At 72.4% G+C, this 95,172-nt stretch carries 77 protein-coding genes, 1 tRNA gene, 1 pseudogene and 1 riboswitch; of the genes and pseudogenes, 32 read left to right on the top strand and 47 right to left on the bottom strand.

Going from position 1 to position 95,172, the window contains the following annotated elements; translation table 11 throughout:
- Nucleotides 1–430: 430 nt before the first annotated feature.
- Nucleotides 431–1,435 (bottom strand): stage II sporulation protein M, encoded by a 1,005-nt coding sequence (locus IEZ04_RS18465; RefSeq protein WP_189217983.1) that lies wholly within the window; start codon nucleotides 1,433–1,435, stop codon nucleotides 431–433.
- A 119-nt stretch (nucleotides 1,436–1,554) separates the two neighbouring features.
- Here IEZ04_RS18465 and IEZ04_RS18460 point away from each other — a divergent pair, with 119 nt between their 5' ends.
- Nucleotides 1,555–2,517 (top strand): RDD family protein, encoded by a 963-nt coding sequence (locus IEZ04_RS18460; RefSeq protein ID WP_189217982.1) that lies wholly within the window; start codon nucleotides 1,555–1,557, stop codon nucleotides 2,515–2,517.
- A gap of 10 nt (nucleotides 2,518–2,527) precedes the next feature.
- Here the strand turns inward: IEZ04_RS18460 and IEZ04_RS18455 are convergent, their stop codons facing one another.
- From IEZ04_RS18455 to IEZ04_RS18415, 9 genes are all read right to left on the bottom strand, one after another.
- Nucleotides 2,528–3,142 (bottom strand): hypothetical protein, encoded by a 615-nt coding sequence (locus tag IEZ04_RS18455; RefSeq protein WP_189217981.1) that lies wholly within the window; start codon nucleotides 3,140–3,142, stop codon nucleotides 2,528–2,530.
- Nucleotides 3,143–3,461: 319 nt separating this feature from the next.
- Nucleotides 3,462–4,919 (bottom strand): adenosylhomocysteinase, encoded by a 1,458-nt coding sequence (ahcY, locus tag IEZ04_RS18450; RefSeq protein WP_189217980.1) that lies wholly within the window; start codon nucleotides 4,917–4,919, stop codon nucleotides 3,462–3,464.
- A 351-nt stretch (nucleotides 4,920–5,270) separates the two neighbouring features.
- Nucleotides 5,271–6,248 carry a cation diffusion facilitator family transporter gene (locus IEZ04_RS18445; protein ID WP_189217979.1) on the bottom strand — a complete coding sequence of 326 codons (978 nt, stop codon included), beginning with the start codon at nucleotides 6,246–6,248 and terminating at the stop codon, nucleotides 5,271–5,273.
- A 142-nt stretch (nucleotides 6,249–6,390) separates the two neighbouring features.
- Nucleotides 6,391–7,542 (bottom strand): mannose-6-phosphate isomerase, class I, encoded by a 1,152-nt coding sequence (manA, locus tag IEZ04_RS18440; protein WP_189217978.1) that lies wholly within the window; start codon nucleotides 7,540–7,542, stop codon nucleotides 6,391–6,393.
- Between the two features lie 145 nt (nucleotides 7,543–7,687).
- Nucleotides 7,688–8,815 carry an SIS domain-containing protein gene (locus IEZ04_RS18435; protein WP_189217977.1) on the bottom strand — a complete coding sequence of 376 codons (1,128 nt, stop codon included), beginning with the start codon at nucleotides 8,813–8,815 and terminating at the stop codon, nucleotides 7,688–7,690.
- Nucleotides 8,816–8,932: 117 nt separating this feature from the next.
- Nucleotides 8,933–9,103 (bottom strand): Trm112 family protein, encoded by a 171-nt coding sequence (locus IEZ04_RS18430; protein ID WP_189217976.1) that lies wholly within the window; start codon nucleotides 9,101–9,103, stop codon nucleotides 8,933–8,935.
- A 426-nt stretch (nucleotides 9,104–9,529) separates the two neighbouring features.
- On the bottom strand, nucleotides 9,530–10,894 hold the full coding sequence (locus IEZ04_RS18425; protein ID WP_189217975.1) for a phosphomannomutase/phosphoglucomutase: 1,365 nt from the start codon (nucleotides 10,892–10,894) through the stop codon (nucleotides 9,530–9,532).
- A 114-nt stretch (nucleotides 10,895–11,008) separates the two neighbouring features.
- Complete coding sequence (locus IEZ04_RS18420; RefSeq protein WP_189217974.1) at nucleotides 11,009–12,625, bottom strand: L-lactate permease; 1,617 nt, start codon at nucleotides 12,623–12,625, stop codon at nucleotides 11,009–11,011.
- A gap of 213 nt (nucleotides 12,626–12,838) precedes the next feature.
- Entirely contained in the window at nucleotides 12,839–13,261 is a 423-nt protein-coding gene (locus tag IEZ04_RS18415) for a DUF3499 domain-containing protein (protein WP_189217973.1), read from the bottom strand.
- A gap of 369 nt (nucleotides 13,262–13,630) precedes the next feature.
- Between IEZ04_RS18415 and IEZ04_RS18410 the strand changes: the two genes are divergently transcribed.
- Nucleotides 13,631–14,077 carry a metallopeptidase family protein gene (locus tag IEZ04_RS18410; protein WP_189218001.1) on the top strand — a complete coding sequence of 149 codons (447 nt, stop codon included), beginning with the start codon at nucleotides 13,631–13,633 and terminating at the stop codon, nucleotides 14,075–14,077.
- A gap of 47 nt (nucleotides 14,078–14,124) precedes the next feature.
- Here IEZ04_RS18410 and IEZ04_RS18405 read toward each other — a convergent pair whose 3' ends face one another.
- From IEZ04_RS18405 to IEZ04_RS18395, 3 genes are all read right to left on the bottom strand, one after another.
- Nucleotides 14,125–15,654 (bottom strand): DUF5719 family protein, encoded by a 1,530-nt coding sequence (locus IEZ04_RS18405; protein WP_189217972.1) that lies wholly within the window; start codon nucleotides 15,652–15,654, stop codon nucleotides 14,125–14,127.
- On the bottom strand, nucleotides 15,651–19,376 hold the full coding sequence (locus tag IEZ04_RS18400; protein ID WP_189217971.1) for a glycosyltransferase family 2 protein: 3,726 nt from the start codon (nucleotides 19,374–19,376) through the stop codon (nucleotides 15,651–15,653). The genes IEZ04_RS18405 and IEZ04_RS18400 overlap by 4 nt, the downstream gene beginning before the upstream one ends.
- A 321-nt stretch (nucleotides 19,377–19,697) precedes the next feature.
- Entirely contained in the window at nucleotides 19,698–19,961 is a 264-nt protein-coding gene (locus tag IEZ04_RS18395) for a WhiB family transcriptional regulator (RefSeq protein WP_003975777.1), read from the bottom strand.
- Nucleotides 19,962–20,707: 746 nt separating this feature from the next.
- Between IEZ04_RS18395 and IEZ04_RS18390 the strand changes: the two genes are divergently transcribed.
- The 4 genes from IEZ04_RS18390 (at nucleotide 20,708) to IEZ04_RS18375 (ending at nucleotide 24,794) form a co-directional block, all read left to right on the top strand.
- The gene (locus IEZ04_RS18390) at nucleotides 20,708–21,259 is read left to right on the top strand and encodes a cysteine dioxygenase (protein ID WP_189217970.1); all 552 of its coding nucleotides are present in this window, start codon (nucleotides 20,708–20,710) and stop codon (nucleotides 21,257–21,259) included.
- 129 nt (nucleotides 21,260–21,388) lie between these two features.
- Entirely contained in the window at nucleotides 21,389–22,366 is a 978-nt protein-coding gene (gene cofD / locus IEZ04_RS18385) for a 2-phospho-L-lactate transferase (protein ID WP_189217969.1), read from the top strand.
- Nucleotides 22,363–23,685: a coenzyme F420-0:L-glutamate ligase gene (locus tag IEZ04_RS18380; protein ID WP_189217968.1), complete on the top strand. Its 1,323-nt coding sequence runs from the start codon at nucleotides 22,363–22,365 to the stop codon at nucleotides 23,683–23,685. The genes cofD and IEZ04_RS18380 overlap by 4 nt, the downstream gene beginning before the upstream one ends.
- 83 nt (nucleotides 23,686–23,768) lie before the next feature.
- Nucleotides 23,769–24,794, top strand: coding sequence for a DNA-3-methyladenine glycosylase family protein (locus IEZ04_RS18375; RefSeq protein ID WP_189217967.1), 1,026 nt, complete (start codon nucleotides 23,769–23,771; stop codon nucleotides 24,792–24,794).
- A gap of 140 nt (nucleotides 24,795–24,934) precedes the next feature.
- Here the strand turns inward: IEZ04_RS18375 and manB are convergent, their stop codons facing one another.
- Together manB and IEZ04_RS18365 are read right to left on the bottom strand one after the other, a co-directional pair.
- Nucleotides 24,935–26,017, bottom strand: coding sequence for a mannose-1-phosphate guanylyltransferase (gene manB, locus IEZ04_RS18370; RefSeq protein ID WP_189217966.1), 1,083 nt, complete (start codon nucleotides 26,015–26,017; stop codon nucleotides 24,935–24,937).
- Between the two features lie 203 nt (nucleotides 26,018–26,220).
- Nucleotides 26,221–27,714, bottom strand: a complete 1,494-nt coding sequence (locus IEZ04_RS18365; protein ID WP_229821101.1) for an N-acetylmuramoyl-L-alanine amidase — start codon at nucleotides 27,712–27,714, stop codon at nucleotides 26,221–26,223.
- A 120-nt stretch (nucleotides 27,715–27,834) separates the two neighbouring features.
- Between IEZ04_RS18365 and IEZ04_RS18360 the strand changes: the two genes are divergently transcribed.
- The 4 genes from IEZ04_RS18360 (at nucleotide 27,835) to IEZ04_RS18345 (ending at nucleotide 34,014) form a co-directional block, all read left to right on the top strand.
- Complete coding sequence (locus IEZ04_RS18360; protein WP_189217965.1) at nucleotides 27,835–28,587, top strand: TIGR03089 family protein; 753 nt, start codon at nucleotides 27,835–27,837, stop codon at nucleotides 28,585–28,587.
- Nucleotides 28,588–29,175: 588 nt separating this feature from the next.
- Entirely contained in the window at nucleotides 29,176–30,999 is a 1,824-nt protein-coding gene (locus IEZ04_RS18355; protein ID WP_189217964.1) for an LCP family protein, read from the top strand.
- 700 nt (nucleotides 31,000–31,699) lie between these two features.
- Nucleotides 31,700–33,511, top strand: coding sequence for an LCP family protein (locus IEZ04_RS18350; protein WP_189217999.1), 1,812 nt, complete (start codon nucleotides 31,700–31,702; stop codon nucleotides 33,509–33,511).
- A 143-nt stretch (nucleotides 33,512–33,654) separates the two neighbouring features.
- On the top strand, nucleotides 33,655–34,014 hold the full coding sequence (locus tag IEZ04_RS18345; protein WP_189217963.1) for a four-helix bundle copper-binding protein: 360 nt from the start codon (nucleotides 33,655–33,657) through the stop codon (nucleotides 34,012–34,014).
- Between the two features lie 72 nt (nucleotides 34,015–34,086).
- On the opposite strand, the gene IEZ04_RS18340 is transcribed toward IEZ04_RS18345, so the two are convergent.
- Nucleotides 34,087–35,376: an LCP family protein gene (locus IEZ04_RS18340; RefSeq protein WP_189217962.1), complete on the bottom strand. Its 1,290-nt coding sequence runs from the start codon at nucleotides 35,374–35,376 to the stop codon at nucleotides 34,087–34,089.
- Between the two features lie 121 nt (nucleotides 35,377–35,497).
- On the opposite strand from IEZ04_RS18340, the gene IEZ04_RS18335 reads away from it, so the two are divergent.
- Nucleotides 35,498–36,046 (top strand): acyl-CoA thioesterase, encoded by a 549-nt coding sequence (locus tag IEZ04_RS18335; protein ID WP_189217961.1) that lies wholly within the window; start codon nucleotides 35,498–35,500, stop codon nucleotides 36,044–36,046.
- Between the two features lie 30 nt (nucleotides 36,047–36,076).
- Here IEZ04_RS18335 and IEZ04_RS18330 read toward each other — a convergent pair whose 3' ends face one another.
- Nucleotides 36,077–37,600: an LCP family protein gene (locus tag IEZ04_RS18330; RefSeq protein ID WP_444545452.1), complete on the bottom strand. Its 1,524-nt coding sequence runs from the start codon at nucleotides 37,598–37,600 to the stop codon at nucleotides 36,077–36,079.
- A 129-nt stretch (nucleotides 37,601–37,729) separates the two neighbouring features.
- On the opposite strand from IEZ04_RS18330, the gene IEZ04_RS18325 reads away from it, so the two are divergent.
- Nucleotides 37,730–38,758, top strand: a complete 1,029-nt coding sequence (locus IEZ04_RS18325) for a glycosyltransferase family 2 protein (RefSeq protein WP_189217960.1) — start codon at nucleotides 37,730–37,732, stop codon at nucleotides 38,756–38,758.
- 578 nt (nucleotides 38,759–39,336) lie between these two features.
- Here the strand turns inward: IEZ04_RS18325 and IEZ04_RS18320 are convergent.
- Nucleotides 39,337–40,494 (bottom strand): acyl-CoA dehydrogenase, encoded by a 1,158-nt coding sequence (locus IEZ04_RS18320; RefSeq protein WP_268245673.1) that lies wholly within the window; start codon nucleotides 40,492–40,494, stop codon nucleotides 39,337–39,339.
- Nucleotides 40,495–40,700: 206 nt separating this feature from the next.
- On the opposite strand from IEZ04_RS18320, the gene IEZ04_RS18315 reads away from it, so the two are divergent.
- Nucleotides 40,701–42,044 carry a UDP-glucose dehydrogenase family protein gene (locus tag IEZ04_RS18315; protein WP_189217958.1) on the top strand — a complete coding sequence of 448 codons (1,344 nt, stop codon included), beginning with the start codon at nucleotides 40,701–40,703 and terminating at the stop codon, nucleotides 42,042–42,044.
- A gap of 109 nt (nucleotides 42,045–42,153) precedes the next feature.
- On the opposite strand, the gene IEZ04_RS18310 is transcribed toward IEZ04_RS18315, so the two are convergent.
- Nucleotides 42,154–42,654: a CGNR zinc finger domain-containing protein gene (locus tag IEZ04_RS18310; RefSeq protein ID WP_189217957.1), complete on the bottom strand. Its 501-nt coding sequence runs from the start codon at nucleotides 42,652–42,654 to the stop codon at nucleotides 42,154–42,156.
- 102 nt (nucleotides 42,655–42,756) lie between these two features.
- Here IEZ04_RS18310 and IEZ04_RS18305 point away from each other — a divergent pair, with 102 nt between their 5' ends.
- Nucleotides 42,757–43,125, top strand: coding sequence for a VOC family protein (locus IEZ04_RS18305; RefSeq protein ID WP_189217956.1), 369 nt, complete (start codon nucleotides 42,757–42,759; stop codon nucleotides 43,123–43,125).
- 13 nt (nucleotides 43,126–43,138) lie between these two features.
- Nucleotides 43,139–43,543, top strand: a complete 405-nt coding sequence (locus tag IEZ04_RS18300; protein ID WP_189217955.1) for a VOC family protein — start codon at nucleotides 43,139–43,141, stop codon at nucleotides 43,541–43,543.
- Here IEZ04_RS18300 and IEZ04_RS18295 read toward each other — a convergent pair whose 3' ends face one another.
- The 4 genes from IEZ04_RS18295 to IEZ04_RS18280 form a co-directional block, all read right to left on the bottom strand.
- Nucleotides 43,544–44,713: a dipeptidase gene (locus tag IEZ04_RS18295; RefSeq protein ID WP_189217954.1), complete on the bottom strand. Its 1,170-nt coding sequence runs from the start codon at nucleotides 44,711–44,713 to the stop codon at nucleotides 43,544–43,546. It lies immediately after the preceding gene.
- Between the two features lie 146 nt (nucleotides 44,714–44,859).
- Nucleotides 44,860–46,068 carry a dipeptidase gene (locus tag IEZ04_RS18290; protein WP_189217953.1) on the bottom strand — a complete coding sequence of 403 codons (1,209 nt, stop codon included), beginning with the start codon at nucleotides 46,066–46,068 and terminating at the stop codon, nucleotides 44,860–44,862.
- A gap of 4 nt (nucleotides 46,069–46,072) precedes the next feature.
- Complete coding sequence (purE, locus tag IEZ04_RS18285) at nucleotides 46,073–46,621, bottom strand: 5-(carboxyamino)imidazole ribonucleotide mutase (RefSeq protein WP_189217952.1); 549 nt, start codon at nucleotides 46,619–46,621, stop codon at nucleotides 46,073–46,075.
- Complete coding sequence (locus IEZ04_RS18280; RefSeq protein WP_189217951.1) at nucleotides 46,618–47,778, bottom strand: 5-(carboxyamino)imidazole ribonucleotide synthase; 1,161 nt, start codon at nucleotides 47,776–47,778, stop codon at nucleotides 46,618–46,620. The genes purE and IEZ04_RS18280 overlap by 4 nt, the downstream gene beginning before the upstream one ends.
- A 248-nt stretch (nucleotides 47,779–48,026) precedes the next feature.
- Here IEZ04_RS18280 and IEZ04_RS18275 point away from each other — a divergent pair, with 248 nt between their 5' ends.
- On the top strand, nucleotides 48,027–48,608 hold the full coding sequence (locus IEZ04_RS18275; protein ID WP_189217950.1) for a GtrA family protein: 582 nt from the start codon (nucleotides 48,027–48,029) through the stop codon (nucleotides 48,606–48,608).
- 75 nt (nucleotides 48,609–48,683) lie between these two features.
- Here the strand turns inward: IEZ04_RS18275 and IEZ04_RS18270 are convergent, their stop codons facing one another.
- Nucleotides 48,684–49,955 (bottom strand): sensor histidine kinase, encoded by a 1,272-nt coding sequence (locus tag IEZ04_RS18270; RefSeq protein ID WP_189217949.1) that lies wholly within the window; start codon nucleotides 49,953–49,955, stop codon nucleotides 48,684–48,686.
- 131 nt (nucleotides 49,956–50,086) lie between these two features.
- Nucleotides 50,087–50,764, bottom strand: coding sequence for a response regulator transcription factor (locus IEZ04_RS18265; RefSeq protein ID WP_018566970.1), 678 nt, complete (start codon nucleotides 50,762–50,764; stop codon nucleotides 50,087–50,089).
- 646 nt (nucleotides 50,765–51,410) lie between these two features.
- Between IEZ04_RS18265 and IEZ04_RS18260 the strand changes: the two genes are divergently transcribed.
- Complete coding sequence (locus IEZ04_RS18260) at nucleotides 51,411–52,919, top strand: oligopeptide:H+ symporter (RefSeq protein WP_189217948.1); 1,509 nt, start codon at nucleotides 51,411–51,413, stop codon at nucleotides 52,917–52,919.
- 354 nt (nucleotides 52,920–53,273) lie between these two features.
- Here IEZ04_RS18260 and IEZ04_RS34890 read toward each other — a convergent pair whose 3' ends face one another.
- Entirely contained in the window at nucleotides 53,274–53,825 is a 552-nt protein-coding gene (locus tag IEZ04_RS34890) for an ATP-binding protein (protein WP_428838061.1), read from the bottom strand.
- A gap of 488 nt (nucleotides 53,826–54,313) precedes the next feature.
- Complete coding sequence (locus IEZ04_RS18250; protein WP_189217946.1) at nucleotides 54,314–54,682, bottom strand: STAS domain-containing protein; 369 nt, start codon at nucleotides 54,680–54,682, stop codon at nucleotides 54,314–54,316.
- Nucleotides 54,683–54,940: 258 nt separating this feature from the next.
- On the opposite strand from IEZ04_RS18250, the gene IEZ04_RS18245 reads away from it, so the two are divergent.
- Nucleotides 54,941–55,858 carry an RNA polymerase sigma factor SigF gene (locus IEZ04_RS18245; RefSeq protein WP_189217945.1) on the top strand — a complete coding sequence of 306 codons (918 nt, stop codon included), beginning with the start codon at nucleotides 54,941–54,943 and terminating at the stop codon, nucleotides 55,856–55,858.
- 333 nt (nucleotides 55,859–56,191) lie between these two features.
- On the opposite strand, the gene lipP1 is transcribed toward IEZ04_RS18245, so the two are convergent.
- Nucleotides 56,192–57,130, bottom strand: coding sequence for a LipP1 family hormone-sensitive lipase (lipP1, locus tag IEZ04_RS18240; protein ID WP_189217944.1), 939 nt, complete (start codon nucleotides 57,128–57,130; stop codon nucleotides 56,192–56,194).
- Nucleotides 57,131–57,237: 107 nt separating this feature from the next.
- Between lipP1 and IEZ04_RS18235 the strand changes: the two genes are divergently transcribed.
- Nucleotides 57,238–57,873 (top strand): TetR/AcrR family transcriptional regulator, encoded by a 636-nt coding sequence (locus tag IEZ04_RS18235; RefSeq protein WP_189217943.1) that lies wholly within the window; start codon nucleotides 57,238–57,240, stop codon nucleotides 57,871–57,873.
- A 102-nt stretch (nucleotides 57,874–57,975) separates the two neighbouring features.
- Here IEZ04_RS18235 and hutI read toward each other — a convergent pair whose 3' ends face one another.
- From hutI to hutU, 4 genes are all read right to left on the bottom strand, one after another.
- Nucleotides 57,976–59,190 (bottom strand): imidazolonepropionase, encoded by a 1,215-nt coding sequence (gene hutI / locus IEZ04_RS18230; RefSeq protein ID WP_189217942.1) that lies wholly within the window; start codon nucleotides 59,188–59,190, stop codon nucleotides 57,976–57,978.
- 74 nt (nucleotides 59,191–59,264) lie between these two features.
- The gene (locus tag IEZ04_RS18225; RefSeq protein WP_189217941.1) at nucleotides 59,265–60,617 is read right to left on the bottom strand and encodes a formimidoylglutamate deiminase; all 1,353 of its coding nucleotides are present in this window, start codon (nucleotides 60,615–60,617) and stop codon (nucleotides 59,265–59,267) included.
- Entirely contained in the window at nucleotides 60,614–61,819 is a 1,206-nt protein-coding gene (locus IEZ04_RS18220) for an allantoate amidohydrolase (RefSeq protein ID WP_189217997.1), read from the bottom strand. The genes IEZ04_RS18225 and IEZ04_RS18220 overlap by 4 nt, the downstream gene beginning before the upstream one ends.
- Before the next feature lie 86 nt (nucleotides 61,820–61,905).
- Nucleotides 61,906–63,570: a urocanate hydratase gene (gene hutU / locus IEZ04_RS18215; protein WP_189217940.1), complete on the bottom strand. Its 1,665-nt coding sequence runs from the start codon at nucleotides 63,568–63,570 to the stop codon at nucleotides 61,906–61,908.
- Between the two features lie 247 nt (nucleotides 63,571–63,817).
- Between hutU and IEZ04_RS18210 the strand changes: the two genes are divergently transcribed.
- The 6 genes and pseudogenes from IEZ04_RS18210 to IEZ04_RS18185 all read left to right on the top strand — a co-directional run bounded on the left by IEZ04_RS18210 (nucleotide 63,818) and on the right by IEZ04_RS18185 (nucleotide 70,074).
- The gene (locus IEZ04_RS18210) at nucleotides 63,818–65,233 is read left to right on the top strand and encodes a type III PLP-dependent enzyme domain-containing protein (RefSeq protein WP_229821100.1); all 1,416 of its coding nucleotides are present in this window, start codon (nucleotides 63,818–63,820) and stop codon (nucleotides 65,231–65,233) included.
- A gap of 354 nt (nucleotides 65,234–65,587) precedes the next feature.
- Entirely contained in the window at nucleotides 65,588–65,986 is a 399-nt protein-coding gene (locus IEZ04_RS18205) for a hypothetical protein (RefSeq protein ID WP_189217939.1), read from the top strand.
- 251 nt (nucleotides 65,987–66,237) lie between these two features.
- Nucleotides 66,238–67,041 carry a transcriptional regulator gene (locus IEZ04_RS18200; protein WP_229821107.1) on the top strand — a complete coding sequence of 268 codons (804 nt, stop codon included), beginning with the start codon at nucleotides 66,238–66,240 and terminating at the stop codon, nucleotides 67,039–67,041.
- A gap of 38 nt (nucleotides 67,042–67,079) precedes the next feature.
- A pseudogene (locus IEZ04_RS18195) lies at nucleotides 67,080–67,452 on the top strand (roadblock/LC7 domain-containing protein); the annotation flags it as partial.
- Nucleotides 67,453–68,061: 609 nt separating this feature from the next.
- Nucleotides 68,062–68,436: a roadblock/LC7 domain-containing protein gene (locus IEZ04_RS18190; RefSeq protein WP_189217938.1), complete on the top strand. Its 375-nt coding sequence runs from the start codon at nucleotides 68,062–68,064 to the stop codon at nucleotides 68,434–68,436.
- Between the two features lie 264 nt (nucleotides 68,437–68,700).
- On the top strand, nucleotides 68,701–70,074 hold the full coding sequence (locus IEZ04_RS18185; RefSeq protein WP_189217937.1) for an APC family permease: 1,374 nt from the start codon (nucleotides 68,701–68,703) through the stop codon (nucleotides 70,072–70,074).
- Nucleotides 70,075–70,106: 32 nt separating this feature from the next.
- On the opposite strand, the gene IEZ04_RS18180 is transcribed toward IEZ04_RS18185, so the two are convergent.
- Both IEZ04_RS18180 and IEZ04_RS18175 read right to left on the bottom strand, forming a co-directional pair.
- Entirely contained in the window at nucleotides 70,107–70,688 is a 582-nt protein-coding gene (locus IEZ04_RS18180) for a hypothetical protein (RefSeq protein WP_189217936.1), read from the bottom strand.
- A gap of 161 nt (nucleotides 70,689–70,849) precedes the next feature.
- Complete coding sequence (locus IEZ04_RS18175) at nucleotides 70,850–71,692, bottom strand: MurR/RpiR family transcriptional regulator (RefSeq protein ID WP_189217935.1); 843 nt, start codon at nucleotides 71,690–71,692, stop codon at nucleotides 70,850–70,852.
- Between the two features lie 184 nt (nucleotides 71,693–71,876).
- On the opposite strand from IEZ04_RS18175, the gene IEZ04_RS18170 reads away from it, so the two are divergent.
- Complete coding sequence (locus IEZ04_RS18170; protein WP_189217934.1) at nucleotides 71,877–72,305, top strand: hypothetical protein; 429 nt, start codon at nucleotides 71,877–71,879, stop codon at nucleotides 72,303–72,305.
- A gap of 360 nt (nucleotides 72,306–72,665) precedes the next feature.
- Here the strand turns inward: IEZ04_RS18170 and IEZ04_RS18165 are convergent, their stop codons facing one another.
- On the bottom strand, nucleotides 72,666–74,057 hold the full coding sequence (locus IEZ04_RS18165; protein ID WP_189217933.1) for a cystathionine beta-synthase: 1,392 nt from the start codon (nucleotides 74,055–74,057) through the stop codon (nucleotides 72,666–72,668).
- 145 nt (nucleotides 74,058–74,202) lie between these two features.
- Between IEZ04_RS18165 and IEZ04_RS18160 the strand changes: the two genes are divergently transcribed.
- From IEZ04_RS18160 to IEZ04_RS18150, 3 genes are all read left to right on the top strand, one after another.
- Nucleotides 74,203–75,252, top strand: coding sequence for an SGNH/GDSL hydrolase family protein (locus tag IEZ04_RS18160; RefSeq protein ID WP_189217932.1), 1,050 nt, complete (start codon nucleotides 74,203–74,205; stop codon nucleotides 75,250–75,252).
- 161 nt (nucleotides 75,253–75,413) lie between these two features.
- Nucleotides 75,414–76,634 (top strand): acetyl-CoA C-acetyltransferase, encoded by a 1,221-nt coding sequence (locus IEZ04_RS18155; protein ID WP_189217931.1) that lies wholly within the window; start codon nucleotides 75,414–75,416, stop codon nucleotides 76,632–76,634.
- Between the two features lie 298 nt (nucleotides 76,635–76,932).
- Entirely contained in the window at nucleotides 76,933–77,721 is a 789-nt protein-coding gene (locus tag IEZ04_RS18150) for a hypothetical protein (RefSeq protein ID WP_189217930.1), read from the top strand.
- A 60-nt stretch (nucleotides 77,722–77,781) separates the two neighbouring features.
- On the opposite strand, the gene IEZ04_RS18145 is transcribed toward IEZ04_RS18150, so the two are convergent.
- Entirely contained in the window at nucleotides 77,782–78,093 is a 312-nt protein-coding gene (locus tag IEZ04_RS18145; protein ID WP_189217929.1) for a hypothetical protein, read from the bottom strand.
- A 101-nt stretch (nucleotides 78,094–78,194) separates the two neighbouring features.
- Between IEZ04_RS18145 and IEZ04_RS18140 the strand changes: the two genes are divergently transcribed.
- Nucleotides 78,195–78,425 carry a DUF4287 domain-containing protein gene (locus tag IEZ04_RS18140; RefSeq protein ID WP_189217928.1) on the top strand — a complete coding sequence of 77 codons (231 nt, stop codon included), beginning with the start codon at nucleotides 78,195–78,197 and terminating at the stop codon, nucleotides 78,423–78,425.
- 113 nt (nucleotides 78,426–78,538) lie between these two features.
- Here IEZ04_RS18140 and IEZ04_RS18135 read toward each other — a convergent pair whose 3' ends face one another.
- Entirely contained in the window at nucleotides 78,539–79,438 is a 900-nt protein-coding gene (locus IEZ04_RS18135) for a Bax inhibitor-1/YccA family protein (RefSeq protein ID WP_189217927.1), read from the bottom strand.
- A gap of 391 nt (nucleotides 79,439–79,829) precedes the next feature.
- A tRNA-Leu gene (locus tag IEZ04_RS18130) sits at nucleotides 79,830–79,912 on the bottom strand.
- Nucleotides 79,913–80,353: 441 nt separating this feature from the next.
- Here IEZ04_RS18130 and IEZ04_RS18125 point away from each other — a divergent pair.
- Nucleotides 80,354–81,124, top strand: a complete 771-nt coding sequence (locus tag IEZ04_RS18125) for an ABC transporter ATP-binding protein (protein WP_189217926.1) — start codon at nucleotides 80,354–80,356, stop codon at nucleotides 81,122–81,124.
- Nucleotides 81,125–81,194: 70 nt separating this feature from the next.
- Nucleotides 81,195–83,714: an ABC transporter permease gene (locus tag IEZ04_RS18120; RefSeq protein WP_189217925.1), complete on the top strand. Its 2,520-nt coding sequence runs from the start codon at nucleotides 81,195–81,197 to the stop codon at nucleotides 83,712–83,714.
- Nucleotides 83,715–83,809: 95 nt separating this feature from the next.
- On the opposite strand, the gene IEZ04_RS18115 is transcribed toward IEZ04_RS18120, so the two are convergent.
- The 9 genes from IEZ04_RS18115 to IEZ04_RS18075 form a co-directional block, all read right to left on the bottom strand.
- Nucleotides 83,810–85,102: a class I SAM-dependent methyltransferase gene (locus IEZ04_RS18115; RefSeq protein ID WP_189217924.1), complete on the bottom strand. Its 1,293-nt coding sequence runs from the start codon at nucleotides 85,100–85,102 to the stop codon at nucleotides 83,810–83,812.
- Between the two features lie 227 nt (nucleotides 85,103–85,329).
- Nucleotides 85,330–86,712 (bottom strand): NAD(P)/FAD-dependent oxidoreductase, encoded by a 1,383-nt coding sequence (locus IEZ04_RS18110; protein ID WP_189217923.1) that lies wholly within the window; start codon nucleotides 86,710–86,712, stop codon nucleotides 85,330–85,332.
- Between the two features lie 440 nt (nucleotides 86,713–87,152).
- The gene (locus IEZ04_RS18105) at nucleotides 87,153–88,094 is read right to left on the bottom strand and encodes a Ppx/GppA phosphatase family protein (protein ID WP_189217922.1); all 942 of its coding nucleotides are present in this window, start codon (nucleotides 88,092–88,094) and stop codon (nucleotides 87,153–87,155) included.
- Nucleotides 88,091–88,621, bottom strand: a complete 531-nt coding sequence (locus IEZ04_RS18100) for a DUF501 domain-containing protein (protein ID WP_189217921.1) — start codon at nucleotides 88,619–88,621, stop codon at nucleotides 88,091–88,093. Before IEZ04_RS18100 ends, IEZ04_RS18105 begins: the two co-directional genes overlap by 4 nt.
- 58 nt (nucleotides 88,622–88,679) lie before the next feature.
- The gene (locus IEZ04_RS18095) at nucleotides 88,680–89,153 is read right to left on the bottom strand and encodes an FtsB family cell division protein (RefSeq protein ID WP_189217920.1); all 474 of its coding nucleotides are present in this window, start codon (nucleotides 89,151–89,153) and stop codon (nucleotides 88,680–88,682) included.
- A gap of 115 nt (nucleotides 89,154–89,268) precedes the next feature.
- Nucleotides 89,269–90,549, bottom strand: a complete 1,281-nt coding sequence (eno, locus tag IEZ04_RS18090) for a phosphopyruvate hydratase (RefSeq protein ID WP_189217919.1) — start codon at nucleotides 90,547–90,549, stop codon at nucleotides 89,269–89,271.
- Nucleotides 90,550–91,037: 488 nt separating this feature from the next.
- On the bottom strand, nucleotides 91,038–91,805 hold the full coding sequence (locus IEZ04_RS18085; RefSeq protein WP_189217918.1) for a LysM peptidoglycan-binding domain-containing protein: 768 nt from the start codon (nucleotides 91,803–91,805) through the stop codon (nucleotides 91,038–91,040).
- A 5-nt stretch (nucleotides 91,806–91,810) separates the two neighbouring features.
- Nucleotides 91,811–91,990, bottom strand: a riboswitch (cyclic di-AMP (ydaO/yuaA leader).
- Between the two features lie 322 nt (nucleotides 91,991–92,312).
- Complete coding sequence (locus tag IEZ04_RS35810; protein ID WP_189217917.1) at nucleotides 92,313–93,281, bottom strand: transglycosylase family protein; 969 nt, start codon at nucleotides 93,279–93,281, stop codon at nucleotides 92,313–92,315.
- A 196-nt stretch (nucleotides 93,282–93,477) separates the two neighbouring features.
- A complete protein-coding gene (locus IEZ04_RS18075; protein WP_189217916.1) occupies nucleotides 93,478–94,758 on the bottom strand; it encodes a cytochrome P450 family protein in 1,281 nt (426 codons plus the stop codon).
- Nucleotides 94,759–95,172: the final 414 nt, after the last annotated feature.

The following is a 95,172-nucleotide window of genomic DNA, read 5'->3' as shown; positions in this document are numbered from 1 at the left end:
GATCCGATTTCCTCGGTGCTTTCCAGGTTCCCGCTTCCGCGTTTCCCTTTCCGGCGCTTCCGACTCTATCAGATCCTTTCGGGCCTGATTCCCAGTCGGCGGGATTTGCCTTTCGGCTGCTTTCCAGGATGCTGCTTACGCGTTTTCCTTTTCAGCGGCCTCGACTTTATCAGAAGAATTCGACCGGGCTGACCGGTCGTTCATTCCTGAAACATCGAGGGGCGCTTCATCGGTGTCGATTCGCTCGACGATCCACGAAGCGGACAGACACTCACGGTCACCATCCGGGTAGGTTACCTGTAGGCAACTGTTCGAATCTACCTCCCCGCGCGGCCTGCGTCAACAGGTCTCGTGGGGCGAAGAAGAGGTTAACAGTTCGGGTCGGGTGTTCGCACACCGGCAGCAGAGGGGGCCGACAGGCGGTGGCCGCTCAAGCCGCCATCGGGACAGCGGCGCTCCGCTCGCTCTCCTCGACGTCGCCCGTGTCACCCTGCCTGACCGCGCGCCCGCCCAGGATGTAGACGTACGCGAAGAAGGCCAGCTCGGCGGCGATGCCGATGCCGACACGCGCCCAGGTGGGCAGGCCGGAAGGGGTGACGAAGCCTTCGATCGCGCCGGAGATGAACAGGATCAGGGCCAGCCCGATCGCCATGCCCAGTGCGGCGCGGCCCTCTTCGGCGAGGGCCGCCCGACGCGTACGGGGGCCCGGGTCGATGAGAGTCCAGCCGAGCCGCAGCCCCGTACCGGCGGCCACGAAGACGGCGGTCAGTTCCAGCAGGCCGTGCGGGAGGACGAGGCCCAGGAAGATGTCCAGCCGGCCGGCCGAGGCCATCAGGCCGATGCCCACACCGAGGTTCAGCATGTTCAGGAAGAGGATCCACAGGACCGGGAGGCCCAGGAAGACGCCCAGGACCAGGCACATGGCGGCGGCCTGTGCGTTGTTCGTCCAGACCTGGGCGGCAAAGGAGGCGGCGGGGTGGCTGGAGTAGTAGGCCTCGTACTCACCGCCGGGGCGGGTGAGCTCGCGCAGCTCGTCGGGGGCGGCGATCGCGGATTGGATCTCCGGGTGCGTGCCGATCCACCACCCCAGGAGTGCGGCCACGACCGTGGACAGCAGGGCGGTGGGTATGCACCAGTGGCGTGAGCGGTAGACGGCGGCGGGGAAGCCGTGGGCGAGGAAGTGCGTGACATCGCGCCAGGAAGCGCGGCGGGTGCCTGTCACGGTGCTGCGCGCGCGTGCCACCAGCTGGCTGAGGCGCCCGGTGAGCTGCGGGTCCGGGGCACTGGACTGGATCACCGAGAGGTGGGTGGCGGTGCGCTGGTACAGGGTGACGAGTTCGTCGACCTCGGCGCCGTTCAGCCGACGGCGGCTGAGCAGGGTGTCGAGGCGGTCCCACTCCGCGCGGTGGGCGGACACGAAGACATCGAGGTCCATGGGGTGTGCTGCTCCTCGTCCTCTCGTACTGCGTGTCAGCTTGTCGTACTGCGGCGCGATGTGTCCTCAGCTTGGCAGACTGGTCTCCTTGGGGGCAGGCCAGGGGAAGGGACGGGCACGTGAGTGAGCTGGTGACGGGCGAGGCGGTCGCGCTGGAGGTGCGTCCCGCGAAGCTGCCGAGCCGCGCGCTCGCCGTGTTGCTCGATCTGGTCGTCGCGATGATCGCGTATGTCGCCGTGACCATGGTGCTCGTCGCGTCGACGGCCGGCCTGGACGAGGCGGCGCAGGTCGCGATGTCGATCGCGAGCTTCCTGTTGGTGCTGGTGGGTGGGCCGGTCGCGGTGGAGACGCTCAGTCATGGCCGGTCTCTGGGGAAGCTGGCGTTCGGGTTGCGGGTGGTGCGGGACGACGGGGGGCCCATCCGGTTCCGGCACGCGCTGGTGCGCGGTGCGGTCGGGATCGTCGAGATCCTCATGACGTTCGGCGTCATCGCGTGCATCGCCTCGCTGGTATCAGCTCGGGGACGACGGCTGGGTGACGTGTTCGCGGGGACGCTGGTCGTGAGGGAGCGGGTGCCGAGCGGCGAAGGGAACTCCGTGCCGCCGCCTCCCTACTGGCTCGCCGGGCGGTTCTCCGCGCTCGACCTCTCCTCGGTGCCCGACGGGCTGTGGCTGGCCGTCCGCCAGTACCTGCAGCGGATGCGGCAACTGGACGCACAGGTCGGGCAGGCCATGGCGGAGCGTCTCGCCTCCGAGCTCGTCGCGCGTACCGGCTCTCCGGCGCCGGATGGCACTCCTGCGGCCATGTACTTGGCCGCCGTGCTGCACGAGCGGCAGGCGCGGGAGGTCCGGCGGGCGTTCGGAGACGGGGCAGGTGGCGCGGGCGGCATGGGTGGCGCGGGCGCGCGGCCCGGTGCTCCTGTGGCTGCGCCCGTGTGGGACGGCGCCGCGGTGCAACCGCCGCGCACGACGGACTCCGCCCCCGCGCGGCCCACGCCGGCGAAGGAAGCCCCGCAGCAGGCCCCGGCCGCCGAACAGCCCCATCGTCACCGCCCGAGCACGGGCTTCGCACCGCCCTCCTGAGGCCGTGCCGTCAGCCGAACGCCGAAGGCGGCGACTCCAGCTCCTCGAGCTCGATGCCGGGTGCGGCGAGGACCACGTCGCCCGAGATGTGAACGGTGTGCCGCTCTCCCGTGTCCAAGGCCGTGACCTGGTATTCGTCCACGGTCAGGGGGCCGTTGTCAGTGGCGTGTGCTTCGCTTGCGACCAGCCTCCAGGACTGGTCGACGGTGCGCGGGGCGAGGACCGGGTCCGTGAGGGCGACGAGGCGTACGCGGGTCGTGGACGTGGAGGGGGCGAGGCGCAGAAGACGGGCGGTGGCGATCAGGAAGGCCGGCGATGTGCCGGTGAACGCGTGGGCACGGACATTGCCTTCGGTGGCGTATGTGCCGGTGGGGTCGGTGCGGACCCAGGTGACGCCGTCGAGGGCGGCGCCCCGGACCTGCCAGCCCCCGGCGTGGAGCTCCAGTCGGAGGGGACGGCCCAGGTCGTCGAGGGCGAGGTCGACGGATCCGCTGTGATCACCGGAGGGGCTGGTCAGCTGGGAGACGTAGCGCCAGCCGGAGGGACCGGGCGCGCAGTGAAAGTGCTCGTCGGCGAGAGGGGTGTGGTCATGGGGGTCGTGAAGCGAATATCGGCCGCGGGGCATGAGGTTCCTGGGTCCTGAGGGGTTGGTCCGGCGGGGGCCGGTGCTCGGCTTGATCCGGCACACGCAGGACGCTGGCGCGCGGCCCGGGCTGCCGCTGGGAGGCGGAGGCTGCTCGGCGGGCGGGTGGGGCGCCGTTCGGCGAGTGCTCGGTCCGGGGGACGAAGCAGGCCCCGGCACGGGGTGCGGGGCCTGTCGGTGATCAGTCGCGCTGCGGAGTGCGTCGTCCGCCGTGTGCGGCCACGGGCGGCGGGCGGGACCGCCCGCCTCGGCCGTGCGCGGTTGCCTGCGCTCGGCCGAGGTGGCGGGATCGGCTCCGGCCTCAGTAGCGGTAGTGGTCCGGCTTGTACGGGCCCTCGACCTCGACGCCGATGTACGCGGCCTGCTCCGGGCGCAGCGTCGTGAGCTTCACGCCGAGCGCGTCCAGGTGCAGCCGGGCGACCTTCTCGTCGAGGTGCTTGGGCAGCGTGTAGACGCCGGTCGGGTACGCGTCGGGCTTGGTGAACAGCTCGATCTGGGCCAGGGTCTGGTCCGCGAACGAGTTGGACATCACGAACGACGGGTGACCGGTGGCGTTGCCCAGGTTGAGCAGACGGCCCTCGGAGAGGACGATGATCACCTTGCCGTCGGGGAACGTCCAGGTGTGGACCTGCGGCTTGACCTCGTCCTTGACGATGCCCGGGATCTTCGCGAGGCCGGCCATGTCGATCTCGTTGTCGAAGTGACCGATGTTGCCGACGATCGCCTGGTGCTTCATCTTGGCCATGTCCGAGGCCATGATGATGTCCTTGTTGCCGGTCGTGGTGACGAAGATGTCGGCCTTGTCGATCACCTCGTCGAGCGTGGTGACCTGGTAGCCGTCCATCGCGGCCTGCAGGGCGCAGATCGGGTCGATCTCGGTGACGATCACGCGGGCGCCCTGGCCGCGCAGCGACTCCGCGCAGCCCTTGCCCACGTCGCCGTAGCCGCAGACGACCGCGGTCTTGCCGCCGATCAGGACGTCGGTGGCGCGGTTGATGCCGTCGATCAGGGAGTGGCGGCAGCCGTACTTGTTGTCGAACTTCGACTTGGTGACGGCGTCGTTCACGTTGATCGCCGGGAACAGGAGGGTGCCCTCGCGCTGCATCTCGTACAGGCGGTGGACGCCGGTCGTGGTCTCCTCGGTGACGCCGCGGATCTCGGAGGCCAGCTGGGTCCACTTCTGCGGGTTCTCGCCCAGGGTGCGGTGGAGCAGCTGGAGGATGACGCGGTGCTCGTCGGACTCGGCGGTCTCGAGGCCCGGGACCTTGCCGTCCTTCTCGTACTCGACGCCCTTGTGGACGAGGAGGGTGGCGTCGCCACCGTCGTCGAGGATCATGTTCGGGCCGCCGGTGGGGGTGTCCGGCCAGGTCAGTGCCTGCTCCGTGCACCACCAGTACTCCTCCAGGGTCTCGCCCTTCCAGGCGAAGACCGGGACGCCCTTCGGGTCGTCCGGGGTGCCGTCCGGGCCGACGGCGATGGCCGCGGCCGCGTGGTCCTGGGTGGAGAAGATGTTGCAGGACGCCCAGCGCACCTGAGCGCCGAGGGCGACCAGGGTCTCGATGAGCACGGCCGTCTGCACGGTCATGTGCAGGGAGCCGGTGATCCGGGCGCCGGCCAGCGGCTGTGCCTCGGCGTACTCCTTGCGGATCGCCATCAGGCCGGGCATCTCGTGCTCGGCGAGGGTGATCTCCTTGCGGCCGAACTCGGCCAGGGAGATGTCGGCGACCTTGAAGTCCTGTCGCTTGTCGACAGTCGTCATTACGAGCTGCTCCTCGGATGTCGGGGGCGAGGTGGGTACGACCGGTCTGCGCGGCGGCGGACACACGCGTGCCCGGAGGGGCACGGGCGTACGCCGGTGCGCGCAGCGCAGTCCGTCGGAGGCCCTCTCTCCCTCGGCCGGTCCCCGCGGGACCGCCCGACCGCCATCAGCAGCGACGTCTGGCTCCGTTCCAAGCTACACCGGCCGGCCGGGCGGTCGGCAGTCCGCCGTGGGAACTCTGGGACCTCCCCGGGAAACTCCTGGAAAGACGGGTGGGGACCCGCCGAGCGTTGCCGGCGGGTCCCCACCCGTGGTACGGCCCTGGTCAGGGCCTTGTAGCAGGTCGTCCGGTCAGTGCTCCGTCGCCGGGACGGGACCGCCCGGGGTGGCCTCACGGTCCGGGCCCGCGGCGGCCGCGGCCTGGCTGTAGACGTCCGGCTCGAGGTAGATGACGCGGGCGATCGGAACGGCCTCGCGGATGCGGGACTCGGCGGCGTCGATGGCGGAGGCGACCTCGGCGGCCGTGTCGTCGTGCTGTACGGCGATCTTCGCGGCGACCAGCAGTTCCTCCGGGCCGAGGTGCAGCGTGCGCATGTGGATGATGCCGGTGACCGTTTCGCCGTCGACGATGGCGGTCTCGATCTTCCTGACCGCCTCGATGCCCGCGGACTCGCCCAGCAAAAGCGACTTGGTCTCGACGGCCAGGACGATCGCGATCACGATGAGCAGGACGCCGATGCAGAGGGTGCCGACGCCGTCCCAGACGCCGTTGCCGGTGGCCAGGGCGAGGCCGACACCGCCGAGGGCGAGGATCAGGCCGACCAGGGCGCCGAGGTCCTCCAGGAGGACGACCGGCAGCTCGGGTGCCTTGGCGTGGCGGATGAAGTCCTTCCAGGACTTCCTGCCGCGGGACTGGTTGGACTCCTTGATGGCGGTGCGGAAGGAGAAGCCCTCGGCGACGATCGCGAAGACGAGGACGCCGACCGGCCAGTACCAGTGCTCCAGTTCATGCGGGTGGCTGATCTTCTCGTAGCCCTCGTAGATCGCGAACATGCCGCCGACCGAGAAGAGGACGATGGACACGAGGAAGGCGTAGATGTAGCGCTCCCGGCCGTACCCGAAGGGGTGCTGCGGGGTCGCCTCGCGCTGGGCCCTCTTGCCGCCGAGCAGCAGGAGGAACTGGTTGCCGGAGTCGGCGAGCGAGTGCACCGACTCGGCGAGCATCGAGGACGAGCCACTGAAGAGGAACGCCACGAATTTCGCTACCGCGATCGAGAGGTTGGCGGCGAGTGCCGCCACGATCGCCTTGGTGCCGCCTGACGCACTCATGTGTTCGGGGTGTCCCTTCGATGCGCTGTCGTCGGTTGCAGGCAGGGCTCAGCCCGCCGTGTGCGCAGGGCATCATCGCAGCCCGGGCCGGCCACGGCGGGCGAGAACTTCGATGGGTTCCCCAAGAAAAGGTAATGGCTTGTTAAATGATTACCGTGGCCCGGAAAAACGTTCCGGCATCGGAGACCTCGGCCTTCTCCCCCGCGGGGACGAAGACCGACTCGCCGGCCGTGAGTACGTGCCCGCCGACCCGTACGGAGCCCGCCGTGCACAGCAGGATCTGCGGGGTCACGCACGTCAGGTCGTGGGCGGGGGTGCCGTCGGCGCGGACGTACCGGGACAGGCGGAACTCGTCGATGGGCGTCTCGTAGACCTCCTCGCCGTCGGACGACGCCTCCGGGCGCAGGACGCCGGGGTCGCTCGCCTCGAAGCGGACGACGCGCAGGAGTTCGGGGACGTCGACGTGCTTGGGGGTCAGTCCGCAGCGCAGGACGTTGTCCGAGTTCGCCATGATCTCGACGCCCAGGCCGTTCAGGTAGGCGTGCGGGACGCCCGCGCCGAGGAACAGCGCCTCGCCGGGCTGCAGCCGGACGTGGTTGAGCAGCATGGCGGCGATCACACCGGGGTCGCCCGGGTAGTGGCGGGCGATGGCGGCGTACGGGGCGTGGTCGCCGCCGAGGCGCTCGCAGGCGTCCGCGGCCTCGGCGACCGTGCGCGCCATGTCCTCGGGATCGGCGGTCAGCACGGCGGTCAGCACCTCGCGCAGCGCGGCCTCCACGGGCGTGGCGCGCAGCAGGTCCACGTACGGCTTGAGGGAGTCGACGCCGAGGGCGGCGAGCAGGCCGGCGGCCTGCTCGGGGTTCCGGAAGCCGCACAGGCCGTCGAACTCGGTGAGGGCGCAGATGAGTTCGGGCTTGTGGTTGGCGTCCTTGTAGTTGCGGTGGCCCGCGTCGACCGGGACGCCGCGGCGCTCCTCGTCCGCGTACCCCTCCCTGGCCTGTCCGAGGTCGGGGTGGACCTGGAGGGAGAGCGGGGCGCCGGCGGCGAGGATCTTGAGGAGGAAGGGGAGGCGCGCGCCGAACTTCGCGACCGTCCGGGAACCGAGCTCCTGCTCCGGAGCCTTGTCGATCACCTCGGTGAGCGGGCCGCGCGGGGTGCGCGAGGGCGCGCCCGGGTGGGCGCCCATCCACATCTCCGCCTGCGGTTCGCCGGTCGGCTCCACGCCGCGCAGACGCGGGATGGCGGTGGTCGAGCCCCAGGCGTAGGGGCGGATCGTGTTCTCGAGCCGGTCCATGGTGAGTCTTTCTCGGTACGTGGTCGGGTGGGCCGCGCCGTCGTACCCGTACGCGCCCTCGGGTCCGTACAGCGGTCGTGCGTGCCGTCGTGGTACGCCGGGCGTGATCCGGCCGCGGGCCGGGAGCCCGGGGCCGGGATACAGATCAGGCCCTCGAAGCGAGCGCCAGGTAAACGGCGGAGAAATCCGTGGTGGCGATCAGTTCCGCCAGGGTCTCCAGCTCGTCGCCCTCCTCGGGTTCCAGTTCGCTGATCGCGGTGTCGTGCCCGAAGGCCAGGTCGCGGGCGGCAGGGGCGGCGCTGAGACCTCCGGTGGGCCGGTCGCGCAGCAGCACCACGCGCGCGTGGAGGGCGGCCGGTTCCTCGACGCGGTCGCGGAAGAAGTCGTCGGGGTCGGCGCCCGCGGCCAGCGCGCCGGACAGCAGCACGCTGTGCGAGGCGAGCGCCTCCGGCAGCTGGGCGGCGAGCGCCGGGCGGCCCGCGAGCTCGGCGAGCGCGGCGGCGAAGCGACGCCCTACGGGTCCCGCGCCGGGTCCCTCCGTCCAGATGAGCGGGAGGGACTCGGCGAGCTCGGCGGCGAGGGTCTTGGCCGGGTTGCTGTACGTGGCGATGGCCGGGCCGCAGCGCTCGGCGACGTGGTCGAGACGGTCGGCGACCTTCTGCAGGGCGTCCGGGGGCGCGGTGACCAGGCCGGTGCGGTCGAGGAGCGCGAGCAGCGGGGTGAGCAGCGCCCACAGGACGCCGGGGGCGGCGGCCGCCACCGGTTCGTCCTGGTCGTACGGGGCGGTCGCCATGGGGACGCAGAGGCCGTGGGCGGCGTCCACCGCCTCGGTGAGCGGGGTGCCGGCGGGGGCGACGGCGGCGACCGTGCAGCCGCGGCGGTAGGCCTGGTCGACGAGGAGGCCGAGGCCCGGTTCGGTGCCGTCGGGCGTGGCGACGAGGAGGAGGTCGAGCGAGCCAATCCAGCCGGGCAGTTCCCAGCGGAGGGCGCCCGCGGCGGGGGCGACGCCGGTGGGCTCCAGCCGGGTCACGGGGCAGCCGGAGCCGACGAGCGAGCCGAGCAGGTCGGCGACGCCCGCAGAGGCGATGCCGGGGCCCGCGACGAGCATGGCGCGGGGGCGGCCGTCGGGCTGCAGGTCCGGGATGCCCGCCTCGGTGGCGAGGCGGGCGGCCGTACGGACCCGGGCGCCGGCCTCGGCTGCACCGCGGAGGAGGCCGCGACGGTCCGCCTCCGACAGGGCATCGGGCGTGTCGAGCAACGATTCGTCGAGCATGGACGGCAGCCTCCGTTCGCCGGGTGGCCCTTGTCGCCGGTTCCCTCGCACAGCGTGCGCGTGCGTTACACGTACCCCATTACGCGCTCCACCCGCCCCCGTGCACGCGCCGGGCGCTCACTCGGGGCGGCGGGCCTCGTCGACGAGCAGGACGGGGATGCCGTCCCGGACGGGGTAGGCGAGGCCGCAGTCCTGGCCCGTGCAGACCAGCTCGTTCTCCTCCTCCTTGAGGGGGGCGTGGCACGCCGGGCAGGCGAGGATCTCCAGAAGGCCGGCTTCGAGCGGCATGGGTGTGTCCCTTCGGACGGACGGATGCGGCCTGGTCAGCGTACCGCCGCTCGGGGGCGGGGGGCCGGGGCGGACGGGGCTTCGCCGCGGGCCCTTCGGGCGCGGCGAGGCCGCCTCACCGGCGGCCCCGCGCCACGGGCTGGACTCCGCCGGCATCGGCGGCAGCGCCCCGGAGCCTGCGCCGGCGCAGGCTCCGGGGCAGCCTCCGGGGCAGCTCAACACTTGCGCCGCGCCGGAGACAGGGGCCCCAGCCCTACCGGCGGGCGGGAGCGGGACCCCGGTTTCTCCGGCGGAGGCGGGACCTCGGCCCCTGCCTCGGGGACGCGTGCTTCTCAGCCCCTGACCCTGAGGCTTGGAACCCTCGCTGTCCCGGAGCCGGAAGCGAACCCTCAGCCTCCCCGCCCCCAGACGCCGAAGGCAAACCCCTCAGCCCCGGATGATCGCCAGTGCCTCGTCACGGATCTTGGACATCGTGGCCTCGTCCCGGGCCTCCGCGTTCAGTCGGAGCAGGGGTTCGGTGTTGGACGGGCGGACGTTGAACCACCAGTCCGCCGCGGTCACCGTCAGGCCGTCCAGCTCGTCCAGTTCGACGTCCCCGCGGCCCGCGTACGCCGCCTTGAGCGCGGCGAGGCGGGCCGCCTGCTCGTCGACCGTGGAGTTGATCTCGCCGGAGCCCACGTAGCGGTCGTACTGGGCGACGAGGGCCGACAGGGTGCCCTCCTGGCCGCCGAGGGCCGCGAGGACGTGGAGGGCGGCCAGCATGCCCGTGTCGGCGTTCCAGAAGTCGCGGAAGTAGTAGTGCGCGGAGTGCTCACCGCCGAAGATCGCGCCGGTCCGCGCCATCTCGGCCTTGATGAAGGAGTGGCCCACGCGCGTGCGCACGGGGCTGCCGCCGTTCTCACGGACGACCTCCGGGACCGACCAGGACGTGATCAGGTTGTGGATGACCGTGCCGGAGCCGCCGTGCCTGGCGAGCTCGCGGGCGGCCACGAGCGCGGTGATCGCGGACGGCGGGACCGGGTCGCCGTTCTCGTCGACCACGAAGCAGCGGTCGGCGTCGCCGTCGAAGGCGATGCCCAGGTCGGCACCCTCCTCGCGGACCCGCTTCCGCAGGTCGACGATGTTCTCCGGGTCCAGCGGGTTGGCCTCGTGGTTGGGGAACGTGCCGTCCAGCTCGAAGTACATCGGGACCAGGTCGAGGGGCAGGCCCTCGAAGACCGTGGGCACGGTGTGCCCGCCCATGCCGTTGCCCGCGTCGACCACGACCTTCAGGGGCCGGACGGAGCTCAGGTCGACCAGGGAGCGCAGGTGTGCCGCGTAGTCCCGCAGCGTGTCCCGCCGCGTGATCGTCCCGGTCTCGGCGGCCGGCTCCGGCGCGCCGCTCCCGCTCCACCGCTCGACCAGCTCGCGGATCTCCGCCAGGCCCGTGTCCTGGCCGACGGGCGCGGCGCCCGCGCGGCACATCTTGATGCCGTTGTACCGGGCGGGATTGTGGGACGCCGTGAACATCGCGCCCGGCAGGTCCAGCGCGCCCGACGCGTAGTAGAGCTGGTCGGTCGAGCACAGGCCGATCTCGACGACGTCGACCCCGCGCGCCGCGGCACCGCGCGCGAAGGCGCGCGACAGGCCGGGCGAGGAGGGCCGCATGTCGTGTCCGACGACGATGGCGGTCGCCCCGGTCACCTGGGTGAAGGCCGCTCCGAACAGCTCGGCCAACGCTTCGTCCCACTGGTCCGGAACCACACCGCGTACGTCGTACGCCTTGACGATCGTCGACAGATCAGCAGACACGGCCAACCCTCCTGAAGTCCTCTTCGGTCACCCCAAACTACCCGTCCGGACCGACAGCGGGCCGTGCTTGCGCCGAGGGCGTCGGTGCAGGTTACGGCCGTTCTCCGCCCGCCGTCACGGAAGCATCCACTCCAGTACGAAGGTGCTCTGTCCCACCACGATCAGGCACATCACCAGCAACAGTCCGAGGCTCCACGGCAGCACCTTGCGGAGCAGGTCCCCCTCTTGCCCCGCTAGCCCCACGGCCGCGACCGCGATGGTGAGGTTCTGCGGCGAGATCATCTTCCCGAGGACGCCGCCGGAGCTGTTGGCGGCGGCGAGCAGCTCGGGCGACAGGCCCGACTGCCGGGCCGCGTTCACCTGGAGCGCGCCGAAGAGCGCGTTGGCCGAGGTGTCCGAGCCCGTGACGGCGACGCCGAACCAGCCGAGGACCGGCGACAGGAAGGCGAGCCCGGCCCCGGCCGCCGCGACGAAGTGGCCGATCGTGGCGGCCTGTCCGGACAGATTCATGACGTAGGCGAGGGCGAGCACGGACGTGACGGTGAGGATCGCGAACCGCAGTTCGCGCACGGTCGCCGCCCACTCCTTGACCGCCACGCGCGCGTGGACCCCGAGGACGGCCGCCGAGCAGACGCCGGCGATCAGCACGAGCGTGCCGCCCGTCGACACGACGGGCCAGGTGAAGACGTTGGCGCCCACCGGGTCGCCGCCGGGGCCGACGACGTCCAGGAACGGCCAGTCCAGTGTGCGCGTCGCCCCGGCCAGCCAGTCCTTCACGACGGGGATCTGCGCGACCGAGAAGACGGCCACGATCAGCACGTACGGCAGATACGCCCGTACGACCTCGCGGCGCGGATCGTCCTCGTCCAGGTCCTCGCTGCGCGCGCCGGTGAGCACGGCGGCGCGTACGGGCTGCGAGGCGGGCCTGCGCGCGTGGGGCACGGCGACCAGGGCGGCCGCGCCCAGCAGGGCGGCCCCGATGTCGGCGAGTTGGGCGGAGACGTAGTTGGAGGCGGCGAACTGGGCGACGGCGAAGGCGGTGCCGCACGCCAGGGCGGGCACCCAGGTCTCGCGCAGCCCGCGCCGGCCGTCGACCAGCCAGACCAGCACGAGCGGCACGACGAGGGCCAGCAGCGGCGTCTGGCGGCCGACCACGGACGCCACGCTGTCCAGGGGGAGTTCGGTGACCTGGGCGAGCGTGACGACGGGCGTGCCCATCGCGCCGAAGGCGACCGGCGCGGTGTTGGCGACGAGCGCGATCACGGCCGCGCGCACTGGTTCGAACCCGAGGGCGACGAGCATGACCGCGGAGATGGCGACCGGCGCGCCGAAGCCCGCGAGGGCCTCCAGGAGCGCGCCGAAGCAGAAGGCGACGACGAGCGCCTGGATGCGGGGGTCGTCGGAGAGGCGGCCGAAGGAGCGGCGCAGGATGTCGAAGTGGCGGGTGCGGACGGTCATCCGGTACACCCACAGGGCGTTGACGACGATCCACATGATCGGGAACAGCCCGAAGACGGCCCCGTGGGTAGCGCCGGACAGGGTCTGGCCGAGGGGCATGCCGTAGGCGAGCCACGCGACGAGCACGGCGGCCAGGAGGCCGGTCAGCCCGGCGAGATGGGCTTTCATGCGGACCGCGCCCAGCAGGACCAGGACGATGACGAGGGGCAGGGTCGCGACGAGTGCGGACAGGCCGAGCGAGCCGGCCACGGGTTCCAGTTCCTGGACGTACAACGGGTTGCCTCCCCGGTTCCGTCATGCGGAATTGATCTCTCGTGCGTACTCACACATACGGAATGGTCGTGTCCGCAACAACGGCACGTCAATGAGCGTGCAGGGCCTCAGTGTTGCGGTCGCACGGGGAAAGGCGACGGGAAACGAGCACCCGGGGCCGGGAGTCGCCGCAGGAGCGCCGGAAGGCGACCGCCCGGCGGGCGGGGACGCTCCTCAGTTGTCCGGCGAGCGCAGCACCCGCAGATGACCCCGCCGCGCGACCTCCATCGGGTCGACCGCGCGGTCGCCGCCGGCGGCCTCCGCGGTGCGCTGCTGCGGCCGGGCCGCCTCGCGCACGGCGTTGGCGAGCGCCTCCAGGTCGTCACCGCTGGGCCGGGCGGGGGCCGAGCCGTCGAGCAGCCGCACGACCTCCCAGCCGCGCGGGGCGGTGAGGCGCTCGGAGTGCTCGGCGCACAGGTCGTAGCAGTGGGGTTCGGCGTAGGTGGCGAGCGGGCCGAGGACCGCGGTCGAGTCGGCGTAGACGTACGTCAGCGTCGCTACGGCGGGACGGCCGCAAGCGGTGCGCGAACAGCGACGTACAGGGCTCACGACGTTGGACGGTACCGCACTCTTGAGCGGGCCGCGACGACTCCCCACCGCGTCACCCGACCGTGTCGCCTTGTGAGACACCCCACACACACCACTCGGCACACCTTTCTGACCAGCTCGGAACCAGTCGTCCGAAATGTCGAACACGGTCGATGTCGATCACTTTTCCTTGCAAACTCAGTCAATTGCCGCGAGATTGACGGTCTCGGAAAGATGCAAAAACGAGCCCAACCTTGGCTTGATTGGGCATGTGGCGACATGCCGTACGGCCTCCCCGAGGCGCCGCCCGCGCGGGATCCCGGGCCGGCTCCCGGACGGGTCCTGGACGGGGCCGCTGGTCCGCGCGGCGGAGCACCCGCCCGGGACCGCGTGGACGCCCGGCACCGCGCCCCCTGTGAGGACTACGCTTCACAGGTGATGGAGAACGCCGTACCGCCCCGTGCCGCCGCGCCCGGGCCCCGCCGCCGTGACCGGCACGGCAGGGGCATGCGCGGTCCTGTCGCGCCGCCCCAGGTGCCTCTCTCGGCGAGTCGTGCCGAGGTGTTCGCGGATCTGGTGCAGGACTCCGTGGAGCGTCTGGAGCGGCGCTGGCCGCAACTGGACGACATCGACTTCCTGGTCCTCGAGGTGCCGCGGCTGGACCCGGACAGCGCCTGGAACGACGAGGCGGTCCCCCTGGGGGGCACGATCCCGGCCCGTGACGGCCGCCGCGCGCGTGTCGTCGTCTACCGCCGTCCGGTCGAGATCCGCACCAAGGGCCGCGAGGAGCGCGCCGCGCTGGTCCACGAGGTCGTGGTGGAGCAGGTCGCCGAACTCCTGGGCCTCACCCCGGAGACGGTGGATCCCCGCTACGGCGAGGACTGAGACCGGTCCCGCCGCGGCGGAACCGGTCCCGGCCGGGTCCTGGCCGGCTACCGGAGCAGCACCGACAGGTCCTGCCGCGTCTCCGGGACCGCCACGGTGCCCCGGTCGTCCTGCAGCGTCTGCACCGTGAACCCGGTGCCGCCGTCGGTGCCCGCCCGCAGCATGCGGGACGCGTACACGGGTCCCCCGGAGACCGGCTCGACCGTCAGCGCGTACGTGCCCTTCAGCCCGCTCGGGACGGGCACCTCCACGTGCTGTGTGGTGCCCGCCTTGATCGAAAAGGTCTTCGACACCTCGGTGCCGCCCTCACTGCCCGCGGACGCGGTGACCTTGATCTCGGCGGCCTTGTCCGGGGCGGTCACGGCCAGCGTGGTGCCCTTCTCGCGGTTGTCCGCGACGGACGCGCGCGTGCCCACCGGCCGGCTCGCCGGGACGAACGCCGTCTCCTGGTCGTCGCCCTTGCCGCGCACCACCCGCACGGCGGCGACCACGGGGGCCGACGTGCTCGTGGGCGTCAGCACCAGCGACCCGGCCTCGCCCCGGGTGATGTCGCCCAGGTCGACGGCGGCCGTCATGCCGGCCTTCACATGGAGCGTCTCGTGGCCCACCGGGGTGATCTGCCCGTTGGGCGACGCCAGACGCACCTTCAGGTCGGCGTCCGTGTCCCCGGGCACGAAGGCCACCAGCCGCACGCCTGCGGCGTCCTCGGGGATGCCCGGCAGGACCAGGCTGCCCGCCGGATCGGCCGAAGGCGCCAGCCAGTCGCCGCCCAGCTTGTCGTCCAGTGCCTGGACGGCCGCCGCCACCCGTCCGCTGCGCACACTGACGTGCACGGTCAGATCCGTCTCGGCCGCGTCGGTGAGGGTGGACAGCAGCACCGGCTCGCCGGAGCGCGGCTGGACCGTGATGCCGTCCCCGACGGTCGTCTCCAGCTCCCCGTCCTTGCCGTACAGCTCGACGTCGACGACGGCCGCGGAGTCGTCCGGGTTGATCAGGTGGACGTAGTCGGTGCGGTCCACGGCCGTACTGGCTCCGGCGAACCAGAACTCGGTGTCCGGCGCGGTGCAGTCCGTACCGAGCAGGCCGCGCCCGGTGCCCGCGTCGATCTCGGTGGTCTGCTGGACGGTCCATCCCGGCGCGAGCGTTCCCCCGGCGGTACCGACGAGGGCGGGCGCGTCGGCGCCGTCGACGCTGCCGGTGACCGGCTTGCCGGCCTCCTTCGGCTCCAGGACGGGCTTCGCCGGCTCCTCCGTCCCCTTGCCTCCGTCTCCGTCCGTCCCCTTGTTCCCGTCCTCGCCGTTCCCGCCGTTCCCGCCGCTGCCGGTCGCGGCCACGAGCGTGGCCTTCCCGCTGTCCCCGGTGCCCTCGGTGACGGGCGTGAAGGACGTGTACGCGGTCTCCGCGACGTCCGAGGTGCTCGGCTTCGGGCAGAGCAGGCTCGTGCGCTCCACGGGCAGCTGGGCGGCCGCCCTGGCGGTGGTCCCGGTGGCGGCTTCGGGCGCGGTGAGCACGGCGAAACCGGTGACGGCGGCCAGCGCGGTCGCGCCGGCGATCAGGGACAGGGTGGTGCGCTTCACTGCCGGCCTCCGTCGGGACGCTCGCTGTCGGTGCCGTGCGCCGGGTCGTACGGCGCGTCGTAGCCCTGCCCGTACGCCTGGCCGCTCGTCTGGCCGTACGAGCCGTTCGTGTCCCCGTAGGCGTACGGGTCGTACTGGGCGCCCTGGTAGGGGTCGGCCTGGTAGGGCTGCTGGTAGCCGTCCGCCGCGTACTGCTGGTTCTGCTGGTACGGGTCACTTCCGTACCCGCCGTACCCGGCGCCCGCGTACCCCGGCGTGTCCCATCCGTCGTACGCCTGCTGCTGGGCGACGGCGACCGGCTCCGGGGCCGCTTCCGGGGACGGCGGGGCGGCGTCCGGGTCCTGTCCGTTCTCCGTCCGCGCGGCGTCGGCCTCTTCCGCGGCCCGTCCGGCCTCGGCCTGGGCGCGCAGCCGGCGGGCGCGGCGGCCGTCGCCGGTGATGTCCTGGGCGGGCACGACGGGCTCCTCGGGGAGGTCGTCGTCGACGTCCCGGCGGCGGCCCGGCAGGGCCAGCACCACCAGGACGACGGCGAGCGCGCCCTGGGCCCACAGCCAGCCGGTGTGGCTCAGCGGCTCGTCGAAGGTGACGTCCAGCCTCCCGCCGCCCGCGGGCAGCTTGAAGCCCTGGGCCCAGCCGTCGACCGTGACGCGGGTGAGCGGCTCGCCGTCGAGGGTGGCGGTCCAGCCCTCGTCGGCGCTGTCGGCGAGGCGCAGGACACGGTCCCCGCCGCCCTCGGGAAGGGTGGTGTGGACCTCGACGGGTCCGGCCGCGACGGGCACGGGCTCGCCGGAACCGGAGACGACGGTGACGCGGGCCACCTCCCGGTCCACGCGCCACAGCGCGGTGCCGTCCTGCTGGCTGAGCCGGGACAGGCCGGGCGTGGCGTCCAGGACGCGGCCGACCTCACGGGGCGCGCCCTTGCGGACGAGGACGTAGCGGACGGCGAAGCCGCCGAGTTCGTCGGCCTGGTCGGCGCCGGAGCCCGCCACGAGGTTGGCGACGACCTTGTCCAGCCGCGCGTTGTCCCCCGCCGCCGTGGCTAGTTCGGCGTCGCCGAGACGCGCGCCGGAGCCCCGTACGAGGCTGTAGCCGACCTCGGCGGGCGAGTCGCTGTCGAGGACCAGTGTGCGGGCCTGGTCGCGCGTGCCGCTGTCCTCGGCGACGAACGCGGGCACCTGCACGGGGTCGCGCCGCTGCAGCGGGCCGTCGGCGCCGCCGATCATCCAGCCGGCCGCCGCCAGCAGCGGGCCCGCGGCCGCGGCGAGCGCTATGAGGGCGGCCACCGGCTGACGCCAGCCGAAGCTCTGCTCGGCCACGCGCGCGCGTGCCCCGTCGGCACCTAGCACGGCGGCGGCCAGCAGGGCGAGGCCGTAGACGAGGGTGGCGGGTCCGGCCCAGGCGGAGCCGTTGGAGAGGACGGCGAGGACGAGCGCCACCAGGGCACCGGTCCAGGCGGTCCGGACGGCGAGCTGCCGCTCGGAGCGCAGCAGGGCGGCCAGCGCCGCCAGCACGATGCCGAGGAGCGTCAGCCCGCTGACGGTGCCGGGTCCGCCCGGGGAGGCACCGAGCAGGTCGGTCGCGGAGGCCGCGCTCGCGCCGTACTCCATGCCGGCCTCCTGGAAGAAGCCGAACGGCAGCAGCGTCAGCGACCAGGGGGCGAGGACCAGCAGCGGGGTGCCGAGCTGGGCCAGGAAGCGCAGCCCGTACGCGGCGACGTCCCGGCGGCGCAGGACGAGGACCCCGAGGCCGAGGACGAGGGCGATGGGCCACACGACCGGCGTGAAGGCGGTGGTGATCGTCAGCAGCAGGGCGTACGCCCAGGTGGCGCGCCAGCTGCCGCGCGCATCCGTCGCGCTGGTGAGCCCGGCGGCCGCGGCGCCCGCGCGGGCGATGAGCGGGAGCAGGACCGCGAGGACGGCGGTGCCGATGCGGCCGCCCGCGAGCGCGCCGGTGACGGCGGGCAGGAAGGCGTACGCGACGGCCGCCCACGCGCGCAGCAGCCGCGAGGTGACCAGGGGCCGGGAGGCGAAGTACGCGGTGAACCCGGCGAGCGGCACCGAGGCCACGAGCAGCACGGTCACCGCGAGTCCGGTGGAGCCCAGCAGCAGGGAGGCGAGCAGGGCGACGATCGCGAGATACGGCGGCGCGGACTGGGTGCCGCCCGTGCCGACCGCGTGCCAGGCGTCGAGGTAGCGCGACCACAGCTCGCCGGAGCCGACGGGCGCGGGCAGCAGCGCGCCGCCCGCCAGCGCCCCGCCGCCGAGCAGTCCGCGGCAGGCGACGAGCGCGGCCAGCAGCAGGACGACGAAGAGCACGGGGCCCGGCCTGCGGGCGACGCGCTTGAGCCGCGCGAACTGCTCGACCTCGAGGAAGTCGGCGTCGTCGCCGCCGGGGCCCGACTCGACCGCGCCGCCGTGCCGTCCGGCCGCGGAGGTCTCGGTGCCGGAGCGGCCGACCAGGTTGCCGGCGACCTGTTCGACGGTGGCCCGCACGGTGGCACCGGGCGGCGGGAACAGGGGGCGCATCTCGCCCTTGTCGAGCTGCGGGCGGCCGCGGCTGCGGCGTCCCGCGAGGATGCGCTCCGGGCGCAGCAGCGTGCCCAGGAGGCCGCGGATCTCGTCGACGGCCTGTCCGGGGACCTTGCCGACGAGGTGGGCGAGGGTCCGCAGCAGCGTGCCGAGCACGAGCCGGACCAGCACCCAGGGCAGCGCTGCCGTGCGCGTGTTGACGAGCAGGGTGTAGACGGCGCCCGCCTTGTCGACCATGTGCGGGGAGGCGGCGTTACGGCCGGCGCAGTCGACGGTGCGGCGCTCGCGGGAGGCCGCCTCGGCGTGCCGCAGCACCGCCTCGGGGGCGACGAGGACGCGGTGCCCGGCGGCCGTGGCGCGCCAGCACAGGTCGATGTCGTCGCGCATCAGGGGCAGCCGCCGGTCGAAGCCGCCGAGCTCCTCGTAGACGTCGCGGCGGATCAGCATGCCGGCGGTGGACACGGCGAGCGTGGGCCGTACGTGGTCGTGCTGGCCCTGGTCCTGCTCGCGGCGGTCCAGGCCGGTCCAGCGACGGCCGGAGTTGGCGATGGTGACGCCGACCTCCAGCAGCTGGCGGCGGTCGTACCAGCCGCGCAGCTTGGGACCGACGACGGCGACGTCCCGGCCGAGCTCGTGCTCGTTGTCGACGACCCGCAACAGCTCGGCGAGCGCGTCCGGTTCGGGGGCGCAGTCGTCGTGCAGCAGCCACAGCCACTGCACGGGCTCGCCGTGGGGGAGCTCCGGCAGGTCGTAGGCGTCGTCGCGCCAGGTGCGGGTGACGGGGTCCCAGCCGCTGGGGCGCTTGAGGTACGGCAGGTCGTCCGGGGTCAGCACACCGGCGGTGCGGTTGGCCTCGTCGACGGCCTGGCCGAAGCCGGTGCGCCGGGCGAGGTGCAGGACCCGGTCGGCGCCGAGGGCGTCGGTGAGCAGCTGGGCGGAGTCGTCCGCGCTGCCGGTGTCGGCCGCCATGGCGTTCTGCACGGGGCGCTCCTGGCCGAGCAGCCCGGCGAGCGCGTCGGGCAGCCAGCGGGCGCCGTCGTGGGCGACGAGGACCGCGGTGACCACATGGCGCGGGAACTCGGGTGAGCGGGTCGGGTCCGACAGCGGCCGGCGGTCGGACGCCGCCTGGCGGGTCGGGTCGAACACCGCTGTGGCAGCGTCGTGGTGGGCTGCCGTGTGACTGTGCACGGACATCGAGGTACGGGCCCCGGTTCGATGGACTGCGGTGGACGCCCGCGTCATCGGGGGACAGCGGGACGTCTCGGACGAGCGACCACACTAACGGCTGGGCAGCGAACGGCCCGCCGCCTGTGGACAACCAAGGCGACGGGCCGGTCGTTACGTAAGGGTGTGTGCGGTTTGGTCGGTGGCACGCGCGCGCGTGCTTGTCCGGTTACCGATGTCCGGCGGCCGCCGCGCGGCGGTCCCGTCGGTCTCCGGGCCCGTGGCGGCCTGCGGATCCGTGGCGGCCCCCGGATCCGTCACGGTGACGGTCTCCGGATCCGTGACGGTCTCTCAGACGGCGGCCTTCTTGAGGCGGCGGCGCTCGCGCTCCGACAGGCCGCCCCAGATGCCGAACCGCTCGTCGTTGGCGAGCGCGTACTCCAGGCACTCCGAGCGGACCTCGCAGGCGAGGCAGACCTTCTTGGCCTCCCTGGTGGAGCCGCCCTTCTCGGGGAAGAAGGACTCGGGATCGGTCTGGGCGCAGAGCGCGCGCTCCTGCCAGCCGAGTTCTTCGTCCGCGTCGTCGACCAGCAGTTGCTGCACGAGCTCGGTCATGTGCGCCCCTCGTCTGTCTTTCGCGTCCCCGTGGTGTTGCCGTACCGATTTCGGCTGAACGACACGAGTGAAATTACAAGTGTGCTGCTACGGGCGAGTCAAGCCGAGATCTGCTATTGAGCCCCTTATTCACTCTGCGGAACCAAGGCCAAGCGGAAAGTGTTCAAATCGCCATAAACCCTGACAGCAGGACGGGCCCTCAAGCGGACCTCGCTCCCGTACGAGCAAGGACGCTCAAAGGTTCGATCTCGTTGCGACGCGAACACCGAAGCGACCTTGATCACGTTTGGACCGCCGTTCGCCTGGGGTTTCACGCCCGGTGGACGCCATGTGTCCCGACATCCCCGTGAGCAAACCTTTCATCTGACCGGTGGCCCGGATGAGGTGAAACACGGCCCGTCCACAGGAGGCCGAGTTGACAGCCCAGGTGTGAACCGCTGTCCTGGGGGCATGCTCGCGAATTCGGCACTCACCCCGACCCGCTCCGCCGGGTCCTCCGGTGCTGCCCGCGCTCGCTGCAGCTGTTGCTGTCCCGGCTGTTGAGCTGACCGCTCCGGCCCTCCCCGAGCCCCTCGCACCCGGCCCCACCCAGGCCACCGCCGCGACCCCTCCCGGGTCCGCGCGACGCTCGGCCGCACCCTCCGCCGACGCCCCGCCCGGGCGCACCCGGCGCCCGTGACCCGGGCGACGGCCCGGCGGCGCCCCGCCATCTTCCCGACTCCTCCGCCCAGGGACCGCACCTCTCCATGAACAGCGACAGCGACCTCCAGATCGCCGGCGACATCCTCGAAGTACCCCATCTGCTGCAGGCCCCGCGCGAACACCCGGCCACCGTGGCCGAGTTCGCCGGACTCGCCCGCTCGATCGCCGCCGACCGCGGCCGGTGGGAGGACCTCGTCCGGTACGACGCGGCCTCGCGCTGGTACCACCGGCTCCGCGTGGGGCCGGGGTACGAGGTGTGGCTGCTGTCCTGGGTGCCCGGCCAGGGCAGCGGGCTCCACGACCACGGTCCCTCCTCCGGTGTGCTGACCGTCCTCGACGGCGTCCTGACCGAGCGCACCGGGCGGGGGACGCGCTCGCTGGGCGCCGGGGCGCAGCGGGTGTTCGCACCGGGGTACGCGCACGAGGTCGTCAACGACGCGCTCGAACCGGCGGTCAGCCTGCACATCTACTACCCGGGCCTGACGGAGATGCCGATGCGCCGACCGGGCCTCGGGACGACCGGGAAGCTCCCCTCGGCCGCCGTTTCCCCGGCCGGGGCGCCGCCGGCCGCCGCCTGCTGGGCGCGCGGGGCGTGAGGCGCACGGCAGTCACCGGGTGAGTGCCCCTCCGGCCGGCGCTTCGTCGTACCCGCCTGCGGAACCGGCCCACCCGTCGCCCGGCCACCGCCCTCAACGAGTCGGCCCGGCGGCTGACACACTGTTCCCATGCGCATTGTGGTTCTGGCCGGCGGCATCGGTGGTGCACGGTTCCTGCGCGGTCTGAAGCGGGCCGTGCCGGACGCCGACATCACGGTCATCGGCAACACCGGCGACGACATCCATCTCTTCGGGCTGAAGGTCTGCCCGGACCTCGACACGGTGATGTACACGCTCGGCGGCGGTATCAACGAGGAGCAGGGCTGGGGCCGTACCGACGAGTCCTTCCACGTCAAGGAGGAGCTCGCGGCCTACGGCGTGGGCCCCGAGTGGTTCGGGCTCGGCGACCGGGACTTCGCCACCCACATAGTGCGCACCCAGATGCTGGGCGCGGGCTTCCCGCTGAGCGCCGTCACCGAGGCGCTGTGCGACCGGTGGCAGCCCGGGGTGCGGCTCATCCCGATGTCGGACGACCGGGTCGAGACACATGTCGCGGTCACGCTGCCCGGCGCCGACGGCGGCCCCGGCGAGCGCAAGGCCGTCCACTTCCAGGAGTACTGGGTGCGGCTGCGCGCCTCCGTCCCGGCCGAGGCGGTCGTGCCGGTCGGCGCCGAGCACGCCAAGCCCGCGCCGGGGGTCCTGGAGGCCGTCGCCGAGGCGGACGTGATCCTGTTCCCGCCGTCCAATCCGGTGGTGTCCGTCGGCACCATCCTGGCCGTCCCCGGCATCCGCGAGGCGATCGCCGACGCCGGGGTGCCGGTCGTCGGCCTCTCCCCCATCGTCGGAGACGCGCCCGTGCGCGGCATGGCCGACAAGGTGCTCGCCGCCGTGGGCGTGGAGGCGACGGCGGCGGCCGTCGCCGAGCACTACGGCTCGGGGCTGCTCGACGGCTGGCTGGTCGACACGGTGGACGCGGGCTCGGTGGAGCGCGTCGAGGCCGCCGGGATCCGGTGCCGGGCCGTCCCGCTGATGATGACGGACGTGGACGCGGCGGCGCGGATGGCCCAGGAGGCGCTGGCGCTGGCGGAGGAGGTGCGGAGCGCTTGAGCGACGGACTCTTCCGGGACGGCGCCGGCGGCTACCGGGTCTGGGCGCCGGCCGGCATCCCCCAGGTGCAGCCGGGCGACGACCTCGCCAAGCTGATCGCCGCGGCCGAGCCGGGCCTGGCCGACGGGGACGTGCTCCTCGTCACCTCGAAGATCGTGTCGAAGGCGGAGGGCCGGATCGTCGAGGCCGCCGACCGGGAGGCCGCCATCGACGCCGAGACCGTACGGGTCGTGGCGCGCCGCGGGACGCTGCGGATCGTCGAGAACCGGCAGGGGCTGGTCATGGCCGCCGCCGGGGTCGACGCCTCCAACACCCCCGCGGGCACCGTGCTGCTGCTGCCCGAGGACCCGGACGCGTCCGCGCGGTCGATCCGGGAGGGGCTGCGGAACGCCCTCGGCGTCGACGTCGGCGTCGTGGTCACCGACACCTTCGGACGGCCGTGGCGGGCGGGCCTGACGGACGTCGCCATCGGCGCCGCGGGCGTGCGCGTGCTCGACGATCTGCGCGGCGGGACGGACGCGTACGGCAATCCGCTCGCCGCGACCGTCGTCGCGACCGCCGACGAGCTGGCCGCCGCCGGTGACCTGGTGAAGGGGAAGGCCTCGGGGCGGCCCGTCGCCGTGGTGCGCGGCCTCGGGCACGTGGTGGCCGAGGACGACGGCGAGGGCACGCGCGCGATGGTGCGCGGTGCGCGCGACGACATGTTCCGGCTCGGGACCTCGGAGGCCGTACGGCTGGCCGTGACCCAGCGGCGCACGGTGCGGGCGTTCACCGACGAGCCCGTCGACCCCGGTGCCGTACGGCGTGCCGTGGCGGCGGCGGTGACCGCGCCGGCGCCGCACCACACCACACCGTGGCGGTTCGTGCTGCTGGAGTCCGAGGCGTCGCGGACCGCGCTGCTGGACGCGATGCGGGAGGCGTGGATCGCGGACCTCCGGCGGGACGGCAGGAGCGAGGAGTCCATCGCCAGGCGGGTGCGCCGGGGCGACGTCCTGCGCAACGCGCCGTACCTGGTGGTGCCCTGTCTCGTCATGGACGGCTCGCACCACTACGGCGACGAACGGCGGGACGGCGCCGAGCGGGAGATGTTCGTGGTCGCCGCAGGCGCCGGGGTGCAGAACCTCCTCGTGGCGCTCGCCGGGGAGGGGCTGGGCTCCGCGTGGGTGTCGTCCACGATGTTCTGCCGGGACGTCGTACGGCGCGTGCTGGAGCTGCCGGAGGGCTGGGACCCGATGGGCGCCGTGGCGGTGGGCCGCCCGGCGGAGGAGCCCCGGCCGCGCCCGGAGCGGGACGCCGCGGCGTTCGTGGAGGTGCGGTGAGGCCGGGCCGCGCGATGAGGCATGCTGGACGACCGGCCCCCTGACGGCCTCCCCCGTCCCGTACGACCCTGAAGGCATCCCCCGTGGCAGGACGCTTCGCGCCCCGGCCCGCACGCGGCACCGCGGTGCACGGCGGGCTCCCCGGCGTACCCGCGCCCGGCGGGGCGGCCCGGCCCGCCGCCCGTGGCGCCGCCGCGGCCGGGCTGCGGCGGACCTGGCGTCCCGGGTGGCCGCTCGACCTCGGGCTGGTGCTCGGGCCGCTGCGGCGCGGACCCCACGATCCGACGGTCCGGCTGATGCCCGACGGGTCCGTGTGGCGGGCGAGCCGCACCCCGGCGGGGCCGGGGACGCTGCGTATCGCCGTGCGCGGCGAGGTGGCCGAGGCCGAGGCGTGGGGTCCGGGGGCCGGATGGCTGCTGGAGCAGTTGCCCGCGATGCTCGGGGCCCTCGACGACCCCTCGGCCTTCGAGCCGCGGCACCGGCTGCTCGCGCTGACCCGGCAGCGGCGTCCGGGACTGCGGCTCACCCGGACCGGCCTGGTCCTGGAGTCGCTGATCCCGTCGATCCTGGAGCAGAAGGTCACGTCGGTCGAGGCGTACAAGTCCTGGCGGCTGCTCGTCCGGCGGTTCGGGGAGCCGGCGCCGGGGCCCGTGCCGGAGCCGATGCACGTGATGCCGGACGCGCGGACGTGGGCGCTGGTCCCCTCGTGGGAGTGGCACCGGGCCGGCGTCGACGCCAAGCGGGCGTCGGCGGTCCTGCGCGCCGTACGGGTCGCCGCCCGGCTGGAGGAGACCACGGGGATGACACCGGCCGAGGCACGGGCGCGGCTGGAGGTCGTACCGGGCATCGGGCCGTGGACGTCGGCGGAGACCGTGCAGCGCAGTCATGGCGCGGCGGACGCGGTGACGGTCGGGGACCTGCACCTGCCCGGCATCGTCGGCTACGCGCTGGCCGGTGACCGGGACGCCGACGACGAGGCGATGCTGGCGCTGCTGGAGCCGTACGCGGGCCAGCGGCACCGGGCGGCCCGGCTGATCCTGCTCTCCGGACGGACGCCGCCGCGGCGCGGGCCGCGGATGTCGGTGGGCACCATCTGGCAGCACACGTAGGCCGGTGACCGGTGCCCGGTACCGGACGGCGGGCCGGGAGTGACCGGTCGGGACGGCGAGTCCGGAGTGACCGATCGAGACGGCGAGTCCGGAGTGACCGGCCGAAACGGCCGGTCACCCGCGCCCGGTGATCCCGGCGCTCACTGATCCGACGAGAACCGCACCGCCGCCGTCGGGATGCGCGCGTCGCACCACACCCGTACGCCGTCCCGGAGTTCGTTGTCCGCTCCGACGACCGCGCCGTCGCCGATCACCGCGCCGCTGAGGACCGACCGCCGGCCGATGCGGGCCCGCGCGCCGATCAGGGAGTCCGTGATGACCGCGCCGGGTTCGACGACCGCGCCCGCCAGGACCGTACTGCCCGACACCCGGGCTCCCTCGCCGACGAACGCGCCCTCGCCCACCACCGTGCCCCCGGTGAGCTTGGCGTCGCCCGCGACCGTGGCCGTGGGCAGGATCAGGCGGTCGCCGCAGCGGCCGGGGACCGCCGGGGACGGGGCGCGGCCGAGGACGAGGTCCGCGGAGCCCCGTACGAACGCCGCCGGGGTGCCGAGGTCCAGCCAGTACGTGGAGTCGACCATGCCCTGGAGGTGGGCGCCTGCCGCCAGCAGGTCCGGGAAGGTCTCCCGTTCGACCGAGACGGGGCGGCCCACCGGGATCGTGTCGATGACGGAGCGGCGGAAGACGTACGCGCCCGCGTTGATCTGGTCGGTGACGATCTCCTCGGGAGTCTGGGGCTTCTCCAGGAAGGCCGTGACCCTGCCGGTCGCGTCCGTCGGCACCAGGCCGTACGCGCGCGGGTCGGTGACCTTCGTCAGGTGCAGGGAGACGTCCGCGCCCGTCGACCGGTGGGTCGCCACCAGCGCCTCGATGTCCAGGCCCGTGAGGATGTCGCCGTTGAAGACCAGGACCGGGTCGTCGGGGCCCGAGTGCAGACGCGAGGCGACGTTGCGGATGGCGCCGCCGGTGCCGAGCGGTTCCTCCTCCGTGACGTACTCCAGGTGGAGGCCCAGTGACGAGCCGTCGCCGAAGTGCGGCTCGAAGACCTCGGCCAGGTACGACGTGGCGAGCACGATGTGCTCGACACCCGCCGCTTTCGCCCGCGCCAGCTGGTGCGTGAGGAAGGGGACCCCGGCCGCCGGGACCATGGGCTTCGGGGTGTGCACCGTGAGCGGGCGGAGCCGGGTGCCTTTGCCGCCGACCAGGAGGATCGCTTCTGTCACCTGTCGTCTCTGCTTCCTGCCGGGACCGGCCGAACTTTGTTTCGGCCGGCCAGTGTATGCAGACCTTTCCGATGGGCCTTCGAAGGCAGTACGGGGCGTCCGTCGATGGCTTGGTGCGATGTGGAATTGTCCGTGGCGACCGGGCCGTTCGCCGTGGGTGCGTACGTTCCGTCGTACGCCGGTGCGGGGCGGGGTGCGCCGGTCTACCGACCCTGGAGGTTCGCCGCGGTGGAGCGGGTCTTGCCGAGCTTTCCGTACAGGCGCCGGCCGGGGCACTCGGTGGCGAAGCCGTCCCTGTGACCGGAGATGACGTGCAGTCGTACCTTCTTACCTTTTCGGTAGAGATTGCCACCACCGGACGTCAGATATGTCTTGCCACGCGGGTTCGCCCCGTAAAGGCCGAGTTTCCAGGCCGTGAGCTTCGAGATCGCGCGGACGGCCGCGGCGGGGGGCTTCGCGCTGTTGTAGCTGCCGAGCACGGCGATGCCCATGCTGTTCGCGTTGAACCCGAGCGTGTGGGCGCCCATCACGGCCCTGGCGACGCCGCCCGCGCGGCCCTCGTAGATGTGCCCGCACCGGTCGACGAGGAAGTTGTAGCCGATGTCCCGCCAGCCGCTGCTCACCACGTGGTAGCGGTAGATACTGCGGATGAGCGAAGGGGCCTGCGAGCAGCGGTACTTGTTGCCCGACGCGGTGTGGTGCACGAAGGCCGCCTTGACACGCTTGGTGTAGCGGAAGCCGCTCTCGCGCAGCCGCTCGTCGGCGCCCCAGCCGCGGCGCGTGACGATACGGGGGCGCGGACCGATGTACGGCTTCGCGCCGGGCCGCACGCCGACGAGCTGTTTTCTGGTCTCCTCCTGGGACAGTGCCGGGATCTCGGCGGAACCCAGCGGCGCCAACTCGGTGTTGGGCACGGCCGCGGCGGTCTCGGACCCCAGCGTGCCGAGACGCGCGGAGCCGGCGGGGAGGGCGCCCCCGGGCGCCGGCTCGGCACCGGGGTCGACGAGCTCCAGGCGCATGCCTTCGGGGAGGGCGCTGCGGCTGGCGGGGGGTGCCAAGTCGCCGGCGTACGCCCGGTCGTCGGGGCGGTGCCGGTCGTTAGGGCGGGCCCCGTCGTCAGGGCGGGCCCCGTCGTCAGGGCGGGCCCCGTCGTCAGGGTGCGCCCCGTCGTCAGGGTGCGCCCCGTCGTCAGCGGTGCCCGTCGCGGGTCGTGACTCCGCGCGGACGCGTACCTCCACTCCGTCGGAACGGCCCACCCAGAGGGGGGCTGTCGAGCCGCGTACCCGGCCGGAGGTGCGTTCCGCGGTGTCCGGGTCGGCCGCGTGATCGTGGTTGTGCGTGTCGATGTCCTGCCAGCCGGACCACCGGGGTGTCCCGGCCTCGCGGGTACGGACCTGCACGCGGCCGTGCAGTTCGGTGTCCGGGTCGTGCCAGACGACGCCGACCATCGAGAACGGCCGCACGGTCCGGCGTCCGAGACCCTGCTCGGCCCCGGCGGGACCGGCCGCCCGGTCGCTGCCGGGCGGGGCGAGCGGGACGAGCGGGATCGACTGGGTGGCACCGGGGACGGACGCCTCGGCCGCGGGGGGCCGGGGCGCGGCCGAGGCACTGAGGGTCAGCGGCAGCGACAGGGCCACCGCGCAGGTCACGCCGATCGAGGATGACAGAAATCGTCGCATGCCCTCGATCTTTGACATATGCGGACATATATGTCTATCCGACCTTTGACGCTCCGTCGGGCGCGTTCGACCGAACCGGTGCCCCGCCACTCGGCCCGCACCGGCCGCCACCCGATCGCCCCGCGTACCCTTGCGCGCGTGAACGCCACCGATCGCACCCCTGCCGACCTGCTGCGATCCGCGCTCGCCGCGGACCCCGCACGCCCCCTGGTGACCTTCTACGACGACGCCACGGGCGAACGCGTCGAACTGTCCGTGGCCACCTTCGCCAATTGGGTGGCCAAGACCGCGAACCTCCTCCAGGACGGACTGTCCGTCGAGCCCGGCGACCGGGTCGCGCTGCTGCTGCCCGCGCACTGGCAGACGGCGGTGTGGCTGCTGGCGTGCTCCTCGGTGGGCGCCCTCGCGGACGTCGCGGGCGACCCGGCCGCGGCCGACGTCGTGGTCAGCGGCCCCGACACGCTGGACGCGGCCCGCGCCTGCTCCGGCGAGCGCGTCGCACTCGCGCTGCGCCCGCTCGGCGGCCGCTTCCCGCAGCCGCCCGAGGGGTTCGCCGACTATGCCGTCGAGGTACCGGGCCAGGGCGACCGCTTCGTGCCGTACGCCCCGGTCGACCCCGAGGAGCCCGCGCTGATCGTCGCCGGGCGGGAGTTCAGCGGCGCCGAGGTGGTGGAACGGGCCCGCGCCGAGGCACCGTCGCTCGGACTGACGGGGCCCGCGTCCCGACTGCTGTCCGGGCTGCCGTACGACACGTGGGAGGGCCTGAACGCCGGCCTCTACGCCCCGCTCGCCACCGGCGGCTCCGTGGTGCTGTGCCGCCACCTCGACCGGCTGGGCGAGGAGGCGCTGGCGCGGCGGATCGAGAGCGAGCGGGTGTCCGCGACGCGCTGAGCGCCCGGGCGACGAGGAAGACGGCGACGACGACGGTCCGGGCATGCGCAGAATCCTCACGGAACATGTGCAATTCCTCACCGTGCACGGCCGGCCGTGCGCCTCCGGGGTCAATCGTGACCGCGGGACGGAGTCCACGGCCGGAGAAAATCCCGGCGCGAAGATCCTCCACGCGGAGGGGAGACCCGGGTTACTCGCACAGGAAACCGACAGGGCATGCGTGCCACCACGGTGATTCCGCTGGACCGCGCCCCCTCCGGCGGAGACGGCGGACCGACCGGAAAGCGGCGTCCGGCGGACCCGTGTACGCCGAACGCGCCACTCCGGCTTTCCGCGTGAACATGGCTTCTGCGGGCGTCCGCAGGTAAACCGCACGTCAACAGACGGAAGAAAAGCACCAAGAAATGGGCGGATTGCCCAGTTGTAGGGACGTGCAAATAGTCACCGGCGTCGCTTGCGGCCTAATCGGGCGGATAGTGTGAGCGATCCGGTGTGCCAGGCCTTCGGTCGCGCACCACTTGCACGAGACCCGAGCGCCTTTTGGAGGGGGAAGGCGCCGCGTGGCCCCGACGGAGGAATCGGACAACCGTGGACGCGCAAGGCCGTGGGCGGGCGGACGACATCGATCCCGCAGACCAGTGGGTGCTCAACCCGAACACCGGCGAATACGAATTGCGACTGGCTCCTTCCGCTCCGCAGTCGGCGGTGCCGAGGCCGCGTAAAGCGGGAGGCGGCACCGCCGGGGCACGCGCCGGAGGAGCACAGGCCGGTAGAACGCAGACCGGCGGAACCGGCGCGACCGGGGGACCCGGGGGCCCCGGGGGAACGCAGACCGGCGGAGCCCGTACGCGCTCCGCCAAGGCCGCGCCGGACACCCGTGAGATCCCGGAGACGGTGCCGGGACCGCGGCGCCGCCGGGGAGCGCCCGCCGAGCCGCCGCCGGGCCGCCGCCGCACCAAGCAGAAGTCCAAGAGCAGGAAGGTCCTCGTCTGGACGGGCGGCTCGCTGGCGTTCCTGCTGGTCGGCGCGAGCTCCGCGGGCTACCTGTACTACCGGCACCTGAACGGCAACATCACGGCCGTCTCCGACGACGGCGCGGGCACCGGCGGCTTCAGCAAGGACCGGGCGATCAACGTCCTGGTGATCGGCACGGACAAGCGCACCGGCGAGGGCAACGACGGCTACGGCGACACCGACAGCGTCGGCCACGCGGACACCACGATCCTGCTGCACGTCTCCAAAGACCGTTCGAACGCGACCGCGATGAGCATCCCGCGGGACATGATCGTGGACATCCCGGACTGCCCGACCACCCAGGACGACGGCACCACGGTGACCATCCCGGGCACGTCGAGCACCCGCTTCAACAACAGCCTCGGCCAGGACAACCGCACCCCGAGCTGCACGATGCGTACGGTCACCGAGCTGACCGGGATCGAGATCGACCACTTCATGGTGGCGGACTTCAACGCGGTGAAGACGCTGTCGACGGCGGTCGGCGGAGTGACGGTCTGCCTCGAGAAGGACATCAACGACAAGAAGTCCAAGCTCAACCTGACCGCGGGCGAGCACAAGATCCAGGGTGAGGACGCGCTCGCGTTCGTGCGCACGCGGTACTCCGTGGGGTTCAGCAGCGATCTTGACCGCATCGGGCTCCAGCAGCAGTTCCTCGGCTCGCTGATGCGCCAGGTGAAGTCCGACGACACGCTCACCAACCCCAAGAAGCTGCTCGCGCTCGCGGAGGCGGGCACCAAGGCGCTGACCGTCGACTCGAAGATCGCGGACATCCAGAAGCTGGCCGGGCTCGCGCAGGAGATCGGCAAGGTCAACACCAAGAACCTGACGTTCACGAAGGTGCCGGTGGTCGACAACCCCGACGACGCGGCCACCGTCGTGATGCAGGAGGCCCAGGCCCAGCAGCTCTTCCGAACGGTCCGCGGTGACGTTTCGCTGACCGAGGTGAAGAAGAAGGAGGCCGAGGAGGCCAAGAAGAAGGAGGCCGCGAAGCTCGAGGGCGCGCGCGCCGATGCCTCCGAGGTCCGGGTCAACATCTACAACGGCGGCGCCGAGAGCGGCAGTGCGCAGGAGACCCTGAACTGGCTGCAGAACGAGGAGGGCGTCACCAAGTCCAGCCAGCTCGGCAACGCGTCGGCGGACGTGGACAAGACAACCCTCGCGTACGACCCCGACCAGGCCGACCAGGCGCGTAAGCTGGCCGACCTGATGGGCCTGTCGGCGTCGGTGCTGCAGCCCGGCGAGGGCAAGAGCGAGACCAGTTCCCAGGGTCTGCCCGCCATGGTGCTGACCCTGGGCAAGGACTTCCAGGGGGCCGGCGTTCCGCTGGACGGCTCCGCGGCGGCGGACCTGGACGTCGAGAAGAACACGGCGGACAAGCAGGTCTGCGCCGGCTGACGACCTCGGACCGGCAGGCGCAGGGAGGTGTCCGGGCCGGGCGCGGTGGTACCGCCGGGGGTGTACGCGCGTGCCCTGCCCGGGTTCGTGGGTGCACGGACGAGGCGGGCGGCGCGCGGGCCGGGTGGGCGGGCAGGAGCGCGCCGTCGGGGCGGGTGCTCCGTGCTCTCCGCATGCTCAGTTCAAGAGAAAACGAGTACTGACGAGTACATCCCCCGCGGGCCTTCGGCCGTCCTACAGGGAGCGGGGGCGCTCCCGTTCGGCAGGCGTGGTGGGGAAGGGCAGCGAGATGATGCGCAGCGGGGTGCGGGGGAACGCACGGGGGAGCCGGAGACGGCCGGGAACGGAGGACACCGACGCCGCCGGCCGGCCGGACGAGCTGGAGGCACCGGACGGCACGACCGCGGTCGTGGACACCTCCCCGCCGGCCGGTGCGCGCACGGAGGACGGCCCGGCCCCCGAGGCAAGGACCGCTCCGGCCTCCGACACGCAGACCGGCCCCTCCTCCGGCACCGACACCGGCGCCGACACCGGGGACGCCCCGGTCACTGAGCCGGAGACCGCCCCGAGCACGACTGACGAAACGGTTCCTCGCGCGAGGACCGCCCCCGACGCGGAGGACAGCCACGCCCCGAAGACGGAGTCCGACCCGGGCCCCAACGCCGCGCCCGCCCCGACCTCCGACGCCCCTGACGCCGCGGTGGGGAGCACCCCTGTCCCGGACGCCGACCCTGTCCCGGACGCCGACCCGGCCCCGGACGCGACGACGCCCCCCTTCCCCGCGCCCGAAGCACCGAACGGCGCCCCCTCCCCCACGGCACCCGACGACACCCCGCCCCCCGAGACCCCCACCACCGCAGGCCCCGGCGGAGGCGATGACGCGTCGGGCGGTGCCGCCGGGCGGCCGCGGCGGAGACGGCGGGTGCTGCGCTGGTGTGCGGTGGTTCTGGCGGTTCTGATACTCGGCACCTCGGGTGCCGGCTATCTCTACTACCAGCACCTGAACGGCAACATCAGGAAGGAAGTACTGAACCTCGGCGACACGGCGATCGCCCGGCCCGCGCCGAACGCGGCCGGGCAGACCCCGCTGAACATCCTGGTCATCGGCTCGGACGCGCGGGACACCGAGGGGAACCAGAAGCTCGGCGGGGCGCGCGAGACCTTCGGCGGCACGCCCCTCGCCGACGTCCAGATGCTGGTGCACCTGTCCGCGGACCGCACCAACATCTCGGTGATCAGCATGCCCCGCGACACCCTCGTACAGATCCCCAAGTGCACCGACCCGGACGACGGCACCGTCTACCCGGCGTCCGACGGCCGCGTGATGACCAACCAGTCGCTCGGCCGCGGCGGTCCCGGCTGCACGGTCGCCACCTGGCAGGAACTGACCGGCATCCACATCGACCACTTCGTCATGGTCGACTTCGAGGGCGTCGTGTCGATGGCCGACGCGATCGGCGGAGTGCCGGTGTGCGTGGACGCCAACATCTACTCCAAGGACAGCCAGGGCCACGGCTCGGGCCTGCGGCTGGAGAAGGGCACCACGTACATCCAGGGCGTCCAGGCCCTGCAGTGGCTGCGGACGCGGTACGGGTTCGAGGACGGCAGCGACATAGCCCGGGCCAAGGCTCAGCACCAGTACATGAACGCCATGGTGCGCGAGCTGCGCGACAACGCCACGATCACCAACCCGAACGCGCTGCGCAGGCTGGCCGAGCAGGCGACCCGGGCGCTCACCGTCGACCCAGGGCTCGGCACCGTGAAAGCGCTCTACGACCTCAGCACCGAGCTGCGGAAGGTCGAGCCCGAGCGGATCACGATGACCACGATGCCGTACACGTACCTGGGCGCGCGGGTCGTCCCCAAGGAGGGGGACGCCGATCAGCTGTTCCGGCTGGTCCGCGAGGACATCGCGCTGGACGGCAAGGACGGGGAGAAGGAGACGGCGGCGGAGAAGGAGACGGCGGCGGAGAAGGCGCCCCAGGACGGGGCCACACAGGAGCAGAGCACCCCGGAGCAGGCCACGCAGGAGCCGAACGCCACCACCTCCGCCACCCCCGTCACCTCTGCCACCCCCACCGCCCCCGCCGACCCCGCCGCCCCGGACGCGAAGATCGGCGTACTGGTGCAGAACGGCACCGGCACCTCCACGTCGGCCGCGGTGCCCGGGCGGGCCGAGGAGGTCGGTGAGGCGCTCGTCGGGATGGGCTTCGTCAAGGCCACGGCCGACCGGACGACGATGACGACCGTGAGCGAGACCGTGGTGCGCTATCCCAGTGCCGAACTGGAGGGCGACGCCCAGGCGGTCGCCCGGGCGCTCGGCATTCCGCTGAGCGCGGTCCAGCGGTCCACGGACGTCAGCGGAGTGACGCTGGTGGTGGGCGCCGACTGGCGTGAGGGGACGGAGTACGAGGTGGCGGAGAGGGACGACACCATGCCCCGGTCCGCGGAAGCGCTGAACGGGGCGGACGAGGGCGCCTGCATGAGGGTGGACCCCGACTTCACCTGGTGAGGCCGTGTCCGGACAAGCCGAGCCGTGCGGGTGCGCGCCCGCACGGCTCAGCTTGTCCGGCCGCCCGATGGCGGCGGGCGGCCGGGAGGCGTACGACGGAAGGGTGCGGACCCGCCCCGGGTCCCCGTCCCCGAGGAGAAACCATGCAGCCCACGCCCATGACCCCGATGACCAAGGAGATGCAGGACTGCGTCGAGGCGTGCATGACCTGCCACTCCGTCTGCGAGGAGACCATGAGCTCCTGCATGCAGATGGGCGGGCAGGAGCAGATGCAGATCATGCGCGCGCTGATGGACTGCTCCGAGATGACGCGCATGTGCGCGGACATGATGATGCGGCGTTCGCCGCTGTCGGCCCGGATGTGCGGGCTGTGCGCCCAGGCCTGTGACATGTGCGCCGAGGCGTGTATGTCCATGCCGGACGACCCGCAGCTCAAACGCTGTGCGGAGGCGTGTCGTCGCTGTGCGACGATGTGCCGCGCCATGGCGGGTGCCACGGCCTGAGCCCCGGCACCCAGCGCTCAGGGGCACCCGCCGGGTGCCCCTGAGCACGTACAGGTCGCAGGAGCGCGGGTCTCAGTTGCCCGAGACGGTCACCTTCTCGTCGTTCTTCAGCTCCTCCACCAGCTGCTTCACCTTCGCGGTGTCCCACTGGAGGTTGCCGTTGGCGGCGTTGCCCGCGATCGGCATGTTCATGGACGTGCCCTCGCCGCCGGTGACGCCCTTCATGGCCCAGAACATGCTCGCCAGGTCGAACAGGCCCATGTCCTTGTCCACGATCAGGGTGTCGAGGCCCGCGCTCATCGTCGGGTAGAGCTTGAAGGGGTTCAGGACCGTGCCGGGGGTGGCCGCCTGGTCGGCCAGGGCCGCGAGGAACTTCTGCTGGTTCTTCGTGCGGTCGAGGTCGCTGCCCGCGAGGGCGTACCGGGTGCGGACGAAGGCGAGGGCCTGCTCGCCGTCGAGCGTCTGCGTGCCCTCCTCGAAGTCGGCGCCGGACTTCTTGTCCTTCATGCCGCCCTTGGGGATGTCGAGCTCGACGCCGCCGACCGCGTCCACGATGTTGGCGAAGCCCGCGAAGCCGATCTCGACGTAGTGGTCGATGTGCAGGCCCGTGTTGGCCTCGACGGTGCGCACCAGCAGCTCGGGGCCGTCCTCCGCGTACGCCGCGTTCAGCTTGACCTGGCGGCCGGTGCTCTCGTAGCGCTTGCCGGACTCGGAGCCCACGAACGACGGGATGGTGACGTTGGAGTCGCGGGGCAGCGAGATGAGCGTGGGGCCGTTCGAACCGGTGTGCAGGATCATCATCGAGTCCGTGCGCTTGCCCTCGGCGGACCCGGTGTGCAGCTTCTTCTTCTCCTCGTCGGACATGCCCTCGCGGCTGTCCGAGCCGACGATCAGGTAGTTCGTGCCGTCGCCCGCCTCCGGCCGGTCGATCACCTTGGACAGGTCGACCTCGCCGTTGAGCTTGGAGTCGGCCCAGAAGTACGTGCCGACGACGGTGACGAGCAGCACGGTCACCACCGTGATCGCCGTCAGCTTGATGCGGCGGCGCCAGTCGGGCGCGGGGCCGCCGCCGGGCCCGTACCCGCCCGCCCCCCGCGGTCCGCCGGGGCCGCCCGGACCGCTCGGCGTCCCGTACACCTGTCCGGTGTTGTAACCACTGTCGTACGACTGCCGGGCGCCGTACCCTGCGTCGTACGACTGCTGCGGCGGCACTGCGCCCTGCGCGCCCTGCGGGGAAGCTCCCGCCGGTCCGCGTCGCACCTGCCGCATCACGCGCGCGCCCTCGGGCTCTTCGTTCGCGCTGCCGCGACCGTATCCGCTGCCGCGGTTGCTGCCGTTCCGTCCCTCGGGCCACTCGTTCATGCGGACCAGTGTGCAGGGCGTGACGGTGTCCCGTACAAGGGTCGCGGTGATTCCGGAGCGCGGCTGTTGCAGAGCTGATGCACGGCCTGGTCCCGTGAGCCCCGGGCATAAAGTGGACGGTATGACAGACCAGGCCCCAGCTCCGGAGTCCGACATTCCGGGCAAACCGACCTCAGTATCCCGTACCACCCTCAGCCACATCATGAGCCACAACGACACCAACCTGCTGGGTACGGTGCACGGCGGAGTGATCATGAAGCTCGTCGACGACGCGGCCGCCGCGGTGGCCGGCCGTCACTCCGGAGGGCCGGCCGTCACCGCCTCCATGGACGAGATGGCCTTTCTCGAGCCCGTGCGGGTGGGTGACCTGGTGCATGTGAAGGCGCAGGTGAACTGGACCGGGCGCACGTCGATGGAGGTGGGCGTGCGGGTCCTGGCCGAGCGTTGGAACGAGTCGACGCCGCCCCAGCAGGTCGGCTCGGCCTATCTCGTCTTCGCCGCGGTGGACGCCGACGGCAAGCCGCGCCGGGTGCCGCCGGTGACACCGGAGACCGGACAGGACAAGCGGCGCTACCAGGAGGCCCAGATCCGCCGCACCCACCGGCTGGCCCGCCGTCGGGCGATCATGGAACTGCGGGAGCAGCGGGCGGCCGAGGGACACGAGGACTGACGACCTCCGAGGTGCCGGGGCCCGGGCCGGCTACGAACATGCCACCTCGTCCCCCCGCACCACCCCTGCTCCGGCCTCCACGGGCGATCCCGCGGCCCGTACCTTCCGCACCCGCCGCACCCGCTCCAGGTCCGACCCCGCGATCACCTTCAGCGTCGGGCCCTGGTTCGGTACGGCCCGCAGTTCGCTGCCCGGCAGGGCCGCCGCGAGGGACCTGGCCGAGCGGTCCCAGCGCGGGTCGTACGCGACGACCGTGCGCGTCACCTTCCGCTCCACCGAGTTGACGGGCGTCCGCGTCGTACGGAACCCGGTGGCCGCGAGCGCGTCGTCGATCCGCCGGCCGAGCCCGGTGACGGTGGTGCCGTTCTCCACCTGGACCCGGATGTGCTGCGGGGCCACCGGGACGCGCACCGGCCCGTTCCCGCGGCGCACCTTGTGGGGAGCGAGCGGCCGGTCGGCGCGCAGGGCCGCGAAGAGGCCGGCCGCCTTCCGCTCGTCCCACTTCAGCGTCGAGCCGACGCCCTTCACGGCGTAGCCCATCCGCCCGATGGGGACGGTGGTGAACTCGGAGGAGGCGGGCGAGAAGGTGCGCATCGCCCGCCCCAGACCGAGCAGCTCGTCCGTGCCGAACTCCTCGTCCGCGCGCACCGAACCCAGCACGGCCTGGATCACGTCCTGGAACCGCATCGGGTTGAGCAGCACCCCGGAGGAGGTGGCCTGGGCGATCAGCGAGGCCATGAACCGCTGCTGGCGCTGCATCCGGCCGAGGTCGGAGGAGCCGTCGGCGTGCCGGGAGCGCACGTACTGCAGGGCCTGTCCGCCGTCCAGCCGGTTCGCGCCCGCGGGCAGGTCGAGGTCGGTGACCGGGTCCTTGAGCGGCTGCGCGGTGCAGATCTCGACACCGCCGAGCACGTCCACGGTGCGCATGAAGCTGATGAAGTCGATCTCCAGATAGTGGTCGATCTTCACCTTGGTCATGTGCTCGACGGTGCGCACGGTCAGCTCCGGGCCGCCCTCCGCGTACGCCGCGTTCAGCTTGACGGGGTGCGTGCGGTGCCGCCGGCCGGTGGTGGCGTCGGTGTGCGGGGGCACCTCGGCGTAGGAGTCGCGCGGCAGGCTCACGACGCTGGCGCGCTCCCGGTCCGCGGAGATGTGGACGATCATCATCGTGTCCGTGCAGTGGCAGGGCTCGCCGCCGAGCCGGTACTTCTCCCGCTCCTCGGCGCCGATCCTGTCGCGGCCGTCCGTGCCGACGACCAGGACGTTCATGCCGTGTCCCGCCTCGGGCCGGTTCTTCATGTCCCGGAAGGGATCGACCCGGGCGATGTCGTCGTCGAGTCCGGTGAGCACCGCGTGCCCGACGCCCGCGGAGGCGAGCACCACCACCGACAGCGCGGTCACCACCCGCATGGTCCAGCCGGTCCGGCGCCGTCCGGGCGACCGCCGCTCGCCGTCGGCGCCGTTGCGCACGCCGTGGGCGCCCTTGCGGCGGGGCGCGTCCCGGGAGGGCTGCGGGCGGGGCGGGCGGCTGGGGCGGCGGGACGGTGCGGGCACGGGGGACACCTCCGCGAGGACGGGGCCGTGGGGTCCGTTGAGCACCGTAGGCCCGTACGATCTGCGGATGATGTTCCCGGCCGGGCGGCGCGCGTCGGTGTCCCCCGTTCGCGGTAACGTGAGCGTCCTATGAACGCCATGCCCGACGTGCAGCTCCCCGCCGTGTCCGTCATCATGCCCGTCCTCAACGAGGAGCGGCATCTGCGCGGCGCCGTCCAAGCGATCCTCGCCCAGGAGTACGCGGGCGAGATGGAGGTCGTCATCGCCCTCGGTCCCTCCACGGACCGTACGGACGAGATCGCCGCCGAGCTGGTGGCGGAGGACCCGCGGGTGCACACCGTGCCCAACCCCACCGGCCGCACGCCCGCCGCGCTGAACGCTGCCATCAAGGCGTCCCGCCACCCCGTCGTCGTCCGCGTCGACGGCCACGGCATGCTCTCGCCGGACTACATCGCCACGGCCGTCCGGCTGCTGGCGGAGACCGGCGCGCAGAACGTGGGCGGCATCATGCACGCCGAGGGCGAGAACGACTGGGAGCACGCGGTCGCCGCCGCCATGACCTCGAAGATCGGCGTGGGCAACGCGGCGTTCCACACGGGCGGCCAGGCGGGCCCGGCCGAGACGGTGTACCTCGGGGTCTTCCGCCGCGAGGCCCTGGAGCAACAGGGCGGCTACAACGAGGAGTTCATCCGCGCCCAGGACTGGGAGCTGAACTTCCGCATCCGCGAGGCGGGCGGCCTGATCTGGTTCTCGCCCGAGCTCAGGGTGTCGTACCGGCCGCGGCCGAGCGTGAAGGCGCTGGCCAAGCAGTACAAGGACTACGGCCGCTGGCGCCACGTGGTCGCCCGCTACCACTCCGGCTCCATCAACCTGCGGTACCTCGCCCCGCCGACCGCGGTGTGCGCGATCGCGGCGGGCGTCGTGGTGGGCGCGGTCCTCACCCCCTGGGGCTTCGTCGTCCCCGGCGGCTACCTCGCGGCGATCGTGGCGGGCTCGCTCCCCGCGGGCAAGGGCCTCCCCCTGAAGGCCCGCCTGCAGATCCCCGTCGCCCTCGCCACCATGCACATGTCGTGGGGCTTCGGCTTCCTGACCAGCCCGAAGTCGCTGGCGAAGCGGGTCATCGCGTCGCGGCGGCCGGCTGTGCTCGGCCAGGGCTGAAGAACTGCCGGACCCGCCTGCCACCGAGCGCGGCAGCCGGGTTCGGTGACGACCGTGGTACTCGGCCCGGCGCCTCGTCGAACGCCCCGAGACCTCCGCGGCACGATCCGAACGAGCCGCGAGGACGGGAACGGCCGACGGTTGCGCGGCTGGGCCCGACGCGGTCGCTGCTGCGTGTCCGGCCGCTTGACGACGCGCGATCGCTCGGCATTCCAGCATCCCGCTGCCACTTTCACCGTGAGTAGCGGGATGGTCGTGTCAGGCGGTGGGCCATGGAAGTGATCGCGAACCGTGTGATCGCGCCTCGGTGAGGTCGAGCCGACCGCCGGACAGCTCGGTCTCGTACCCGAGTCGCTCACCGTCCAGTTCCAGCCCTCAGGGAAGTTCCCAGCTGAAGATGGTGCGATCACAGGTCGAAAGCAGCGTGGCGCACGACAACCGCCGTGTGCCGGGAAGTCCCCGGCCACATCGAAACAGCAGGGCCTGGCACACGAGTCTCTCCGAGTTCCGTGTGCCGATTGCCCGAAAGGAGTGAAGGGCGCTCGGCATGCGAGCGCCCTTCACCTCTTTCGCCAGGTCTACGGCAAGTTCCGCGCCATCACGACTCGCTGGATCTGATTGGTCCCCTCGTACAGTTGCGTGATCTTCGCATCGCGCATCATCCGCTCCACCGGATAGTCCCGCGTGTACCCGTACCCGCCCAGCAGCTGTACCGCGTCCGTCGTGACCTCCATCGCCACGTCCGAGGCGAAGCACTTGGCGGCGGCGCCCTGGTAGGTGAGGTCCGCGTCGCCGCGCTCGGAGGCGGCGGCCGCCTGGTAGGTCAGGGCGCGGGCCGCGGAGATCTTCATCGCCATGTCCGCGAGCATGAACTGGATGCCCTGGAAGTCGGCGATCGGCTTGCCGAACTGCTTGCGCTCCCTGACGTAGCCCTTGGCGTAGTCGAGGGCGCCCTGGGCGATGCCGAGGGCCTGCGCGGCGATGGTGATGCGGGTGTGGTCGAGGGTCTTCATGGCCGTCGCGAAGCCCGTGCCCTCCTCCCCGATCATGCGGTCGGCCGGGACGCGGACGTTGTCCAGGTAGACCTCGCGGGTCGGGGAGCCCTTGATGCCGAGCTTCTTCTCCGGGGCGCCGAAGGACACGCCGGGGTCCGACTTCTCGACGACGAACGCGCTGATGCCCTTGGAGCGCTTGGACGGGTCCGTCACGGCCATCACCGTGTAGAACTCGGACTCGCCCGCGTTGGTGATCCAGCGCTTCACGCCGTTGAGGACGTAGGAGTCCCCCTCGCGGACGGCGCGGGTCTTCATACCGGCCGCGTCGGAGCCCGCGTCCGGCTCGGAGAGGCAGTACGAGAACATCGCGTCGCCCTTGGCGAGCGGGCCCAGGTACCTCTTCTTCAGCTCCTCGGAGCCGGAGAGGATGACGGGGAGGGAGCCCAGCTTGTTCACGGCGGGGATGAGGGAGGACGAGGCGCAGACGCGCGCCACCTCCTCGATCACGATCACCGTGGCGAGCGCGTCGGCGCCGGCGCCGCCGTACTCCTCGGGCACGTGCACCGCGTGCAGGTCGTTCGCGACGAGCGCGTCCAGCGCCTCCCGCGGGAAGCGGGCCTCCTCGTCGACGGCCGCCGCGTGCGGCGCGATCTTCGCCTCGGAGAGGGAACGGATCGCGTCGCGGAGCATGTCGTGCTCCTCGGACGGGCGGTACAGGTCGAAATCAGCCGATCCGGCCAAGGTCTCTCACACTCCCAGGACGCTGTGACACTGATGCCATGACACTGACGCTAACTACCGTTAAGTAACCAGCATCTTAGGGGGCTGTTCGCACGACAGACACGTGAGCTTGGTGACAGGGCGGAATCTGCCCCCTGAGGGGTGTGCGCACGCCCCGGATATGCTCAGGCACCGCACGTGCAAGCCGTTTCCCCCAGGAGCACCGCATGGCCCTCAAGATCACCGTGATCGGCACCGGCTACCTCGGCGCCACGCACGCCGCCGCCATGGCCGAGCTCGGCTTCGAGGTGCTCGGGCTGGACATCGTGCCGGAGAAGATCGAGCTGCTCCGGCGGGGTGAGGTCCCCATGTACGAACCGGGGCTCGAGGAGCTGCTGCGCAAGCACGTGGCGGGGATCGAGGGGTCCACCGGGCGGCTGCGGTTCACCACCGACTACGCCGAGGTGGCCGCGTTCGGCGACATCCACTTCGTCTGCGTCAACACCCCGCAGCGACGCGGCGAGTACGCCTGCGACATGAGCTACGTCGACGCCGCGGTCAGCGCGCTCGCCCCGCACCTGACGGGTCCCGCCCTGGTCGTCGGCAAGTCCACGGTGCCCGTCGGCTCGGCCGACCGGCTGGCCGCGTACCTCGCCGAGCACGCGCCCGCCGGTGAGGACGCCGAGCTTGCGTGGAACCCGGAGTTCCTGCGCGAGGGCTTCGCCGTCCAGGACACGCTGCACCCGGACCGCATCGTGGTCGGCGTCCGCAGCGAGCGGGCGGAGAAGCTGCTGCGCGAGGTGTACGCGACGCCGGTCGCCGAGGGCTCGCCGTTCGTGGTGACCGACTTCCCCACCGCCGAACTGGTGAAGACGTCGGCGAACTCCTTCCTCGCCACGAAGATCTCCTTCATCAACGCGATGGCGGAGGTCTGCGAGGCCGCGGGCGGCGACGTCGCCAAGCTGGCCGAGGCGATCGGGTACGACGACCGGATCGGCGCCAAGTTCCTGCGGGCCGGCATCGGCTTCGGCGGCGGCTGTCTGCCGAAGGACATCCGGGCATTCATGGCGCGCGCCGGCGAGCTGGGTGCCGACCAGGCGCTGACCTTCCTGCGCGAGATCGACTCCATCAACATGCGCCAGCGCGGCCAGATGGTGGAGCTGGCCCGGCGCGCGCTCGGCGGCGGTCCCTTCCTCGGCAAGCGGGTCGCGGTGCTCGGCGCCACCTTCAAGCCCGACTCCGACGACGTACGGGACTCCCCCGCGCTGAACGTCGCCGGGCAGATCCACCTCCAGGGCGGTCAGGTCACGGTGTACGACCCGAAGGGGATGGACAACGCCCGGCGGGTCTTCCCGACGCTCGGTTACGCCGAGTCCGCGCTGGAGGCGGTGCGGGGCGCCGACATCGTGCTGCACCTGACCGAGTGGCGGGAGTTCCGCGAGCTGGACCCGGAGGAGCTGGGCGGGGTGGCGGCCCAGCGCCTGGTCCTCGACGGCCGCAACGCCCTCGACCCGGAGCTGTGGCGCCGCGCGGGGTGGACGTACCGGGCGATGGGGCGGCCGACCGCCTGACGCCGGGCAGGGCGCCGGTCCGGCCGAGGCTCAGTCGGCCGGACCGGCGCCGTCCTGCATTCTGCACCACTTCCCTGTTCTTCTCCGTGCTGTTCCTTCGCGCTTCCGGCTACTTGGCCCGATAGCGGCGCATCTTCGCGCGGGCCCCGCACACCTGCATCGAGCACCAGCGGCCGCGTCCGGCCGGGGAGCGGTCGTAGTACGCCCAGAGGCAGTCCGCGGCCTCGCACGCCTTGAGCCGCAGCCAGGTGCCGGCGACCAGCGCCTCGGCGACGGCCGCGGCGACCCGGTCGAGCAGGGGCTGCCCGTCGGCGGGGGCGAGGGCCGCCGAGCCGTCCTGCGCGTCGACCGTGACCAGCAGCGGCGCCCCGGACAGCAGCTCGCCCAGCGGGGTCACCTCGCGGTGCGGCGGGTGGCCGGCGTGGGCGAGCAGGGCCGCGCGGAGCGACTCGCGGAGTTCGCGGGCGCGCGGCAGTTCGCCCACCGTCAGCCCGTAGCGCGCCCGCCCCTCCGCCGTGCCGAGCGAGTCGGCACCCGTCTCCACGTCCAGCGTGTTCACCAGGGACTGGATCAGGGCCAGACCTCCCGGTGCGGGCGATCGCTCACTCATGCTTGCGACGTTACCCCTTGTACGGGAGCATGCAGTAACCGTTACCGGTTACCCGTGCTTGCAGGTAACCGTTCGCAGGCATCGAGCATCGAGGAGGACGTCATGGCTGTCGCCGAACTGGGCGTGGTGGTGCTGGACTGTCCCGACCCCGTCGCGCTGGGCCGGTTCTACCGGGCGGTTCTGGGCGGGACTCTCGAGAACGGCGACGAGGGCGCCGACTGGGTCGACCTGAGGCTGCCCGGCGGACGGGCGCTGGCGTTCCAGCTCGCGCCGGGGTACGTACCGCCGCGGTGGCCCGCGCCCGAGCACTCGCAGCAGTTCCACCTGGACCTGGACGTGCCGGACCTCGACGCGGCCGAGGAGGCCGTGCTGCGGCTCGGGGCCAAGCCGCTGGACGCGGAGGACCGCTCGCGGAGCTTCCGGGTTTACGCCGACCCCGCTGGGCACCCGTTCTGCCTCTGCGCCTGCTGAGCCGGGAGGTTCCATGACAGCCGTGGCACGTCTTCGCAACGTCGTCGTCGACTGCCCCGATCCGCACGCACTGGCCGACTTCTACGCCCGGGTCGGCGGCGGCACGCCGCGCGCCGAGGACGACGACTGGGTCGTCCTGCAGATCCCCGACGGCCCGCGGCTCGCCTTCCAGCGGGCGTCCGGTCACACCCCGCCGGAGTGGCCGCGCGCGGACCTCAACTCCCAGCAGTTCCACCTCGACTTCGACGCGGGGAGCACCTGGGAGGAGGTCGACGCGGCGCACGCGAAGGTGCTGGCGCTGGGTGCGCGGCCGCTGGACCTGGAGGACGACGTGAAGAAGGACTTCCGGGTGTACGCCGACCCGGCGGGCCACCCGTTCTGCCTCTGCCGGATCGAATCCCCTGACGGGTCGGCGTGACTACCCGTCCAGCCAGGCGATCCGCGCCGTCGACGGCTGTCTGCGCTGCTGGGCGGCCCGGGCCGCGAAGTCCGCGCCACGCAGCACACGCTGGACGTTCCCCCAGGTGAGCAGGGCGAGGTGGTCCTCGGACCAGCCGCGGACGAGGAGCTCCGCGATCAGGTGCGGGTAGCACGAGGCGTCGCCGAGGTCCTGCGGATGGGCGGCCCCGGAGTCGTACGTGCCGGACAGGCCGACGCACTCCGGGCCCGCGAGCACGCGGACGTGGTCGAGGTGGTCGGCGACGTCCCGCACGGACGGGCCGGTCTGCTCGGCGGTGAGCGGCACCAGGCACAGGCCCCGGGCGGCGCGCAGCCGCAGCAGCAGCTCGTCGGGGAGGTTCGCCGGGTGCGGGCGCAGCGCGCGGGCGGCCGACCGGGTGAACACCACCGGCGCGCGGGACACGGCGAGCGCCCGCGCGGCCGTGGCGTCGGACGCGCCGGAGAGGTCGACGAGCACACCGAGGCGGTTCAGTTCGTGGACCATCTCCTCGCCGAACCGGGTCAGCCCGGCCTCGCCCGCCCAGGACACGCCGGCCAGCGTGAGCGCCTTCAGGCCCAGCGCGTGCAGACAGCGCAGGAGCGCGGGCGAGTCGCCGACCGCGGTCGCCCCCGCTGGTCCGAGGAGGACGGCGGTCCGGCCGCAGTTGCGGGCGTCGGTGGTCTGCGCGGCGGTGCGGGCCTGCCGCAGCCCGTCGGGGTGGGCCTGCACCACCCTCTTGACCAGGTCGATCTGTTCCAGGGCGGCGGTGACGGCGCGGTCGCCGCCCGGCCCGTCCGGCAGGTGCAGCGCCCAGAACAGCGCGCCCACATGTCCCTGGCGCAGCCGCGGCACGTCGGTGTCCATGGAGCGCTCGCCGAGCTCCAGGTCGTACTGGTGCAGCCGGGCGAGCGCCTTGGGCAGCCCGCTGTAGCCGTCGGCGACGGGGTGCGCGGCGAGCAGGGCGTGGGCCCGTTGCACGACGTCGGCGGGGACGACGGGCGCCTCGACGGGTGTCTCGGTCGTCAGCGCGGGTGCACGGCGCGCGCGCTCGGAGCGTGGGCCCGTGCCGCGCTCCGGCCGGGCGGCGGCCGGCGGATCGGGCGCACCGACCTCCGTCGTCGTGCGCAGTTCGTCCTGGAGGTCTGCCATGCCGGGACTCCGTGGGTGGGCGGTGCGTCTCAGCACCGTCGGTACCGTCACCGTGACACGGAGGCCGGGAGGGTTCCCGGTGGGTGAGGCCGATCGGGGTACGGCCGCGCGGGGGCGTCCGCGACACGGAACGCCCCCGCCCGCCGTCAGCCGTCCAGCTGCTCCGGGGTGGCGTTCGACGGCGCCGTACGGGAGCGCAGGTCCCGTGCCACGTCCTCGGCCGCGCCCAGCACCCGTACCGCGTTCCGCCAGGTCAGCTTGGCGAGGTCGGTGTCCGACCAGCCGCGGTCCAGCAGTTCGGCGATCAGGTTCGGGTAGCCGGAGACGTCGTTCAGGCCGTCCGGGAGGAACGCCGTGCCGTCGTAGTCGCCGCCGATGCCGAGGTGGTCGATGCCGGCGACCTCGCGCATGTGGTCCAAATGGTCGGCGACGGTGGACACCGTGGCGACCGGGCGCGGATGGGTCTCCTCGAAGGCCTGGTGGACCTTCATCGCCTCGGCGGTGGTGTCGAGGTGGTGGAAGCCGTGGGCGCGCATGTTGTCGTCGGCGGCCTTCGCCCAGTCCACCGCCGCCTGGAGCACGAACTTCGGCACGAACGTCACCATCGCCACTCCCCCGTTGGCGGGCAGCCGCTCCAGCACGTCGTCCGGGATGTTGCGCGGGTGGTCGCACACGGCGCGCGCGGAGGAGTGCGAGAAGATGACCGGCGCGACGGACGCGTCGAGCGCGTCCCGCATGGTGGTCGCCGCCACGTGGGAGAGGTCGACCAGCATGCCGAGCCGGTTCATCTCCTTGACGACCTCGCGGCCGAAGGCCGACAGGCCGCCCACGCCCGGCTCGTCGGTCGCCGAGTCCGCCCATGCGACGTTGTCGTTGTGGGTGAGCGTCATGTAGCGCACGCCCAGCTCGTACAGCTGCCGCAGGGTGGCGAGGGAGTTGTCGATGGAGTGGCCGCCCTCGGCGCCCATCAGGGACGCGATACGGCCCTCCGCCCGCGCGGCCTCCATGTCGGCGGCGGTCAGCGCGGCCCGCAGGTCCTCCGGGTGACGGTCGATCAGCTGCCGTACGCAGTCGATCTGTTCGAGGGTCGCGGTGACCGCTCCGGGCTGGTCCGAGCGGACGTACACGGACCAGAACTGCGCCCCGACGCCGCCCGCGCGCAGCCGCGCCAGGTCGGTGTGCAGGTGGGCGCTCTGGTCGCCGGCGATGTCGCGGGCGGCCAGGTCGTAGCGGACCTGCTCGCGCAGCGCCCAGGGCAGGTCGTTGTGGCCGTCGACGACGGGGAAGGCGGCGAGCAGCTCCCGGGCGCGGTCGAGCGAAGGAGAGGCCGAGGAGGCCGGGGCGAAGGTGGTCATCCGCTCACTTTCCCTGACCGAAGCCGAAACCGCCGTCGGCGCCGTCCACCTTGGCGCGCAGCCGCCTGCCCTTCTCGGTGGCCTGGTCGTTCAGCTCCTGCTGGAACGCACGCATGCGGGCCAGGAGTTCCTCGTCGTGGGCGGCGAGCATCCGGGCGGCCAGCAGACCGGCGTTGCGCGCGCCGCCGACGGAGACCGTCGCGACGGGGACGCCCGCCGGCATCTGCACGATCGACAGCAGCGAGTCCATGCCGTCCAGGTACTTCAGCGGGACCGGCACGCCGATGACGGGCAGCGGCGTCACGGAGGCGAGCATGCCGGGCAGGTGGGCGGCACCGCCGGCGCCCGCGATGACCGCCTTCAGACCGCGTCCGGCGGCCTCCTCGCCGTAGGCGATCATCTCGCGCGGCATGCGGTGCGCGGAGACGACGCCGACCTCGTAGGCGATGCCGAACTCGTCGAGGGCCTGCGCGGCCGCCTCCATGACGGGCCAGTCGGAGTCCGACCCCATGACGATGCCGACAACCGGGCTCTTCCCGTCGACCGGGCTCATTCGGTGATCGTCCCTCTCAGGTAGTCGGCCGCGTGACGGGCGCGCTCCAGCGCGTCGTCGAGGTCGTCGCCGTAGGTGTTGACGTGGCCGACCTTGCGGCCGGGCTTCACGTCCTTGCCGTACATGTGGATCTTGAGCTGCGGGTCGCGGGCCATGCAGTGCAGGTACGCGGAGTACATGTCCGGGTAGTCGCCGCCCAGGACGTTGGACATGACCGTCCACTTCGCGCGCGGGCGCGGGTCGCCGAGCGGCAGGTCGAGCACGGCGCGGACGTGGTTGGCGAACTGGGACGTGATCGCGCCGTCCATGGTCCAGTGGCCGGAGTTGTGGGGGCGCATGGCCAGCTCGTTGACGAGGATGCGCCCGTCGCGGGTCTCGAAGAGCTCCACGGCGAGGTGGCCGATCACGCCCAGTTCCTTGGCGATGCCCAGGGCCATCTCCTCGGCCCTGAGCGCGAGCTCCGGGTCGAGACCGGGCGCCGGCGCGATCACGGTGTCGCACACGCCGTCGACCTGGCGGGACTCCACGACCGGGTACGCGACCGCCTGTCCGTGCGGCGAGCGCACCACGTTGGCGGCGAGCTCGCGGACGAAGTCGACCTTCTCCTCGGCGAGCACGGGGACGCCCGCGCGGAACGGCTCGGCGGCCTCCGCGACGGACCGTACGACCCACACGCCCTTGCCGTCGTAGCCGCCGCGCACGGTCTTGAGGACGACGGGGAACCCGTCACCCCCGCCCTGCGCGGCGGCGCCCTCGGCGGCGAAGACCGCCACGTCGTCCGGATCGGACACGATGCGGTGGCGTGGACACGGCACACCGATCGCATCCAGCCGGGCGCGCATCACGCCCTTGTCCTGGGCGTGCTGCAGCGCGTCCGGCCCTGGGCGGACGGGGACGCCGTCCGCCTCCAGGGCCCGGAGATGTTCGGTGGGCACGTGCTCGTGATCGAAGGTGATCACGTCACAGCCCTGTGCGAACGCGCGCAGCGTGTCGAGGTCGCGATAGTCGCCGACGACGACATCGCTCACCACCTGTGCCGCGGAATCCTGAGGGGTGTCACTGAGAAGCCTGAACCTGATGCCCAGCGGGATGCCCGCCTCGTGTGTCATACGAGCGAGCTGGCCACCGCCGACCATGCCGACTACCGGGAACGTCACACCCCCAGGGTATCGGCCACCGCGAGCGGCTCACGGACGGCCGGTTCACACGCCTCCCCGGCGCCTGAAAACCCGTACCCGGGATTCTCCGGGGGTCGCTGGTTAGCATGACGGGGTCGGCGGCACCCGAACGGTGGGCCGACGGCGGACCGAGGCCGACGGATCGAGGTCCGTGCGGCACCGAGCGACACGTTTCAACCAGGTTCGACCGACTTCGACCGACCACGACCGACGGGGGCCGGCACACGATGGGCAGTACCACCTCGGGTCCGCGGACGAGGGCGGCTCGCGGCGCCGTGCGCCTGCGGATCGAGCGGCTCGCGCGCGAGGTCGCCAAGTTCGGCGCGGTCGGCGGTGCGGGGCTGCTGGTCAACCTCGCCGTGTTCAACCTGGTGCGGCACGTCACCGATCTCCAGGTGGTGCGCGCCAGCGTGATAGCGACGGTCGTCGCCATCGCGTTCAACTACGTCGGCTTCCGCTACTTCACCTACCGCGACCGCGACAAGAGCGGCCGCACCAAGGAACTGACGCTCTTCCTGCTGTTCAGCGTGGCCGGCCTGGTCATCGAGAACGGCGTGCTGTACGCGGCGACCTACGGGTTCGGCTGGGACGGCCCGCTGCAGAGCAACGTCTTCAAGTTCCTCGGCATCGGCGTCGCGACCCTGTTCCGCTTCTGGTCGTACCGCACCTGGGTGTTCCGCACCCTGCCGGCACGGGAGGCGGTGGCGAGCGCGGAATCGTTCCTGGAGACGGGCGCTCCCGCGTCGCCCGCGCTGTCGACGGGCACGGCGGGGACGGCGGGCCGCCGGGGCCAGGGCCGCCGGGACTGAGGACCACAGGGGCCGAGGGCGCCCAGCCGGGACTGAGGACCACAGGGGCCGAGGGCGCCCAGCCGGGGCCGGGGCCTACCGGACCGTCCGCTCCTCGGCGGCCTGGGACGGCTTCGTCGGCGTACGGGACAGGAAGAGGCCGAACACCGGAGGCTGCAGCTGAAGCATCTCCAGGCGTCCCCCGTCGGCCTCGGCGAGGTCGCGGGCGACCGCCAGCCCGATGCCCGTGGAGTTGCGGCCGCTGATGGCTCGCTCGAAGATCCGCGCCCCCAGCTCCGGGGAGACACCGGGGCCTTCGTCGGTGACCTCCACGACCGCCTGGTTGCCGGTGACGCGGGTGCGGAGCGCCACGGTGCCGCCGCCGTGCATGAGGGAGTTCTCGATGAGCGCGGCCAGCACCTGGGCGACCGCGCCCGGGGTGCCGACGGCCTGGAGGTGCCGTTTCCCGGAGCTGACGACGGCGCGGCCCGCGCTGCGGTAGGCCGGGCGCCACTCCGCCAGCTGCTGCGTGATCACCTCGTCGAGGTCGAAGGAGACCGCCGAGCCGGTGCGCGGGTCGCGCGAGTTGGTCAGCAGCCGCTCCACCACGTCGGTCAGCCGCTCCACCTGGCTCAGCGCGATGGTGGCCTCCTCCTTCACCGTGTCCGGGTCATCGGTGAGGGTGATCTCCTCCAGCCGCATGGAGAGCGCGGTCAGCGGCGTACGGAGCTGGTGGGAGGCGTCGGCGGCGAGGCGCCGCTCGGCGGTGAGCATCCGGGCGATGCGCTCGGCCGAGGAGTCGAGGACGTCGGCGACCCGGTCCAGCTCGGGGACGCCGTACCGCCGGTGGCGCGGCCGCGGGTCGCCCGAGCCGAGCCGCTCCGCGGTCTCCGCGAGGTCGGTGAGCGGGGAGGCGAGGCGGTTGGCCTGCCGTACGGCGAGCAGGACGGCCGCGACGACCGCGAGCAGGGCGACCGCGGCGATGATCAGCAACGTGCGGCCGACCTCCCGGGTCACGGACGAACGCGGCTCCTCGACCGTGACCGTCTCGCCCTCCTCGCCCCGGGCCTCGAAGTGGATGACGTCACCGGTGGGGCGCGTGCCGATCTCGACCGGTTCCCGGCCGGGGATCTCGATGCGGGCGTACCGGTCGTCGTCGACCTGCTCCTCCAGTACGCCCGCGCTGATGCGTTCGTCCCCGAGGATGCGGCTGTCCACGATGCTGGCGAGGCGCACCGCCTCGGACTCGACGCGTTCCTGGGCGGTACTGCTGATCGTCCTGGTCTCGACGATGACGAGGGAGACGCCGAAGACGGCGATCACGACGAGGACCACGGCGAGCGTGGACTGGATGAGACGGCGACGCACGAGGCCCTCCGGGCGGGTGGCTTACGAGACCCAGTGTGCCCGCCGCACGGCGCCCGCACGTCCCGGGCCCGCGCCATGCCCGCGTCATGGCCGGGGGCGGCACTGTGCGGACACGCGTACCCGCCGGGCGCTCAGCTCTTCTCGAAGCGGAACCCGACGCCGCGCACCGTGGCGATGTACCGCGGGTTCGCCGCGTCGTCGCCGAGCTTCTTGCGCAGCCACGAGATGTGCATGTCGAGCGTCTTGGTGGAGGACCACCAGGTGGTGTCCCAGACCTCGCGCATCAGCTGGTCCCGCGTGACGACCCGGCCGGCGTCCCGGACGAGCACCCGCAGCAGGTCGAACTCCTTGGCCGTGAGCTGGAGCTCCTCGTCGCCCATCCAGGCCCGGTGCGACTCCACGTCGATCCGCACGCCGTGCGTGGCCGGCGGCTGCTGGGGTTCGGCGGCACCGCGCCGCAGCAGGGCCCGGACGCGGGCGAGCAGCTCGGCCAAACGGAACGGTTTGGTGACGTAGTCGTCGGCGCCCGCGTCGAGGCCGACGACGGTGTCCACCTCGTCGGCGCGCGCGGTGAGGATGAGGATCGGGACGGTGTGCCCCTCGGCACGGAGCCGGCGCGCCACCTCCAGGCCGTCCATCCCGGGCAGGCCCAGGTCCAGGACGACGAGGTCGACGCCGCCCTGCATGCCGGCGTCCAGCGCGGTCGGACCGTCCTCACGGACCTCTACCTCGTAGCCCTCCCGGCGCAGCGCGCGGGCCAGTGGTTCCGAGATGGACGCGTCGTCCTCGGCGAGCAGTACTCGGGTCATGAAGTGATGGTAGTCCGCCTGCGACAACACCAGGAGGGTGATCGGCGAGCGCGATGCGCACCCTCCCGCAGCACGTTCCACCCCCGCGCGCGGGGGGGTTGTGGGCGCGCTCCCACGCGCGTGTGCGGGACGTTCGACTCGACCCACCACTTTCAGCCAATTCGCTTCCATGACACGCCGTGACGATCAATGACACACGCCCTGTGCTTACGGAGTGACACAGTGGGTACAACCTTCGAAGAGCAGCTCGGACCCCGCTTCTGCCTGTGATCCATCTCTCAAGCCCTTCCACACTCGTCACTGTCGTGACGTATGGTGATTGAACGCCTGTAGCACCGCGGGGACCTTTGGCGCTTTTCTGACGCTGAAGGTCTCTTTTGCGTGCGGGTCAACGCGCGAGTTGGCCTTGAAAGGAATGACCTGTGGCCGGGCCTCCGACGCAACGACGCGCGTGGAGGCGTGGATCCCGGTGGTCGCCGCCCACCGCTCCGTGATCCGGAGCGGACACCCCGTGGGCGTGGGGTGGGCGCGCGGTCCCGCCGGTGCCGGCCGCCCCCCACCGGGCGCGCACCCGCCCCCGGGTCCTCTTCAGGGCCGGAAGCGGGCCGGACCCCCACCCGTGCGCCCTGACCAGCAAGGAACGACCATGGCGTCCATCCTGACGAAGGACTCGGTCACTCCGGGCACCCCGGGCACCCCCGGGTCCCAGTGGACCTTCTTCGGCCACCCCTTCGGCCTGGCCACTCTGTTCATGACCGAGATGTGGGAGCGCTTCTCCTACTACGGCATGAGGGCCCTGCTCCCGCTCTACCTGGTGGCACCGGGCGGCCTGCACATGAGCGCGGGCACCGCGACCGCGATCTACTCGGTGTACCTGTCGCTCGTGTACCTGCTCGCCCTGCCCGGCGGCTGGTTCGCCGACCGCGTGCTCGGCCCCCGCAAGACGGTGGCGGTCGCCGGCCTGGTCATCATGCTCGGCCACATCACCCTGGCCCTGCCCGGCGGCTCCGGCGTCTTCTTCGCCGGCCTCGGCCTGGTCGCGATCGGCTCGGGTCTGCTGAAGGCCAACATCTCCACGATGGTCGGCCACCTCTACGACGGTCCGAACGACCCGCGCCGCGACGGCGGCTTCACGATCTTCTACATCGGCATCAACCTCGGTGCCTTCGCCGCCCCGCTGATCATCGGCACCGTCGGTGAGAAGGTCAGCTGGCACCTGGGCTTCGGGATCGCCGCGCTCGGCATGGCGCTGGGTCTCATCCTGTTCCTGGTCGGCCGCCGCACCCTGAGCCCCGACTCGGACGTCGTACCGACGCCGCTGCCGGCCGCCGAGCGGAACTCGCTGCTGCGCAAGTCGGCCCTGTGGGCGGCCGTCGCCGCCGTGTTCTACGCGATCGTCGTGGGCACCGGCCACTACACGCTGAACTGGCTGATCGTCCCGATCACCGTGCTCGGCCTGATCATCCCGGTCCTGGTCATCGCACGGATCAAGCGCGACAAGGACCTGGACGCCGCTGAGCAGTCGAAGATGTCCGCGTACATCTGGTTCTTCGTGGCCGCGGCCGTCTTCTGGATGATCTACGACCAGGGCGGCTCGACGCTGTCGCTGTTCGCCGAGTCCTCGGCCGAGAACTCGGTCTTCGGCTGGGAGTTCCCGGTCTCCTGGTACCAGTCGGTCAACCCGGTCCTGATCATGGCGCTCGCCCCGGTGTTCGCCTGGTTCTGGCTGGCGCTGAACCGGCGCGGCAAGGAACCGAGCACCATCGTGAAGTTCGGTTCCGGCCTGGTCCTCGTCGGTGTCTCCTTCTTCCTCTTCCTGCTCCCCCTGTCGATCGCCGAGGGCGGTCACAAGGCGGCCGCGCTGTGGCTGGTGGCGATCTACTTCTGCCAGACGGTCGGTGAGCTGACGCTCTCCCCGGTCGGCCTGTCCGTCACCACGAAGATGGCCCCGGCGAAGTACGCCTCCCAGATGATGGGTGTCTGGTTCCTGGCCGTGACGGCGGGCGACGCGACGACGGGTCTGCTGTCCACCGCGGGTGTCGACCTCAACGGCAGGGGCGTCGTGGCCCTCCAGGCCGCGCTCGCGGTCGTCGCCGGCGTGGCGGTGTGGATGTACCGCAGCAAGGTCAAGAAGATGATGGGCGACGTGAACTGAGACGCCCGCTCGGACGCCTGCGCGAAGGGCCGCCGCACCACTCGGTGCGGCGGCCCTTCGCCGTACGGGACACATGTCCCGCGCGGAGCGGCTGCCCGGGAGCGCGTGCGGCACGTCGAGGCCAGGGGCTTACGGCGCGGCCGGAAGCTCGGGAGGAACTGAAGAACACCGGCGCGACCACGCCGAAGGCTGGGACACGGTCTCGTAGCGCAGCCGCGCGCCGGGGTCCGGAAGCGTGAGCCGGGGCTCGGGTCGCGCGCCGGATTCGGAGGCGCGCGCCGAGGGGTCGGCGGTCCGTGCGCTGAATCCGCTGGAACTCCGAGCGTGGCCCACGGCACCGGCCATGGGCGCGGCTCAGGCCGGGGCGCCCACTTCCGCCCAGACGGTCTTGCCCGTGAGTCCGGGCAGCCGTACGACCCCCCAGTCGAGGCAGAGTCGCTGCACGATGAACATCCCGTGGCCGCCCGGTCGGCCGGCGCGGTGCGGGGTGCGCGGGGCGGGCTGGCCCTCGCCCCGGTCGGTGACCTCGATGCGAAGCACCTTGTTGTCACAGGAGATCATGAGCTCGTCCGGCCCCTCGGCGTGCAGACAGGCGTTGGTGACGAGCTCGGAGACGACCAGCAGCACGTCCTCGGCGGCGGCCCGCTGGTCGGCGGTCGCCGCCGGCAGCCAGCCCCACGCGTACAGTGCCTGGCGGGTGAAGTCGCGGGCGAGCGGCACGACACCGCTCTCCTCCTCGAAGCTCAGCCGACGGACCTGACGCGGGGCACGCGGAGGCGAGCCCCCGGCACTCCCGCTCACCGTCTCCGTCCCCGTTCCCGCCTTCGGCCCCGACTCGGTCCTGTCCCCCGCCTGCGAGGCGACGGGCGCGTTGTCCGCGCGCGCGCCGCCCGCCGGCTCGTCCACTCCGTGCACGGCCGCATGCGCGCCCCGCACGGGCGTGCTCGCGGGCGCAGTCGCACCGTGCGCTCGTCCGGGGGCGGGCGCGGGTGCACCTCCCGCGATCAAGCCCTCTGCGGGGGCGCCCTCACCGGGCACCCCGGAAGCGCCGCCGGCGCCCGGTTCCGGGCCGCGGTCGCCCGGCGAGTAAGGCCGGGTGGTGCTCATCAGCGCTTCACCTCACCGATTCACCAGTTCACGATCAAAACTCAGTACCTGGATCCGAAGACCCTCGTGGAATCCTCCGGGATTCCCACGACGCGCCCGCCGCGCCGTCACCGACTTGTTCAGGATGTCTTCTGCCCGACCGGACCGTCGGGACACCCACTTGTTCCGTGGGGAAACCGTGACGGACGTAACGCAGCCCCCGCACACGGACGATCGGGACACCCTGTCGTACGCCATCGGGACACCCCGTCCGGCCGGGATTCCGCACACGGTCCGGCCGCCCGGCGCTAGTCGCCCAGCGCCGCTTCGAGCGTGTCGTGGACGGTGAAGACGGCGTCCGCCCCGGTGATCTCGAAGACCCTGGCCACCACCGGCTGCATGCCCACGAGATGGACCCCTCCCCCCGCGGCTTCCGCCTTCAGACGTGCGCTCAGCAGGACGTTCAGTCCCGTCGAGTCGCAGAACTCCAGACGCGAGCAGTCCACGACCAGACGTGCGAACCCCTTGTCGAGGCAGCCGTCGAGTGGTTCACGCAACAGATCGGCCGTGTGGTGGTCCAACTCACCCGCGGGAATCACGACGGCGCTGGCGCCCTCTTCCCGCACTTCCACCAGTAGCCGGCCCGACTGTGCGCTGCCGACCGTCCCGCGGTCCATGCCGTCTCTCTCCCGACCATCGTGGCTGATGACTGGCCACCATCGTGGCTGATGACTCGCCCTCGAACACTACGCCTTCCGCACGCACTCCGACAGCCGAACAATCGCAAGCAAACGGACATTCTGGTATGGAACGCACTTGCGGCGGTCTCAGGTAAGCGGGTAGGGCTAGTAGAGACACCCGACTACACGGCCGGCTTCGGAGGCGCCGCACACCGCAGTGCACGTATTGGCATCGGCGGCCATATGCCGAGAACGATGGAGGACATCATGTCACCCCGGCTCGACGAATCGCATACCCAGAGGGCGACGTCGACACCCCATCCGGCGGAAATTCCCGAGGAAGTCCGCGACGACTTCGATCTCGCGACCCTCGAGGGACTCCCGGAGATCCCCCCGTACGACGAGGTGGGGCCGCTGGACGCGCGGGCCCTGTCCCGGACACTCTTCGAGCGGCTGGAGTCCCTCGAGGAGGGCACGCACGAGTACGCCTACGTGCGCAACACGCTGGTCGAGCTCAACCTCGCACTCGTGAAGTTCGCCGCCTCCCGCTTCCGCTCCCGCAGCGAGCCGATGGAGGACATCATCCAGGTCGGCACCATCGGCCTGATCAAGTCGATCGACCGCTTCGAGCTGAGCCGCGGCGTCGAGTTCCCCACCTTCGCGATGCCGACGATCGTCGGCGAGATCAAGCGCTTCTTCCGCGACACGAGCTGGTCGGTGCGCGTTCCGCGCAGGCTGCAGGAGCTGCGCCTCGACCTGGCGAAGGCCGGCGACGAACTCGCCCAGCAGCTCGACCGGGCACCGACCGTGTCGGAGCTGGCGGAGCGCCTCGGCATCTCCAACGAGGAGGTCGTCGAGGGCATGGCGGCGTCGAACGCCTACACGGCGAGCTCCCTCGACGCCCAGCCCGAGGAGGACGACTCCGAGGGCGCGCTGGCGGACCGGATCGGCTACGAGGACCACGGGCTCGAAGGCATCGAGTACATCGAGTCGCTGAAGCCGCTGATCGCCCAGCTTCCGGCGCGCGACCGCAAGATCCTGTCGCTGCGGTTCGTCGCCAACATGACCCAGTCCGAGATCGGCGAGGAGCTGGGCATCTCCCAGATGCACGTCTCCCGCCTGCTGTCGCGCACGCTGGTGCGCCTGCGCAGGGGCCTGACGGTCGTGGAGTGAGGCACGGGCGCCGGCCGGGCACGGGACGGTTCCGTTCGTCCCCGTGCCCGGCCGGCGCTTCGTGCCTGTTCCTGAACCTCCTTCTGGGCTGGTCAGGGTCTGTTCCGGCACTTCGGGCGTGAGGGCCTGCCGTTCGGCGACCGGTCACTGTGACCGGTCGCCGAACGGCTCATCGGTCGGGACGGCCACGAGCTGCCGCAGCCGAAGCGGCCGGTCCTGGGCTGCCCGGACCGGCCGCTTCACAGCAAGGGTCGGCACAGTGGCGGTCGCTGTCCTGCTTGCGTGCGTGCGTGCGGCAGAAGATCGGCGGTTGGCGGTGCCGCAGGGGCGGGGTCAGTTGAAGGCTGTGGCCACGGCGTCCGCGAGCCGGTTCAGTACGTCCCGCGAGAGTTGCACCGAGCCGGTGAACGAGAGGAAGCCGTGAACGGCTCCCTCGACCGGGAGGTGCTGGACCGGCACGCCGGCGTCGGCCAGCTTGCGGGCGTAGTGGTCGCCCTGGTCGCGCAGGGGGTCGTTCTCGGCGGTGACGATGACGGCGGGAGCAAGTCCGGCCAGTTCCTCGGAGCGTGCCGGCGAGACCCGCGGGTCGGCGCCCTGGTCCGGGGTGCCGAGGTAGGCGCCCCAGAACCACTCGAGGTAGGAACGGGAGAGGACCGGGCCCGCCATGTTCTCGTACATCGAGGGGCTGTCGTCGAACCGGTCGACCGCCGGGTAGGCGAGTACCTGAAGCGTGATGCGAGGTCCCCCGCGGCGCAGGGATTCCTGTGCGAGAACCGCGGCGAGGTTGCCGCCGGCGCTCTCGCCGAACACGGCGATCCGCTCTCCGTCGCCACCGAAGCCGGGGGCGTTGTCCGCAACCCAGGTCAGCGCGGCGCAGGCGTCGTCGACCGCGGCCGGGAAGCGGTGCTCGGGTGCCAGCCGGTAGTCGACGGAGACCACGATCGTGCCTGAGCGGCCGGCCACGGTGCGGGCGATGTTGTCCTGGGTGTCCAGGTCACCGAAGACCCATCCGCCGCCGTGGAAGAAGAGCGTCACGGGCAGTGGCCCGGCGTCCGGCTCGGTGAAGGGCCGGTAGACGCGGACGGGTATGTCGCGGCCGTCGGCAGGCACCGTGGTGTCCCGGACGTCGGCGACCGGTACGGGATCGCCGGCCAGGGCGCCGAAGGCGCGCCCGAACGCGCGGTTCTCCGCCACCGTCAGGGTTTCGGGGGCCGGTCCGCCTCCTGCGGCCACTTTCTTGAGCAGGGTCTCGATCTGGGGGTCGAGGGGCATGGCACTCACCTGTCCGAAGAGACGGCCACCCGGGATGGAATGACCTTTCCAGGATCGTTGGTGGAACGTAGTTGGAATGTCAATTCCAACTTGGGTAGCGTGGGCATATGCGCACACCAGCGAAGGCCGGAGAGTCGAAGGGGCGGCGGCTCACCAAGGGCGGTCGCGCAACCCGCGAACGCATCATCGAGGCCGCCGCGGAACTGATGTTCCACCGCGGCGTGGGAGGCACGAGCATCCCGGACATCCAGGCGGCCGCCGGGGTCAGCGCGTCGCAGATCTACCACTACTTCGGCGACAAGCAGGGCCTGGTCCTGGCGGTCATCGACCACCAGACGGACACCCGGCTCGCCCAGCAGCGTCCGCTGCTGGACAACCTGGACAGCATCGAGGCCCTGCGCGAGTGGTGCGACAGGGCAGGGAACCGGCAGGACGCAAGAGGATGCGAAGGCGGCTGCGAGATCGGCTCGCTCGCCGGCGAACTCGCCGACAGCGATCAGTCGGCGCGGACCAGACTCGTCTCCGCCTTCGACCGGTGGGAAGGCCCCATCAGGTCCGGACTCGCACGCATGCAGGCACGGGGCGAGCTGAGCGAGCGCGCGGATACCGCCGTGCTCGCCACCGCTCTGCTGGCCGCCGTCCAGGGCGGCATGCTGCTGTCCCAGGTCCGCCGGTCGAGCACCGCCTACCGGCAGGCCGTGTCAGCGGTGATCGACCACATCGAGAGCTACCTCGTCCGGTAGCGGCTCGCGGGCACCAGCTCCCCACTGACACCCTTTGACCTGCTGATACAGCGTTCAGAAACAGGCACTTCTCGCGCGTCGCGCGCGTCCCGCGTTCCGCCGTCACACGACCCGCACGCCCCGCCGCCAGACGGCATCGACCAGCGGCACCCCCGGCCGGTAGGCCAGGTGGACGTGGCTCGGGGCGTCCAGAAGCACGAGATCGGCGTACGCGCCCGGCGCGAGGCGGCCGACGTCGGTGCGCCGCAGGGCCGCCGCGCCGCCCGCCGTGGCCGACCACACCGCCTCGTCCGGCGTCATCCCCATGTCCCGCACGGCCAGCGCGACGCAGAACGGCACCGAGGACGTGAACGACGAGCCCGGGTTGCAGTCCGTGGACAGGGCGACCGTCACCCCGGCGTCGAGCAGCCGACGGGCGTCGGGCCACTCCGCCCGGGTGGAGAACTCGGCGCCGGGCAGCAGCGTGGCGACGGTCCGCCCGCTCGCCAGCGCGTCCACGTCCGCGTCGGTGAGCCGGGTGCAGTGGTCCGCGCTCGCCGCGTCCAGCTCGACGGCGAGCCGCACGCCCGGGCCGTACGACAGCTGGTTGGCGTGGACACGCGGGACCAGGCCCTTCTCCCGGCCCGCGGTGAGCACGGCGCGCGCCTGGTCGCCGTCGAAGGCCCCTTCCTCGACGAACACGTCGACCCAGCGCGCGTACGGGGCGCAGGCGTCGAGCATCGGGCCGGTGACGAGATCGACGTACGCGGCCGGGTCGTCGGCGTGCTCGGCGGGCACGACGTGGGCGCCGAGGAACGTCACCTCGTCGGTGTGCCGGGCGGCCAGGCGCAGCGCCCGGGCCTCGTCCTCGACGGTGAGCCCGTAGCCGGACTTGGTCTCCATCGTGGTCGTGCCCTGGCGCAGGGCCTCGGCGAGGTGGCGGGTGAGGGTGCGTTCGAGGTCGGCGTCGCTCGCGGCGCGGGTGGCCGCCACGGTCGTGCGGATGCCGCCCGCCGAGTAGGCCCGGCCGGACATGCGGGCGTCGAACTCCTCGGTGCGGTCGCCCGCGAAGACGAGGTGCGCGTGGGAGTCGACGAAGCCCGGGAGGACCGCCCTGCCGCCCGCGTCGACCCGGTTGTCAGTGGCGGGTGCTTTGCTTCTTCCACCGGTCCAGACGACGCGGTCGCCCTCCATGACGACGGCCGCGTCCTGGATCACGCCCAGGGGGGACCTGTCACTGAGGGAGGGGTCGTTGGTGACCAGAGCGGCGATGTTGGTGATGACGGTGCTGGCGCTGCTGGCCGAGTCCGCGGGGCTGGCGGTGCTGGGGCTGCTCATGGCGTCCTTGGTGGCCTGGTCTGCGGTGGGGGCGGGAGAAGGTCGTCCGGGGTCCTCGTGGGTGCGGGCCGCGGTCAGCCGCGCACGGCTGCGACGGCGGTCGCCAGCGCCCGCGGCACGTCCGGTACGAGGGAGTGCGCCCCGTCCCGTACGACGTGCCGGCCGCCCACGACCGTATGACGCACATCCGCTGCCGACGCGGCGAATACGGCCGTCTCGGCGCCCAGACGTGGCACCGGCCCAGCCGTTCTGACCGAGTCGAGGCGGAGCGTCGTGAAGTCGGCGAGCGCGCCGGGCTCCAGGGCGCCCGCGTCGTGCCAGCCGAGGGCCTCGTGGCCGTCGGCCGTGGCCGCCCGCAGGAGGGCCGCCGCCGTCCAGTGACCGCGGGTGCGCGTGCGCAGGCGCTCGTTCAGCTCCATGGCCCGAGCCTCCTCCAGCAGGTCGATGACGGCGTGGCTGTCGGAGCCGAGGGACAGCGGGGATCCGGCGCGCTGGAGCGCGACGGCCGGGCCGGTCCCGTCGGCGAGGTCCCGCTCGGTGGTCGGGCACATGCAGGTGCCGGTGGAGGTGGCGCCGATCAGCGCGATGTCCTCCTCGGTGAGGTGGGTGTTGTGGACACCGGTCGTGCGCGGCCCGAGGACGCCGTGGTCGGCGAGCAGGCGGGCGGGGGTGCGGCCGTGGGCCTCGCGGCAGGCGTCGTTCTCCGCCGGCTGTTCGGACAGGTGCACGTGCAGCGGGACCCGCCGTTCCTCGGCCCACCGGGCCACCGTGGCCAGCTGGTCGGCGGGCACGGCCCGTACGGAGTGGACGGCCGCGCCGATCCGTGCGTGATCCCGTTCCTTGAGAAGTGCAGAGCGTGTCGCCCAGGACTCCGCGCTGCCGTCGGAGAAGCGGAGCTGGTGGCCCTCGGCCGGCCGGCCGAAGCCGGCGGCGAGGTAGGCGGTGTCGAGGAGGGTGATCCGGACGCCGGCCTCGGCGGCCGCCGCGACGAGTGCCTCGCCCATGGCGTTGGGGTCGGCGTACGGGACGCCGCCGGGCGCGTGGTGCACGTAGTGGAACTCGCCGACGCAGGTGATGCCCGCCAGGGCCATCTCGGCGTAGGTGGCGCGGGCGAGCGCGTGGTACGTGTCCGGGGTCAGCCGGCCGGCCACCGCGTACATCGCCTCGCGCCAGGTCCAGAAGGTGCCGGAGCCGATCTGGACGGTGCCGCGCAGGGCCCGGTGGAAGGCGTGCGAGTGGGCGTTCGCGAGTCCGGGGAGGGTGAGACCGCGCAGGATCTCGGCGCCGGGCGGGGGTCTGCCGGTGCCGTCGTCGCTGTCCGCGATGCGCAGGGCGGTGATGCGCCCGTCGGCGGTCTCGACGGTCACGCCGGGTTCGACGTGGGTGCCGAGCCAGGCGTGTTCGAGCCAGTAGGTCGTCCGCGTCACCTGCAGGCCAGTCCTTCCAGTACGTCGGCGAGGGCGGTCACCCCGGCCGCGCAGTCGTCCTCGGCGGCGTGCTCGGCCGGGGAGTGCGAGACGCCCGTGGGGTTGCGCACGAACAGCATGGCGGTCGGGACGGTGCCCGCGAGGACGCCCGCGTCGTGTCCCGCTCCGGTGCCGAGGACGGGCACGCGGAGCCGGGCGGTCCCGTCGCCGAGGATGCGGACGATCTCGTCGCGCAGCGCGTGGTCGAAGTCGACGACGGGCGTGAACGACTCGCGGACCACGTCGAGCCGGACGCCCTGGGCCTCGGCGCACTCGTGGGCGGCCGCCTCGACGCGGGCGACGAGCGTGTCGAGGGCGGCCGGGTCGGTGGCGCGGGAGTCGAGCCAGCCGCGGACGAGGGACGGCACGGCGTTCACCCCGTTCGGCTCCACGGAGACCTTGCCGAAGGTGGCGACGGCTCCGGCGAGCCGGGCCTCCCGCCGGGCCACGAGGACCGTCTCGGCGTACGGCAGCATGGGGTCCCGCCGGTCCGCGAGCCGGGTCGTGCCGGCGTGGTTGGCCTCGCCCCGGAAGTCGAACCGCCACCGCCCGTGCGGCCAGATGGCACTGGCGACGCCCACCCGGTCGCCCGTCAGGTCCAGCGCGCGTCCCTGCTCGACGTGCAGTTCGACGAAGGCGCCGATCCGTCCGAGCCGCTCCGGGTCCGGTCCGACGGCCTCGGGGTCGTAGCCGGCGGCGGCCATGGCCCGCGGCAGGGTGACCCCGTCGGCGTCGGTCAGCCGGTGCGCCTGCTCGGCGGTGAGCCGTCCGGCGCTGAGCCGGGAGCCCACGCAGGCCAGTCCGAAGCGGGCGCCCTCCTCGTCACCGAAGTTGACGATGCCGAGGGGACTGGTGGGACGGGCTCCCCTGGCGCGGAGTTCGTCGAGCGCGGCGAAGGCGGACACGACGCCCAGGGGCCCGTCGAAGGCGCCGCCGTCGGGCACGGAGTCGAGGTGCGAGCCGGTGACCACGGCGTTCCCCCGGGCGGGGTCACCGAGCCAGGCCCACTGGTTGCCGTTCCGGTCGACCTCGTGGGTGAGGCCCCGGCGTCCGGCCTGCTCCGCGAACCAGGCCCGGCACTCCGCGTCGGCCCCGGTCCAGGCGAACCGGCGGTAGCCACCGGTGCCGGAGTGCCGTCCCACGGGCCACAGCTCGCGCCACATGGTGTGGAAGCCGGGCGGGGTCCCGTTCGGCGACGGCGCCCGGGCCTCCCCGGCCGCGGGGCCGCCGCCGCTTCGCTCCCCGGGCCTCACGCCCCTTCACCTTCGCGCATGGGCACCCGTACGCCCCGTGCGGCGGCGACCTCGTCCGCGCGCTCGTACCCGGCGTCCACGTGGCGGACGACTCCCGTGCCGGGGTCGTTGGTCAGCACGCGGCGGATCTTCTCCCCGCCGAGCCTGGTGCCGTCGGCCACGGTGACCTGCCCGGCGTGGATCGACCGTCCCATGCCCACGCCGCCGCCATGGTGGATCGAGACCCAGGACGCGCCCGAGGCCACGTTCACCATGGCGTTCAGCAGGGGCCAGTCGGCGATCGCGTCGGAGCCGTCGCGCATGGCCTCGGTCTCGCGGTACGGCGAGGCGACCGAACCGCAGTCGAGGTGGTCGCGCCCGATGGCCAGCGGGGCGGCCAGCTCGCCGCTCGCCACCATGTCGTTGAAGCGCTCACCCGCCCGGTCCCGCTCCCCGTAGCCCAGCCAGCAGATGCGTGCGGGGAGGCCCTGGAACCGCACCCGCTCCCCGGCCAGCCGGATCCAGCGGGCCAGGGACTCGTTCTCCGGGAAGAGGTCCAGGACCGCCCGGTCGGTCTTCGCGATGTCCGAGGCCTCGCCCGAGAGCGCAGCCCACCGGAAGGGCCCCTTGCCCTCGCAGAACAGCGGCCGGATGTACGCGGGCACGAACCCGGGGAAGGCGAACGCCCGCTCGTACCCCGCGAGGTGCGCCTCGCCGCGGATCGAGTTGCCGTAGTCGAATACCTCGGCACCGGCGTCCATGAAGCCGACCATGGCCTCGACGTGCCGGGCCATGGACTCGCGCGCGCGGGCGGTGAACCCGGCGGGGTCCTTCGCGGCGTACGCGGCCATGTCGTCGTGGTCGACGCCGAGCGGCAGGTAGGACAGCGGGTCGTGGGCGGAGGTCTGGTCGGTGACGATGTCGACGGGCGCGCCCTCGGCGAGCATCCGCGGCAGCAGCTCCGCCGCGTTGCCGAGGAGGCCGACGGAGAGCGGGCGGCGGGCGTCGCGCGCCTCGACGGCGAGCCGCAGGGCGTGCTGGAGGGAGTCGGCGCGCACGTCGAGGTACCGGTGCTCGATGCGGCGCTCGATCGCGCGCGGGTCGCAGTCGATACAGAGAGCGACGCCGTCGTTCATGGTCACGGCGAGCGGCTGGGCGCCGCCCATGCCGCCGAGCCCGGCCGTGAGGGTGATCGTCCCGGCGAGGGACCCGCCGAACCGCTGGGCGGCGACCGCGGCGAACGTCTCGTAGGTGCCCTGGAGGATGCCCTGGGTGCCGATGTAGATCCACGAACCGGCCGTCATCTGCCCGTACATGGTGAGTCCCAGGTGTTCGAGCCGCCGGAACTCCTCCCAGTTCGCCCAGTCGCCCACCAGGTTGGAGTTGGCGATGAGCACGCGCGGCGCCCACTCGTGGGTCTGCATCACGCCGACGGGACGGCCGGACTGGACGAGCATCGTCTCGTCCTGCTTCAGGGTCCGCAGCGTCCGCACCATCGCGTCGAAGGAGCGCCAGTCCCGGGCCGCCTTCCCGGTGCCGCCGTAGACGACGAGCCGGTCGGGGTGCTCGGCGACCTCGGGGTCGAGGTTGTTCTGCAGCATGCGCAGGGCGGCCTCCTGCGGCCATCCCAGGGCGCTCAGCTCCGTGCCGCGCGGGGCTCGTACGGGGTCGCGTCCGGACAAGGTCGGCCTCCTGGCGGGACGGGCGGGGCGGACGGTACACGTCTTGCACTCCCTATTCACATCCTGAGGACCTGAATAGGACTAGTCAATACACTCGTACACCCGCCCGGACGCGCCGCGGAGGTTTCGCCGGCCGCACGGCGCACAGAATCCCGGGCGACGGGGCACGTCGGGCACGACGGCGCGCCGGACGAGACGGGCACGGCGAGCAGGCGGACACGGTGAACGCGACAGCGGGGGGTCCGGCATGAACGACTTCGGCATGAACGACTTCGGCACGAGCCACTCCGGCACGAACGACAGGCGGACCGGCGGCGCGGGCGACGGCGACGGCGGAAGGCGCGCGGCCCGGCGGGACGAGGCGGTGCGCGCCGCCGTGGAGCAGGGCCTGCTGGGGCCGGACACACCCATCGTCGGACTGCTGGACGTCACCGGCATCCGGGACTCGGCGGCGGCGCTGCGGGCGGCCTTCGACGCGGTGACGGCACCCGGCACACCCGTGCTGCACGCCTTCGCCGTCAAGGCCACCCCGCTCGTGCCCGTACTGCGCCTGCTGCACGAGGCGGGCATCGGCGCCGAGGTGGCGAGCCCCGGCGAACTGGCGCTCGCCCGCGCGGCCGGGATCACCCCGGACCGTACGGTGCTCGACTCGCCCGCCAAGACCCCGGCGGACCTGCGGGAGGCGCTGGCCCGGGGAATCGCGGTCAACGCGGACAACCCGCAGGAACTGCACCGCATCGACGCCCTGGTCCGCTCGGCGTCCACCCGCTCACCGATCGGGATCCGGGTCAACCCCCAGGTGGGCGGCGGGTCCATTGGCGCGACGTCCACCGCCACGGCCACCTCGAAGTTCGGCGTGGCGCTGCGTGACGAGGGCGCCAGGGAGTGGGTGATCAGGGCCTGCGTGAACCGCCCCTGGCTGACCCGTCTGCATGCCCACACCGGGTCCCAGGGCATTCCCCTGTCCCTGATGGCACGGGGTGTGGCGGAGACGTACGACCTGGCCGAGGAGATCAACCGGCGCGTCGGCCACCGCCAGATCGACACCATCGACATCGGCGGCGGCCTGCCGGTCAACTTCGGCTCGGAGGAGACCAGCCCGACCTACGCCGAGTACGCGCGTTCGCTGGCCGGGGCGGTTCCGGGGCTCTTCGACGGACGGTACGGACTGGTCACGGAGTTCGGCCGCTCGCTGCTGGCCAAGCACGGCACGGTGGTCGCCCGGGTCGAGTACGCCAAGCGTTCGGGCGGCCGTCCCATCGCGGTCACCCACGCCGGCGTGCAGGTCGCGACCCGTACCGTCTACGCGCCGGGCTCGTGGCCCCTGCGGATCGCCGCGTACGACGCGAAGGGGCTGCCCAAGTCCGGCCCCGTGACGGTCCAGGACATCGCCGGTCCCGCCTGCTTCTCGGGCGACCTCCTCGCCGAGGGCCGTTCCCTCCCCCTGCTCGAACAGGGCGACTACGCGGCCGCCCTGGACACCGGCGCGTACTACTTCGCCCACCACTACGCGTACAACTCCCTGCTCCGCCCCGGCATCCACGGCTTCACCTCCGCCGCACCGGAAGGGGTGCGCTTCGCCGTCGTGCGGAAACCCCAGACCATCGACGAGATCGTCGAGGAGTCGGGCGGGGAGCACGCGAGGGGTCTGCTGGGTCTGTAGGGGTGCTGGAGCCGTAGGCGGCTCGTGGCGGGGCTGTGGCGGTGCCGGGCGGGCGCGCCCGCGCGCGTCTTCGTCGACCGGCGCACGCGGCAGCCCGTGCTTCCGCCGGACGCCGCCCGCCTCTGGATTGACGGCCGGACGCCGCCCCGCCCACCGGCACGTGGCTCCCGACGGCCCAGCTCAACGCGCACCCGCTCGTCTCCGCACCCGGCACCGGCGAAAGACGGACAGCCGACCCAGCCTAGTCACTCCGCGCCGGTGTGACCGGGGAACGCCCGGAACCCTCACCCCTCCAGAGCACCGTGCGTAGTTTCGGCGTCACTCAGCCGTATCCGAGGTGGGAGGGGAGCCGCGGTGCCCGGAATAGACGAGTGTCTGCTGGAAGCCATGAGGCTGCCCGGTGCCCTGGGTGCCTCGGTGGTCGACTGGACCAGCGGTCTGGCCCTGGGCACGGTCGGGGACGCGCCGGGCGGTGACCATGAGACGACCGCCGCCGAGGCTGCCGAACTGGCCCGGCTGGCCGCCGAACACCGCGCCTTCGCGCCGGACGAGGAGATCGGCTGGGAGGGGAAGGAGCCGCCCGTCGAGGACCTGATCGTCAGCAACCGCGACACCTATCACCTCCTGCGGTTCGTGGCGACGACGTTCGACAGCAGCGTCTTCCTGCACCTGTGGCTCGCCCGTTCCGACGGCAACCTCGCCCTGGCCCGCATCCGGCTCGGCGAGATGGCGGGAAGGCTGGTGCTGGGATGACCGTGATCAGCACGCCTCCGCCGCCCCTCCCCGTACGCCGCAAGCCGAACGGCCCCATCGGCCCCGCCGGGACCACCGGTTCCGTCGCCCCCGGCGGCCCCGCTGACGCGGCAGGCCAGGTCGGCGCGGACGGGTGCGCCGACGGCCGTGCCGGCTCCACCGGGCCGGCCGGCCTCACCGGCTCGGCCGATCCGATCGGGTCGGCCGGGCCCGGCAGCCCCGGGCGCGCCGCGGCCCCCGGCCTGTCCCCGATGCTCCACCGCCTCGCCGCCGAACGGGCCACCGGTGTCCTGCTGCGCGAGCACGGCACGCTCTATCTCTCCGAGGGCCGGATCGTGCACGCGGAGAGCCCGGAGACCCCGGGCCTCGACGTCCTGCTCACGACGGGTGGTCTCCTGCACCCCGACGCCTGGCGGGAGGCCGTCGCGCAGGCCGGTGCCCGGCGTCGGGTCGGCCGGTACCTCGTCGACCACGGCCGGATCAGCGAGGGGTCGCTGGAGCTGTGCCATGTGGCCGCGGTGTTCGACGCGGCGTACTTCGTACTGGGCGCGTCCGGCGAACCGGCCCGGTTCCGGTACGGGGCCGTGCACTGGCTCGGTGCCGTGCGCCCGGTCCCGGTGGCCGCGCTGGAACGGGAGACGCTGCGCCGCCGGGAACTGCTGCACCGCATCTGGCCCGACCCGGCGACGGACAGCGCACCGCTGGCCCGGGCCGAACTCCCCGCCGGGCCACCGGTCACGGCCCGCCAGGGAGCCGTGCTCGACCAGGTGGACGGGGTGCGGACGGCCGCGGACATCTCGCACGTTCTCGGCCGGCCCGCCTTCCACACACTGGTCGACCTGCGCAGGCTGGTCGCCGCCGGAATCGTGAGAGCGGCACCTCCCCGGGCGGCGGAGCCCGAGGACCCGTCCCATGGGCCACCGGCCCCCGACCCCCACCACCCGCAGCAGTCCGGCGCAATCGTGGACCCCGTGTCCGCGCTGCTCGCCCAGCCCGCGGCGGACCCCGGGATCGCCCTGCTGCGCCGGCTCCGAGACGCCTTGGAGGCCCTGTGATCCGCGCGCTTCGCCAGCGTGCCGAGAGGAGACTGCTGATGGCGGCCGAGGCCGAGGTCCTCGACGAGCTGCACCGGCTGCGGACCCGTGTGCCCCAGCTGACCGGGGCGCTCGCGGCCAGTGTCGACGGTCTGGTGCTGGCCCACGACACGCCCGGGGTGGAGCCGGAGGGCGTGGCCGCGCTCACGGCCTCGGTACTGGGCGTGGCCGTACGGCTGACGGACGCCACCGGGCAGGGCGGCTTCCGCGAATCGCTCGTCCGCGGGGCGAACGGCTACGTGGCGACGTACGCGGCGGGCTCGGCCGCCGTGCTGACGCTGCTGGCGGAGGACCGGGTGAACGTGGGCCGGCTGCATCTGGAGGGCCGCCGTGCCGGTACCCGCATCGGCGAGCTGGTCGACGCGGCCGCGGCGGCCCGCGCCGAGCCCTCCCCACGCACCACCGGAGCCGGAGCACGAGCCGGAGCGGGAGCGGCGGCGCGCTCCGGAGCGGGAGCCGGAGCGAGGACGGGAACCCCAGCCCGGGCCGCGACCGAGACGAGGAGAGCCCGGAACGAAGCCGGGACGAGCACCGCGACGAGGACGGAGGCCAGGGCGCGGGCCGCGACCGGCACGAGGTCCGAGGCCGGGGCGCGGCCCGGGACCGGACCAGGGGCCGAGGTTCCCATGGGACCGACCGTCCCGGCGAAACCGGCCGTCCCGGCGAAACCGGCCGTCCCGGCGAAACCGTCCGTCCCGGCGAAACCGTCCGTCCCGGCGGCGGCCGTCCCGGACGAGTCCGAGCCCTCCGCCGCCGCGTCGCCCGTCGCCCCCGTCGACCGTCCCGCTCCCGCTCCCGCTTCCGCTCCTGCGAAGACCGGTACGGGGTCCACCACCCCGCGGTCCCGGACCGCGCGCGCCACGGCCACCACCCCAGCGCCCGTCACCTCAGCCACCCAAGCCACAACACCGACCACATCGGCAACACCAACAACACCCGCCACACCCACTGCAAGCGAAAGTTGAGAGGACGTACCTCGCCATGGCGAACACCGAAACCGCACTGAAAGAAGCACTCGCCTCCATCGAGGGCGCGACCGGTGCCGCGCTCGTCGACTACACCAGCGGCATGGCGCTGGGCACGATCGGCGGCAGCAAGGGCTTCGACCTGAACGTCGCGGCGGCCGGCAACACCGACGTCGTCCGCGCCAAGCTGCGCACGATGGAACACCTGGGTCTGAAGGGCGAGATCGAGGACATCCTGATCACCCTGAGCGACCAGTACCACCTGATCCGCCTGCTCACCGGGCGCGGCGGCAACGGTCTGTTCCTCTACCTGGTCCTCGACGCCAAGCGGTCCAACCTGGCGATGGCCCGGCACCAGTTGAAGCGGATCGAGGCGGAACTGGAAGTCTGACCGGCCCCCGATGCGGAGGGCACCAGCGGGGGACGCAGAGGGCGGCGCACCCACCCGGGCGGCGCCGCCCACCCGTGCCGGCACCGACCCCGTCCCATGGCACACGATCCGTCTCACACACCCCGTGTCCCACACCCCGGGCCGTCCGCCGTGTCGCGCGTCCGAACCTCTGGTGAAGCTCTGAGAATCGACACCCCATGCATCCATGTACCGCCGCCGGGCAGAACTGACCCGGACGCGGTTCACCGACCGGGGGAGGTTGGCTTGTCGACCACCGAAACGACCACCGGAGCGCCGAAGCCCGCGGAGGAGTCCGGCGGCCTCAAACGTGTCCTCGGCCCGAAGCTGCTGATCCTGTTCGTGATCGGCGACATCCTCGGGACCGGCATCTACGCGACGACCGGCAAGGTCGCCGGGAAAGTGGGCGGCGCGCTGTGGCTGCCGTTCGTCATCGGCTTCGTGGTGGCGATCCTGACGGCGGCCTCGTACGTGGAGCTGGTCGGCAAGTACCCCAAGGCGGCGGGGGCGGCCCTCTACACGCAGAAGGCCTTCAAGGTGCCGTTCCTGACGTTCATCGTCGCGTTCATGGTGATGTGCTCGGGCCTGTCGTCCGCGAGCGCCGCGGCCCGCGCCTTCAGCGGCGACTACCTGGGCGAGCTGACGAACGGCGCGCTGCCGCCCACCCTGATCGCCATCCTGTTCATCGTCCTGCTCGCCGCGCTGAACCTGCGCGGCGTCTCCGAGTCGGTCAAGACGAACGTGGTCCTGACCCTCGTCGAGCTCACCGGTCTGCTGATCATCCTGACGATCGGCGCGTGGGCGGTGCTGAGCGGTGACGGCGAGCCGTCCCGGCTCACCGAGTTCGAGGCGAGCGGCACGGGATACGCCCTCATCACGAGCGTGCTGGGCGCCACGGCCCTCGGCTTCTTCGCCTTCGTGGGCTTCGAGGACTCGGTGAACATGGCGGAGGAGACCAAGGACCCGGTCCGGACCTTCCCCCGGGCGATCTTCATCGGGGTGGCGGTCACGGGCACGATCTACGTCCTGGTGGCGCTGGTCTCGTCCCTGCTGGTGGACCACAGGACCCTGGCGGGCTCCAGCGGCCCGCTGCTGGAGGTCGTCAAGGTGGGCGGAGTGGACTTCCCGCCCAAGCTGTTCGCCCTGATCGCCCTCTTCGCGGTGACCAACTCGGCCCTGATCAACATCATGATGGCCTCCCGCCTCTGCTACGGCATGGCCAACGAGCGCATCCTGCCGCGCGCCATGGGCCGGGTCCTGCCGCGCCGCCGCACCCCGGTCGCGGGCATCGTCTTCGTGACGCTGCTGGCGATCGGGCTGGTCTCCACGGGCGAGATCGAGGGCCTCGGCGACACGACGGCGTTCCTGCTCCTGTGCGTCTTCGCCGTGGTCAACATCGCGGTCCTGGTCCTCCGCCGCGACCCCGTCGACCACCCGCACTTCCGCACGCCCACGGCCCTCCCGGTGCTGGGCGCCGTGACGGCCCTGGTGCTGGCCAGTCCCCTGGCCGACCGCCCGGCCGACGTGTACGTCCGCGCGGCCGTCCTCCTGGCCATCGGCATCGCCCTGTGGGCCGTCAACAAGCTGTTCCTCCGCACGCGCACGCGCGAGGAGTCCTGACGGCCCACCGGGCACCTTCCCCGGAGAGTCCGTCAGCGGGCGGCGAGCGCGACCCGCCGCCCGCCTCCGGGTGCCGCGTCCCCCGCGGCCACCCCCGTGGCCCGGTACGCCCTCACCCGCTTGCCGACGGGCCCGCCGCCCCGTCGCAGCCAGTCGACCCGCACCCAGAGCAGCGCGTCCTCCGAGCGCTCCAGGCGCCCGATCCACGCCGCCCTGAGCCACAGCCCGGCGCCGGTGGCGGCGAGCAGCATCCCTCCGGCGGCCGGCACGGCGAACCCGCTGCCCAGCGCGGCCAGGAAGGCGAGCAGCAGCCACCAGCGGTGCCCGCGCCGCCAGTTCCGTACGGTCACCCACCGGTCCTGGAGCACGTCGTGCTTGCCGGCCCGGGCGGCCGCCCGCGCCAGCTCGGTGTACCGCTTGCGCCGCACACCGGCCACCACGGCCGCCGCGACCAGGAAGAGCGCGGTCCCGGCCAGTACCCCGATGCGCCGCCCGGTCAGGCCCGGTACCAGCACGCTGATCCCGGCCGCGAACACCCCGAGCCACCACAGGGGGGCGGCCCCCGCCCTCACGACAACGGCCACCCGCGCCAGCCCCTGTCCTCCGCGCGCCACGTTCCGCCTCCTCGGCCACTCGGGACGTACGTCCAGCCGTACGCCGGACCTCTTCGTCTCTTTCGTCTCTGCGGCGGCACGCTAGCCACCGAATCTGAGATCTGCCTGAGAATCGGCGCCCCGCACGCGGCCCCCGCGATCCGCCGCCGCGGCCCGCTCCGTCACTCGACGAACAGCCCCTTCGCGGCCGCCCGCGCGTCGAACTGCTCCAGCCGCGCCTGGGCCTGCGGCAGGTCGTCGCACATCGCCTCCAGCAGCACCCGCCCCAGCAGCATGGGCGCGCACGCCGTGTCGAAGGCGAGCCCGGTGCCGACGGCGGCCGGCAGCAGGTGGTCCGACACCTTGGCCACCGGGGCGAACGCCGAGTCGGCCACCGTCACCACGGTCAGCCCGGCCTCCTTCGCGTACACGAGGGTCTCCACGGCCTCCCGCGGGTGCCGGGGCAGCGCGAAGCACAGCAGGGCACTCGCCCCGGCGGTCACCGCCGCGTCGATCCGGTCGTGCAGCATCGAGCCGCCCTCGTTCAGCAGCCGGACGTCCGGATGCACCTTCGCGGCGAAGTACGCGAAGCCGTGCGCCTGGGCGGCGGCCGCGCGCAGCCCGAGCACCGGCAGGGGTGACGAGGCGGCCAGCAGCCGCCCCGCCCGCATGACCGGCGCCGGGTCGGCGAGGACCTGGGCGAGGTGCCGCAGGTTCTCGATCTCGGCCTCGACGGCCTGCTGGTACTCGTTGTACGACGCCGTGTCCGCGGCGGTCCCGGCGGGCGCGACCTCGCGCAGGTGCCGGCGCAGCGCCGGGTAGCCGTCGAAGCCGAGGGCGACCGCGAAGCGGGTGACGGACGGCTGGCTGACGCCGGCGAGCTCGGCGAGTTCCACGCTCGACAGGAACGGCACCTCCGCGGCCCGCCGCACCATGCTGTGCGCGATGCGCCGCTGGGTCGGCGTCAGCCGGTGCCCCTCGAAGAGCGCCTGCAGACGCGCGGCAGGGCTGTCGGTCGCGCTCATGACGTGGTTCCCCTCCAGTGATCGGTGACCGCCGGCACTCGGTAACCGCCGGTACGGCCCCGCACTAGCCAGTGTATTCAGCCACCACCGGCCCTGCATGAGCCTATGCAGCCCTCGCAAGGGCCGTGAAGACGGGGGTTAGCCCCAGTGCCTTGGTGGCCCTGCCACGCCTACGGTGAGCCGCATGACCGGTACTGGAGCCCGCGACGCCGAACTCAAGAAGGAACTCTCCGCCACCCTGCAGGCCCGCAGGGAACTGGGTGAGGAGTACGAGTCGGCGCTGGTCGACTCGTTCCTGGAGAAGGTCGAGCAGCGCCTGGACGGCACGGTGGACCGCCGGGTGCGGCGCCGGCTCGCCGAGCAGCGGATGACGGTGACGCGCGGCACCCGTGCACCGCGGTCGTCCACCGACTCCTGGGGGGAGCGCTTCGGCTTTCCGGTCGTCTCCCTGGTCCTCGCGATACCGCTGTCCGGCATAGGCGGCGGTACCGCGGAGTTGGATGGCCTGCTGGTGACCTGGGCGGGCATCGTCGGCGTCAACCTGGCCTGGGCCCTGCGCGGCAGCTCACGTAGGCGCCGGAGCGCGTCGGAGGACTCCGACTGGGCGGAGTAGGGGCGAGGGATTGTGCGCGGGGACCGCCGCACCCCCGTCACCGGGGGGCGGGACGACGGCGGTCCCCGCGGGGGACGCGGGCCTGGTCAGCGCCCGGCCTTGCGCGTCCTGGCATCCAGGAGGTCCGGGAGCCGCTCCGGAGGTCCTCGACACCGTTTCGGTGCCGGCCCGGATGGGGAGCCTCCCCGGCGCTGAACGCCTGGGCGGTGCTTTCCTCATCCCTGCCGACATCCACCAATGTGCCGGACCCGTGTTAAGCGGGTGCTGCGTGGACGTGACGCGCTCGTACCACTTGTGCGAAATTCGCACCGGCAGACCCGGCACGAACGCCAGGCACGAACGCCCGCACCCTCCGCGTCCCTACTTGCCCGCGCCCTTGGCCAGGAACGCCAGCAGGTCCTGCCTGCTGACCACGCCGGTCGGCTTGCCCTCGACCAGCACGATCGCGGCGTCCGCGGTGCCCAGCACGGTCATCAGGTCCGCCAGCGGCTCACCGGAGCCCACCTGCGGCAGCGGCGCCGACATGTGCTTGTCCAGGGGGTCCTCGAGCGACGCGCGCTTGGCGAACAGCGCGTCCAGCAGCTCCCGTTCGACGACCGACCCGATGACCTCGGCGGCCATCACGTCCGGGTGCCCGGCGCCCGGCTTCACGATCGGCATCTGCGAGACGCCGTACTCGCGCAGTACGTCGATCGCCTGACCCACCGTCTCCTCGGGGTGCATGTGGACGAGCGAGGGGATGGAGCCGCCCTCCTTGTCGTGCAGTACGTCACCGACGCGCGCGCTGGGACCCTCGTCCTCCAGGAAGCCGTAGTCCGCCATCCACTCGTCGTTGAAGATCTTGCTGAGGTAGCCGCGTCCGCCGTCCGGCAGCAGCACGACCACCACGTCGTCGGGGCCGAGCCGCTCGGCGACCCGCAGCGCACCCACCACGGCCATGCCGCAGGAGCCGCCCACCAGCAGGCCCTCCTCCCTGGCGAGGCGCCGGGTCATCTGGAAGGAGTCCTTGTCGGACACGGCCACGATCTCGTCCGCGACGGTCCGGTCGTACGCCGTCGGCCAGAAGTCCTCGCCGACCCCCTCGACCAGGTACGGCCGCCCGGACCCGCCGGAGTACACCGATCCCTCCGGGTCGGCGCCGATGACCTGCACCTTCCCGTCACTGACCTCCTTGAGGTACCGGCCGGTGCCCGAGATGGTGCCGCCGGTGCCCACGCCGGCGACGAAGTGCGTGATCCGCCCCTCGGTCTGCTCCCACAGCTCGGGACCGGTGGAGTGGTAGTGCGAGAGGGGGTTGTTCGGGTTGGAGTACTGGTCGGGCTTCCACGCGTTCGGGATCTCGCGGACCAGCCGGTCGGAGACGTTGTAGTAGGAGTCGGGGTGCTCCGGGTCCACGGCGGTGGGGCAGACCACGACCTCGGCCCCGTAGGCGCGCAGCACGTTGATCTTGTCGGTGCTCACCTTGTCGGGGCACACGAAGACGCACTTGTACCCCTTCTGCTGGGCCACGATGGCCAGCCCCACACCGGTGTTTCCGCTGGTGGGTTCGATGATCGTGCCGCCCGGCTTCAGCTCGCCGCTCTTCTCGGCCGCCTCGATCATGCGCAGGGCGATGCGGTCCTTCACGGAGCCGCCCGGGTTGAAGTACTCGACCTTCGCGAGCACGGTCGCCTGGATGCCCGCGGTCACGTTGTTGAGCCTCACCAGCGGGGTGTTGCCGACCAGGCTGATCATCGAGTCGTGGAAGTGCACCGTTGTCTCCGGAGCTGCGTAAGGGACGGAACTGGGTTCCGCCAGCCTATGCCCCCCTTCGTGGGGACACGCCCCGTCGCGATTGGCCGACGGCCCTGGCGGGGCAAGGAGTGGGTGTACGGCTACGGGAAGGTGGCGGCGACGCATGACGAGCATGTCGAGGGCGCGGGTCGCCCGGCGGATCGCTGCGGGTGCGGCATACGGAGGCAGCGGCCTCGGACTGCTGGGCGCGGCGGCCGCGGGCCTGCTGCTGGCGGAGGTGCGGCTGGCCAAACGGCACGTCGGCAACGGGGTGAGCCCACACCCGCCGAGCGCGGAGGGCCTGTACGGGCAGGCGTACGGCGATCCGGGCGAGCCGGACGAACCCCCGCTGCGGCTCACCCTGCTCGGCGACTCCACGGCCGCCGGGCAGGGCGTGCACCGCGCGCGCCAGACGCCGGGCGCGCTGCTGGCCGCGGGACTCGCGGCGGTGGCGGAGCGCCCCGTGCTCCTGCGTAACGTGGCCCTCCCCGGGGCCCAGTCGGACGACCTGGAGCGCCAGGTGTCCCTGGTCCTCGCCGAACCCGGGCAGGAGCCGGTCCCGGACATCTGCGTCATCATGATCGGCGCCAACGACGTCACCCACCGGATGCCGCCCACCCGCTCGGTCCGCCACCTCTCGGCGGCCGTCCGCAGGCTGCGCACCGCGGGCGCCGAGGTGGTCGTGGGCACCTGTCCCGACCTGGGCACGATCGAACCGGTGCAGCAGCCCCTGCGCTGGCTGGCCCGCCGGGCGTCCCGGCAGCTGGCCGCGGCGCAGACGATCGGCACGGTGGAACAGGGCGGCCGGACCGTCTCGCTGGGCGATCTGCTGGGCCCGGAGTTCGCGGAGAACCCGCGGGAGCTGTTCGGCCCGGACAACTACCACCCGTCGGCCGAGGGGTACGCCACGGCCTCGATGGCGGTCCTGCCCTCGGTCTGCGCAGCCCTCGGCCTCTGGCCGGCCGAGGAGGAGCGCCCGGACCTCGCCCGCCGCGAGGGCTTCCTGCCGGTGGCGCGGGCCGCCGCCGAGGCCGCGTCCGAGGCGGGCACGGAGGTCGCGGCGGCCATGCCCGCGGGCCCGCGCGGCCCCTGGGCCCTCCTCAAGCGCCGTCGGCGCCGGCGCGTCCCGGCGTCCGACCCGGCCCCGACGGCGGCCGCCGACCGGTCCACCTGACGGCACACCCACCGGGGAGGCCGACGGAGGGAAAGAAAGCAAGCGCTTAGAAAAGTGCGGCCGGTGTCACACCCCGGCACCCGTGACCCCGACCGTACGTAGGGGTAACTTCCCTCGCAGTCCCGCTGTCGCCCGCACCCGTCCACGCCAATGGAGCCGTGATGCCCGAAGCCGTCATCGTCTCAGCCGCCCGCTCCCCCATCGGCCGCGCTTTCAAGGGCTCCCTGAAGGACCTGCGCCCGGACGACCTGACCGCCACGATCATCCAGGCGGCCCTGGCCAAGGTCCCGGAGCTGGACCCGAAGGACATCGACGACCTGATGCTCGGCTGCGGTCTGCCCGGCGGCGAGCAGGGCCACAACCTGGGCCGGATCGTCGCCGTGCAGATGGGCATGGACCACCTCCCGGGCTGCACGGTCACCCGTTACTGCTCCTCGTCGCTCCAGACGTCCCGCATGGCCCTGCACGCGATCAAGGCCGGTGAGGGCGACGTGTTCGTCTCGGCGGGCGTCGAGATGGTCAGCCGCAGCGTGAAGGGCACCTCCGACGGCTTGCCCGACACGCACAACCCGCTCTTCGCCGACGCCGAGGCCCGTACGGCCGCCGTGGCCGAGAGCGAGGGCGCCGACTGGCACGACCCGCGCGAGGACGGCCTGCTGCCCGACCCGTACATCGCGATGGGCCAGACCGCCGAGAACCTGGCCCGGCTGAAGGGCGTCACCCGCGAGGAGATGGACGAGTTCGGCGTCCGTTCGCAGAACCTGGCCGAGCAGGCCCTCGCGAAGGGCTTCTGGGAGCGGGAGATCACCCCGGTCACGCTGCCCGACGGCACGGTCGTCACCAAGGACGACGGCCCGCGTCCCGGTGTGACGAGGGAGGGCGTGGCGGGGCTGAAGCCCGTCTTCCGGCCCGACGGACGGATCACCGCCGGCAACTGCTGCCCGCTGAACGACGGCGCCGCCGCCCTCGTGATCATGTCCGACACCAAGGCGCGCGAGCTCGGCATCACGCCGCTGGCGCGGATCGTGTCCACCGGCGTCTCGGCCCTGTCCCCCGAGATCATGGGGTACGGCCCGGTCGAGGCCAGCAGGCAGGCGCTCGGGCGGGCGGGGCTGACCATCGACGACATCGACCTGGTCGAGATCAACGAGGCGTTCGCCGCGCAGGTGATCCCCTCCTACCGCGACCTCGGCATCCCGCTCGACAAGCTGAACGTCAACGGCGGCGCCATCGCCGTGGGCCACCCCTTCGGCATGACCGGCGCCCGGATCACCGGCACGCTGATCAATTCGCTCCAGTTCCACGACAAGCAGTTCGGCCTGGAGACGATGTGCGTCGGCGGCGGCCAGGGCATGGCGATGGTCGTCGAGCGGCTGAGCTGAGGACACGGAGCACAACGGAAGCACAGGGTCACCCCCGTCGGACGTTGCGTGATCCTTTGGCCCGGGACCTCTGCACGGCAGGGGTTCCGGGTCGTTTTGTGATCCAATCTCCCTCAGGCTGTGACCTACCTCCCCGGGGGAGCTCAACGCGCAGGTCACGGCCGTTTAACCGGATGACGACCCCCCGGATTCGTGTCCGTTATGTGACGTTACGCACTGACAGCTGGTTAGTCCGCCCTTCAAGCTGATGTAGGAAGTCGAGGGTCGACTTCACACCGGGAGTACGTCAGTGAGCGCCATGCCGATAGCTCTGCTGCTCACCACGGTCGCCGCGGCGGCCGTGGGCGTCGCCGTCCTGCGCGCCCTGCGGACGCTGCGCCGACAGGTCGCGGCCCTGCACACCGAACTCGCCGAGAGCCGCCTCGCGGCCACGGCCGAGCGCGCCTCCGTCCCCGCCGCCCGCACGGCCTCCGACACGGACGAGATACGCGCCGCCGTCGCCGAGGCGCTCGCCGAGGAACGGGAGCGCGAACTGGCGGAGGCCCGCGCGTTCTGGGCCGCCCAGGACGCGCGCGACGTCTCCGACGCGCCCTCCCTGCTGGGCCTGCCCGACAGCGAGATCTTCTTGCCGCGCCAGGCGGACTTCGCGGGTCTGGACCTCCCCAAGCCGCCGGCCGAGGCGGACCCGGAGGACGACGAGCTCCCCGGGGACTCCCCGGAACTGGCCGCGGCCCGCCGCCGGCACCCCTCCCACCCGGACTTCGTGCCCGTGACGTCCCCGGTCGTGAGCGACCACGAGCGCACGGTGGCCTGCCTGGAGGAGCTCGCCGAGGCCCGCACCGGGCTCGCGGACGTCCGCCCCGGCCCGCTCGGCACCCTGGACGTCTACGTGTTCGCCGACGGCACGACCCTGTGCATGACCCCCGGCCACCGGGAGACCGCGGAACGCCTGGCCGCGGCCCTGCGCGCCGGAGGGACCCCGGTCCTGCTGGGCGGCTCGGGCGTGTCGGGCGCGTACACGCTGACGTTCCGCTGCGGCGAGGAGAACGTCTACATCCTGGCGGACCGCGTCATCGCGTCGCTGTAGCGGCCGCACTCCCGGCGCCCGTCGCTGCGGCGGGCAGACTCCCGGCGGCCGCCGCGACCGTCACACCCCGGCGCGCTTCTGCGCCTCCTCCACGAGCGCCACGGCCGCCTCCAGTTCGCCCTCGTCCCGGAGGACGAGGGCGAGATCGTGTCCGGCGACGGTGATCTGGTCGGCGGCGGCGAACATGCCGGCGTCGGGCATCACCCGGGGTTCCCTCCCGGGTTCCTCCACCTGCTGGGCCCGCCGTGCCAGCTCCCTGGCCAGGCCGAGCGCCTCGGCCGCGGCACTCCGTTGCAGCCGGCTCTGCGGGGCGGCCCTGAGCCGGTCGGCGAAGTGTTCCACAGCGCGGGTCAGCGGCGTCGTATCAAGCACCCCGCGAGATTACGCGGCCGGACGGGACTGTTGCCAACAGGCCGCCGCTCGGGCACGGTGACGTGAAGGACCGGCTAACATCCCAGCGTCCGGAGGCGCCGATGTCCCAAGTCTTCTCCCAGGAGACCCATCGCAACCTGCTCGCCCGCATCCCGCACTGCACCGGTCGCGAAGTCTCCGACTGGTTGCGCACCGTCGACGAGGGCCCGGCACTCTTCCGCTTCGAGGAGAAGGTCAGCTGGCTCCGGCACGAGCACAACCTGGCGTACGGCCACGCCAAGGCGATCATCCACGAGTACGACCTGCGGAGGGCCGCGCGCAAACTGCTCTGAGCAGGCCCTGGCGGCGCCCGGCGCCCCATGACGGGGAAGGGCCCCGGGAGCACTGGCTCCCGGGGCCCTTCCGTGTCACCGCCTCACGGCGGTGTCCGTCCGAGCACTTCGCTCTAGTCGTCGCCGCTGAAGATGGCGACCAGCCGCAGCATCTCGACGTAGATCCAGACGAGGGTCATGGTCAGGCCGAACGCGGCCAGCCAGGCCTCCTCCTTCGGGGCGCCGTAGGCGACACCGTCCTCGATCTGCTTGAAGTCGAGGGTCAGGAAGAAGGCACCGAGGACGATCGCCAGGATGCCGACGATCGCACCGAGCGGGCCCATGCTGCGCAGGCCGCCGTCCGGGGCGACGCCGAAGACGACCAGCAGCAGGTTGACCGCCATGACCAGGACGAACCCGATCGCGATGGTCATGCCGATGCGCGCGTAGCGCGCGGTGACCCGGATCCAGCCCGCCTTGTAGACGAGCAGCGTGGCACCGCTGACCGCCATGGTGCCGAGCACCGCCTGGAACGGGGCGCCCGACCACTGCGCGTTGAACATCTCGCTGAGCACGCCGAGGAAGACACCCTCGAAGGCGGCGTAACCAAGGATCAGCGCGGGCGACGCCTTGCGCTTGAAGCTCTGGACCAGGGCCAGGACCATCGCGATGAGCGCGGCGCCGACGGCCAGACCGTAGCTGGTGGGCGCCACCGGCAGGAGTGCCCAGGCCAGCACGGCGCCGACGACGACCGTGCCCAGGGTCATGGCCGAGCGGACGATGACGTCGTCCATGGTCATCCGGCCGGTGGAGACCGGGGCCTGCGGCGGGGCGCCGTACTGGGCGTCCTGCTGGGCGTACGGGTTCGTCGCGTACGGGTTGCCGCCCTGCTGGGCGTACGGGTTCCCCTGCGCGTAGGGGTTGGCCTGCGTGCCGACAGCTGCTCCCCCGGCCTGCGGCGCGGTGTTGAAGCCCGCGTAGCCGTTGTCGCGGCTGAACCCCCGTCGCGAGAAGACCGGGTTGCTGCTCCTCATTTCACTCCTCCGCGGCCACCCTGCGTGGCCTTGGCTCAAGAGTAATAGATAGGCAAAGGAATGACCCTAGTGCTTGGGGAGGATCTTTCCCTCGTCGTGACGCTGAACACGCTACGCGTCTGCGTGATTCCCCACAGAGCTCACGATCATCCCTGACCGGCCCGGTACCGGTCCGCCACCGTCCCGAGACCGACGCCACCCGCGCGACCGCACCGCCCGGAATACCGGCAACGGCCGCCGCCCGATCTCGTGACCGCGGGAATACTCCGGGTGACATTTCCGCGGGGGCGGGAATTGGCGTCCACGAAAGCGGCCATTCCGCATACCCGGCGCCGGCACGAGCGCGGCGCCCTCCCGTCGTGCGACAGGGCGGACGCCGTGTGAACGGAGGTGCCCGGAACCGGACTTGAACCGGTACGCCCGCGAGGGGCAGCGAGGTTTAAGCTCGCCGTGTCTGCATTCCACCATCCGGGCAGGCGGCAGGCCATGGGCTCCGCGTCGAGGTTCGACCCTATCGGGACCCCATCCCCCGAACAGCGGAGCAGGGGGCCGATGTTGTCTTATTTTATTGACGTCTGAGGGTGCATCAGCACTCGGTGCGCGCCATCCGCACTCGCCAGTAGCCTTCCGCGGAGCCGAGCCGACCGTGTGCGGAATGACGGGATTTCACCGTCCGAACGAGCGGTCTCCACAAGTCCCCGCCCACACAGCCTTCTTGTGCGCCGCCGGCGCCCGCCGTCGTACGCCCTCCCGACCCCGTTCTCGGGGGCCCGTGTCATCCCCAGGTATGACACGGGGGCGGTCCGTCCGACCGGAGACTGTCCCCGGAACCGGAACAGCGGGTGACTACACGGCGGCCACCGGCCCGGACGATGGAAGACGTCCCCGAAGCCGTCCCGACAGGAGCACCTCCCCGTGACCACCACATCCATCGCCGGCCGGGCCACCGCCGTGGCCGCACGCGCCACGGACCTGTCCAAGGTCTACGGACAGGGCGAGACCCGGGTGATCGCCCTGGACCGCGTCAGCGTCGACTTCGGGCAGGCCGAGTTCACCGCGATCATGGGCCCGTCGGGCTCGGGCAAGTCCACGCTGATGCACTGCGTGGCCGGCCTGGACTCCTTCTCCTCCGGCTCCGTGCGCATCGGTGACACCGAGCTGGGCTCCCTGAAGGACAAGCAGCTCACCAAGCTCCGCCGGGACAAGATCGGCTTCATCTTCCAGGCGTTCAACCTGCTGCCCACCCTGACCGCCCTGGAGAACATCACCCTCCCCATGGACATCGCGGGCCGCAAGGCGGACAAGCAGTGGCTCGACACCGTGATCGGCATGGTCGGGCTGTCCGGCCGGCTCGGCCACCGCCCCTCCCAGCTCTCCGGCGGCCAGCAGCAGCGCGTCGCCGTGGCCCGCGCCCTCGCCTCGAAGCCGGACATCATCTTCGGCGACGAACCCACGGGAAACCTCGACTCCCGGTCCGGCGCGGAGGTACTGGGCTTCCTCCGCAACTCCGTGCGCGAGCTCGGCCAGACCGTCGTGATGGTGACCCACGACCCGGTCGCCGCCGCGTACGCCGACCGCGTGGTCTTCCTCGCCGACGGCCGCATCGTCGACGACCTGCGCGACCCGACGGCCGACTCGGTCCTCGACCGCATGAAGCGCTTCGACGCGAAGGGCCGTACGAGCTAGGGCCCCCGGTCACCGGCCGCCCCCTCCGTCGCATCCCACCGCACCCGACCCCACCGGACTGAGAATCCCCATGTTCCGTACCGCCCTGCGCAACGTGCTCGCGCACAAGGCCAGGCTGCTCATGACCGTGCTCGCCGTCATGCTCGGCGTGGCGTTCGTGTCCGGCACCCTGGTCTTCACGAACACCATCTCCGAGGCCTACGAGAAGAGTTCCGCCAAGGGATTCGACGAGGTCGACGTCGCCCTCACGCCCACCTGGAAGGAGGACGCGGACGAGCCCGAGAAGCTCGGTCCGGCCTTCCTCGACCAGGTCGAACGGACCGAGGGCGCCGCCTCCGCCATCGGCAGCGTCTCCGGCTTCACCGCCCTCGCCGACCGGGACGGCGCCCCGGTGGGCGACGGCTGGCAGGTACGGGGCGCCAACTACTGGGGCACCGACGACCCCCGCTACCCGATGACCGAGGGGCGCGCCCCCAAGGGTGACGGCGAGGTCGCCATCGACTCGGAGACCGCCGCCCGGACGGGGTTCGCTGTCGGTGACACGGTCCGCATGTCCGTCGACGGCCCGGTCCTCACCCCGACCGTCACCGGGATCTTCACCACGGACGACGGCAACGTCGCGGCGGGCGGCAGCCTCACCCTGTTCGACACGGACACCGCGCAGCGGATCTTCGGCAAGGCGGGCACGTACGACGAGATCATCGTGCGGGCGGAGGACGGCGTCAGCCAGACCGCCCTGATGGCCGCGCTCGAGGCGGCCCTGCCGAAGGACACCGTCGAGATGACCACGGGCAAGGAGCTCGCCGACGAGCAGGCGCGCCTGACCTCCTCGTCCATGGACGCCCTGAAGCAGACCCTGCTGGTCGCCGCCGGCATCTCCCTCTTCGTCGGCACGTTCCTCATCGCCAACACCTTCACCATGCTGGTCGCCCAGCGCACCAAGGAGCTGGCGCTGATGCGGGCCGTCGGCGCCTCGCGCCGCCAGGTCACCCGGTCCGTCCTGTTCGAGGCGTTCGTCGTGGGCACGGTCGCCGCGGTCACCGGTCTCCTCGCGGGCATCGGCATCGGCGCGGGCCTGCGCTCCCTCATGGGCTCGATCGGCGCCGGCTTCCCCGAGGGGCCGCTCGTCGTCTCCCCGGGCACCGTCGTGGCGGCGCTCGCCGTCGGCGTCCTCATCACCATGCTGGCCGCCTGGCTGCCGGGCCGCCGGGCCGCGAAGATACCGCCGGTGGCCGCGATGAACAGCCTGCACGCCAAGGCGACCACCAGGTCGCTGGTGCTGCGCAACACGATCGGCTCCCTGTTCACGGCGGCGGGCGTCGCCGTCGTGCTGTTCGCGACGACGATGGACGACGCCATGCGCGCCCAGACGCCCATGGGTCTCGGCGCGGCGCTGATCGTCATCGGTGTCTTCGTCCTCACCCCGCTGCTGTCCCGCCCGCTGATCGCGGCCGCGGCGCCGGTGCTGCGCGTCTTCGGCGTCTCCGGGAAGCTGGCCCGCCAGAACGCGGTCCGCAACCCGCGCCGTACGGCGGCCACGGCATCCGCCCTGATGATCGGGCTCACCCTCATCACGGGCATGACGGTGGCGGCGGTCAGCGTGCAGACGGCGATCGGCAAGATGGCCTCGGACTCGCTGAAGGCCGACTACGTGGTGTCGATGGCGAACGGCTCCTATCTCTCCACGGACGTCGCGGACAAGCTCGCCGGGGTCGACGGCGTCACCGCCAGCAGCGCGCTGCGGAACTCCTACTCGGAGATCGACGACAGGTTCGAGTACCTGACCGGCGTCGACGGCTCCGCCTTCGGCGAACTGGCCGACTTCCCGGTCGAGAACGGCGCCCTCGAGATCGGTGGCACCCGGGTGGTCGTCGACGCGGACATCGCCGAGGAGCACGGCTGGAAGGCCGGCTCGACGTTCACCGTCACCTATGACGACGACGCGAAGCAGGAGCTGACGGTCGCCGGGGTCTACCAGGGCAACGAGATGTTCCGCGGCATCCTGCTCGACCTCGCCACCCTGGCCCCGCACCAGACCGACCCGGTCGACATGCAGGTCATGGTGAAGATGTCCGGTGGGGCGTCCGACACGGCGAAGGACAGCCTGCGGAAGGCCCTCGGGGACAGCCCGGCCGTCAAGGTTCAGGACAAGCAGGACATCTCCGACGAGATCGCCCAGATGGTCACGCTGATGCTGAACATCCTGTACGGCCTGCTGGCCATGGCGGTGATCGTGGCGGTCCTCGGTGTCGTCAACACCCTGGCCATGTCGGTCTTCGAGCGCTCCCAGGAGATCGGCATGCTCCGCGCGATCGGCCTGGACCGCAGGGGCATCAAGCGGATGGTCCGCCTGGAGTCCCTGGTGATCTCCCTCTTCGGCGCGGTCCTCGGCATCGGATTGGGCGTGTTCTTCGGCTGGGCCGCGGGCGAGCTGGTGGGCACCCAGATGGCGACGTACGAGCTGGTGCTGCCGTGGGACCGGATCGCCGTCTTCCTGCTGCTGGCCGCGGCGGTCGGCGTACTGGCGGCCCTGTGGCCGGCCCGGCGCGCGGCCCGGCTGAACATGCTGGAGGCGATCAAGGCGGAGTAGCGGCACGTACGGCGGTCGCGTACGGCAGCAAGGGGCCCCTCCGTCCGGAGAACCGGATGCGGAGGGGCCCCTGTCCGTGCCCGGCCGCCGGGCGGTCAGTTCCAGGTGCGGGAGCGCAGCGGCATGCCGGAGGCGCCCGACTCGGGGGTCCTCACGGCGAGGACCTGGTTGACACCGATGCGGTTGCGCTCGAAGGACAGCGCCGAGGCGGCCATGTACAGGCGCCAGACACGGGCGCGGCCGGGGCTGGTGAGCCGCACGGCGCGGTCCCACCCGCCCTCCAGGTTGGCGACCCAGCGGCGCAGGGTGAGCCCGTAGTGCTCGCGGATCGACTCCACGTCCCGCACCTCGAACCCGGCACGCTCCAGCTGGGTGACGGTGGTGCCGACGGGGGCGAGCTCGCCGTCGGGGAAGACGTAGGCGTCGATGAACTCGTCGACGGTGTAGGCCGACTCGTCCTGCTGCGGGCGGCGGGCGATCTGGTGGTTGAGGAGCCGCCCGCCCGGCACGAGGAGCCGGTGGAGGTCGGTGGCGTACTCCAGGTACCTCGCCGCGCCGACGTGTTCCGCCATGCCGATCGAGGAGATCGCGTCGTACGGCCCGTCCGTGACCTCCCGGTAGTCCTGCACCCGGATCTCCACCCGGTCCGTGAGGCCCTCCTCGGCGACGCGCTTGCGGGCGTACGCGGCCTGCTCCTGCGACAGGGTGATGCCGACCACGGTGACGCCGTGCTCGCGGGCCGCGTGGATCGCCATGGAGCCCCAGCCGCAGCCGACGTCGAGGAGGCGCATGCCGGGCTTCAGGTCGAGCTTGCGGGCGACCAGGTCGAGCTTGTCGTGCTGGGCCTGTTCCAGGGTGCCGTCCGGCGCCTGCCAGTAGGCGCACGAGTACACCATCGAGGGGCCGAGGACGAGTTCGTAGAAGTCGTTGCCGACGTCGTAGTGGTGGCTGACGGCCCGCCGGTCGGTGCGCTTGGTGTGCAGGTGGCGGCGGGGCCTGCGGACCTCCTCGCGGGGCGGGGCGGGCGGCAGCGGCGGCCCGGCGAGCCGGACCAGCTCCCGTACGGCGGCCCGGAACCCGGGGTCGCGCAGGGCCGCGCCCAGACCGCGGGCGTCCTCCCCGCGCTCCCAGACGGAGCCCGCGAGCAGCTCCAGCGCGGTGTACAGGTCTCCCTCGACGTCCAGGTCACCGGCGACCCAGGCGCGGGCCAGGCCCAGCTCGCCCGGCTTGAACAGCAGGCGGCGCAGCGCCCTGCGGTGGCGTACGACCAGCGTCGGCGCGCCCGGCGGCCCCGCCTGCGAACCGTCCCAGGCGCGGATGCGCACGGGGAGCGGCGCCCCCAGCAACTGTTCGACGAGGCCCTGAAGCCGCAGCGCGGCAGCAGCCATGGCATACCTCCGTGACGAGCGATCCCGGAAATGTCCGACACCACAAAAACACTCACGGGCCCACGGCACACTCCGCGGCACGCATCACGACCGGGCAAAATACTTGTGGGTGGCACGCATGTTCTCGTCCGGCGGCGGCGCACCGAAGGGAACGACGGCACGCCGAAGGGGCCGCCCGCACCACGGATGGCGGGCGGCCCCTTCGGGCTGTCAAGGCGGCCGGAGGGTCAGGAGGCCTTGGCCTTCTCCTCGGGCTTGCTCGCGGCGGGGGCCGGAGCGGGCTTGGCGGCCTCGTAGAACTCCTCGCGGGGGTTCTCGATGGCGCCGAGCGAGACGACCTCGCGCTTGAGGAACGCGCCGAGCGTCCAGTCGGCGAAGACGCGGATCTTGCGGTTCCACGTCGGCATCGCGAGACCGTGGTAGCCGCGGTGCATGTACCAGGCGAGACGACCCTTGAGCTTGATCTTCATCTTGCCCATGACGATCATCGCGACGCCCTTGTGGACGCCGAGACCGGCCACCGCACCCTTGTTGGAGTGCTTGTACTCCTTCTGCGGGAAGCCCCGCATGCCGGAGACCACGTTGTCGCCGAGGACCTTGGCCTGGCGCAGCGCGTGCTGGGCGTTCGGCGGGCACCAGGCGTTCTCGACACCGGCGGCGCGGGCGGCGAGGTCCGGCACCTGGGCGTTGTCGCCCGCGGCCCAGATGTAGTCGGTGCCCTGCACCTGGAGGGTGGCGGCGGTGTCCACGTGGCCGCGCGGGCCGAGCGGGAGACCGAAGCGGGCGAGGGCCGGGTTCGGCTTCACACCGGCGGTCCACACGATCGTGTTCGAGTCGACCTCGAGCCCGTTCTTCAGCACCACGTGGCCGTCGACGCAGGAGTCCATGGAGGTGGAGAGGTAGACCTCGACCCCGCGGCTCTCCAGGTGCTCCTTGCCGTACTGGCCGAGCTTGGGGCCGACCTCGGGGAGGATCTTGTCGGCGGCGTCGACGAGAATGAAGCGCATGTCCTCGCGGGACACGTTCCTGTAGTACTTGGCCGCGTCCCGGGCCATGTCCTCGACCTCACCGACGGTCTCGGCGCCGGCGAAGCCACCACCGATGAAGACGAAGGTGAGCGCCTTGCGGCGGATCTCCTCGTCGGTGGTGGAGTCGGCCTTGTCGAGCTGCTCCAGCACGTGGTTGCGCAGGCCGATGGACTCCTCGACGCCCTTCATGCCGATGCCCTGCTCGGCGAGGCCGGGGATCGGGAAGGTGCGGGAGACCGCGCCCATCGCGATGACCAGGTAGTCGAAGGGCACCTCGTACGCCTCGCCGACGAGCGGCGCGACGGTGGCGACCTTGCGGTCCTGGTCGATGGTGGTGACCCGGCCGGTGAGGACCTCCGCCTTGGGCAGTACGCGTCGCAGCGGGACGACGACGTGCCGCGGGGAGATGCTGCCGGCGGCGGCTTCGGGGAGGAAGGGCTGGTAGGTCATGTACGACCGGGGGTCGACGACCGTGACGGTCGCCTCGCCGTACCGCATCTTCTTCTGGATGCGGCGAGCCGCGTACAGGCCTACGTACCCACCGCCTACTACGAGGATCCTGGGACGCTCCGTGGTGCTCATGCAATCGAGTATCCACCCGCCTGCCGAGGGGTGCTCGTGCGCCCCTTCACAAGCTTGCACAGGGCCTCTGCTACACTGCGCGGCTCGCGTGACACAGGTCATGTCACGGCGAGGGAACCTTCACACCCGGCGGGCCGTTGTCAATGCCGCCTGAACTGCCCTTCAGGGCGCGGGAGCGACCTGGAGCAGTCACTCGGACCTCATGCCTACCTCGCTCGAAGCTTCGGACACCAGGGGCCGTTCGGCCCTCCGGATGCCCCGGAGGACCCGTTTGGGGCGGGTTCTCGGTCGATCCGGACCGAAATCCTTGTGAAGAACTTCACGAACCTTTCCGACGGAGCGTCGGCGAGGGCCTCCCAGGGACCCCTCGCCCACGCTCATACGGTAGCGGCGCCGCTCAGCCGAGGCTACCCATCGGTAGTGAACGACTTCCGGACGAGCTACGCGATCGACCAGGCGATGCCGTCGAGGATGTCGTGCTCGCTCACCACGACCTCCCGCGCGCCGGTCCGTTCCATGATCGCGAGCAGGACGAGCGCGCCGGCGGCGATGACGTCCACCCGGCCCGGATGCATGGAGGGCACGGCGGCGCGCTCGGCGTGCGTGGACCCGATCAGCCACTCGGTGATCTCCCGGACCCGCTCGTAGGAGATCCGCGAGTGGTGGATGGCCGCGGAGTCGTACTCCGGCAGCTCCTGGGCGATCGCCGACACGGTCGTCACCGACCCGGCCAGCCCGACGAGCGTGCGCGCCTCGCCGAGCGGCACCGTCCGCCCGGCCAGGTCCAGCGCGGCCTCGATGTCGGCCCGCATGGCCTCGACCCGCGCCGGCCCGGGCGGGTCCACGACGGCCCCGTCCCGCACCAGGTGCCGCTCGGTCATCCGGACGCAGCCGACGTCGACGGAGCGGGCGGCGCGCACGTGGTCGTCGCCGACGACGAACTCCGTGGACCCGCCGCCGATGTCCACGACGAGGTACGGCCTCTCGAGGTCGGTCCGGCCGGTCAGCTCCCTGGTCGCGCCCGTGAAGGAGAACTCGGCCTCCTGGTCACCGGTGATGACCTCGGGCTCGACGCCCAGGATCTCGACGACCCCGCGGACGAAGTCGTCGCGGTTCTCCGCGTCCCGGGAGGCGGACGTGGCCACGAAGCGCACCCGCTCCGCCCCGAGCTCCTTGATGACCTCCGCGTACTCCCGGCAGGCCGCGAACGTCCGCTCCAGCGCCTCAGGGGCGAGCCGTCCCGTACGGTCGACGCCCTGTCCGAGCCGCACGATCGTCATGCGCCGGTCGAGATCGACCAGCTCACCCGTGGCGGGGTCGGCGTCCGCGACCAGCAGGCGGATGGAGTTCGTACCGCAGTCGACGGCGGCCACCCGGGTCATGCGTCGTCCTCCTCGCCGACCGTCACGCACGGTCCCTTGCGCCACCACTCCGGCAGCATGGCGACGGCCTCGTCGCCGAGCGGGTTCACCCCGGGCCCGGCGACCAGCGAGTGCGCCACCAGGACGTGCAGGCACTTCACCCGGTCGGGCATGCCACCCGCGCTGGGGAAGTTCTCCAGCACCTCGATGGCGTCGCGCCGGGCGATGTAGTCCTCGTGGGCGGCCCGGTACGCGGCGGCCAGCTCGGGGTCCCGCCCCAGCCGCTCCGTCATCTCCTTCATGACGCCGTTCGCCTCCAGCGTGCCGATCGCGGAGGCCGCCTTCGGGCACGTCAGGTAGTACGTCGTCGGGAACGGCGTCCCGTCCGGCAGCCGCGGCGCCGTCTCGACCACGTCGGGCTGTCCGCACGGGCAGCGGTGCGCGATCGCGCGCAGCCCGCGCGGGGGCCGCCCGAGCTGCTTCTCGAAGGCCTCGACGTCGGCGTCGGTGGGTTCGGTGCGCTCGGTGGGCGGCGGGGGCGTTTCCATGTGTGTCTTTCTGTCGGTCTGCTGGTGGAGCGGGAGCCGTTCGGCGGCGGCGCGGGGGTCAGCGGGCGGCGTCGGCCTTGTCCACGCCGTCCCACAGGTTGGCGTACCAGGGGCGGCCCGCCGTCCCCTGGGGGGCGCGCGTCTGCTTCGCCGCCGCCGGCTCGATCACGATGTAACCGGTCTCGCCGGGCATCACGTAGTGCAGCCGCTCGCGGATCTGCTGCTCGGCGAACGCGTCGTCCTCCCAACGCGCCTTGAGGTCGCGCAGTTCCTCGACCCGCGCGCGGGCCTCCTCGCGCTCCTGCTCCAGCTCGGCGATCTGGGCGCGCTGGGAGAAGTACTGCCGTGTCGGGTACGCCAGCGCCACGATCATCGAGCACAGGACGAGCGCGAGGAGCGCGGCCCGGCCGGTCAGCCGGGAGCGGCGGACCTGGCGCTTGGCCTGGGAGCGGTAGACGCGGGCCGCGGTCTGCTCACCTAGCACCCTGATCCTGGTCGCGGTGGAGAACCGGTCCCGGTCCCTCACGGCCATGTCCCGCCTCCCGTGTCCCAGCGCGCACGCGCGTACGTCCCCGCACACGGTACGGGACCGCGTACGGGGACGTACGTACGACTGGCGGAGCCGTGGCTCCCGGGGGCTCGGGGGATCAGCCCTTGAAGCGCGGGAACGCCGAGCGGCCCGCGTACACCGCGGCGTCGTCGAGGATCTCCTCGATGCGCAGCAGCTGGTTGTACTTGGCGACGCGCTCGGAGCGGGCCGGGGCGCCGGTCTTGATCTGGCCGCAGTTGGTGGCGACGGCGAGGTCGGCGATGGTGACGTCCTCGGTCTCGCCGGAACGGTGGGACATCATGCACTTGAAGCCGTTGCGCTGGGCCAGCTCGACGGCGTCCAGGGTCTCGGTCAGCGAGCCGATCTGGTTGACCTTGACCAGCAGGGCGTTGGCGGCGCCCTCCTCGATGCCGCGGGCCAGGCGCTCCGGGTTGGTCACGAACAGGTCGTCACCGACGAGCTGGACCTTGTCACCGAGCTTGTCGGTGATGGTCTTCCAGCCCTCCCAGTCGTCCTCGAACAGCGGGTCCTCGATGGAGACGAGCGGGTACGCCTCGACGAGCTCGGCGTAGTACTCGGTCATCTCGGCCGCCGAGCGCTCCTTGCCCTCGAAGGTGTAGACGCCGTCCTTGTAGAACTCGGAGGCGGCGACGTCCAGGGCGAGGGCGATCTGCTCGCCGGGGGTGTAGCCGGCCTGCTTGATCGCCTCGAGGATGAGGTCAAGGGCCTCGCGGTTGGAGCCGAGGTTCGGGGCGAAGCCGCCCTCGTCGCCGAGGCCGGTGGCCAGGCCCTTGCTCTTCAGGACCTTCTTCAGCGTGTGGTAGACCTCGGTGCCCCAGCGCAGGGCCTCGGAGAAGGTCTCCGCGCCGATCGGGGCGATCATGAACTCCTGGATGTCCACGTTGGAGTCGGCGTGCGAGCCGCCGTTCAGGATGTTCATCATCGGCACCGGCAGCAGGTGCGCGTTCGGGCCGCCCAGGTAGCGGAAGAGCGGGAGGTCGGACGCCTCGGAGGCGGCGTGCGCGACGGCGAGGGAGACGCCCAGGATGGCGTTGGCGCCGAGCGAGCCCTTGTTGTCGGTGGCGTCCAGGTCGAACATCGCCTGGTCGATCAGGCGCTGCTCGGTGGCGTCGTAGCCGACCAGCTCCGGGCCGATCTGCTCGATGACGGCGAGGACGGCCTTCTCCACGCCCTTGCCGAGGTAGCGGCTCGAGTCGCCGTCGCGGAGCTCGATGGCCTCGAAGGCGCCCGTGGAGGCGCCGGACGGGACGGCGGCACGGCCGGTGCTGCCGTCGTCGAGGCCGACCTCGACCTCGACCGTGGGGTTGCCTCGGGAGTCCAGGATTTCCCGGGCTACGACGACGTCGATGGACGGCACGAGCATCTCCTTCTGCGATGTGACGCGGGTGACGAGGGCAGCTGCCCTGCGGGATGAGCCTAACCGGCTCCGGGGGATCGGCCAGCCTGCCGGTCACCCCAGGTGCAGAACCGAGAGTAAATTGTTCCTGAACGGAACAAAGGCGGGAACGGGAAATCGGATGCCGCCGCACGCACGCGCAGGGCACGTGGAAGGCGCGCGAGAGGGCGCGCGGGGCGCGTCGGAGGACGCCCGGCAGGAAGCCCGCAGCAAGCCCGGCGGAGCGCACTGCGGTGCACACGCGGTGCCGCACGCGGAAAGACTCCCGCCCGGGCGCGTACGGGGGACGACGCGCCCGGGCGGGAAACCCGTGGGGACGGGCTACCCGCACGAGGCCCCCGGTACGGGGCCTCGGGGCCCCGGAGCCCCGTGCGTGCGGGTGCCGCGGTCCGGCTCGCAGCCGGCCGGGAGCCACCGCCCCCGGCCGGCCGTCACCGGTCCGGCGGCCGTCAGCTCAGGTGGAGCTGCTGACCCGGGTAGATGACATCGGCGTTGTCGATGATGTCCTTGTTCAGCTCGTAGAGCTTCGCCCAGCCGCCCGCGACGTTCTTCTCGGTGGCGATGGCGCTGAGCGTGTCGCCCTTGACGACCTTGTACTCGCCGTCGCCCTTCTCGACCTTCTTGCCGGTCGGGGTCTCGACGGTGGCCCGCTCCGAGGAACGCGAGGAGCGCTGCTCCTGGGTGCTCTTCTCCGGGGCCGCGGGGGTGCTCTGACGCGGGGCGCTCTGCTCCGTGGAGCCGGAGCCCGAGCCGGAGCCCGAGCCGGAGCCCGAGGTCGACGGGGCGGCCGCGGCACCGCCGGCCGAGGGACCGGACAGGCCCGTGCCGCAGTTCGGCCAGGCACCCTTGCCCTGGCCCGCGAGGACCTTCTCGGCCACCGCGATCTGCTGGGCCTTGGAGGCCTTGTCGGCCGTGGCGGCGTACTGGGTGCCGCCGTACGCGGCCCAGGTGGAGGCCGAGAACTGCAGGCCGCCGTAGTAGCCGTTGCCGGTGTTGATCGACCAGTTGCCGCCGGACTCGCACGCGGCCACGGTGTCCCACTCGGAAGTGGTGGCCGCGGAGGCGGAGTTGGCCGCGAGCAGCGGGGCGGCGATGGCGGCACCGGTGACACCGGCGAACGCGAGGGCCTGGCTCGCCCTGGACGGACGGCGGTGCTTGGCCTTGGTGCTCGTGGTGGTCGTGGTGTCTTCGGTGCCCTTGTTGCAAGAACGCAGCATGAAGTTGATTCCCTCACCGACGCCTGCGAGGTGAGCTGTCGGGTTCGGGCCGGTTGGGTCTGCCCGGCCGTGCGTCGCGTTGGTGCGACGCGCGGCTTCACCCCTAGCCGTTCCCGGTGTCTCTCGACTTCCGGGCCCGGCGCTTACCTTGGGTCCCCCGCTCCTGCCGGCGGCGCTTGACGCGACGACTGTTCCCGTACGGCCGTTGGCAGGATTCGGCGTGACGACCGCAGGGGCCCGCTGTGGCGAGCGATCACGACGGTAGACACGTGAGGCGCCCGAACACAAAGACGATCAGGGCCTTTGTGACTCATCTCCCACCGAGATCAAATCGGGCATACACCGTGATTACGTGCACGAACTACCGCCGGTTCGACCGCTTTTCGGCCTCTCGCCCCGCTCACGTCACCCACCGGCCGAGACGTCGGCAACCGGCGCCTGACCGGGAACGACGTCCTCCCGGTCAGGCGCCGGCGGCATGGCCGTCGCGGCGTACCGCCCGGGCCGTCAACCCGCCACGGTGGAGGAGGAGGCGGCCGCGGCCCAGAGACCGTCGCCGGAACGCATGGTGTACGCGCCACCCGTCCTCTCCGCGACCACGTCCTCCCGGGCGGCGTGCCGCCCGGTGGAGGCGGTGGAGCCGTCCGTGACGGCGCCCGCCGGCTCCTCGTCGGCGCTGCCGCCACGGTGCCGTCCGGTACCCGCGGTCTCGTCCGTGGAGGCGGAGGCGGAAGCGGAGGCCGAGGGGGACGCGGAAGAGGCGTCGGAGGCGGTACCGGCCGCGGGGTCCTCCTCCGTGGCGCCCGGGGAGCCGCCGCCCTCGCCCGGCTCGGCGGAGTCGTCGCCCGACGCGGAGGCGCCCGGGTCGCCCGGCTCGGCCGTACTCGCGCCGGAGGCCCCGGTCCCGTCCCCGGTCTCCTTCCCGCCGGCGCTGTCGCCGCCCTGCGAGGCGCTGCCGGTGGAGCCGGTGCCGGACGCGCCCGTACCGGGGGTCGGCGCGGAGGAGTCCGACGAGCCGTTCCCGCCGGAGGAGTTGGAGCCGGTGGAGCCGCCCGTACCGCCGGTACCGGCGTCCGCCGCGCTGTCCTCGCCGACGAGTCCGCCGAGGACCCCGCAGGCGGGCCAGGCGAGGGCCCCCCGGTCGGCGAAGATGCCCTCGGCCACGGCTATCTGCTGGGAGCGGCTCGCCTGGTCGGCGCTGGGCGCGTAGTCCAGACCGCCGTACGCCTCCCAGTCCGCCTGGGACATCTGGAGCCCGCCGTAGTGGCCGTTGCCCGTGTTGGCGCTCCAGGACCCGCCGCTCTCGCACTCGGCGACCTGGTCCCAGACCGTTCCGTCGGCTGCGCTCGCCCCGCCGGCGCCGAGCAGCGGGATGGCGATGGCGGATCCGGTGACTCCCGCCGCGACGAGGAGGGCCGGAGCCTGGCGGGGTCGACGGTGACGACCGTTCCCGGAGAGCATGCGGTTGCCTTTCATCACGACAGCAAGGAGCGCGCGGCCGTTGCCGACACGAGGCACGCCGGTCGCGTTGATGCGTGAACGTAGCCGCAGTGGATCACTTGTCACAAGTCAATGCAGCACAGATCACGTGCCGGTTACGGACTTGAGAAACCGTCACGTTCGCCCGGCTTCGCGGAAGCGACGACACCGCGACTGACGTGCACTTCCGGCGTCAGGACCGAACCGGTGCGAACTCCACGGGAAGCGTGCGCAATCCCCTCATAATGAGCCCGCCGCGCCAGCGCAAATCGGCCGGATCTGTCGCAAGTTCGAGATCCGGGAGGCGGGTGAGGAGCGTCGCGAGCGCGGTCTGTCCCTCCAGCCGGGCGAGGGGGGCACCCAGGCAGTAGTGAATGCCGTGCCCGTACCCGAGGTGTTGGTTGTCACGCCGGGAGAGGTCGAGAACGTCCGGGTCGGCGAACCGCTCCGGATCACGGTCGGCCGCCGCGAGCACCACGAGCACGGGGTCGCCTGCGGCGATGTCCTGTCCGCCGATGGTGACCGGCCGGGTGGCGAAGCGCCAGGTGGCGATCTCGACGGGGCCGTCGAAGCGCAGCAGCTCCTCGATACCCGTCGCGAGCAGCTCACGTTCGCCCGCGGCCAGCGAACGCTGTAGGCGTTCGCGCTGGTCAGGATGGGTGAGGAGGGCGTAGGTGCCGTTGCCGATCAGGTTGACGGTCGTCTCGAAGCCGGCGAAGAGCAGGATGAAGGCCATCGCCGCCGCCTCGTTCTCGGTGAGGTGCTCGCCCTCGTCGGAGGCGCGGATGAGACCGGAGATGAGGTCCTCGCCGGGCGCGGGCGTGCCGGGCAGGGCCTCGCGCTTGCGGTGGATGAGGTCGGCGAGGTAGCCGCGCATCTTCTTCACGGACCGGGCGACCCCGCCCCGCGGGCCTCCCCCGTGCCGGATCATCATGCCCGCCCAGTCGCGGAAGTCGTCCTGGTCCTCGCGGGGGACGCCGAGCAGGTCGCAGATCGCGTAGATGGGGAGCGGGAAGGCGAACTCGTGGATGAGGTCGGCACTGCCGCGCTCGGCGAACCCGTCGATGAGCCGGTCGGTGAGCTCCTGGACCCGGGGGGCGAACTCGGCGACACGGCGCGGCGTGAAGGCCTTGGAGACCAGCCGCCGCAGCCGGGTGTGGTCCGGCGGATCGATGTTGAGCAGGTGCGTCATCAGATCCGCCTTGCGCTCCCCGGGGATGCCGGTCTTCCCCTTGGCGTGGGCGGGCTCGTCGTGGTGCGCCGGGTTCTTGGACAGCCGGGGGTCGGCGAGGGCCTGCCGGGCATCGGCGTAACGGGTGACCAGCCAGGCCTCCACCCCGCTCGGCAACCGCGTCCGGTGCACGGGCGCGTGCTCGCGCAGCCAGGCGTAAGCGGGATAGGGGTCGCCGGCGAACTCCCAGGTGAAGAGCTCGGGCGCGGAGGCGGTGTCGGTGGGCCGGGGCTGGTGGGTCACGTCTTGACGGTATCCGGCGGGGGGCGGGGCGGGGCCCGCCGGGCCGGGGCTGCGCGGACGGGGTTGCGCGGACGGGGTTGCGTCCACCGTCCCCCGGCCGTGCCCACGCCACGCCCGTACGAGGAGGACGACCACGCGAGCGGCCGGCACCCGTGCCCGCCCCCCGGGACCGGCCCGCCCGGGCGACGGGCACGGGCGGGCTGGGCGGGCGGGCAGGCGCCGGGGACGACAGCCGGGTGCGGGGCGCGGCGGGCGCCGGGCAGGAGCGGGCCGCGGACGCGGGCGGGCGCCGGGGACAGCCGGGTGCAGGACACGGGCAGGCGCCAAGCACGACGGCCGCCGACGCCGACAGGCGCCGAGGACAGCCGGGCGCAGGACACGGACAGGCGCCAAGCACGACGGCCGCCGACGCCG

The organism is Streptomyces ruber, from assembly GCF_014648075.1.
Classification (GTDB): Bacteria; Actinomycetota; Actinomycetes; order Streptomycetales; family Streptomycetaceae; genus Streptomyces; species Streptomyces ruber.
Note: the sequence above shows the minus strand (reverse complement) of the source record. Positions and strands in the feature narration are given on the sequence as shown.

Bases quoted from the DNA above. Each gene is read 5' to 3' on its own strand.
- IEZ04_RS18295 (WP_189217954.1), bottom strand. From the start codon at position 44,713: ATGGCAGACCTCCAGGACGAACTGCGCACGACGACGGAGGTCGGTGCG.
- IEZ04_RS18100 (WP_189217921.1), bottom strand. From the start codon at position 88,621: ATGGAAACGCCCCCGCCGCCCACCGAGCGCACCGAACCCACCGACGCC.
- IEZ04_RS18150 (WP_189217930.1), top strand. From the start codon at position 76,933: ATGCCGATAGCTCTGCTGCTCACCACGGTCGCCGCGGCGGCCGTGGGC.
- IEZ04_RS18315 (WP_189217958.1), top strand. From the start codon at position 40,701: ATGGCCCTCAAGATCACCGTGATCGGCACCGGCTACCTCGGCGCCACG.
- IEZ04_RS18410 (WP_189218001.1), top strand. From the start codon at position 13,631: ATGGAGAACGCCGTACCGCCCCGTGCCGCCGCGCCCGGGCCCCGCCGC.
- IEZ04_RS18210 (WP_229821100.1), top strand. From the start codon at position 63,818: ATGAACGACTTCGGCATGAACGACTTCGGCACGAGCCACTCCGGCACG.
- IEZ04_RS18340 (WP_189217962.1), bottom strand. From the start codon at position 35,376: ATGAACGAGTGGCCCGAGGGACGGAACGGCAGCAACCGCGGCAGCGGA.
- IEZ04_RS18445 (WP_189217979.1), bottom strand. From the start codon at position 6,248: ATGAGTGCGTCAGGCGGCACCAAGGCGATCGTGGCGGCACTCGCCGCC.
- IEZ04_RS18435 (WP_189217977.1), bottom strand. From the start codon at position 8,815: ATGCTCGACGAATCGTTGCTCGACACGCCCGATGCCCTGTCGGAGGCG.
- IEZ04_RS18105 (WP_189217922.1), bottom strand. From the start codon at position 88,094: ATGACCCGGGTGGCCGCCGTCGACTGCGGTACGAACTCCATCCGCCTG.
- IEZ04_RS18160 (WP_189217932.1), top strand. From the start codon at position 74,203: ATGACGAGCATGTCGAGGGCGCGGGTCGCCCGGCGGATCGCTGCGGGT.
- IEZ04_RS18300 (WP_189217955.1), top strand. From the start codon at position 43,139: ATGACAGCCGTGGCACGTCTTCGCAACGTCGTCGTCGACTGCCCCGAT.
- IEZ04_RS35810 (WP_189217917.1), bottom strand. From the start codon at position 93,281: ATGAAAGGCAACCGCATGCTCTCCGGGAACGGTCGTCACCGTCGACCC.
- IEZ04_RS18140 (WP_189217928.1), top strand. From the start codon at position 78,195: ATGTCCCAAGTCTTCTCCCAGGAGACCCATCGCAACCTGCTCGCCCGC.
- ahcY (WP_189217980.1), bottom strand. From the start codon at position 4,919: ATGACGACTGTCGACAAGCGACAGGACTTCAAGGTCGCCGACATCTCC.
- IEZ04_RS18290 (WP_189217953.1), bottom strand. From the start codon at position 46,068: ATGACCACCTTCGCCCCGGCCTCCTCGGCCTCTCCTTCGCTCGACCGC.
- IEZ04_RS18220 (WP_189217997.1), bottom strand. From the start codon at position 61,819: ATGTGGCGCGAGCTGTGGCCCGTGGGACGGCACTCCGGCACCGGTGGC.
- IEZ04_RS18305 (WP_189217956.1), top strand. From the start codon at position 42,757: ATGGCTGTCGCCGAACTGGGCGTGGTGGTGCTGGACTGTCCCGACCCC.
- hutI (WP_189217942.1), bottom strand. From the start codon at position 59,190: ATGAGCAGCCCCAGCACCGCCAGCCCCGCGGACTCGGCCAGCAGCGCC.
- IEZ04_RS18455 (WP_189217981.1), bottom strand. From the start codon at position 3,142: ATGCCCCGCGGCCGATATTCGCTTCACGACCCCCATGACCACACCCCT.
- lipP1 (WP_189217944.1), bottom strand. From the start codon at position 57,130: ATGCCCCTCGACCCCCAGATCGAGACCCTGCTCAAGAAAGTGGCCGCA.
- IEZ04_RS18190 (WP_189217938.1), top strand. From the start codon at position 68,062: ATGGCGAACACCGAAACCGCACTGAAAGAAGCACTCGCCTCCATCGAG.
- IEZ04_RS18265 (WP_018566970.1), bottom strand. From the start codon at position 50,764: ATGACCCGAGTACTGCTCGCCGAGGACGACGCGTCCATCTCGGAACCA.
- IEZ04_RS18085 (WP_189217918.1), bottom strand. From the start codon at position 91,805: ATGCTGCGTTCTTGCAACAAGGGCACCGAAGACACCACGACCACCACG.
- IEZ04_RS18135 (WP_189217927.1), bottom strand. From the start codon at position 79,438: ATGAGGAGCAGCAACCCGGTCTTCTCGCGACGGGGGTTCAGCCGCGAC.
- IEZ04_RS18365 (WP_229821101.1), bottom strand. From the start codon at position 27,714: ATGTCAAAGATCGAGGGCATGCGACGATTTCTGTCATCCTCGATCGGC.
- IEZ04_RS18325 (WP_189217960.1), top strand. From the start codon at position 37,730: ATGAACGCCATGCCCGACGTGCAGCTCCCCGCCGTGTCCGTCATCATG.
- IEZ04_RS18400 (WP_189217971.1), bottom strand. From the start codon at position 19,376: ATGTCCGTGCACAGTCACACGGCAGCCCACCACGACGCTGCCACAGCG.
- IEZ04_RS18200 (WP_229821107.1), top strand. From the start codon at position 66,238: ATGCTCCACCGCCTCGCCGCCGAACGGGCCACCGGTGTCCTGCTGCGC.
- IEZ04_RS18430 (WP_189217976.1), bottom strand. From the start codon at position 9,103: ATGCCGCTCGAAGCCGGCCTTCTGGAGATCCTCGCCTGCCCGGCGTGC.
- IEZ04_RS18275 (WP_189217950.1), top strand. From the start codon at position 48,027: ATGGGCAGTACCACCTCGGGTCCGCGGACGAGGGCGGCTCGCGGCGCC.
- IEZ04_RS18095 (WP_189217920.1), bottom strand. From the start codon at position 89,153: ATGGCCGTGAGGGACCGGGACCGGTTCTCCACCGCGACCAGGATCAGG.
- IEZ04_RS18110 (WP_189217923.1), bottom strand. From the start codon at position 86,712: ATGAGCACCACGGAGCGTCCCAGGATCCTCGTAGTAGGCGGTGGGTAC.
- manA (WP_189217978.1), bottom strand. From the start codon at position 7,542: ATGGACCGGCTCGAGAACACGATCCGCCCCTACGCCTGGGGCTCGACC.
- cofD (WP_189217969.1), top strand. From the start codon at position 21,389: ATGCGCATTGTGGTTCTGGCCGGCGGCATCGGTGGTGCACGGTTCCTG.
- IEZ04_RS18170 (WP_189217934.1), top strand. From the start codon at position 71,877: ATGACCGGTACTGGAGCCCGCGACGCCGAACTCAAGAAGGAACTCTCC.
- IEZ04_RS18245 (WP_189217945.1), top strand. From the start codon at position 54,941: ATGGAGGACATCATGTCACCCCGGCTCGACGAATCGCATACCCAGAGG.
- IEZ04_RS18120 (WP_189217925.1), top strand. From the start codon at position 81,195: ATGTTCCGTACCGCCCTGCGCAACGTGCTCGCGCACAAGGCCAGGCTG.
- IEZ04_RS18310 (WP_189217957.1), bottom strand. From the start codon at position 42,654: ATGAGTGAGCGATCGCCCGCACCGGGAGGTCTGGCCCTGATCCAGTCC.
- IEZ04_RS18465 (WP_189217983.1), bottom strand. From the start codon at position 1,435: ATGGACCTCGATGTCTTCGTGTCCGCCCACCGCGCGGAGTGGGACCGC.
- IEZ04_RS18390 (WP_189217970.1), top strand. From the start codon at position 20,708: ATGAACAGCGACAGCGACCTCCAGATCGCCGGCGACATCCTCGAAGTA.
- IEZ04_RS18260 (WP_189217948.1), top strand. From the start codon at position 51,411: ATGGCGTCCATCCTGACGAAGGACTCGGTCACTCCGGGCACCCCGGGC.
- IEZ04_RS18250 (WP_189217946.1), bottom strand. From the start codon at position 54,682: ATGGACCGCGGGACGGTCGGCAGCGCACAGTCGGGCCGGCTACTGGTG.
- IEZ04_RS18235 (WP_189217943.1), top strand. From the start codon at position 57,238: ATGCGCACACCAGCGAAGGCCGGAGAGTCGAAGGGGCGGCGGCTCACC.
- IEZ04_RS18345 (WP_189217963.1), top strand. From the start codon at position 33,655: ATGCAGCCCACGCCCATGACCCCGATGACCAAGGAGATGCAGGACTGC.
- IEZ04_RS18175 (WP_189217935.1), bottom strand. From the start codon at position 71,692: ATGAGCGCGACCGACAGCCCTGCCGCGCGTCTGCAGGCGCTCTTCGAG.
- IEZ04_RS18155 (WP_189217931.1), top strand. From the start codon at position 75,414: ATGCCCGAAGCCGTCATCGTCTCAGCCGCCCGCTCCCCCATCGGCCGC.
- IEZ04_RS18335 (WP_189217961.1), top strand. From the start codon at position 35,498: ATGACAGACCAGGCCCCAGCTCCGGAGTCCGACATTCCGGGCAAACCG.
- IEZ04_RS18115 (WP_189217924.1), bottom strand. From the start codon at position 85,102: ATGGCTGCTGCCGCGCTGCGGCTTCAGGGCCTCGTCGAACAGTTGCTG.
- IEZ04_RS18395 (WP_003975777.1), bottom strand. From the start codon at position 19,961: ATGACCGAGCTCGTGCAGCAACTGCTGGTCGACGACGCGGACGAAGAA.
- purE (WP_189217952.1), bottom strand. From the start codon at position 46,621: ATGAGCCCGGTCGACGGGAAGAGCCCGGTTGTCGGCATCGTCATGGGG.